The organism is Hymenobacter sp. BT559 (assembly GCF_017571525.1).
Classification (GTDB): Bacteria; Bacteroidota; Bacteroidia; order Cytophagales; family Hymenobacteraceae; genus Hymenobacter; species Hymenobacter ginsengisoli.
Map to the genome: position 1 here is coordinate 115344 of NZ_JAGETY010000003.1, position 113782 is coordinate 229125.

General features: G+C 62.4%; 102 protein-coding genes, 1 tRNA gene and 1 riboswitch (2 of these 104 only partly in view). Of the genes, 59 read left to right on the forward strand and 44 right to left on the reverse strand.

The features are described from left to right. The 17 genes from J4D99_RS05055 to hisIE all read left to right on the forward strand — a co-directional run. Positions 1-1111, forward strand: partial view of a S8 family serine peptidase gene (locus tag J4D99_RS05055; protein ID WP_208130627.1) — the 3' portion only. It extends 584 nt beyond the left edge of the window; the window shows 1111 of its 1695 coding nt (coding positions 585-1695); its start codon lies beyond the left edge, outside the window; it ends in the stop codon at positions 1109-1111. Positions 1112-1202: 91 nt separating this feature from the next. Beyond that, positions 1203-1526 carry a hypothetical protein gene (locus J4D99_RS05060; protein WP_208130628.1) on the forward strand — a complete coding sequence of 108 codons (324 nt, stop codon included), beginning with the start codon at positions 1203-1205 and terminating at the stop codon, positions 1524-1526. A gap of 120 nt (positions 1527-1646) precedes the next feature. Then, a complete protein-coding gene (gene rpe, locus J4D99_RS05065) occupies positions 1647-2357 on the forward strand; it encodes a ribulose-phosphate 3-epimerase (RefSeq protein WP_208130629.1) in 711 nt (236 codons plus the stop codon). 111 nt (positions 2358-2468) lie between these two features. Beyond that, positions 2469-4970 carry a TonB-dependent receptor gene (locus J4D99_RS05070; RefSeq protein WP_236018533.1) on the forward strand — a complete coding sequence of 834 codons (2502 nt, stop codon included), beginning with the start codon at positions 2469-2471 and terminating at the stop codon, positions 4968-4970. A gap of 624 nt (positions 4971-5594) precedes the next feature. Beyond that, on the forward strand, positions 5595-6275 hold the full coding sequence (locus J4D99_RS05075; RefSeq protein WP_208130630.1) for an alpha/beta fold hydrolase: 681 nt from the start codon (positions 5595-5597) through the stop codon (positions 6273-6275). A 77-nt stretch (positions 6276-6352) separates the two neighbouring features. Next, positions 6353-6484 carry a hypothetical protein gene (locus tag J4D99_RS21965; RefSeq protein ID WP_255554985.1) on the forward strand — a complete coding sequence of 44 codons (132 nt, stop codon included), beginning with the start codon at positions 6353-6355 and terminating at the stop codon, positions 6482-6484. Positions 6485-6690: 206 nt separating this feature from the next. Then, on the forward strand, positions 6691-7542 hold the full coding sequence (gene hisG, locus J4D99_RS05080) for an ATP phosphoribosyltransferase (protein ID WP_208130631.1): 852 nt from the start codon (positions 6691-6693) through the stop codon (positions 7540-7542). An 85-nt stretch (positions 7543-7627) separates the two neighbouring features. After that, positions 7628-8938, forward strand: coding sequence for a histidinol dehydrogenase (hisD, locus tag J4D99_RS05085; protein WP_208130632.1), 1311 nt, complete (start codon positions 7628-7630; stop codon positions 8936-8938). A gap of 65 nt (positions 8939-9003) precedes the next feature. Beyond that, positions 9004-10062, forward strand: coding sequence for a histidinol-phosphate transaminase (gene hisC / locus J4D99_RS05090; protein WP_208130633.1), 1059 nt, complete (start codon positions 9004-9006; stop codon positions 10060-10062). Positions 10063-10159: 97 nt separating this feature from the next. Then, positions 10160-11263 carry a bifunctional histidinol-phosphatase/imidazoleglycerol-phosphate dehydratase HisB gene (hisB, locus tag J4D99_RS05095; RefSeq protein ID WP_208130634.1) on the forward strand — a complete coding sequence of 368 codons (1104 nt, stop codon included), beginning with the start codon at positions 10160-10162 and terminating at the stop codon, positions 11261-11263. Positions 11264-11322: 59 nt separating this feature from the next. After that, positions 11323-12006, forward strand: a complete 684-nt coding sequence (hisH, locus tag J4D99_RS05100) for an imidazole glycerol phosphate synthase subunit HisH (protein WP_208130635.1) — start codon at positions 11323-11325, stop codon at positions 12004-12006. 55 nt (positions 12007-12061) lie between these two features. After that, a complete protein-coding gene (locus tag J4D99_RS05105; RefSeq protein ID WP_208130636.1) occupies positions 12062-12790 on the forward strand; it encodes a 1-(5-phosphoribosyl)-5-[(5-phosphoribosylamino)methylideneamino]imidazole-4-carboxamide isomerase in 729 nt (242 codons plus the stop codon). Positions 12791-12813: 23 nt separating this feature from the next. Then, positions 12814-13440, forward strand: coding sequence for a hypothetical protein (locus J4D99_RS05110; protein ID WP_208130637.1), 627 nt, complete (start codon positions 12814-12816; stop codon positions 13438-13440). 28 nt (positions 13441-13468) lie between these two features. Then, a complete protein-coding gene (locus tag J4D99_RS05115; protein WP_208130638.1) occupies positions 13469-14200 on the forward strand; it encodes an HAD family hydrolase in 732 nt (243 codons plus the stop codon). A gap of 77 nt (positions 14201-14277) precedes the next feature. After that, positions 14278-15063, forward strand: coding sequence for an imidazole glycerol phosphate synthase subunit HisF (gene hisF / locus J4D99_RS05120; RefSeq protein ID WP_208130639.1), 786 nt, complete (start codon positions 14278-14280; stop codon positions 15061-15063). Positions 15064-15121: 58 nt separating this feature from the next. Beyond that, positions 15122-15529, forward strand: coding sequence for a VOC family protein (locus tag J4D99_RS05125; RefSeq protein WP_208130640.1), 408 nt, complete (start codon positions 15122-15124; stop codon positions 15527-15529). A gap of 56 nt (positions 15530-15585) precedes the next feature. Then, positions 15586-16260 carry a bifunctional phosphoribosyl-AMP cyclohydrolase/phosphoribosyl-ATP diphosphatase HisIE gene (gene hisIE / locus J4D99_RS05130; protein WP_208130641.1) on the forward strand — a complete coding sequence of 225 codons (675 nt, stop codon included), beginning with the start codon at positions 15586-15588 and terminating at the stop codon, positions 16258-16260. A 142-nt stretch (positions 16261-16402) separates the two neighbouring features. On the opposite strand, the gene J4D99_RS05135 is transcribed toward hisIE, so the two are convergent. The 5 genes from J4D99_RS05135 to J4D99_RS05155 all read right to left on the reverse strand — a co-directional run bounded on the left by J4D99_RS05135 (position 16403) and on the right by J4D99_RS05155 (position 23644). Continuing rightward, complete coding sequence (locus J4D99_RS05135; RefSeq protein WP_208130642.1) at positions 16403-17422, reverse strand: hypothetical protein; 1020 nt, start codon at positions 17420-17422, stop codon at positions 16403-16405. A gap of 1018 nt (positions 17423-18440) precedes the next feature. Next, positions 18441-19643 (reverse strand): tetratricopeptide repeat protein, encoded by a 1203-nt coding sequence (locus J4D99_RS05140; protein WP_208130643.1) that lies wholly within the window; start codon positions 19641-19643, stop codon positions 18441-18443. Between the two features lie 192 nt (positions 19644-19835). Then, positions 19836-22439 (reverse strand): DNA gyrase subunit A, encoded by a 2604-nt coding sequence (gene gyrA / locus J4D99_RS05145; protein WP_208130644.1) that lies wholly within the window; start codon positions 22437-22439, stop codon positions 19836-19838. Positions 22440-22700: 261 nt separating this feature from the next. Then, positions 22701-22964 carry a hypothetical protein gene (locus tag J4D99_RS05150; RefSeq protein WP_208130645.1) on the reverse strand — a complete coding sequence of 88 codons (264 nt, stop codon included), beginning with the start codon at positions 22962-22964 and terminating at the stop codon, positions 22701-22703. Then, a complete protein-coding gene (locus J4D99_RS05155) occupies positions 22961-23644 on the reverse strand; it encodes an HD domain-containing protein (protein ID WP_208130646.1) in 684 nt (227 codons plus the stop codon). The genes J4D99_RS05150 and J4D99_RS05155 overlap by 4 nt, the downstream gene beginning before the upstream one ends. A 102-nt stretch (positions 23645-23746) precedes the next feature. Between J4D99_RS05155 and J4D99_RS05160 the strand changes: the two genes are divergently transcribed. From J4D99_RS05160 to J4D99_RS05175, 4 genes are all read left to right on the forward strand, one after another. Next, positions 23747-24742 carry an NAD(P)H-dependent glycerol-3-phosphate dehydrogenase gene (locus J4D99_RS05160; RefSeq protein WP_208130647.1) on the forward strand — a complete coding sequence of 332 codons (996 nt, stop codon included), beginning with the start codon at positions 23747-23749 and terminating at the stop codon, positions 24740-24742. Between the two features lie 41 nt (positions 24743-24783). Then, positions 24784-24984 (forward strand): DUF4259 domain-containing protein, encoded by a 201-nt coding sequence (locus J4D99_RS05165; protein ID WP_208130648.1) that lies wholly within the window; start codon positions 24784-24786, stop codon positions 24982-24984. 1185 nt (positions 24985-26169) lie between these two features. Continuing rightward, complete coding sequence (locus J4D99_RS05170) at positions 26170-26388, forward strand: hypothetical protein (protein ID WP_208130649.1); 219 nt, start codon at positions 26170-26172, stop codon at positions 26386-26388. A gap of 216 nt (positions 26389-26604) precedes the next feature. Further along, complete coding sequence (locus tag J4D99_RS05175) at positions 26605-27033, forward strand: EamA family transporter (RefSeq protein ID WP_208130650.1); 429 nt, start codon at positions 26605-26607, stop codon at positions 27031-27033. A gap of 3 nt (positions 27034-27036) precedes the next feature. On the opposite strand, the gene J4D99_RS05180 is transcribed toward J4D99_RS05175, so the two are convergent. The 6 genes from J4D99_RS05180 to pdxH form a co-directional block, all read right to left on the reverse strand. Then, a complete protein-coding gene (locus J4D99_RS05180; protein ID WP_208130651.1) occupies positions 27037-28854 on the reverse strand; it encodes a glycosyltransferase family protein in 1818 nt (605 codons plus the stop codon). A gap of 32 nt (positions 28855-28886) precedes the next feature. Then, on the reverse strand, positions 28887-30632 hold the full coding sequence (locus tag J4D99_RS05185; RefSeq protein ID WP_208130652.1) for a hypothetical protein: 1746 nt from the start codon (positions 30630-30632) through the stop codon (positions 28887-28889). A 55-nt stretch (positions 30633-30687) separates the two neighbouring features. Continuing rightward, positions 30688-31260 carry a Maf family nucleotide pyrophosphatase gene (locus J4D99_RS05190; protein WP_208130653.1) on the reverse strand — a complete coding sequence of 191 codons (573 nt, stop codon included), beginning with the start codon at positions 31258-31260 and terminating at the stop codon, positions 30688-30690. Positions 31261-31292: 32 nt separating this feature from the next. Continuing rightward, entirely contained in the window at positions 31293-33104 is a 1812-nt protein-coding gene (locus J4D99_RS05195; RefSeq protein WP_208130654.1) for a hypothetical protein, read from the reverse strand. 32 nt (positions 33105-33136) lie between these two features. Continuing rightward, positions 33137-34480 carry a DUF1015 domain-containing protein gene (locus tag J4D99_RS05200; protein WP_208130655.1) on the reverse strand — a complete coding sequence of 448 codons (1344 nt, stop codon included), beginning with the start codon at positions 34478-34480 and terminating at the stop codon, positions 33137-33139. Between the two features lie 99 nt (positions 34481-34579). After that, the gene (gene pdxH, locus J4D99_RS05205) at positions 34580-35233 is read right to left on the reverse strand and encodes a pyridoxamine 5'-phosphate oxidase (RefSeq protein WP_208130656.1); all 654 of its coding nucleotides are present in this window, start codon (positions 35231-35233) and stop codon (positions 34580-34582) included. A 140-nt stretch (positions 35234-35373) separates the two neighbouring features. Here pdxH and J4D99_RS05210 point away from each other — a divergent pair, with 140 nt between their 5' ends. The 4 genes from J4D99_RS05210 (at position 35374) to J4D99_RS05225 (ending at position 39163) form a co-directional block, all read left to right on the forward strand. Beyond that, a complete protein-coding gene (locus J4D99_RS05210) occupies positions 35374-35922 on the forward strand; it encodes a YqgE/AlgH family protein (RefSeq protein ID WP_208130657.1) in 549 nt (182 codons plus the stop codon). A gap of 83 nt (positions 35923-36005) precedes the next feature. Continuing rightward, on the forward strand, positions 36006-38375 hold the full coding sequence (locus J4D99_RS05215) for a DUF349 domain-containing protein (RefSeq protein ID WP_208130658.1): 2370 nt from the start codon (positions 36006-36008) through the stop codon (positions 38373-38375). A gap of 109 nt (positions 38376-38484) precedes the next feature. Continuing rightward, a tRNA-Thr gene (locus J4D99_RS05220) sits at positions 38485-38557 on the forward strand. 261 nt (positions 38558-38818) lie between these two features. Beyond that, positions 38819-39163, forward strand: coding sequence for a hypothetical protein (locus J4D99_RS05225; RefSeq protein ID WP_208130659.1), 345 nt, complete (start codon positions 38819-38821; stop codon positions 39161-39163). Between the two features lie 85 nt (positions 39164-39248). On the opposite strand, the gene J4D99_RS05230 is transcribed toward J4D99_RS05225, so the two are convergent. The 3 genes from J4D99_RS05230 to alaS form a co-directional block, all read right to left on the reverse strand. Beyond that, positions 39249-39458 (reverse strand): hypothetical protein, encoded by a 210-nt coding sequence (locus J4D99_RS05230; RefSeq protein WP_208130660.1) that lies wholly within the window; start codon positions 39456-39458, stop codon positions 39249-39251. Positions 39459-39717: 259 nt separating this feature from the next. After that, positions 39718-40806, reverse strand: a complete 1089-nt coding sequence (locus J4D99_RS05235) for a PAS domain-containing sensor histidine kinase (RefSeq protein ID WP_208130661.1) — start codon at positions 40804-40806, stop codon at positions 39718-39720. Between the two features lie 195 nt (positions 40807-41001). Next, positions 41002-43683: an alanine--tRNA ligase gene (alaS, locus tag J4D99_RS05240; RefSeq protein ID WP_208130662.1), complete on the reverse strand. Its 2682-nt coding sequence runs from the start codon at positions 43681-43683 to the stop codon at positions 41002-41004. A gap of 152 nt (positions 43684-43835) precedes the next feature. On the opposite strand from alaS, the gene J4D99_RS05245 reads away from it, so the two are divergent. The 3 genes from J4D99_RS05245 to J4D99_RS05255 are packed head-to-tail and all read left to right on the forward strand — an operon-like array spanning position 43836 to position 46187. Continuing rightward, entirely contained in the window at positions 43836-44192 is a 357-nt protein-coding gene (locus J4D99_RS05245) for a MerR family transcriptional regulator (protein WP_208130663.1), read from the forward strand. 9 nt (positions 44193-44201) lie between these two features. Continuing rightward, entirely contained in the window at positions 44202-45341 is a 1140-nt protein-coding gene (dprA, locus tag J4D99_RS05250; RefSeq protein WP_208130664.1) for a DNA-processing protein DprA, read from the forward strand. Positions 45342-45377: 36 nt separating this feature from the next. Then, on the forward strand, positions 45378-46187 hold the full coding sequence (locus J4D99_RS05255) for an aminotransferase class IV (protein ID WP_208130665.1): 810 nt from the start codon (positions 45378-45380) through the stop codon (positions 46185-46187). 22 nt (positions 46188-46209) lie between these two features. Here the strand turns inward: J4D99_RS05255 and J4D99_RS05260 are convergent, their stop codons facing one another. From J4D99_RS05260 to J4D99_RS05290, 7 genes are all read right to left on the reverse strand, one after another. Further along, on the reverse strand, positions 46210-47607 hold the full coding sequence (locus J4D99_RS05260) for an amidohydrolase family protein (protein WP_208130666.1): 1398 nt from the start codon (positions 47605-47607) through the stop codon (positions 46210-46212). Between the two features lie 66 nt (positions 47608-47673). Continuing rightward, a complete protein-coding gene (locus J4D99_RS05265) occupies positions 47674-48192 on the reverse strand; it encodes a hypothetical protein (RefSeq protein ID WP_208130667.1) in 519 nt (172 codons plus the stop codon). Positions 48193-48346: 154 nt separating this feature from the next. Further along, positions 48347-48574 (reverse strand): hypothetical protein, encoded by a 228-nt coding sequence (locus J4D99_RS05270; protein ID WP_208130668.1) that lies wholly within the window; start codon positions 48572-48574, stop codon positions 48347-48349. Positions 48575-48716: 142 nt separating this feature from the next. Beyond that, a complete protein-coding gene (locus J4D99_RS05275) occupies positions 48717-49511 on the reverse strand; it encodes a thymidylate synthase (protein WP_208130669.1) in 795 nt (264 codons plus the stop codon). A gap of 58 nt (positions 49512-49569) precedes the next feature. Then, the gene (locus J4D99_RS05280) at positions 49570-50022 is read right to left on the reverse strand and encodes an ankyrin repeat domain-containing protein (protein ID WP_208130670.1); all 453 of its coding nucleotides are present in this window, start codon (positions 50020-50022) and stop codon (positions 49570-49572) included. 332 nt (positions 50023-50354) lie between these two features. Continuing rightward, on the reverse strand, positions 50355-50606 hold the full coding sequence (locus J4D99_RS05285) for a hypothetical protein (protein ID WP_208130671.1): 252 nt from the start codon (positions 50604-50606) through the stop codon (positions 50355-50357). A 73-nt stretch (positions 50607-50679) separates the two neighbouring features. Then, positions 50680-51384: a carboxypeptidase-like regulatory domain-containing protein gene (locus J4D99_RS05290; RefSeq protein WP_208130672.1), complete on the reverse strand. Its 705-nt coding sequence runs from the start codon at positions 51382-51384 to the stop codon at positions 50680-50682. 88 nt (positions 51385-51472) lie between these two features. Here J4D99_RS05290 and J4D99_RS05295 point away from each other — a divergent pair, with 88 nt between their 5' ends. Continuing rightward, on the forward strand, positions 51473-53812 hold the full coding sequence (locus tag J4D99_RS05295; RefSeq protein ID WP_208130673.1) for an efflux RND transporter permease subunit: 2340 nt from the start codon (positions 51473-51475) through the stop codon (positions 53810-53812). 9 nt (positions 53813-53821) lie between these two features. Here the strand turns inward: J4D99_RS05295 and J4D99_RS05300 are convergent, their stop codons facing one another. Next, on the reverse strand, positions 53822-56341 hold the full coding sequence (locus J4D99_RS05300; RefSeq protein WP_208130674.1) for a TonB-dependent receptor domain-containing protein: 2520 nt from the start codon (positions 56339-56341) through the stop codon (positions 53822-53824). Between the two features lie 375 nt (positions 56342-56716). Between J4D99_RS05300 and J4D99_RS05305 the strand changes: the two genes are divergently transcribed. The 4 genes from J4D99_RS05305 to J4D99_RS05320 all read left to right on the forward strand — a co-directional run bounded on the left by J4D99_RS05305 (position 56717) and on the right by J4D99_RS05320 (position 60389). Beyond that, positions 56717-57556 carry an oxygenase MpaB family protein gene (locus J4D99_RS05305; protein WP_208130675.1) on the forward strand — a complete coding sequence of 280 codons (840 nt, stop codon included), beginning with the start codon at positions 56717-56719 and terminating at the stop codon, positions 57554-57556. A 3-nt stretch (positions 57557-57559) separates the two neighbouring features. Continuing rightward, entirely contained in the window at positions 57560-57934 is a 375-nt protein-coding gene (locus tag J4D99_RS05310) for a ribosomal maturation YjgA family protein (protein WP_208130676.1), read from the forward strand. A 188-nt stretch (positions 57935-58122) separates the two neighbouring features. Beyond that, positions 58123-59991 (forward strand): PAS domain-containing sensor histidine kinase, encoded by a 1869-nt coding sequence (locus J4D99_RS05315; protein ID WP_208130677.1) that lies wholly within the window; start codon positions 58123-58125, stop codon positions 59989-59991. Beyond that, positions 59988-60389, forward strand: coding sequence for a response regulator (locus J4D99_RS05320; protein ID WP_208130678.1), 402 nt, complete (start codon positions 59988-59990; stop codon positions 60387-60389). Before J4D99_RS05315 ends, J4D99_RS05320 begins: the two co-directional genes overlap by 4 nt. A 7-nt stretch (positions 60390-60396) precedes the next feature. On the opposite strand, the gene J4D99_RS05325 is transcribed toward J4D99_RS05320, so the two are convergent. Continuing rightward, entirely contained in the window at positions 60397-62940 is a 2544-nt protein-coding gene (locus tag J4D99_RS05325) for an excinuclease ABC subunit UvrA (RefSeq protein ID WP_208130679.1), read from the reverse strand. 299 nt (positions 62941-63239) lie between these two features. Here J4D99_RS05325 and J4D99_RS05330 point away from each other — a divergent pair, with 299 nt between their 5' ends. Then, positions 63240-64403: a serine hydrolase domain-containing protein gene (locus J4D99_RS05330; protein ID WP_208130680.1), complete on the forward strand. Its 1164-nt coding sequence runs from the start codon at positions 63240-63242 to the stop codon at positions 64401-64403. Positions 64404-64611: 208 nt separating this feature from the next. Next, the gene (locus tag J4D99_RS22155) at positions 64612-64887 is read left to right on the forward strand and encodes a DUF1294 domain-containing protein (protein WP_370551401.1); all 276 of its coding nucleotides are present in this window, start codon (positions 64612-64614) and stop codon (positions 64885-64887) included. Between the two features lie 27 nt (positions 64888-64914). On the opposite strand, the gene J4D99_RS05340 is transcribed toward J4D99_RS22155, so the two are convergent. From J4D99_RS05340 to J4D99_RS05375, 9 genes are all read right to left on the reverse strand, one after another. Continuing rightward, positions 64915-65328 carry a hypothetical protein gene (locus tag J4D99_RS05340; protein WP_208130682.1) on the reverse strand — a complete coding sequence of 138 codons (414 nt, stop codon included), beginning with the start codon at positions 65326-65328 and terminating at the stop codon, positions 64915-64917. Between the two features lie 122 nt (positions 65329-65450). Continuing rightward, positions 65451-69116 (reverse strand): AAA domain-containing protein, encoded by a 3666-nt coding sequence (locus J4D99_RS05345; protein WP_208130683.1) that lies wholly within the window; start codon positions 69114-69116, stop codon positions 65451-65453. A 51-nt stretch (positions 69117-69167) separates the two neighbouring features. After that, positions 69168-69896, reverse strand: coding sequence for a 2,3-diphosphoglycerate-dependent phosphoglycerate mutase (gene gpmA, locus J4D99_RS05350; protein WP_208130684.1), 729 nt, complete (start codon positions 69894-69896; stop codon positions 69168-69170). A 176-nt stretch (positions 69897-70072) separates the two neighbouring features. After that, positions 70073-70639: a DUF2911 domain-containing protein gene (locus tag J4D99_RS05355; RefSeq protein ID WP_236018534.1), complete on the reverse strand. Its 567-nt coding sequence runs from the start codon at positions 70637-70639 to the stop codon at positions 70073-70075. 147 nt (positions 70640-70786) lie between these two features. Beyond that, positions 70787-71269, reverse strand: coding sequence for a GNAT family N-acetyltransferase (locus J4D99_RS05360; protein ID WP_236018535.1), 483 nt, complete (start codon positions 71267-71269; stop codon positions 70787-70789). A gap of 31 nt (positions 71270-71300) precedes the next feature. After that, positions 71301-72587, reverse strand: a complete 1287-nt coding sequence (locus J4D99_RS05365) for an MFS transporter (protein WP_208130685.1) — start codon at positions 72585-72587, stop codon at positions 71301-71303. Between the two features lie 318 nt (positions 72588-72905). Next, positions 72906-73466: a DapH/DapD/GlmU-related protein gene (locus J4D99_RS05370; protein ID WP_208130686.1), complete on the reverse strand. Its 561-nt coding sequence runs from the start codon at positions 73464-73466 to the stop codon at positions 72906-72908. A 52-nt stretch (positions 73467-73518) separates the two neighbouring features. Continuing rightward, positions 73519-73650, reverse strand: coding sequence for a hypothetical protein (locus tag J4D99_RS21970; RefSeq protein WP_255554993.1), 132 nt, complete (start codon positions 73648-73650; stop codon positions 73519-73521). A gap of 16 nt (positions 73651-73666) precedes the next feature. Beyond that, positions 73667-74542, reverse strand: coding sequence for a hypothetical protein (locus tag J4D99_RS05375; RefSeq protein WP_208130687.1), 876 nt, complete (start codon positions 74540-74542; stop codon positions 73667-73669). Positions 74543-74677: 135 nt separating this feature from the next. Here J4D99_RS05375 and J4D99_RS05380 point away from each other — a divergent pair, with 135 nt between their 5' ends. Continuing rightward, positions 74678-76255 (forward strand): NAD(P)/FAD-dependent oxidoreductase, encoded by a 1578-nt coding sequence (locus tag J4D99_RS05380; protein WP_208130688.1) that lies wholly within the window; start codon positions 74678-74680, stop codon positions 76253-76255. Here the strand turns inward: J4D99_RS05380 and J4D99_RS05385 are convergent. Beyond that, positions 76252-76905 (reverse strand): sigma-70 family RNA polymerase sigma factor, encoded by a 654-nt coding sequence (locus J4D99_RS05385; protein ID WP_208130689.1) that lies wholly within the window; start codon positions 76903-76905, stop codon positions 76252-76254. The two genes, J4D99_RS05380 and J4D99_RS05385, sit on opposite strands and share 4 nt — an antisense overlap. Before the next feature lie 170 nt (positions 76906-77075). On the opposite strand from J4D99_RS05385, the gene J4D99_RS05390 reads away from it, so the two are divergent. Next, on the forward strand, positions 77076-77486 hold the full coding sequence (locus tag J4D99_RS05390) for a DoxX family protein (protein ID WP_213019506.1): 411 nt from the start codon (positions 77076-77078) through the stop codon (positions 77484-77486). Positions 77487-77568: 82 nt separating this feature from the next. Continuing rightward, positions 77569-77943, forward strand: a complete 375-nt coding sequence (locus tag J4D99_RS05395; RefSeq protein ID WP_208130690.1) for a CoA-binding protein — start codon at positions 77569-77571, stop codon at positions 77941-77943. 116 nt (positions 77944-78059) lie between these two features. Here J4D99_RS05395 and J4D99_RS05400 read toward each other — a convergent pair whose 3' ends face one another. Beyond that, entirely contained in the window at positions 78060-79565 is a 1506-nt protein-coding gene (locus J4D99_RS05400; protein ID WP_208130691.1) for a S8 family peptidase, read from the reverse strand. A 351-nt stretch (positions 79566-79916) separates the two neighbouring features. On the opposite strand from J4D99_RS05400, the gene J4D99_RS05405 reads away from it, so the two are divergent. The 6 genes from J4D99_RS05405 to J4D99_RS05430 all read left to right on the forward strand — a co-directional run bounded on the left by J4D99_RS05405 (position 79917) and on the right by J4D99_RS05430 (position 87106). Next, positions 79917-81359: an amidohydrolase gene (locus J4D99_RS05405; protein ID WP_208130692.1), complete on the forward strand. Its 1443-nt coding sequence runs from the start codon at positions 79917-79919 to the stop codon at positions 81357-81359. Between the two features lie 36 nt (positions 81360-81395). Continuing rightward, on the forward strand, positions 81396-83459 hold the full coding sequence (locus tag J4D99_RS05410; RefSeq protein ID WP_208130693.1) for a S9 family peptidase: 2064 nt from the start codon (positions 81396-81398) through the stop codon (positions 83457-83459). Between the two features lie 156 nt (positions 83460-83615). Further along, positions 83616-84104 carry a peptide deformylase gene (locus tag J4D99_RS05415; RefSeq protein ID WP_208130694.1) on the forward strand — a complete coding sequence of 163 codons (489 nt, stop codon included), beginning with the start codon at positions 83616-83618 and terminating at the stop codon, positions 84102-84104. 209 nt (positions 84105-84313) lie between these two features. Beyond that, positions 84314-84850 carry a sigma-70 family RNA polymerase sigma factor gene (locus J4D99_RS05420; protein ID WP_208130695.1) on the forward strand — a complete coding sequence of 179 codons (537 nt, stop codon included), beginning with the start codon at positions 84314-84316 and terminating at the stop codon, positions 84848-84850. Positions 84851-84860: 10 nt separating this feature from the next. After that, positions 84861-85877 carry a hypothetical protein gene (locus tag J4D99_RS05425; protein WP_208130696.1) on the forward strand — a complete coding sequence of 339 codons (1017 nt, stop codon included), beginning with the start codon at positions 84861-84863 and terminating at the stop codon, positions 85875-85877. A gap of 86 nt (positions 85878-85963) precedes the next feature. Continuing rightward, positions 85964-87106 carry a porin family protein gene (locus J4D99_RS05430; RefSeq protein WP_208130697.1) on the forward strand — a complete coding sequence of 381 codons (1143 nt, stop codon included), beginning with the start codon at positions 85964-85966 and terminating at the stop codon, positions 87104-87106. Between the two features lie 132 nt (positions 87107-87238). On the opposite strand, the gene J4D99_RS05435 is transcribed toward J4D99_RS05430, so the two are convergent. Continuing rightward, positions 87239-87994 carry a TrmH family RNA methyltransferase gene (locus J4D99_RS05435; RefSeq protein ID WP_208130698.1) on the reverse strand — a complete coding sequence of 252 codons (756 nt, stop codon included), beginning with the start codon at positions 87992-87994 and terminating at the stop codon, positions 87239-87241. Here J4D99_RS05435 and J4D99_RS05440 point away from each other — a divergent pair. Next, entirely contained in the window at positions 87985-90837 is a 2853-nt protein-coding gene (locus J4D99_RS05440; protein ID WP_208130699.1) for a BamA/TamA family outer membrane protein, read from the forward strand. The two genes, J4D99_RS05435 and J4D99_RS05440, sit on opposite strands and share 10 nt — an antisense overlap. A 165-nt stretch (positions 90838-91002) precedes the next feature. Here the strand turns inward: J4D99_RS05440 and J4D99_RS05445 are convergent, their stop codons facing one another. After that, positions 91003-93099, reverse strand: a complete 2097-nt coding sequence (locus tag J4D99_RS05445; RefSeq protein WP_208130700.1) for an alpha-ketoacid dehydrogenase subunit alpha/beta — start codon at positions 93097-93099, stop codon at positions 91003-91005. A 182-nt stretch (positions 93100-93281) separates the two neighbouring features. Between J4D99_RS05445 and hemF the strand changes: the two genes are divergently transcribed. Then, on the forward strand, positions 93282-94181 hold the full coding sequence (gene hemF, locus J4D99_RS05450) for an oxygen-dependent coproporphyrinogen oxidase (RefSeq protein ID WP_208130701.1): 900 nt from the start codon (positions 93282-93284) through the stop codon (positions 94179-94181). Between the two features lie 80 nt (positions 94182-94261). Then, positions 94262-94858, forward strand: a complete 597-nt coding sequence (locus J4D99_RS05455; protein WP_208130702.1) for a phosphatase PAP2 family protein — start codon at positions 94262-94264, stop codon at positions 94856-94858. Between the two features lie 30 nt (positions 94859-94888). Here J4D99_RS05455 and J4D99_RS05460 read toward each other — a convergent pair whose 3' ends face one another. The 3 genes from J4D99_RS05460 to J4D99_RS05470 all read right to left on the reverse strand — a co-directional run bounded on the left by J4D99_RS05460 (position 94889) and on the right by J4D99_RS05470 (position 97453). After that, positions 94889-95092 (reverse strand): hypothetical protein, encoded by a 204-nt coding sequence (locus tag J4D99_RS05460; RefSeq protein ID WP_208130703.1) that lies wholly within the window; start codon positions 95090-95092, stop codon positions 94889-94891. A 71-nt stretch (positions 95093-95163) separates the two neighbouring features. Continuing rightward, on the reverse strand, positions 95164-95781 hold the full coding sequence (locus J4D99_RS05465; protein ID WP_208130704.1) for a riboflavin synthase: 618 nt from the start codon (positions 95779-95781) through the stop codon (positions 95164-95166). A 253-nt stretch (positions 95782-96034) separates the two neighbouring features. After that, on the reverse strand, positions 96035-97453 hold the full coding sequence (locus tag J4D99_RS05470) for a sugar transferase (protein WP_213019507.1): 1419 nt from the start codon (positions 97451-97453) through the stop codon (positions 96035-96037). Between the two features lie 196 nt (positions 97454-97649). On the opposite strand from J4D99_RS05470, the gene J4D99_RS05475 reads away from it, so the two are divergent. The 3 genes from J4D99_RS05475 to J4D99_RS05485 all read left to right on the forward strand — a co-directional run bounded on the left by J4D99_RS05475 (position 97650) and on the right by J4D99_RS05485 (position 99751). Beyond that, positions 97650-98318, forward strand: a complete 669-nt coding sequence (locus tag J4D99_RS05475) for a protein-L-isoaspartate(D-aspartate) O-methyltransferase (protein ID WP_208130881.1) — start codon at positions 97650-97652, stop codon at positions 98316-98318. 192 nt (positions 98319-98510) lie between these two features. Then, entirely contained in the window at positions 98511-98990 is a 480-nt protein-coding gene (locus J4D99_RS05480) for an acyl-CoA thioesterase (RefSeq protein WP_208130882.1), read from the forward strand. Positions 98991-99004: 14 nt separating this feature from the next. Next, complete coding sequence (locus tag J4D99_RS05485) at positions 99005-99751, forward strand: hypothetical protein (protein WP_208130705.1); 747 nt, start codon at positions 99005-99007, stop codon at positions 99749-99751. A 71-nt stretch (positions 99752-99822) separates the two neighbouring features. Here the strand turns inward: J4D99_RS05485 and J4D99_RS05490 are convergent, their stop codons facing one another. From J4D99_RS05490 to J4D99_RS05510, 5 genes are all read right to left on the reverse strand, one after another. Next, entirely contained in the window at positions 99823-100947 is a 1125-nt protein-coding gene (locus tag J4D99_RS05490) for a TlpA disulfide reductase family protein (RefSeq protein WP_208130706.1), read from the reverse strand. 102 nt (positions 100948-101049) lie between these two features. Continuing rightward, entirely contained in the window at positions 101050-102513 is a 1464-nt protein-coding gene (gatB, locus tag J4D99_RS05495) for an Asp-tRNA(Asn)/Glu-tRNA(Gln) amidotransferase subunit GatB (RefSeq protein WP_208130707.1), read from the reverse strand. Positions 102514-102699: 186 nt separating this feature from the next. Continuing rightward, on the reverse strand, positions 102700-104334 hold the full coding sequence (locus J4D99_RS22080; RefSeq protein ID WP_220235654.1) for an OmpA family protein: 1635 nt from the start codon (positions 104332-104334) through the stop codon (positions 102700-102702). 151 nt (positions 104335-104485) lie between these two features. Further along, positions 104486-105301 carry an energy transducer TonB gene (locus J4D99_RS05505; RefSeq protein WP_208130708.1) on the reverse strand — a complete coding sequence of 272 codons (816 nt, stop codon included), beginning with the start codon at positions 105299-105301 and terminating at the stop codon, positions 104486-104488. 67 nt (positions 105302-105368) lie between these two features. Then, positions 105369-106298: an SPFH domain-containing protein gene (locus J4D99_RS05510; RefSeq protein ID WP_208130709.1), complete on the reverse strand. Its 930-nt coding sequence runs from the start codon at positions 106296-106298 to the stop codon at positions 105369-105371. A 202-nt stretch (positions 106299-106500) separates the two neighbouring features. After that, a riboswitch (Fluoride riboswitch) is annotated at positions 106501-106574 on the forward strand. 49 nt (positions 106575-106623) lie between these two features. Between J4D99_RS05510 and J4D99_RS05515 the strand changes: the two genes are divergently transcribed. The 9 genes from J4D99_RS05515 to J4D99_RS05555 all read left to right on the forward strand — a co-directional run. After that, a complete protein-coding gene (locus J4D99_RS05515) occupies positions 106624-107892 on the forward strand; it encodes a chloride channel protein (protein WP_208130710.1) in 1269 nt (422 codons plus the stop codon). A gap of 158 nt (positions 107893-108050) precedes the next feature. Further along, a complete protein-coding gene (locus J4D99_RS05520) occupies positions 108051-109280 on the forward strand; it encodes a BamA/TamA family outer membrane protein (RefSeq protein WP_208130711.1) in 1230 nt (409 codons plus the stop codon). A gap of 99 nt (positions 109281-109379) precedes the next feature. Next, on the forward strand, positions 109380-110282 hold the full coding sequence (locus J4D99_RS05525; protein WP_208130712.1) for a mycofactocin-coupled SDR family oxidoreductase: 903 nt from the start codon (positions 109380-109382) through the stop codon (positions 110280-110282). A gap of 131 nt (positions 110283-110413) precedes the next feature. Beyond that, complete coding sequence (locus J4D99_RS05530; RefSeq protein ID WP_208130713.1) at positions 110414-110866, forward strand: MarR family winged helix-turn-helix transcriptional regulator; 453 nt, start codon at positions 110414-110416, stop codon at positions 110864-110866. A gap of 67 nt (positions 110867-110933) precedes the next feature. Beyond that, positions 110934-111371, forward strand: a complete 438-nt coding sequence (locus tag J4D99_RS05535) for an organic hydroperoxide resistance protein (protein WP_208130714.1) — start codon at positions 110934-110936, stop codon at positions 111369-111371. Positions 111372-111460: 89 nt separating this feature from the next. Next, the gene (locus J4D99_RS05540; RefSeq protein ID WP_208130715.1) at positions 111461-112459 is read left to right on the forward strand and encodes an NADP-dependent oxidoreductase; all 999 of its coding nucleotides are present in this window, start codon (positions 111461-111463) and stop codon (positions 112457-112459) included. Between the two features lie 40 nt (positions 112460-112499). Continuing rightward, complete coding sequence (locus tag J4D99_RS05545; protein ID WP_208130716.1) at positions 112500-112811, forward strand: putative quinol monooxygenase; 312 nt, start codon at positions 112500-112502, stop codon at positions 112809-112811. A gap of 71 nt (positions 112812-112882) precedes the next feature. Further along, complete coding sequence (locus tag J4D99_RS05550; protein WP_208130717.1) at positions 112883-113563, forward strand: type 1 glutamine amidotransferase domain-containing protein; 681 nt, start codon at positions 112883-112885, stop codon at positions 113561-113563. A gap of 103 nt (positions 113564-113666) precedes the next feature. Then, a protein-coding gene (locus J4D99_RS05555) for a hypothetical protein (RefSeq protein WP_208130718.1) crosses the window boundary here: on the forward strand, positions 113667-113782 show its beginning. Its footprint extends 325 nt past the window's final position; only the first 116 of its 441 coding nucleotides appear in the window; it begins with the start codon at positions 113667-113669; the stop codon falls past the right edge of the window.

Sequence of the window (113782 nt, forward strand, 5' to 3'; positions counted from 1 at the left end):
TCGCATCACGGCCCTGCAAAACATGCAAACCCAGGGCCGCGTGGCCAGCACCCGCAACTTCGTGGATGGCGGCCGGCAGGTGTACCTGCGCAACGGCCACGGCACGGCCTGCCTCAGCCTGATTGGGGGCGAGCTGCCGGGCTACTTTGTGGGCACGGCCCCGCACGCCACCTTCCACCTCTGCATTACCGAAGACGTGGACAGCGAGTCGCCGATGGAAGAAGCCAACTGGCTGGCCGCCGCCGAATATGCCGACTCGGCCGGGGTCGATGTCATCAGCTCGTCGCTAGGCTACAATACGTTTGATGATGCCGACCTGTCGCACACCTACGCCCAGCTCAACGGCCGCACGGCCATTGCCAGCCTGGCCGCGCTCGGGGCGGCCCGCGCCGGCATGGTAGTGGTAAACTCGGCCGGCAACGATGGCAACAACTCGTGGCACTACATTGGCGTGCCGGCCGATGCCGACAGCATCATCACCGTGGGCGCCGTCGATTCTTTGCGCAATCACGCCGGCTTCAGCTCCTACGGCCCCACGGCCGATGGCCGCATCAAGCCCACGCTCTCGGCCATGGGTGTGGCCTCGGCCGTGCTAGCCCCCAATGGCACAGCCGTGCGCGGCAACGGTACGTCTTATGCCTGCCCCGAGCTGGCCGGCCTGGTAGCCGGCTTCTGGCAGGCCAACCCCACGCTCACGGCCCAGCAGGTGATTCAGGCCCTCGAAGCCGGCGCCTCGCAGGCCCAAAACCCCGACAACACGCTCGGCTACGGCATTGCCGATTTTGTGGCGGCCTACAACCGGCTGCACCCCGGGGCCCCGCTGGCGGCCAAAGCCGCGGCCGCTAGCGAGGGGCTAGCCATCTTCCCCAACCCCAGCCACCTTAGTGAGCTGATGCTGGCCCTGCCCGCCAGCCTGCGTGGCCAGGTGCTGCGCGTGCGGGTGCGTGACGTGAAGGGCGCGCTCATCGGCGAGCAGCTGCTGCCGGCCAGCCCGGCCGCCACGGCGGCGCTACGCCTGCCGGGCCGGGTGCTGGCGCCGGGCACCTACGTGTGCACGGTGCAGCCAGTGGCCGGCGGCGCGACGCAGTCGGTGCGCTTTGTGCGGCAATAGTTTGCTAATTTAATTGGTATTCTAGTCCAATAATATTGGTAATATTCTAAAAAAGCCGTATCTTTAAACCGTCAATCAGACACCCGTTTTTATGTTACAGTTAATGACGACCAAGCGCATCGGGCGCCGCCAGTTTCATTTCACCGTGCAAGGCGGCAACCTGCACGAAGCCGTGGCCGAATACGACCGCCTGAGCTTTCCCGATGTAGCTGCCTGCGGCCTCTGCGGCTCCGACAACCTCGATTTGACCTCGCGCGTGGCCCAGGGCAAGTTCAAGTACACTTCCGTAAAATGCCTCTCGTGCCGCGGCGACCTCACCTTCGGCAAAAACAAGGACGACGACCAGTCGTACTTCCTGCGCCGGAAGGAAAATGGCGACCTCGACTGGCGGGCGTTTGAGAAGAAGGCCGAGTAGCAAACCACAGCGCTAAACCACTTAATCAGTTGCGGCGAACGGGGCCGGCCCGTTTGCCCACCGGCGCCGCCGGGTAGGGGAGCACCGCTCCTGCTGCCCGGCGGCGTACTTTTGGGTTCTATGAGCGTTATTTCTTCCCGCCGTGAGCCGCTGCTAGCCCCGTCACTCTTAGCCAGCGACCTGGCCAATATTCAAGCCACTGCCGAGCTGCTAGCCACCGCCGAGGCCGACTGGCTGCACTTCGACGTGATGGACGGCCGCTTCGTGCCTAATATCTCGTTCGGTCTGCCCATTCTGGAAGCCCTGCGGCCCCACGCCAAGCAGCCCATCGACGTGCACCTGATGATAGAGCGGCCCCAGGATTACCTGGCCGCTTTCCGCGACGCGGGCGCCACCCATATGACGGTGCACTACGAGGCCTGCCCGCACCTGCACCGCGTGGTGGAACAGATTAAGAGCCTGGGCTGCACGGCCGGCGTGGCCCTTAACCCCGCCACCCCCGCTAGCCTGCTCTCGGATATTGCCGCCGACCTCGACCTGGTGCTGGTGATGTCGGTAAACCCCGGTTTTGGGGGCCAGACGTTCATTCCGCACACCTTGCAAAAGGTGGCCGAGGTGAAAGAGCTGCTGCTCGACGCCGGCTCCGCGGCGCTGATTGAAGTTGACGGCGGCGTGAGCCGGGACAATGCCGCCGCCCTGGTGCAGGCCGGGGCTGATGTGCTGGTGGCCGGCAGCTTCGTGTTTAAATCGGGTGGCGGGCCGGTGGCCACACTGGCCGGACTGCGCCAGCTGCTGCGCGAGGCTACCCAGGAGCAGGCCGCAAAAAACTAGGCTAGCCGCATACGGAAAGCTAAGCCGGAGAAGTTGAGAAAGCCTGCCGCGCGGCTGGGCCGGCCAGGCCCTGCGTAGCTTTACGGAACCGTTTTTTCTGCTGCCTCTGCGTTGAAGTCTTTACCTCTGTTCTTAGCCGTAAGTGTTCTGCCGGCGGCTGGCCCGGTGCTGGCCCAGCAGGCGCCCGCGCCGGCCGCCGCGGCCCAGGCCACTGTGCTCACCGGCACTGTGCGCGATGCCCAGGGCCAGCCCCTCGAGCTGGTAGTGGTGGGCCTCGAAGGCCAGCCCGGCGGCGCTACTACCGATGCGCAGGGCAATTTCACTTTGCGCCTGCTGCTGCCCGTGAGCGGCCCGGCCGTGCTGGTGGTGCGCCGGCTAGGGTACCAAACCCTGCGGCAGCCCCTGCGCCTGCCCGAGGGAGCCGGCCAGCCCCTGCGGCTAGCCCTCCAAGTCGATACTAAGGCTCTGGGCAGCGTGACGGTGCACGCCCGCGCCGCCGGTGCCGACCAGCGCGAGCAGGCCAGCCTGGTGCAGCTCGACCCGCAAACGGCTAAGGTGTTGCCCTCACCCTTCGGCGATTTCAACGCCATTCTCAAAACCCTGCCCGGCGTGGTGAGCAATAATGAGCTCACGAGCACCTACAACGTGCGCGGCGGCAGCTACGAAGAAAACCTGCTCTACGTCAACGGCTTTGAGGTGTACCGGCCGTTCCTGGTCACGCAGGCCCAGCAGGAGGGCCTCAGCTTTATCAACCCCGACCTGGTGCAGAAGGTTGATTTCAGTACCGGCGGCTGGCAGCCCAAGTACGGCGACAAGCTCTCGTCGGTGCTCGACGTGCAGTATAAGGAGCCCGAGAAGTTTGCGGCCTCGGCCACAGCCAGCCTCGTGGGTGGCGCCGTGCACACCGAGGCCCGCTCGGCCAATGGCCGGGTAAGCTACCTGGCCGGCGTGCGCTATAAAAATGCGCAGTACGTATTCAATGCCTTAAAGCAGAACCAGGGTCAGTACAACCCGACTTTCTACGATGGCCAGGCCTACGTGAATATCGGGCTGGGCAGCAAGGGCGGCGACCTGCAAAAAACCAGTCTGGGCATCTTGGGCGTGGTGGCGCACAACGACTACCGCTTCGTGCCGCAGACCGGGCAGGTGTCGAACTCGCTGCCGGGCGGGCAGGTGCTGCGCGTCAACATCTACTACGATGGGCGCGAGCGCATGCAGTACGATACCTACCAGACGGGCCTCGACCTGCGGCACAATTTTCACCCCGGCCTGCAACTTGACCTGCTGGCTTCGGCGCTGAGCACCCGCGAGTCGGAGTTCAGAGACGTGGAGGCGGCCTACACCTTTGCCGAAGTCAACCGCGACCCGAGCAGCCCCGATTTCAACCAGACGGTGCGCCAGCGCAACGTCGGGTCCTCGTTTAACCACGCCCGCAACGACCTCACGGCGCGCGTGTACACAGCCGAGCTGCGCGGGCGCTGGAACCCCGGCGGTGACCCGCTAGGTCCCCATACCGTGCGCTTTGGGGTGAAGACGGGCCGCGAAAGCATTCACGACCAGCTCGATGAGTACAGCTTTGCCGACTCGGCCGACTATGTGCCCGATGCCCGCCGCACCCGCCTCACCGCCGACCTCAACCTGCTGAGCACCCGCACCCAGGGCTACGTGCAGCACACCTGGCAACTCGACTCGCTCAAAACGCTGACCTACGGGGTGCGGGGGCACTACTGGACCGAAAACCAGCAGCTCGTTATCAGCCCGCGCCTGCAATTCTCCTCGCGCGACCGCCGCCACCCCGAGCGCAGCTGGAAGCTGGCGGCCGGTGTCTATGCCCAGCCGCCCTTTTACCGCGAGCTGCGCAACCTGCAGGGCCAGCTCAACCCCGAGTTGCGGGCCCAGAAGTCGCTGCACTTCGTGGTGGGCCGCCAGGTCGAGCTGCACCTTATGAATCGGCCCTTCCGCCTCAATACGGAGGCTTTTTACAAGTACCTCACCGACGTTATTCCCTACGAGGTCGATAACGTGCGCCTGCGCTACTATGCTACGAATCAGGCCACGGCCTACGCCGCCGGCTTCGAAACCCGCCTGAGCGGCGAGTTTGTGAAGGGTGTCGAATCGTGGCTGAGCCTGGGTTTGCTCTCCACGCAGGAAAAGGGCGATACCACCGCCACCTACAACGCGGCCGGTAAGCGCACCGGCTACCAGACGCTAGGGTACATCCGCCGGCCGCAGGACCAGCGTCTCACGGCCAGCATCTTCTTTCAGGACCATTTGCCCGATAACCCCTCGGTGCGCGGCTACCTGAACCTCGTCTTTGGTACCGGCCTGCCTTTCAGCGCGCCCGGCCACCTGCAGGAGCGCGAAACCAACAGCACCAGCGCCTACCAGCGCGTCGATGTCGGCTTCTCCAAAGTAGTGAGCCTGCGCGCCACGGCCAAGCCCCACCCATATTCGCTCGAAAGCCTGTGGCTGAGCCTGGAGATTCTCAACATCCTGGGGGCCAATAACGTGGCGGGCTATAGCTACCTGCAGGATGTAAACGGTCGCACCTATAGCATTCCCAGCTACCTCTCGCAGCGGGTGGTGAATCTGCGGGCCATTGCCCGGTTTTAAGAGGGGGCGGGGGCTAGCCGCTAGCCCCTCTTTCCCGGCACCTCGCGTTAGGTACGCTCTCCAGCCCAACGGCTACTCTGTTAAATACAGACGCCCTGCCTGCGTGAGCAGGTCAGGGCATTGAGAAGTGTGGGGGTAGTAGCGCTACCCGTTCAACTTCGGAACATACCCAACAGGACAGCGCGAAGGCGGAGGTCGAGCCAGGAATGCGCCGCGGCTACCACGGCCGGCGGGCTACCTTTGCGTCAAGCGCGTTGGGTTATGCCCCACGACCAAAACGGGTTTCCTAACAAGACGAAACCCCAGCTGCCTAGGAACAGCCGGGGTTTCAGAAGTGTGGGGTTATGGTACAACCTCTACTTCATCTTGGAAACATGGATAGGGAAAACGCGAACAAGCTACTGCAGAACTGGGGCAAACCGGTTTTGCTGGAAGTTTTGAAAGGTGCGGCGAAAGCTATCGGCTTTTACCTCATCGCTCATTTCCTCCGGTAGTTGGGGAGGGTGCTGGCCGGAAAGCTGGCACCCTCTTTTGCTGCCAGGCAAAGATAAGAACGTAAACGTGATTCTACTGCGAGGAGTTGCCGGACGAAGCTGCTGGCGGCCCGCGTAGTTTCCTTATTGCATGAACCGCCTGATTCTCCTCCACGGCTATACCGAAGACGCCACCATTTTCGACCCACTGCTGCCGCTGTTGCCAGCCTTCGGGCAGGTACTGGCCCTGGAGCTGGAAGCGGAGTTTGCCCACTGGCGGCCCGCTAGCCCCGTAAATGTGGTGAGTCTGGCCACTCACCTGGCCGCCCGCCACCGCATCGGGCCCACCGACGTGCTTCTCGGCCACTCAATGGGCGGCTGGATTGCGGCCCACCTCAAGCAGCAAACCGGGGCCACGGCCATCCTGCTCAGCTCGTTTACCGACCAGGCCAAGATTGTGTCGTCCATCCGCAGCCCGCGCCTGCTCGGGCTCTATGCCCATCTGGGGCTGGTGCAAAGCCGTTGGCTCAATCGATACTTTCTGCGCCGCTACCCGCACGACGAGTCGCGGGCGCTGCACGGGCAGCTGGTGGCGGGCATGGGGCGCTTCCGCCGCCGCTACGTGGCCCAGCAGCTAGGGGTGCTGTTTGCCCCGGTGCCGCCGCTTACCACCCAGCCCGAGCTGCGTTTGCATGCCTTGGCCGATACCGTGGTGCGCCCACCCGACGAGCCGTTCGTAGAATTGCCGGGCGACCACTTCGCGCATTATTTCTACCCCGAGTTGGCGGCCGAAGCTATCCACCAGGCCCTGAGAAAGACTGATTTTCAGTAGCTCCAATTTGGCCGCCACAGGGCATTTTGCGTAAGAGTGCTTTAAAATTCGGGCGGCCGGCCTACCTTTGCCCCACGATGACTTCCGTTTGCTGCTTTACGTCTGCCCTCAGCCCCGCGCTGCTTGCCCCCGTTTCGGGGCTGGCCGCTGCCTGGCGGGCTACGCAGCCGCTTGGTGCCGCGCCGCAGCAGCATCACCACCATCTGTAGGAGACCGGGCAACCGGGCTGGCCGCTACCCTGTAGCCTAGTAGTGCCAGCCGCTCGCGTCTCCACCACCGCCCCGCCCGTAGGCCGGGAAATAACTTTTACTTCGTTTGGGTATTTACCGAGGAGCTTTCGGTTAGCCAGGGGCTAGCCGGGCCTCGCTTTAGCTTCGCCGCGAGCCCGCTACCGGGCCGCGAGCCATTTTTTCTCATGCTGCGTTTAGCCATTCAAAAGTCCGGCCGCCTTTCGGAGGACTCCCTTCAGCTCATCCGCGAGTGCGGTATCAGCTTCGTTTCGTCGTCCTACAAGCTCAAGGTGGAGGCCAGCAACTTCCCGCTGGAAATCCTCTACCTGCGCGACGATGATATTCCCGGCTACGTGCAGGACGGGGTGGCCGACCTCGGCATTGTGGGCCAGAACGTGCTGGTTGAAGCCGGCGGTGCCGGGCTCGAAGTCGAAGCGCTGGGCTTCAGCAAGTGCCGCCTGAGCCTGGCCGTGCCGCGCGGGGCCGAGTACAACTCGGTGGCCGACTTAGAAGGTAAGAACATTGCCACCTCGTATCCCAAGTTGCTCGGCGACTACCTGGCTGGCCAGGGCGTGCGCGCCAACCTGCACACCATTTCGGGTTCGGTCGAAATCGCGCCCAGCATCGGGCTAGCCGAGGCTATCTGCGACATCGTGAGCAGCGGTTCAACCTTGCTTGGCAATGGTCTGCGCGAGGTCGAAACCATCTTCCGTTCGGAGGCCGTGCTCATCGCCGCCCCCAACCTGAGCCCCGAAAAGCAGGAGCTACTCGACCAGCTGCGCTTCCGCATGCAGGCCGTGCGCCGGGCCCAGCGCTCGAAGTACATCGTGCTCAACGCCCCGCTAGCCGCCCTCGACGCCGTGAAGGCGCTGCTGCCGGGCATCAAGTCGCCCACCGTAACGCCGCTCGCCGAAGAAGGCTGGGTGTCTGTGCAGTCGGTGGTAGAGGAGGACAAGTTCTGGCAGCTCGCCGGCGACTTGCAGGCCATCGGGGCCGAAGGTATCTTGGTGCTGCCCATCGAGAAGCGCATTTCTTAGGCTGTTAGCTTTTTTTCAATAGAAAGCCAATAGCTAATAGCTAGAAGCTAATCGCTAATAGTCAAAAGCTAACATCTAAAAAGCCATGCAGATTTTTCGCAATCCCGACCCTAGCCAGTGGCCCGCGCTGCAGCAGCGCCCGCTGGCCGACAGCAACGCCGCTATCCTGGCTCGCGCCGGTGAGATTTTCGACGACGTGGCTAGCCGGGGCGACGAGGCCCTGCGCCAATACGCCGCCCAGCTCGACGGTGCCCCCGACCTAGCTAGCCTGCGTGTGAGCGCCGAGGAGCTAGCCGCCGGCGCCGCCCAGGTGCCGGCCGAGTTGCAGGCCGCCATTCGCCAGGCCATCCAGAATATCACCACCTTTCACGCCGCCCAGCGCCCCGCCGCCGTGGAGGCCGAAGTGGAAACCATGCCCGGCGTGCGCTGCTGGCGCCGCAGCGTGGCCGTGCCCCGCGTGGGCCTCTACGTACCAGGCGGCTCGGCCCCGCTGTTTTCTACCTTATTAATGCTGGGCATTCCGGCCAAGCTGGCGGGCTGCCGCGAGATTGTGCTGTGCACGCCGCCCGGCCGGGGCACGGGGACCATTGCGCCGGCCATCCTCTTCGCCGCTCAGGAGCTGGGGCTGACGACCATTATCAAAGCCGGCGGGGCGCAGGCCGTGGCCGCCCTCACCGTGGGCACCGCCTCGGTGCCGGCCGTGGACAAGATTTTTGGCCCTGGCAACCGCTACGTGACCGCCGCCAAGCAGCTAGCCGCCCAGCGTGGGGTGGCTATCGACATGCCCGCTGGCCCGAGTGAAGTGCTGGTTATCGCCGATGCCAGCGCCAACCCGGCGTTCGTGGCGGCTGATTTGCTCTCGCAGGCCGAGCACGGCCCCGATTCGCAAGTAGTGTTGCTCACCGATTCGGAAGCCGTATTACAAGGAGTGGTCGCCGAGCTGGAGCGCCAGCTACCGCTGTTGCCACGCGCCGACATTGCCCGCCAGGCCCTGGCTGAAAGCCGCGCCATTTTGCTGACCGACGTCAAAACGATGCTAGCCTTCAGCAACCAGTACGCGCCCGAGCACCTCATCCTGGCAGTGGCCGCGCCCGAGGGGCTAGCCGCCGACATCTATAACGCGGGCTCGGTCTTCATGGGCCACCTCACGCCCGAAGCGGTGGGTGACTACGCCTCCGGCACCAACCACACGCTGCCCACCGGCGGCTACGCGCGAGCCTATAGCGGCGTATCGCTCGACTCGTTCTATAAAAAAATTACCTTTCAGCAGCTAGCCCCCAATGGCCTGCTGGCCCTGGCCCCGGTAGTAGAGCCCATGGCCGAGGCCGAGGGCCTGCGCGCCCACGCCCACGCCGTGGCCCTGCGCCGCGAGCACTTAATTGAAAGTAAATCCTGAACCAAAAGAACGTCATGCTGCACTGCGTGCAGCATGACGTTCTTTAATAGGAAAAGTAATAAGCAATGTCCTTCGATTTAGATTCTCTCATTCGTCCCAACGTGCGGGTGATGAAGCCGTACTCATCGGCCCGCGATGAGTTTCAGGGCGATGCCCGGGTAATGCTCGACGCCAACGAAAATAGCCTGGGCAGCGCTGGCCCCGCCGAGTTCAACCGCTACCCCGACCCGCACCAGCACGCCGTGAAGCAGGCCTTGGCCCCGCTCAAAGGTGTGAAGCCCGAGCAGGTATTTCTCAGCAACGGCTCGGATGAGGTGATTGACCTGTTGGTGCGCCTCGTAGCCCGTCCCGGCCAGGACAGCATCCTGAGCACGCCGCCCACCTTCGGTATGTACGAGGTGGCTGCCGCCCTCAACGATGTGGCCCTGGAGCGCGTGCCGCTCGATGCCGACTTCCAGCTCAGCGAGGCGGCCATCGCGCAGATTATCGCGTCGAAAGCCAAAATCGTGTTTCTATGCTCGCCCAACAACCCTACCGGCAACCTGCTGCGCCCGGCGGCCATCGAGCAGATTTTGCGCGGCTTCCCGGGCCTGGTGGTAGTAGATGAGGCCTACGCCGACTTTGCCGACCAGCCCAGCTGGATTACGCGCCTACCCGAGTTCGACAACCTGGTAGTGCTGCAAACATTTTCCAAGGCGTGGGGGCTAGCGGGTATCCGCCTGGGCATGGCCTTCGGCTCGCCCGAGGTGATGGCCTATCTCAACCGCATCAAAATGCCTTACAACGTATCGGAAAACACGCAGCGCCTGGCACTGGCCGCGCTCGCCGACACCGGCCGCTTCGAGGCCATGCGCCAAGACTTGCTGCAAGGCCGCGATACGCTGCGAGTTGCCTTGGCCGCGCTGCCTATCGTAGACCACATTTTCCCGTCCGACGCCAACTTCCTGCTCACGCGCTTCGTGCCCGACGCGGGCGCGGTGTACCAGCACCTGCTCAACCAGGGTATTGTAGTGCGCCGGCCCAGCCAGGCCGCCTGCGCCGGCACCCTGCGCCTGACCGTCGGCTCGGCCGCCGAGAACGACGCGCTGGTCGCCGCGTTGCGGGAATTTTCACCGGCAGGCTAGCTATTCCTATAAAAGCAGACACTCTTCCGCGCTTGCATAGCCAGCCCGCTGTAGGGGGGCGTATCCGTTAAAACTGTTAAATCCGTTTGAATCTGCGATGAAAAAGGTATTATTCATTGACCGCGACGGCACCATCCTCATCGAGCCGCCGACTGACTACCAGATTGATGCCTGGCATAAATTCGATTTCGTGCCCGGCGCCATCACGGCCCTGTCTCAGCTAGCCCGCGACGGCGAGTACGAACTCGTCATGGTCACCAACCAGGATGGCCTCGGCACCGACAGCTACCCCGAGGCTACCTTCTGGCCCTACCAGCAAAAAATGCTGGACATTCTGAAAGGGGAGGGGGTCGAGTTCAGCGAGATTCTCATCGACCGCAGCTTTGCCCACGACCCGGCCCCGACGCGCAAGCCCGGCACCGCCTTGCTCACGCGCTACCTCGACCCGGCTAGCGGCTACGACCTCAAGCACTCCTACGTGATTGGCGACCGCCTCACCGATGTGCAACTGGCCGAGAACCTGGGCTGCCAGGCCATCTTGCTGCACGCCGACGCCGACGAGCGCGCCGCCCTCAGCACCACCGACTGGGCCCGGGTGTACGAGCACCTGCGCCGCCCGCCGCGCAAAGCCCACGTGATGCGCAACACCAACGAGACGCGCATCGAGATTATCCTCAACCTCGACGGCACCGGCCACACCGATTGCCAGACCGGGCTAGGGTTCTTCGACCACATGCTCGACCAACTGGGTAAGCACAGTGGCTGCGACCTCTACGTGCGCACCCACGGCGACCTGCACATTGACGAGCACCACACGGTAGAAGATACGGCCATCGCCATCGGCGCCGCCTACAACGAAGCCCTTGGTGACAAGCGTGGCGTAAACCGCTACGGCTTCCTGCTGCCTATGGACGACGCGCTAGCCCAGGCGGCCATCGACTTCTCGGGCCGGCCCTGGCTGGTGTGGGCTGCTGACTTCAAGCGCGAGCGGGTAGGCGATGTGCCGACCGAGCTGTTTTACCATTTCTTCAAAAGCTTCTCCGACGCGGCTCGCTGCAACCTCAACATCAAATGCGAGGGCGACAACGAGCACCACAAAATCGAGGCGATATTCAAGGCCGTGGCCAAGTCCATCAAGATGGCATTGGTGCGAGACCCCGCCGGGCAGCACGTGATTCCCAGCACGAAAGGGATTCTGTAAATCGTATTTATCATTTGGGTAAACTTAGGTAAGTTTTTCATTTAACCAAATGTTTTAAGATGAATATCGCCGTTATTGACTACCAGGGCGGCAACGTGCAGTCGGTGCTTTTTGCCTTGGAGCGGCTGGGCATGAATGCCACGCTCACCTCGGACCCCGACGTAATTCGCGGGGCCGACCGGGTACTGTTTCCGGGCGAGGGTGAGGCGAGCTCGGCTATGCGGGCGCTGCGCGCCGCCGGCCTCGATAAGGTGCTGCCCACGCTCACGCAGCCCTTCCTGGGGATTTGCCTGGGTATGCAGTTGCTGGGCCGCCACAGCCAGGAGGGCCCGGCCGGCGGTACCGAACTGCTCGGGATGCTGCCCTTCGACGTAGTTCGGTTCACCCCGCCCGACGCTGCCCACAAGGTGCCCCACATGGGCTGGAATAATCTCCACGACTTGCAAACGCCGCTTTTCGCGGGGCTAGGGTCTGCGGGCGAGTTGAACCCCCAGTCGGACTCGAATCAAGCCCCGGTAGCTCCGTCGCTGCTGCCTACGGCGGCTGACTACGTGTACTTCGTGCACAGCTACTACGCGCCGGTGGGCGACTACACCATTGCCCAAGCCAGCTACCCGGCCGAGGTGCCATTCAGCGCCGGCGTGCGCTACCGTAATTTCTACGGCGTGCAGTTTCACGTGGAGAAGAGTGGCCCCGTAGGCGAGCAAATTCTGAAGAATTTCCTGACCGCCGACCTTGCCTAGTATTTAACAAATGTTTTAAGTATGTCGGATTCGTCGACGTACTTGTATTGCTCAAATGGATATAATACCCGCTATTGACCTTATCAACGGTTCGTGCGTGCGCCTGACTGGCGGCGACTTCGCCCGTCAAACTACCTACGGTGCCGACCCGCTGGCGCAAGCCCAGTACTTCGAGCAACTCGGGTCTACCCGCCTGCACCTGGTTGACCTCGACGGCGCCCGGGCCCGCGAGCCGCGCCAGCTGCCGGTGCTCGAACGCATTGCGCGGCATACCCAGCTGCACATCGACTTTGGGGGCGGTATCCAGACCACGGCTTCCGCCGAGGCAGCCTTTGCGGCCGGGGCGGCACAGCTCACGGCCGGCAGCATCGCGGCCCGCGAGCCGGCGTTGGTGGGGGAGTGGCTAGCCCGGTTTGGGGCCGAGCGCATCATCATTGGGGCCGACTTTAAGGGGGAGTACATTGCTGTGAGCGCCTGGACTGAGCAGTCGGACAAGACTCTGACGGGCTTTATTGGCACCTACTTGGCGGCCGGGGCCACCACCTTTATCTGCACCGACGTGAGTCGCGACGGCCAGCTCCAGGGCCCCGCCACCGATACCTACACCGCGCTGCGGCAGCAGTTCCCGGCGGCGCGCTTCGTGGCCAGCGGTGGGGTGACAACGGTAGCCGACGTAGCCGCCATGCGCGAGCTAGGGATGAGTGGGGCCATCATTGGTAAGGCCATCTACGAGGGCACCATTACGGAAGCGGAGCTGCGCGCCGAACTACGACAAGTATCCTAACAATGCCCTGGACCTGAAACGCTATGCTGGATAAGCTGCAGCCCGGCCGGGCGCTACGGATGCTCGCCGCCCTATTTCCGCCCGTTGCGGAAAGTGACTTCCAAGCGGTGTTGGCTATCCTGCCCGTGGATATGGCGGAGCAATTGTCGGTTAAGGGACAAAATGTCCGCTTGATTACCATTGCCTGGCGGGGTAGTTCGTTAGTATTGCCTTACCGGGTATACTTACCTGAGCCGGCCACCGAACAAGTATCGGGCCTGACCAGTGGGCAGCGGCAGGTGTTACATTGTCTCTATTTACGGCACCACAACGGGTATGTGCGGCAACGCCACCTAGAGGCGTTGTTTGCACTCGGGGCTGGTGAGCCGGCTGATTTTACGACTCCCTTCACCTTTAGTCTGCTAGGGGAGTACGTGCAGGAAATTCTGGAGGTGTTGACGCAACACTTAACGCCCGCCCTGGAAGCCAGCTACGTGCAGTTGATTCGTGAAAACCCTTTATACTGGCAGCAAACCCAGGGGCGGGTGGCCAGTTATTGGGATTGCTACTATCGAATTCGTAAGCGCGGCGCGCCACGTTTCCGGCACTACGTAGGGGCTCGCCTGCTGGCCCGACTGCAACAAGCCTGCCGACTGGCCGCCGAAAAGTAACGCGGAGCCTTGTTTTTATTCCTTATCGATGCCCTCTGCCCCGACTATTACCACCATCCTCTTCGACCTGGACGACACCTTGTTCGACCACGCGGGTACGGCCCGGGCTGCACTAGCCGCTACGGCGGCTCGCCGGCCTACGCTGCAGGGGGTGCCGGTCGAGACCCTCTACCAGCACTACAGCGAGCTGCTCGAAGAGGTGCACCCGCTAGTAATGACGGGCCGTATCTCGTACCTGGAGGCCCGCCAGCAGCGGTTTGCGCGCCTGCTGGCGCCCTACGAGCCCACGCCCACTGCGGCCGAAGTAGCCCAGCTGGCCGAGCAGCACTACGGACACTATCAACAGTTGCGGCGGCCGGTGCCCGGCGCGCTAGCCCTGCTCCAGGCCCTGAAGCCCGCGTATAAGATTGGCATTATCACCAACAACCGCACGGCCGAGCAGCAGGAAAAGCTACGGCACCTGGGCATGAGCCACCTGGTGGATGCCCTCATTACCTCCGAAGACGTGGGCGTGCTCAAGCCCGACCCCGCCATTTATGTGCAAGCGTTGCAGCGGCTAGGGGCCACGCCCGCCGAAACGGTGATGGTGGGCGATAACTGGCAGGCTGACGTAGTAGGGGCCCTGGCCGCGGGTATCCGCCCGGTGTGGCTGAACCGCCTGGGGGTGGCCCGGCCGCAGCCTCAGGTAGCCGAGCTGGTTTCCCTAGAGCCGCTAGGGTCCGTTTATCAAGTAATTACGGAGGCCGGTTATCCCCAGTAGTGGAAGTCTATGCCCCCCTGGGTGCCCCGACCAGTAGTATTGCCGGTACCTTCGAAGAAGTTTAACACTAGAAAACTATGCTCACCAAACGCCTCATTGCCTGCCTCGACGTGCAGAACGGCCGCACCGTGAAAGGTACCAACTTCGTGAATCTGCGCGACGCCGGCGACCCCGTGGCGCTGGCCGCGCGCTACGCCCTGGAGGGCATCGACGAGCTGGTACTGCTCGACATCACGGCCACCGTCGAAAAGCGCCGCACCCTCATTGAGCTGGTGCGCAACGTGGCCCGCGAAGTCAACATCCCCTTCACCGTGGGCGGCGGCATCGGGGCCGTGGCCGATGTGGAGGCCTTGCTGCTAAGCGGCGCCGACAAGGTCAGCCTCAACTCCTCGGTCCTGCGTGAGCCCGGTCTTATCGACGAGCTGGCCCAGCGCTTCGGCTCGCAGGCCATTGTGGTGGCCGTCGATGCCCGCCAAACCAACGAAGCCGCCGCTAGCCCTGCCGATGAAGCCTGGGAAGTCTTTACCCACGGCGGCCGCCGCCCGGCGGGCCGCGAGGCCATTGCCTGGTGCCGCGAGGCCGCCGAGCGCGGCGCGGGCGAAATACTCCTCACCAGCATGAGCCACGACGGTACCCGCGACGGCTATGCCCTGGGCCTGACCAGTGCCGTGTCGGCGGCCGTGGGGGTGCCTGTCATTGCCTCGGGTGGGGCCGGAGCGGCGCCGCACTTCCGCGATGTCCTGCAACCTGGCGTAGCTGATGCGGCGCTCGCGGCCAGCGTCTTTCACTTTGGCGACTTGTCGGTGGCGGGCCTCAAAAACTACCTATTAGCCGAAGGCGTGACCATGCGTCCGGTAGGGTAGGGTGCTCGTTTTTTCAACCCGAAAGGGGGCTAGGCCTATTTTTATCTACTAAGTAGCTATGCAACAACAGCTAGCCCATGTCGCCCTGGTGGTGCGCGACTACGACGAGGCCCTGGCCTTTTATACCCGGCAGCTTGGCTTCGAAGTGGTGGCCGATACGCCCCTGGGCGGCGGCAAGCGCTGGGTGCTGGTAGCCCCGCCCGGGGGGCAAGGGGGGAGTGCCCTGCTGCTGGCGCAGGCCGATGGTCCCGAGCAGCTAAGCCGCGTGGGCAATCAGACCGGAGGCCGGGTATTCCTGTTTCTGACCACCGACGATTTCTGGCGCGATTATCACGCCATGCAGGCCCGGGGTGTCCACTTTCACGAAACACCCCGGGAGGAAGCTTACGCCACGGTGGCTGTGTTTGAGGACCTCTACGGCAACCTCTGGGATTTGCTGCAACCTAAACCCGCCGTAGCCGCTTAGGCGGTTATACCTTTTACAATGCCTTTACGCGGGGCTAGCCCGCCGTTTTCCCTTTTATGCAGATGGAGTTAGATTTTAATAAAATGCCCGACCGGCTTATCCCCGCCGTGGTGCAGGATGCTGCTACCGGACAGGTGCTTATGCTAGGCTACTTCAATGCCGAGGCCTGGCAGCGCACCCAGGCCGAGGGCCGCGTCACGTTCTTCTCGCGCTCCAAGCAACGCCTCTGGACCAAGGGCGAAACCAGCGGTAACTTCCTGCAGGTAGTGAGCCTGCACGTAGACTGCGACCAGGACACGGTACTGGTGCTGGCCCGCCCCGATGGCCCCACCTGCCACCGGGGCACCACCAGCTGCTTCGAGGACGAAGCCCTACCATCCTCGGCACCAGGCGCGTTGCCGGCCCCGGCCATTGGTTTTCTGGCCGAGCTTGAGCGCCTTATTGAGCGGCGCCACCAGCATCCGGCTGAGGAGCCGGGCTCCTATACGGTGCGGCTCTTTGAAAAAGGTCTGTCCCGGATTGCCCAAAAAGTAGGGGAGGAGGCCATCGAGACAGTTATCGATGCCATGGCGGGTAATAAAGAGGGGCTAGCCGGCGAGGCGGCCGACCTGCTCTACCATCTGCTGGTGCTCTTGCGCGTCAGCGGCTCTTCGCTGGATGAGGTGTTGGCAGTGCTGCGGCAGCGGCATCAGGTCATTGGCAGTGGGCAGCGCCGGCCCTTGCCCGACTAAGCTTAAGTGCAGTTGACTGCTTAATTAAAACTGCCCCAGCCACTAGTAAAGGGCCGATTTTAATTAAGCAGTCAACTTAACATAATAATTATATGAATTGGTTTTTTGCTGATAACAAGTACTTTAGGTTTTCGCCTTAAAACTACTGGCTAAGGCGGCGTTCGATTTTGCTGAGTAAGGCCCGCACTACAGCCAAGTCCTCCACATCAACAACCTCCAGCGAAGTATTAAGCCCTGGGCCCGCAACTTGAATGCGAAAGACGAGTGCGTTAGGCTCGTTTTCGCTCGGTGCTGGCAGACTGGGCGCTGGTGCCGGCTGTGTTACTGGAGCAGCAGAGGCGGCATTAGGCGAAGAGTTGCGCAGGGCACCACTGTTGCTTGGAGTTGGTGGTTGTGCTGGTACTGTCCCGGCAAGGCCGAATAAGCTGGCAATGGCGTCGCTAGTGGCCTGTGGAGCCATTCGCGCCGGAGGAAGCAAGCTTGGCCTAGCCGGTGCGCTCGACGTTGATGCAGGTGGCGCGGTAGTAACTGCTGTATCAGATGGTGTAGCTACCTCGTCAGTACCCTCGTCATCTGCCTCGTCAAAGGGGGGCTCGCTAGGAACTAGCGGGAGTGGAGATTGTCGAAAGACGTTGGCAGAGGGAGCGGGGCTGGCTAATTCTCGCCGCGCCGGCTGTTGAGCGGCTAGTTGGTCAATGTCAGCCATGATGTTGTGCTCGTCAAGTAAGCCAACCATCCGAGCGCCATCTACAAAAGCCTTGGCGACGCCCTGGGCATTGATTTCTTCGACGTCAAATTCGCGGATTAGTAGGACGTCAAGCATGGCCACAGGTAGTTCGCGAGAACGGAATTTGCGGCACAGCTGCGTAAATAAGGGCGGATTCAGAAAGGCTTCCCGGTGAAAGACCAGTTCTTCCTGCTTGTCGTAGGCATGCTTGATGCGACGAAACAGGGTGGTTGTGGTAAGCATCTCGCGCTTACTGGTCAGTAACCCGAACTTGACCGCTGAGCCAATAATCGCTTTGAAAGAGCCACTTACTTTCCGGTTGAGTTTCCGGGCACAGGTCTCTAAGGCACATTTTCCCCCAGTGTCATCTACTACCTCGGCAACTTCCCAGGCTCCGGTATAGCTTGTGCGTGGGTAATCAATCAGTTTAGGCATAAAACGTTACAAGAACAAGACAGGGTTTATACGGGAGTAAATAAAAGAAAGGTTAGGTGATTGAGTACTATAAAGTACAAAAAAGTATAAAAATTAATTATCATTTTATGCTTTTTTGTACTTTATAGTACTAGTTTATTCTTCTTGACTTTGTGCTAATGCTAGTCATACCATTTATACTTTCAGGCATAACTGATAGGGGAGGAATTACCCCATTATCAACAAGACTATTATAATGACCGACGGCCAGCTAACAACTCATCGAGTACCTCAGCAAAGCCCCAGTTGCCTCAGAAATCACAATAGCTGAAGAGTACCGAAAAATATCAGGGCTTTGCGCGCTCGTGCTCGTCAACAAAAGACAACCTAGAATTAGACGCGTCAAGAGCATCCAAGCTCAACACGCGGTTGTGGTGTAGGAATATAAGGCAGTCAGCAGTTTCTGATTGTTGCAGCAAGCATCAACCAGGGCGGCAAAGAAGATGGTTCTTACCCAAACTATTTGACCACTATGGGTAGCCTTATATTTCTACTTAGTACATATCAATTGGCAAGCGACAACGGCTACGGCACGCAAACCAGACATCTCATTCGGAAAACCGGCTTCTAGCTTAGAATGCTAGTGATAATCGCCAAGCTTTACGCCAGTGCCGAGGTGGAGGCCATGGTGCCATGAAAAGACACACCAGACACACTGAACTACGATTCTACTGTAGCGACACTAGTTTCACAGCAACTACAACTTTTATCTGAGGATCCTAGCAGTGTTCAAATTAACTCAGTTCTAATTATGCGCTAGCTTTATGACTCAACAATGGCTACCTGAAACCGCCCAGCGAGCCCCATTCGTTTGTCTTATAATTTATATTATGTTAAATTGAATCTGCGAAAAGCCCGACATCGTTTGTCACCCTTTCTATTCACCCTCCCCTTCGCGCCTACACATTCTAAAAAAGCCCGACCAGACTGGTCGGGCTTTTTTTTACAAAACAGCAGCGAATACTGACAACAGACTGAATTACTTCTTGAGTGCCTGGAGACGAGCAGCCATTTTCTCCGAATCGGCATTGCGGCCCAACCGGAAATAAACCTTCTGCAAGGCACTGATAGTGCTCGGGTCATTGGGCTGAATCTCGAGCGCCTTTTCAAAATACGGCACCGAGGCCTCGAAGTATTTTTTACCTTGTGCCTCCAGGGGCTTGCCTTTGAGCTGATACGTTTTCAAGTCCATTTTGCTAGCCTTGGTATACAGCGTAGCAGCCTGGTTGAAATTGTAGATACCCATGTTGAACTGCGAATCGAAATTATTGGGGTCGAGTTCAATGGCTTTCTTGTAATCAGCCTGCGCCAGGTCAGTTTTGCCCTGTTTGTCATAAACCCCGGCTCGCACAGCGTACAGGTTGGAGTTGTTGGGGTCAGCCGCGATTGCCTTGCTGATTTTATCCAGGGCCCCGGCGCCGTTGCCGCCGCTCATGGCCACGTTCAGGTCTTCAATAAGGAAGGTCTTATTGTTGGGGTATGCCGCTAGGGCCTGCTGCAGCACCTTCTGCGCCTCAGCATCGTTCTTCTCCTGCCGGGCTATTTGCAACAATTGTGTATAAACCCCTACCGGCGCGGGCTTGGTTTTGTAGGCGTCCATCGCCAGCAACTGGTTATAGGCCGACTTGGCTCCGGCAAAATCCTGCTTAGCGGAGTAGGCATATGCCCCGTAAAGCACGGCAGATGTATCCTGCGGATTCATCTGCGAGGCGAGCTTGTAGCTGGCAATGGCCTTATCGTAGTCTTTGTCGTTGTAGCTCTTCACGCCCGCGTTGAAGGCTAGCCCATAGAGATTCTGCAGCCGGCCTGCCACCTGCTTGCCATATTCGCCGGTGGGCCCATCAAGCGCCAGCGCTTTCTGATACGACTCGGCCGCTTTCTGCAGCGGCTCGCCGGGCTGCATGTCTTTGGTGTATTTGCCAAATAGCGCCTGGGTGCTGGGGTCTACCAGCTGGTAATAGATTTCGCCACGCGTAAACCACGCTTTGGCTTTATCCTTTTCTTTGGTTTTATCGCTGGCAACGGCTTGGTTGATGCTTTCCAGCGCCTTATCCAGCTGGCCAGCTTTCTGGCTCAGGATGGCGTTGGTAATCGCCGAACTTTGCGCCAGAGCCGGCGTGGCCAGGCCTACGGTGCCCATTAGGACGGCCGTGGCGGCTAGCGTCAGAAGGTTTTTTTTCATTGGGAGGGGAAAGAAAAATGGTTGAGATGACAAAACTACACCCGCCCGGCAAACGGGATGCCAGCCGGGGTCTACGCTAGCCCCAACCAGGCGGTTTACTACAAAAGCCGGTTAAAGTCCTACGCGACCGGCCCGGCAATAGAAAAGGGCGACCCACCTGGGGGCCGCCCCGCTCCTATTTCTAGCCGAGCCCTACTCCTGCTCGTCGGCCTCGGCGTCTTCCTCGTCGGCGGCCAGGTCTGTGTCGTCGGCTACGTCGAGGTCGTCATCGGCAAGCGATGCCCCGGCGCCTGGTACTAACGCAGCGCCCCCCAGGGCTTCGGCCACCAGCGGCTCCAGCTCTTCGACCTCGGCGGCCGCTACTTTGGCTACCGATGAGATTTCGTCATTGGCCGCCACCTTAAACAGACGCACGCCCTGCGTAGCCCGGCCAATGGTGCGCAATTCACTCATGCTCAGCCGAATGGTGAGGCCCGAACGGTTGATTATCATCAAATCGTCGGCATCAGTCACGGCCTGGATGCTCACCAGCTTACCGGTTTTCTCAGTTATCTGCATGGCTTTCACACCCTTGCCGCCGCGGTTGGTGATGCGGTATTCTTCCAGCGCCGAACGCTTGCCGTAGCCATTGTCGCTCACCACGAGCAGCTCCTGGCTGGCATCGGCGATGCACACCATGCCCACTACTTTGTCGTCGGCATCTTCTTCGCTGAGCGAGATGCCACGCACCCCGGCGGCGGTGCGGCCCATCTGGCGCACTTTCTCTTCGGGGAAGCGCACGGCCCGGCCCGAGCGGGAAGCCAGAATAACCTGCGAATTGCCGGCCAGCAGCTGCACGTCGAGCAGCCGGTCGCCTTCGTTGATGGTGATGGCATTGATGCCGGCCGCCCGCGGACGCGAGTACGCTTCGAGCGGGGTCTTCTTCACCGTGCCCTGCTCGGTGCAGAACATGAGGAAGGTATTTTCCAAGTAGTCGGGCGAGCGCAGGTTGCGCACGTTGAGCACCGAGCGCACGGCGTCTTCCTTGGGCTTGTCGATGAGGTTTTGCAGCGGCGTGCCCTTGCTGGTCTTGGCGGTTTCGGGCACTTCGTAGGCCCGCAGCCAGAACATGCGGCCCTGCTCGGTGAAGATGAGCAGGTACTCGTGGGTGGTGGCCACAAACAGGTGCTCCGTGAAGTCGTCCTGCTTGGAGCCGGCGCCACGGGCACCTACCCCACCCCGCCCCTGCGTGCGGTACTCGTCGAGGCTGGTACGCTTGATGTAGCCTTCGCGGCTGATGGTAATGACCATCGCCTCGTCGGCAATCATGTCTTCCATCGAGAAGTCGCCGCCGGCGTGGTTGATGCTCGTGCGACGGGCATCACCGTAGCGGTCGCGCATCTCCAGCAGCTCACTCTTAATGAGGGCGCGCTGCTCGGCTTCTGAAGCCAGAATGGTATTCAGGCGGTCGATAAGGCGCATCAGGTCCTCATATTCGGCTACGAGCTTGTCGCGCTCCAAACCGGTGAGGCGCTGCAGGCGCATGTCCAGAATGGCGCGGGCCTGCACTTCGCTCAGGGCAAAGCGCTCGATGAGGCCTAGCCGGGCCACCTCGGGGTCGCGCGACTCGCGGATGAGCTTAATTACCTCGTCCAGGTGGTCGAGGGCGATGAGCAAGCCTTCCAGGATGTGGGCCCGCTTCTGGGCCTCGGCCAGCTCGAAGCGCGTGCGGCGCACGATTACTTCTTCGCGGTGCTCGACGAAGTACTTGATGAGGTCACGCAGGCCCAGCGTCATCGGGCGGCCCTTCACCAGGGCCACGTTGTTGACGCCAAACGACGACTGCAGCTGGGTGTACTTGAACAAGTTATTCAGAACCACCGTGTTCAGGGCGTCGCGCTTGAGCTCATACACGATGCGCATGCCGTCGCGGTCGCTTTCGTCGCGCAGGGCGGCAATGCCCTCAATCTTCTTGTCGTTGATGAGCGCGGCCGTTTTCTCAATCATCGAGGCCTTGTTCACCTGATAGGGAATCTCGGTCACGATAATCTGCTCCTTGCCGCTGGGCAGGGTTTCGAAGTGGTGCTTGGCCCGCATCACGATGCGGCCCCGGCCGGTTTCGAAGGCCTGCTTCACGCCCTCGTAGCCGTAGATAATGCCGCCCGTGGGGAAGTCGGGCGCCGTGATGTGCTCCATAAGCTCGGTCACGGTGATGTCCTCGTTGTCGAGGTACGCCACGATGCCGTTCACTACTTCAGTCAGGTTATGCGGGGCCATGTTGGTGGCCATGCCCACGGCAATGCCGCTGGTGCCGTTCACGAGCAGGTTCGGGAACTTGGCGGGCAGCACGCTGGGCTCTTCGAGCGAGTCGTCGAAGTTGGGCTGAAAGTCAACTGTATCCTTGTCGAGGTCCCCTAGCAGCTCATCCGACAAGCGCTTGAGGCGGGCCTCGGTGTAGCGCATGGCGGCCGGCGAGTCGCCGTCAATCGAGCCAAAGTTACCCTGGCCATCTACCAGCGGGTAGCGCAGGCTCCAGTCCTGAGCCATACGCACCATGGTGTCATACACCGAGCTGTCGCCGTGCGGGTGGTACTTACCCAGCACCTCGCCCACGATACGGGCCGACTTCTTGTGGCTTTTGGTGTACGACACCCCTAGCTCGCTCATGCCGTAGAGCACGCGCCGGTGCACCGGCTTGAGGCCGTCGCGCACGTCGGGCAGCGCCCGCGAGATGATAACCGACATCGAGTAGTCGATGTAGGCTCCGCGCATCTCGTCTTCGATGTTTATCGAAATGATTTTTTCGCCTTCGGCCATTCTGTTTGTGGCTGTTAGCTGACCGCGGCTGGCGGTCGGCTGTTGTTCAAGAAAAAGCGGCGGCCCGCCTACGCGTCCGGTTAGGAACACGCCCGGCAATACGCCTGCTTATATGCGTGCGCAATTTACGCCAAAAAAGCCACTTTTCCTAGCTTCTGCGCCACTTTGTGCAGCCGCTCGTCTACCCCCCGACAACTACCGCCGAGGCCACGCTAGCCCCCTCAAAAAGCTAAATCACCTAAAAAGGCCCTAGCGCCCAGTTTACTTCAGCGACTTGCTGTGGTCGCTCTTCTTGCGCTTGTTGTCGCCGTCGTGCTGGTTCTTATACCGCTCGCCGATGGCGGGGTACTGCATTTTCCAGATGGGCCGGGCGCGATACTTTACGCCGTTGTGGTAATGCGCTTTGCGGGCGTGGCAGGCATCGATGGGACACGTGCGGCAGCTGGCGAGCCCCAGTCCGGCCAGCAGCGTCAGCAAGAGGTAAAACCGGCTCCGGCCAGCAGGTAGTAGCGTGTCCTTCATCATGCGGTAAAGGTAGCGCCCGGTAGCTGGGCCGCATCTTCACTAGCCCACTCACGCAGAAACTGGGCCACAAACTGCTCCATGAAGCGGTGGCGCTCCTCGGCCAGCCGGCGAGCGGCGGGCGTGGTGAGGCGGTCCTTAAGATGCAGCAGCTTCTCGTAGAAGTGGTTAAGGGTGGGCGCGGTACTTTGCTTATACTGCTCAAAATCGGCGTGCGACACGGGCGGCGTGGCCGGGTCGTGCATCGGGCGGCCCTTGTGGCCCCCGTAGGCAAAGGCTCGGCCTATGCCAATAGCGCCTATGGCATCGAGGCGGTCGGCATCCTGCACCACGGCGGCTTCGGGGCTGCTGACGGGCGTTTCGACCCCTAGCCCTTTAAAGCTCACTTCGCGAATAACCTGCTCGACGCGGGCAATGGTAGCCTCGGGCACGTGCTGGCTGGCCAGCCAGGCGCGGGCGGCGCGGGGGCCGGCCTCGTAGTCGCCGCCGTGGAACTTCCAGTCGGCAATGTCATGCAGCAACGCCGCCAGCTCAGCTACTTCGAGGTCGGTGCCGGGCGTTTGGGCGGCCAGCGCCCGCGCCACCTGCCACACCCGCCGGATGTGCGGCCAGTCATGACCCGAGCCCTCAGCTTGAAATTTTTCTTCGATAAAAGCGGCCGTAGCGGCAATAACTGCAGACATAAGAAAACAAGAATTCCCACAAATATGCAGCTGCCGGCTCTAGCTTGCGGGCTGAATTCCCTCCCGACTTCCCCACGGGCCGGCTCGCCCCGCCCCTGCTCTATGGAAAAAATTGCCATGATTGGCGGCGGCTCCTGGGCCACCGCGCTAACTAAAATCCTCTCCGAAAACGGCGCCCGCGTCGATTGGTGGCTGCGCTCGAAAGACGACGTGCAGCACCTGATGCGCACCGGCCACAACCCGCGCTACCTCTCCTCGGTGCTCTTCGACCGCAACCTGGTCTACCCCACCACCGACCTTAGCGATGCCGTGCTGGAAGCCGATTGGCTGGTGTTGGCCGTGCCGGCGGCCTTCGTGCAGCCCGTGCTCGACAAGCTGGGCCGCGACGCCCTGCGCCACAAAAGCGGTGTGGTGTCGGCCATTAAAGGCATGATTCCGGGCAAGAACGTGCTGGTGACGGACTACGTGCAGGAGCGCTTCCGGCTGCCCGCCGCCCAGCTAGGGGTCATTGCCGGGCCCTGCCACGCCGAAGAGGTAGCCCTCGAAAAACAGAGCTACCTCACCATCGGCTCGCCCGACGTGAGCGGGCTAGGCCTCGCTTTCTGCCAGCTGCTGCGCAACCGCTACGTGAGCGCCCACCCGGCGGCCGACCTCGACGGCATCGAGTACTGCGCCGTAATGAAAAACATCATCGCCCTCACCGGCGGCATTGCCCACGGCCTGGGTTACGGCGATAACTTCCTGGCCGTGCTGGTGAGCAACGCGGTGCAGGAAATCCGGCGCTTCTTGCAGGCCATCTCGCCCCAGCCGCGCGACCTCTCCGCCTCGGCCTACCTCGGCGACTTGCTCGTGACGGCCTATTCGCAGTTTTCGCGCAACCGCACCTTTGGCAGCATGGTGGGCCGCGGCTACTCCGTGAAGTCGGCCCAGCTGGAGATGAATATGATTGCCGAGGGATATTATGCCGTGAAAAGCATTCACGAGCTCAACCGCCAGCTTAAGGTGAATATGCCCATCACCACAGCAGCATATAATATTATCTATGAGCGTATTGCCCCAGCTGTGGAGCTGGAAATACTAAAGGAGAAGCTGCGGTAGCATACGTTCGCCTGTCATCACTTACTTCAATTGAGCACTATATGGGCGCTTGGGAAAACCGAAACTTTGAAAATGACCACGCCATGGATTTTGTCGGTGACTTTACCGATAACCCATCGTTAGCCATGATAGAAGGCGCCTTATCCACCGTGGTGGAGTTGGGTGCAGAAGAAGAGTATATTGAAGCCGATGAGGCTAGTGTAGCCTTAGCAGCCACTACTAACTCCTATTCATGCTACTGATACCCTTCAAAAGCTAGCACGGAAGGCTGTAAGGTATATTAATGAAAGAATCAGAACTGCAAGAGCTATGGGCTGAAGCTAACGATGCTACCGAATGGCAGGCTATTCAAACCCGCTTGCAGTAGTAGTAACCAACCACAGACCCAACCCGTTATATTTTTATCAGTTACCAAGAAAATAAGGGGCCGGGCACTCAGCTCCTTGCCAACTATCTGAGTAAACATTTGATAACTAGCGTATCTATAACTTTAGCTACCCCACCTGCAATCGAAGGTCAGTGCAGCTACATCCCAACCATGCCGCCGTTCTGATTGCATTAGTTGCAAAACCCCGCCTCATAAACCCCGACTGTTATCGCAGCCGGGTTTCTCTTTTTTAAGGGGTACCGAGCCAAGAGGCTTACCAACGAACGCGCCAACGGCAGAGCAAACCCAGCCGTTGGCGCGGCCCGCTGTGGTTGCACTTACCTAAAAGAGCCGTGGTGTTTCAATTAAAAATATATATTACATATATTATTTTTATCAGCAGTTTCGAATCAAATTTCATTTATCTCTACCTCTTTCGTGACGCCAGCAGCTTAAGCTGGTGGTTTTTTATGAGAACGAGGTACTCTCAGTGGGCTGATATGCAACGATACTTTACCCACACTAAATTTTTCAGATACGCAAACAAGCCACTCACATAGTATGAGCAAACAATGAAAACATTATATAATTCGAATAATTTAATTTGTATAATACATAAATTATCATTTACAATTATTGATTATCAAACCTTTAGTTAAAAAAATCTTATTTATGGAACAAAAAAGCAGATTCGAAAACATAAACCATCCAATAATTACTTTGACTTAGATTATACACAACTACCAATTATTCCTCTACCTTTGGTCCATCATTCACCCTTTTCTCTTTCTTTATGAAGACAATTGCCACCCTCCGCGTCCATGCAGTCGCTGCTTTGGCGCTCGCCACCCTCAGCCTCTCGAGCTGCCAGCGCTCGAACGACCCTACGCCTAGTCTCAGCCAGGCAGTATCAAACAATGCTGGCGTAGTTTCTCCGGTACCTTGCCAGTCCTTCAACTACAATGCGGATGCTAATGGTACTGTCGGGGCGTATATTCAGGATGGTACCCGCACCGTACCTATTTCGGGAGACTTGACGGGTGTTGGGCGCGATCTAATCATGACCCAGACTAAATACATGATAACTCCTTCGGGCAAAGAGCAATCGGTATGGGAAGGTATAGACACCGATACTCCACCCGCCCAGAAATCGGTAGTGGAAGGCACGGCCTACTCCGAATGCGGCAAGGGGTATGCGACCAAGGGCGTGCGCTGGCCTGATGGCCGGGTGACGCTGTCACTTACTACTGATGTGAGCGTACTCCCGCACTCTATTTAAGCATGTTACATTGACGAATTGCTTAGTGTAAATCGTGGTCCGTTGCCTTATAGGCAGCTGACTAAATCGTAGATAGAGCCCAGTAGTTGGATTAGTAGCTCCTAAATGGTGCTACAATCCGACTACTGGGCTCTATCTCATTATAAATGCCGAGGGCGCGATTGATTGACCTGCAAAGCCAACCGTATATTGTGGCGCTTGCCCTATCGCTCCAATATGTTATCCTGGCTTCCACTAGCCCTGCTCACGGCCCTGTGTCTGGCCGGCTACAACTTTTTTATCAAGCTGGCCGCCGCACACCTGCCGCCGGCCGTGGGTGCGGTGGTGCTGCAAGTGGTAGCGGCCGGACTGGGTGCGGCGTGGCTGGTGCGCCTCAAGCTGCTGGGGCAGCCGCTGGCCGTGAGTGGCCGTGGGCTGGGGCTGGCGGCCCTGGCCGGGCTGAGTGTGGGGCTGGCCGAGATTCTGACGTTTGTGGTATTTAAGCGCGGGGTACCGGCCTCCACGGGCACCCCGGTTATTGTGGGCGGCTCGGTGCTGCTGGCAGCGGTGCTGGGGCTGGTGGTGCTGCGCGAAGGCCTCACACTGGCCCAAGCCAGCGGGCTGGGGCTGATTGTGGCGGGCATCGTACTGCTAGCCCGGGGCTAGGTGTCAATCCTTAATTACATGTTCTGTAGGCGACACGGGTACCACAAGAACGCCCGCGCTGCGGTAGCGGGCAGGTCGCCGAGCGGCTGCCTCATATTGACCAGGCTTCAATACTTCTACTTCACCGGCTGCGCCGGGGCTCGCGGTCAGTGCATCATACGGCACTACTAACGGCAGCGGGCGCTGGCCCGCGCTCAGCGCGTAATGGTGCCAGCACAACGCGTAGGCGCGCGGCTCGACCCAGATGCGGCGCAGCGGCTGGCTCCGCAACCAAGCGTAGACTTGACGCAACTCCTGCTGCTGCCGGGTCAGTTGCTGGATAATGGTCTGCTCGCGATGCAGCCGGTAGCCACCATAGGCTCCCAGCACCACCAGCAGGACCAGCAGCCGTAGCTTGTATATCAGTGCACCGACGCTTTTCACTACGCCTGGCCCACTAGTCCAAGCGGCCTGCCCTAGTATGGCGACAAGCAGAAAAAACGCCAGCAGCACCAGCAGCAGCGTGCGGGCCGGCGGGTACACGCGCTGCCCAAGCACCACTGGTAGCCACAGCCCCACTTGCAGCCACAGCACCCAGCCCAGTCGGCGCGTGGGCTGGGGCACGCGGCCCCAGCACAACGCCACCGGGGCTAGCCACAGCACCAAGCAGTAAACGGCGGCGCTCAGCCCACGCTGGCCCAGTAACTCGGTGGCGGTGCCAACCAGCCAAGGCCCAATGCCAAACTGGAACTCCGGCCATTCGTGGCGCGCCACGTACGGGTTGGCCAGCAGCGCCGCCCACCCCGACACCGCTTCCACCGGCGCGTAAAGCACGGTGCTTACCAAGGCCACGCCCAACGTGGCCAGTGCTAGCTGCCTCAGCTTGATGCACCGCACCCGAGCCGGGGCCCGGGCAGCCTGCAGCAGCAAAGCGACTCCTAGCCCCAATAGGGCATACAGATGCGTAGGCACAGCATACAGCCCCAGCACCCCGCTCAGGCCAAACACCGCCCAGGCCAGCTGCCGGGTGGTCCGCCGCGTGCCCGGCCGCAGCAATTCGGCCGTGGCAAAGAGGCCGCCTAGCGCTGCCACCATCGCCCAGGCATAGCCGCGCCCGGCCACGGCGTAGTACACGCCCAGCGGCGAAAGCCAATACAGCCCCAGCCCGAGCGTGGCCACCCCAAAGCGCAGGTAGCGCAGCATCAGCGCATACACTATCGGCAGTGTGAGCACCCCTGATAGGGTGGGCAGCAGCCGCAGGGCCAACGTCGGCGAGGCGCCGGGCAGCAGCCCGTGCACCAGGCCCACGAGCAGGTTGGCCAGGATATGGTTGTTGGGAAAGGAATAATAGCTGGCCGTGACCGCCGCGCCCGGCAGCACGAAGTAGTCATACGAAGCTATTTCGTCGAGGCTCAAGGGGTAATAGCCCGCGTAGTAGAACCGGGCCAGCACCACCACCGCCAGCAGCGTGGCCGCCAGTGCCCGCTCGGCCGGGTCCAGCTGCCACACCGGCCGCCACAGCGCCTCCCACCAGTGGCGGACCCGCTTGCCCAACTGCAAGGCCACGGCTACCGCCAAGGACTGCCGCCCCCTTCCAGACCACCACAACCCGGCCAGCGCCAACAGCAGCGCGATAGACAGGGCTAGGCGCAGCTGTTGGTAGCGCCCGGGCGTGAGGGCGGCGGGCACTACGTCGCGGTGCAGGCCGAAGAATATTCCTCCTAAGCGGGGGTGCCTTACCTGCTGGGCCAAGCTGGCATAGCCACGTAGCCCCACCAGCAGGGTCAGCCCGCCCGCCGCCCCGAGCAGCAGGAAGCAGTGAAATCGAAGTAGAAAGCGCATGGAGGTTGGGGGCGGCTAAGCTGGCCATTAATTTACTGCACCACGAAAATATCGGCAGCTCCGTGGAAAGCCGGCACCCCGCGCACGGGTGGGCCACCGGGTACCTGCCGGACACCAGGCGGACTTACTACGTAGCGGTAGCGCACCCCGGGCCGGGGGCGGCTGTCGATAACCCATGGCTGGCTCCGAAACTCGGTGTGCGCAAAAAAACACAGGATAAATTGTGGCAGGGGCTCGGGCGCCAGCACGGGCCCCACGGGCTGCGTAGCCAGCCAGGCCATGGGCTGGCGCAGCATCTGCCAAAACTGCTTCTGTTCCGCATTGTGACGCTCCACCAGGTAAAGCTGGCTGGCCGTAAAAACCAGCCCGCCCCCTACCAGCAGTGCGCGTAGCGCACGGGCTCTACCACGCGACTGCGCCACCCGCAGCACCCAATCGGCCAGCAAGGCCACGAGCACGCACGCCGGCAAGGCCTTGTAAAAGAGCGTCCGCTCGGGGGCCGCCACCCGCTGCACCAGCAGCAGCACATAGGGGGTGGTGATAAACCAAACGCTGAGAGGCACCAACAGCTGCCCCAGCTGGGCTTGGTCACGCGGCAGCAACCCTGCTTGTGCCCGCCGCCACCAGGCGCCCGTGCCGAGCAACACGGCCAGCAGGGGCAGCACCCCTAGCCAACGGTGCCCGCTGAGCCAACCCTCATTCAGCCACAGGTACACCGGCAACTGCCGCCAAAAGGCCCCGGTGGCCAGCGGCAGTACATAGTTATTATGAAATAGCAGCCCGGGGCCCGACACCAGCAGCAGCGGCGCGTAGAGAAGCCCCGCGCCCAGCAGTGTCAGCCCGCCCAGGGCCACGGCCGCAACCAACAGCGGCCACGCCCGCCGCCGCAGGGCCACCAACCCCAGCCAGCCGTAGGCCGAAAACAGAAAATATCCGTGGGTGGGCACCGTGTATAAGCCCAACACCCCGCTCAGCCCCAGCCCCAGCCAGGCGGCGCGCACCCGCGGGGCTCGCCCGGCAGCCTGCGCCGTGAGCTCCAGCACCGCAAAGAAACCTACGGCCCCCAACCCGAGCAGCAACCAGTAGCCCCGGCCCGAAGCGGCATGAAAAAGACTCAGCTGCAGCACGCTGAATAAGCTCACGGCCAGCACAGCTACCCGAAAGCTGCTGCGCCGCAGCAGCGTCAGAAACCATAGTACCGTGGCGGCCGTGCTGGTAAGCATCACGGGCAGACGCATGCTCCACCAAAAACCGGGGTGAAGCTGATAAAACAACCAGTTGAGTGTATTGCTGCCGATGTGGTTATTGGGCATGGGATAGGCCGCGCTCACCACCAGCAGGCGCGCCCGTACAAACACCTCGTAGGAAACCCCATCGTCGGCCGGGATGATGACCGTACTATAATAGAGCCGCAGGGCCGTGAGAGCTAGCAGCAACCCGCCTGCCCAGCACCGCTGCCGGCGCGCCAACCCGCGCCAGCCGGCCGCCAGCCCCCGGGCGCTACTGGCTATTTCTTGGCCTAGCCGGCGCAACTGCTCCCGGCCTGCCAGCGCCAAGCCCAGGCCAGTGGCTAGGCCAAGCGCCGCCAGCGCCAGCCCAGCCAGCGCCCCCCGCAGCGCCGCAAACTCGGCGGCGGTATACGCACGGGGCTCCCAGGCATAAAACGTGCGCAAGGCCGCCGCCTCGGGCCAGCTGGCCGAGTAAAGTACCAGCGCCGCATAGGCCGCACAGCTCCCCACAATTCCTACCCCGCACACAGCATAGAAGATGACCGGCAAACTTGCTGTCCCATCCCGGCGGGGCGGGCTTTCCCACAGTTGCTTCATCACCGCGCTATAGTTGCCTCAGGGCCCGCAGCGCCGCCCATACGCGGTGGGTGGGTAGCCCCATTACATTGAAATACGACCCCTCGAGCCGCTCAATAGCCACCAGCCCCAGCCAGTCTTGGGCACCGTAGGCACCGGCCTTGTCCAGGGGCTGGTACCGCTCCACATAAAAGGCAATCTCCTCGGTGCTTAGCGGGCCGAAGTGCACGGTCGTTTCGTCAGCAAACACCATCGGTGGGCGGCCGTCGCCGGACAGCAGGCATACGCCCGTGTACACCTGGTGCGCGCGGCCCTGCAAGCGCCCGAGCATAGCGCGGGCCTCCTCGGCATCGGCAGGTTTGTTGAGCACCTCATCGCCCAGGCAGACAATGGTATCGGCCGTGAGAAGCAGCTCGTCGGGGGCCAGGTCGGCGCGGTAGGCCTCGGCCTTATGGCGAGCCAGATACTCGGCCACCGCGGCGCGGCGCAGCGTAGGCGGAAAGCTTTCGTCGACCTCACGTAGCCGGATTTCGTAGGCCAGCCCCAAGTCGGTGAGCAACTGGCGACGCCGGGGCGAGCCGGAGGCAAGAAGGAGTTTCATGCGGTAAGTAAGCTAAAAGAACGAGTAGTGCGCTAGCGGGTAAAAATTGAATCGGCCGCCCCAACTGCCGCACTGGGCCGGGCCGCACCAAGCCCGCGGTAGCGGAAAATGCGGACCTGGCCGAGCCGGTGCACCAGCCTGCCCGCCCCGGCGGGGGCCAGACTATCTCCTCGCGCTAGGATATAGGCATATGCTACGCCGGGCCGCGGGTAGCGGTCGGCCAGCCACTGCTGGGCGGGGGCCTGGGTATGGGCTTCAAAGCGCAGCCAAAACCACAGAAAGCGGTTGGCAATCAGGATGGGCTGGTGGGGAGCCTGCCGGACCAGCCACTGATACGTTGCCTCATAGTCGGCATTGGCCCGGTGCAGCCGCCGGCCCCCAAGCACCTGGCTAGCCACCTGGTAGGCGCCATACGGCACCAACGCCAGCCCTAATAGCCAGCGCCACTGCGCCCGCCGCACGGGCCACACCGCCAAGGCCAGCGCCACTAGCACAAAGAAAAACCATGCCTTATAAAACAGCGTTCGCTCGGGGGGAAGTACGCGCTGCACCACCATGGGCACATAGGGCCACAGCATAAACCAGAGCGCCGGCCACCCTACCTCGCGCACCAGCCGAGCCTGGGTTGGTGCCAGCCTCCCCCGCCAGCTCGCCAGCACCAGCATGCCAAACAGGCCCAGCCCCAGCCCCACGAGTAGGCCGCCCAGCTGGCGCTGCCCCGCCAGCCACCCCTCCACAAACCACGCGTGGGCCGGCAGCTGCGCCCAAAAGCTGGCGCCAGGTAGCGCCCGCACGTAGGGGTTAGCCAGCAGGGCCGCCCTGCCCGATACCAGCAGCAGGGGGCTGTATAAAGCTATCGTTGCCAGCCCGGCTACCGCCCCCATTGTAGCTAGCCGCGCCAGCTGCCGCCAGTGATGCCGCTGCAAAGCCTGGCCCACCAACCACATAAACGCCGCGGTCACTACATAGGCAAAGGTCGGCACGGCGTAGCACCCTAGTATACTGGCGCCGACCAGGCCCGCCCAGGCCAAGCGCCTGCCCGGCTCAAGCGACTCCTCCAGCAGGGCCAGCAAGGCTAGAAATACCATGGCCGCCAGCAGGGCCCCCAGCCAGTAGCCACGCCCGACCGCCGCGTGGTATAGGCTCAACTGCGTCCAGCCCATGGCGCCTGCTGCCAGCTGGGCAGGCCAGTAGCCCAGGCGGCGCAGTAGCCCCCAAAACATGAGCACAGTGCCTAGGGTGCTGGCCAGTAACACCGGTAGACGCATGGCCCACCAAAAACCCGGATGCACCTGGTAGAATGCCCAGGCAATGGCATTGGACAGTACGTGGTTGTTAGGCACCGGGTAGTAGGCGCTCACAGCCAGCAGCCCGTGCCGCACAAAATACTCAAACGAACCGCCATCATCTGCCCAGGGCAGCGTCAGGCTTAGGTACACCCGGACGGCCGTGAGAACCACTAAGTGCACCAGCAGCAGCCACCGCTGGCGGCGCGAGAGCCCGCGCCAGCGGTGGGCCACCCCAGCCCTCAGGCGCCACCCCTCCGCCAGGGTAGCCTCCAGTTCGGCCCGGCCGGCCAGGGTAGCGGGCCCCAGCCCCACCCAAGCCAATGTCAGCAGCGCAGCCAAGACGGCTAGCCCCCCCCCCGTATACTGCCAGGCCGCAAGCCCTAAAGCTGGCAGATGCCAGCCTTCGTAGGGGTAAATTGCCTCCAGCGCCTGGGCCTCGGCCCAGCTGGACGTGCCCAGCACCAGGGCGGCGTAGCCGGCCGCCAGCGCCAGGCTGCCTAGGGCCAGCAGCAACAAAAAGCGGCGGGGCACCTCCCCGCCGACTACGGCATCCATCTTTAACACAAGAACCTAAGTATTTTTATATTTTAGGGTAGTAGCTCCGTGAAATAGCCGTTAAACAACGCATTGGCGTCATCTTCTTTCAGGCTCGAAAACAGTAGGCCGGCGAGGGTCTTGGGGTAAAAAAACGTGGACTTGGCCGGCATCACGGCGCCCGAGTGGCACACGGCCTCTACCTGGGCCATGGTTACCTCGTTGGTGAGCAGCGCGGCGCGGGCCTCGCCGCGGTCTACGCGCTGCAGGCATTCGGCCAGGCCCCGCACGTAGGCCACACCGGGCCAGTTGCGCTGCGCCTCGGGGCCCACGATACCGAGTACCTTTTCGAGCACGAAGAAGTGCAGCACCGTCAGGTCCAGGTCTTTCACCTCGGGCGTGGTATCCCAGTCGAGCTGGGCGTGTACCTCGGGGCGCAGACGCAGCTTGTAGGCGCCACCGGGCAAATACAGCCCAAAGGCCCAGCGCTTACCAGCCATGAGCTCGGGCAGGTCCTGGGCCTCGGCTTGGGGCAGCACCGTGAAATACGGGGCTAGCCGGGCCAGAAACTCGGCCTCGGTGAGGCCGCCGGGCAGCTCCAGCAGCAGGCGGTGGGTGGGCAAAATGCGCACATCATCACTGGCCGCGTTGGTGAGGTACATGAGGTGGTAATTCCAGGGCTCGCGGCCGGTGCTGCCACCCGGCCCGGCGGCCAGCTCGCGGGCCTGGCGGTAGGCCAGCGAGCCTTCGTAGCGGTGATGCCCGTCGGCCAGTATCACTTGCCGGCCCGCCAGCACTTGCTGAAAGCGCCGGATAAGCTGCGCGTCCTGAATCACGGCCAGCACATCGCGGGCGCCCTGGTAATCTTCCTCGGTCTGGCACAATGGGTCTTCGATGGCCGCATCCATGAGGGCTTCCAGCTCAAAATCCTCGTCGCGGTACAGCCCGTGGGTGGCGCTGGTTTGAAACTGCAATTCGGCCAGCAGCTCGGCGCGGTCATTGACGGCGGCGGGCAGCGTGTTTTCGTGGCGGAGCACCACCTGCTCGGCCCAGTCGTAGGCCCGGATGTGGCACATAAAGCCCTTGCGGCAGCGCTCGCGCCCCGGCTCGCCGGGCACCCGGAAGTACTGATAATAGACGTAGATGCCCGGCAGGCCGTCTTCGCGCAGCACGCCCTCGGCCTGCCACTGCGCCAGGCGGCGGGCGGCGGCCGCAGCCGGGGCTAGCCCCTCTTCAGGGCGCGGCACCGAGAGGTGAATGGAATTGAGCGGATTCTGGTACAGCGCCTCGCGCTGGCGCGGGCTCACCACGTCGAACAGCGGCGACACCACGGCGTCGATATCGGTGCTCAGGGCCGGATTGTAGCGCCAGCCGCGCACGGGTTGAATTTCAGCCAAAACAAATAAGAGAGAACAGTGAATAGTGAGCAGTGAGCAGTTATCGGGAGCCACCAAACAAACCTGTTCACTGCTCACTATTCACTGCTCACTACTTCCTCACGGGGCTAGCCGGCTGATTTTCCAGCCCTGGCCCTCGCGCTCGTACACCAGGCGGTCGTGCAGGCGGCTGGGGCGGCCCTGCCAGAACTCTACGCGCTGCGGGCGCAGCACATAGCCGCCCCAGTGCGGCGGCCGGGGCAAAGGGTTCTGGCCCTCGAAGCGAGCTTCAATATCGTGCTCGCGGCCTTCCAGCTCCTCGCGGCTGCCTATCACCGCGCTCTGGGGCGAAGCCCAGGCACCCACCTGCGAGCCGCGCGGCCGGCTCTGAAAATACTCAGTCGAAACGCCTTCCGGGGCTTTTTCCACTAGCCCCTCTACCCGCACCTGGCGCTCGAGGCCCGGCCAGAAGAAGTTGAGCGCGGCGCGCGGCTGACTGGCCAGCTCGTGGCCCTTGCGCGAGTCGTAGTTGGTGAAAAACAGAAAGCCCGCGTCGTCGGGAAGGCCCTTGAGCAGCACCACGCGCTGGCTGGGCTGCCCGGTGGCCGCGTCGACAGTGGCTAGGGTAAGGGCAGCGGGCTCGGGCAGCTGGGCCGCCACGGCCTCGTCGAGCCACTGCCGAAACTGGGCTACGGCATCGGGCCGCACGTCGGTTTCGAGCAGGGTGCGCTGGGCGTAGGTCTGGCGCAGGTCGGCGAGTTCGGCGTCGGTCATGCTGAAAGGGTAAATTTTTAAGGTTGAATGTTGACTTACTGGCAACCTGCTTGCTGCGCGGCTCGGTTGGGCAAAGGTAAGGGCCACAACCGGGGCTAGCCGGGCACTATCTAACCCAGGCGTGCGTACATTAGGTACTTATGAAGCCCGGTACCTTTCTTATCTCGCAGCCCTTTCTGGGCGACCCTAATTTCGAGCGCAGCGTCGTACTGCTGTGCCGCCACCGCCCCGAGGAGGGCGCCTTTGGCCTGGTGCTGACCAGGCGCACGGAAACTTTGCTCGGCGACGTGCTTGAGCTGCCGCCTGGCCCCGCCACTGAGCTGCCCCTCTACGAAGGCGGCCCGGTGCAGCTCGATACGCTTCATTTTGTGCACCGCTACGCCTCGCTGCCCGGCGCTACCGCACTGGGCGAAGATGCGTATTGGGGCGGCGACTTCGACTTACTTATCACCCTCATAAACAGCGGTATTATCCTACCCGATGATGTACGTTGCTTTGTAGGCTATTCGGGCTGGTCGGCGGGGCAGCTTGAGGCCGAAATTGAGCGCGGCTCCTGGATTCGGCAGCCCGCTAGTGCCGGGAAAGTATTTACTTTGAAGTCTGATGCGTTCTGGCAAGGCATTTTGCGCGAAAAAGGCGGCCGCTTCCGCGCCCTGTCCAACTACCCGCTCGACCCGCGCCTAAATTAATTTTTCTTACTGCCCTCCGTTCCGGCGTTCCACAGCCCCCGTTTTTCCGGCCCCGGCCGGCCGCCGGCTTTTCGTTTTGCTTTATGCTGCCCGAAGAAAACCCCACCCCTGACCAACATACGTCCGCCGCTGGTGCGCCTGACCCCGCCGACCGGATGAGCGTGCTCGAAGCCCGCCTGGCCGAAATCCGCGCCAAGCAAGGCGCCTCCGATGCTGCCGCGCCTACCACGCCCAGCCCCGAGGCTAGCCCGGCCCTGCCCACCGAAAGCGAAACCCCGGCCGAAGCGGCCGTGCCCCCGGGCGGCGGCGAAACCCAGGTCGAGCCCGACCCGCTGCGCTCGGAGCCCGGCCTGGCTGAGGAGCTGGGCACTGCGCCGGCCGCTGGCTCACCCGAAGCCGCCGCGGCGGCTGAGTCGGCTCAGCACGTGCCGGCCGAGGTAGCCAGCGAGCACCTCTCGGCTCCGCAGGCCCGCGCCGTGGCCCACTACGGCGAGGCCATGGCCCCCGAAGCCGAAACGCCGGCTAACCCCGCCGCAGCGCCCGAAGAAGCTGCCCCCGTGCAGCCGCTGGCCCAGGCGCAGGATATCGAGAATGCACCCGAAGGCGTGGCTACGCTGCCCACTTCGGCCACCGATAGCGCGGCCGAGGCCCACCAGGCCGAGCTCGAGCATCAGCACGAAGCCGCCGGCGATGCCAGCCACGACGAGTCCGACGACTACGTGCCCGAAACACCGGCCCCCGACTTTGCTGAGCTTGACCTCGAAAGCCAGGCTAGCCACCTCATCGGGCTGCTGCGCCGCCCCGATGCCCGCCGCAACCGCCAGCAGATTTTCGAGCTCAACCGCCAGTACGAAGCCAACGTGGCCGCCGCCCGCGCTGCCTCGCGCCAGAAGCTGGCCGAAGACGCCAACGCGCCCCAGGAGTTTAGCTTCCAGCCCCCGGCCAGCCAGGCCGAGCTCAACAAAGCCCTCCAGGAATTCCGCGAAGGCCGCGCCCGCGACGCCAAAGCCGAGGACCAGAGCCGCGCCCAGAACCTGACCCGCAAGCAGGAGTTGCTGGCGCAGCTGCGCCAGCTCGTGGAAAGCGCCGAAACCAAAGACAGCTCGCAGAAGCTCAAGCAGCTGCAGGCCGATTGGAAGGCTACCGGCCCCGTGCCCCAGACCGACAGCCAGGAAACCTGGAACACCTACCACGGCCTGCTCGACCGCTACTACGCCAACCAGGGCCGCTTCTACGAGCTGAAGGAGCTTGACCGCCGCCGCAACCAAGAGGCTAAAGAGGCCCTAGTGGCCCGCGCCGAAGCCCTGAAAGATGCCCCCGGCATCAACAAGGCCCTCGACGAGCTCAAGAAGCTGCACGACGACTGGAAGCACATTGGCCCGGTGCCCGGCGAGCAGCGCGAGCCCCTGTGGCAGCGCTTCCTGGCCGCCTCAGAGGCCGTGCACCTGCGCCGCAAGGAGTTTGTGGATGTGCGCACGGCGCAGGAAAAGGAAAACCTGACCGCAAAGCAGGCCCTACTGGCCCGTGTGCTGCCCTTCGCCGACTTCGCCACCGAGCGCGTCAACGAGTGGCGCTCGCGCACCGACGAGCTCCAGGAAATCAAGAAGGAGTGGGAAGCGACCGGCCCGGTGCCCCGCGCCCAGGCCGACCAGCTCAACAAGCAGTACTGGAACGCCTACAAAGCCTTCTTTAACCACAAAAACGAGTTTTTCAAGAGCCTCGACTCAGAGAAAAACACCAACCTGCAAGCCAAGTACGCCCTCATCGAGCAAGCCGAAGCGGCCCAGCAAAACCCTGACTTCGAAGAGGCCCGCGCCGTTATCATTCGGGTGCAGAAGGAGTGGAAGGACATCGGCCGCGTGCCCGAGAAGCAGGCTGATAAAATCTGGAAGCGCTTCCGCGCCGCCTGCGACGGCGTGTTTGACCGCCCCAAGCAGGAAACCCGCCAGCGCGAGGAGCGCCAGTCGGCAGCCAGCGCCGAGCAGGTTGCCCGTTTGGATAAACTGGCCCAACAAGTGGCCAGCCTCACGCCTGCCGAGCCTGGCACGCTGGAAGGTTTCCGGGCCCTAGCCACTGATTGGCAAGAGCTTGACGCTGCAGGCGCAGGCACTTCTGACCGTGTAGAGGAGCAGTTTCTTACTCTTATGGGTAAATACCTGGACCAAGTGGGTGGTATCACGCCGACTGACCGCGAGGATTTGCTTTTCCAATTGGAGATAGCTCGCCTTAAGGCTCGCCCGCAGGCGCAGCAGGCTTTCACGCGCAAGGAGAACGGCCTGCGCCGCGAAATTCAAGAGCTCGAAAACGACGTGGCCACGCTGCAAACCAACCTCGACTTCTTCGCCCGCTCGAAAAACGCCGACCAGCTGCGCCAGGAGTATCAGGGCCGCATGGCCGAAGCGCGCCAGCGCATCGAAAAACTCAAGAAACAGCTAAAGCAGCTGCGCAGCTAATCGCTTGAGTACCTTTGCTAAAACGGCCGCGCTCGTCCGCGCGGCCGTTTTTTATTGCCCGCTGGCTTGACCGCTAGCCCATTGTGTCTTACTTTTGCCCCACGATTAAGCCTCCATAGCTCAGTTGGTAGAGCTTCTGACTTGTAATCAGAGGGTCGTTGGTTCGAGTCCGACTGGGGGCTCTTTTTCGAAAAACGCCGTTGTAACTCAAGTAGTTGCACCGGCGTTTTTGTTGGTGTATAGGGCAAGTCAGAAAATAGAGGCCCGAACCGCTGAAACGGCCGGGCTTTTAGCATGCGGGCTTCTGGTGTACCCTGCTACTTGGCCCGATAGCTTGAACGAGGAGCGCTGAGAAATTACCAGGCCTTAAGTTTTCCCCCCTGCTTCACCATTTTACCGTACAAGCAGGCGACCAAGCCCTCTTTTAGGGCCGGCTTTCCCCCATGCGCATTATACTGCTTTTTGCTTCCTTGCTTACCCTAGCCGCCGGTACGGCCGTGTCTCAGGTGCGCCGCCCGACAACATCGCCCACGGTGCCGCAGTCGGGCAGCCTCTCCGATACGGGCCAGCCCGGCACTACCCTGCCGGCACCCTCGGTACCTGCTTACCCCCGGGGCTACACCGACAAGCACCTGGGCGGTACTACCACAGGCACTTTTCCAAATGGAGTACCCGTGCGCAACCTCGACAATGGCACGGGGCGCAACGACCAGCCCCGCGCCAACCAGGCCCAACCCGGCGCGCAGCCTACGCGCAGCATTTTTCGTGGCCGCCAGCGGCGCAGTTAAAGGAGTCAACGCTTGTGAAAACGCACATGCCAGGTGGGCCCTCGTGCTAGCCAGCTTTTGCTAATAAGCGGCCTGTACCTTCGCTTTACAACTGCCCGCAACTGACAATGCCGCTGAGCCACGCTGCTATATTGTTGCCGACCGCCGTCACGGGCACTCCCCAGTCACTTAACAGCCGCGCCAAGCTCAGGCCAAACAGCCAGTCGAGCCCCTGCCAGCGCCCAAACAGCCCCCGCCAGCCGTGGTAATGCCCATGGCCACGCCCGGCGCGGCCGCGGCCAACGCCTGCAGGCAACGCTCAGTAGTTGTCGCCTCCTTGCGGGCCGCCACTAGAATGCTCACCCACGGGGAATGCGTGAAGCGTTGGCGCGGCAGGGCCACAGCAGACCCAGCAGCATAAGGCCATACAGCCCGAAAAAATTACCAGCTTACGCGGAGGCGTTCGTCCATTGTTTTAGCCGATGCCTACGTGTATTTACACGCCCAGCGGGCGCCTGCTCTGTACTTACCGCAGGGCGCACGGTCTGGCTAGCTACCACCCAGGCCGAGCCGCCTTAGGCCGGCAGGGCCGGCAGCGCAATGGTAAAGGTGGTACCCTCTCCCTCTACACTTTTAAAGGTAATCTGGCCCTGGTGCAGCTCCACAATGGTGCGAATAATCGACATGCCCAAGCCATTGGTTTTTTCGCCGCGCAGGCCCGGGCGCCGGGCCTTGGTAAACCGCTCGAACAGCTCGGCCTGCAACTTCGCCGGAATGCCTATCCCCGTGTCGGCTATCGTAATGAGGGCTAGCGAGCCCTGCCGGACCACGCCCACGCTGATGCGCCCACCATCGGGCGTAAACTTGATAGCGTTGGAAATTAGGTTATTGACAACCTGCTGAAACTTATTGCTATCATAGCTTACGTAAATTGGCTGCTCGGCCGCCTTGTAGTCAAACTGCAAGCGGGTGCGCCAATCGGAGCGCTGATATTCTTCGAGCAGCGTGCCGAGCCAGGCCACCAGGTCGCTCCGCTCCCGCTTAAGCTCCACGTTGGCCGACTCCATAAATTCGTTGTCGACAAAATCACGAATCAGGTTTACGCTGTCCAGGCACGTGCGCTCCATCAGGCGCAGCAGGTGCAGCGCCGATTCGCTGGCCATCGGCGACTCCGCGCGCAAGTGCTCGGTGAGCTGTTGTAGTAATGCCAGCGGCCCGGCCAAATCGTGCGACAGGATTTCCAGCGTCGCGTTTTTCTTGGTGTTAAACTTCTCGGCGTTGATGCTTACTACCTTATCACGCGTAATATCCTTGACCGTACCACTGAGGTAAAGCTCGCCTTCGGCCAGGTATTCGGGGCAGGCCGCCAGGCAAAGCCACTGCGTGCCGCCGTCGGCCTGGTTTATGCGTATTTCCAGCTGCTCCACCGCCTTGCCATCCAGCACCTGCGTCATTTGCTCGCGCAGCAGCACCAGGTCGTCGGGATACACCCGTGCGAGCCAGAGCGGCAAGTCTTCGTTGATGTGCGCCGCCGGGTCGCCAAAGACCTGCTCATACGCCGGGCTCACGTATACCACCTGGCCATCGGCTACCCGGTACGAAAAGTATACCGTTGAGCTACGTTCGAGGAAAGAGCGAAATAAGGCGGGATAGTCGACGGACATGGTAACTGCAATTGCTACGCAAATTACGAGCTACTAGCCGCTTCCGGGTGCTGCTGCCAGCTTAACCAAATCAAAAACTGCCTGCCTCTTGCTGGCCAGGCCATTGGCTACCCCTAGCCGCGGCCGCAGTGTCCACAAAAAAAGCCTCCTGGCGCGAAACCAGGAGACTTTTAAATCCTATTTGGCCAAGGCTAGCTAGGCGCTGGCGGCCACTATGGCCTCGGCCCGGCCGATGGCGGCGCTGAGGCCGGCTACATTTTTACCGCCGGCCGTGGCGAAGAACGGCTGCCCGCCGCCGCCGCCCTGAATGTCCTTGGCCAGCTCGCGCACCAGGGTGCTGGCGTTGAGCTTGCCGGCCTTGGCAAGGTCGTCATCGAGCATCACAGCTAGCTGCGGCTTCCCGTCGAGGTCGGCCCCTAGCACCAGCACGAGGTTGGGCACGGTCTGGCGCAGGTCGTAGGCCAGCTTTTTAAGGTCGTCGGCGCTGGTGGCCTGCACCTGGGCTGCCAGGAAGTTGAGGCCGTTGAGGTCTTTTACCTGGCTAGCCAGCTGCGCTTTTTGCTGATTGATAGCCTGTTGGGCAAACGACTCAATTTGCTTGCGCAGGGCCGCGATTTCGTCGGTTTGCTTTTCCAGCGAGGGCAGCAGGTGCTGCGGGTTACCCAGCGCCTCGCGCACTTGGGCTAGCAGGTCGAGCTGCTGGTCTACGAAGGCTTCGGCCACGCCGGCCGTCACGGCCTCGATGCGGCGCACCCCGGCGCCCACGGCGCTTTCGGCCGTGATTTTGAAGTAGCCGATGCTGCCGGTGTTGGCCACGTGCAGGCCGCCGCAAAGCTCCACCGAGTAGTCTTTGTCGAAGGTGATGACACGCACAAACTCGCCGTATTTCTCGCCAAACAAGGCCATGGCACCCAGGCTCTTGGCCTCGGCAATGGGCACGTTGCGGCGCTCGTCGAGCGGAATCTGCTGGCGGATGCGCTCGTTTACGATTTGCTCGATTTCGCGCAGCTGCGCATCGGTCACCTTCGTAAAGTGCGAAAAGTCGAAGCGCAGCAGCTTCTCATTCACCAACGAGCCCTTTTGCTGCACGTGCTCGCCAAGCACGCGGCGCAGCGCGGCTTGCAGCAAGTGCGTGGCGGTGTGGTTGTTGCGAATGAGCGCCCGGCGGGCACCATCGGGCCGCAGCACAAATTCCTCGGTCAGCTCCTGCGGCAGCTCCAGGGTGGTGTGAATGAGCAGGTCGTTTTCCTTGCGCGTGTCAATCACGCGCACCTTGCTCAGCGGCGATTCGAGGTAGCCCGTGTCGCCAATCTGGCCGCCGCTCTCGGCGTAGAAAGGCGTCTGGTCGAACACCAGCTGGTATTCGGTTTTGCCTTTCTTGTCGATTTTGCGGTAGCGCAGCAGGTGGGCGGTGGCCTCGTCCTGGTCGTAGCCCACAAACACGTTCGGCGCGTCGTGCTCAGTCACCGTCACCCAGTCGCTCTGCTCAGTTTCCTGGGCATTGCGGCTGCGGTTTTTCTGCTCGGCTAGGGCCTGCTGGAAGCCTTTTTCGTCAACAGACAGGCCTTTCTCGCGGGCGATAAGCGCCGTGAGGTCGAGCGGAAAACCGAAGGTGTCGCTCAATTCAAACGCTGTACGGCCGTCAATCACGCCGCCGTTCTGGCGGGCGCTTTCTTCGAGGGCGTCGAGACGGCGCAGGCCGGTTTCGAGCGTTTTAAGGAAGGCTATTTCCTCTTCTTCAATCACGCGCATCACAAAGGCCTGCTGGGCCTTTAGCTCGGGGAAGATGCTGGCCATCTGGTCGGCCAGCGTGGGCACGAGCTTATAGAGGAAGGGCTGCTTCTGGTTGAGGCTGGAGAAGGCGTAGCGCACGGCCCGGCGCAGGATGCGGCGGATGACGTAGCCCGCCTTCACGTTGGAGGGCAGCTGGCCGTCGGCAATGGTGAAGGCGATGGCCCGGATGTGGTCGGCCAGCACCCGGATGGCGATGTCGGTTTTCTCCTCCTCGGTAGCGGGCAGGTCGGTTACCGTAGCCGGCGAGGTACCGTGGTAGGGCACCCCGGCTTCCTTAGCGATAAACTGGATAAGCGGCTGAAAAACATCAGTATCGTAGTTCGACTTCACGCCCGACACGGCCATCATCAGGCGCTCAAAGCCCATGCCCGTATCTACGCTCTGGGCGGGCAGCTTGATGAGCGACTTGTCGGCTAGCCGCTGGAATTCCATGAACACGTTGTTCCAGACCTCCACCACCTGCGGGTGGTCGGCGTTCACGAGCTCGCGGCCCGATTTAGCGGCGCGCTCCTCGTCGGAGCGCAGGTCGATGTGGATTTCGGTGCACGGGCCGCAGGGGCCCGTATCGCCCATTTCCCAGAAATTGTCCTTCTTATTGCCGGGCAGGATGCGGTCGTCGCTGGTGTACTGGCGCCACAGGGCCTGCGTTTCGGTATCGGGGCCGGTACCGTCGGTGGCATCGCCTTCAAAATACGTCACGTAGAGACGGTCCTTGTCGAGCTTATACACCTCCGTGAGCAGCTCCCAGGCCCAGTTAATGGCGTCCTTCTTGAAATAGTCGCCAAAGCTCCAGTTGCCCAGCATCTCGAACATGGTGTGGTGGTAGGTGTCGTAGCCTACCTCCTCCAGGTCGTTGTGCTTGCCGCTCACGCGCAGGCACTTCTGGGTGTCGGCGATGCGCTTGTAGGGCGCGGGCTTATTTCCCAGAAAGTAGTCTTTGAACGGCGCCATGCCGCTGTTGATAAATAGCAGCGTGGGGTCGTCCTTGACCACGAGCGGGGCCGAGGGCACAATGTGGTGGCCTTTGCTGGCAAAAAAGTCGAGAAACTGCTGGCGAACGTGCGCGGCGGTAGGAAGAGACATGGAACTAGGGGCAAATACCGGTATTTTTGGCGTTGCTTTGCGCGGGCAAAGGTAGTTTGCGGCGCGAAGCTTTCTCGCTAGCCCCGCAGCTAAGGCCTTTCTCACGTTAACACTGCCCGCCGCGCCCGCATTCCCGCCGTTTCTCCCCTGCCATGCCTTATAAAGAGCGCGATATTACCAAGCAGTATTTCACCATCGGCGAGGTGGCCGAGCAATTTGGCGTGGCCACTTCGCTCATCCGCTTCTGGGAAACGGAGTTTGACGAGCTAGCCCCGCGCAAGAGCAAAAAGGGCAACCGCCTCTTTACGCAGGCCGACGTAGATACCTTCCGCACTATCTATCACCTGGTTAAGGAACGCGGTTACACTATTGCCGGCGCCCGCGAAATGCTGAAGCAGAAGGGCGGCCAGCTTAAGGAAAAGATTGACGTAATTCAATCGCTGGAAAAAGTGCGCGGCTTTTTGGTGAGCCTTAAGAAGGAAATCGACGCGGCGCAGAAGGCCGAGTAAGCGCGCCAAATGTCCACTTCACCGGCTACCGACGACCTCTACCACGAGCTGGCCCTCACGCTGCTACCCGGTATCGGCCCGCAGCTCACGCGGCAGCTGATGAGCTACGGCTCGTCGGCCAAAAACGTGTTTTTGCTGCCGCCCGGCAAGCTGCGGCGCATTCCGGGCGTGGGCGAGGCCACGATTAAAATCCTGACCGGGCCCGAGCGCGGCAAGGCGCTGGCCCACGCCGAGACCAGCCTACGCAAGGCCGAAAAGGACGGCGTGCAGATTCTGTTTTATACCAGCAAGCAGTTTCCCAGCCGCCTCAAGCTCATCCCGGACGCGCCGGTGCTGCTCTACTACCAGGGCCCGGCCGACCTGAACGCGCCCAAGACCCTGGCGCTTGTGGGCACCCGCCAGGCCACAGAGTATGGCCGCGAGCAAACCGAGCGACTGCTCAAGGGTGTGCTGCCGCACCAGCCGCTCATTATCAGCGGGCTAGCCTACGGTATCGACATCATGGCGCACCGCGCGGCCTTGCAGGAGGGCCTAGCCACGGTGGGCGTGATGGCGACCGGCCTCGACATTATTTATCCCGCTGCGCACCGCAAAACGGCTGAGAAAATGCGCGAAACCGGCGGCCTGCTCACTGAGTTTCCGTTTGGTACCCAGCCCGACCGCTACAACTTTCCGCAGCGCAACCGCATCATTGCCGGCCTGGCCGATGGCACAGTGGTAATCGAAGCAGCGGCCAAGGGCGGCGCGCTCATCACCGCCGAGCTGGCCCTGAGCTACGACCGCGACGTGCTGGCCGTGCCAGGCCCGCTGGGGGCACCTTCTTCCGAAGGCTGCAATGCGCTTATTAAAGCCAATAAAGCCGCGCTCTACCAGGAGCCTCAGGACCTGGAGCAACTGCTGAACTGGGATGCTGCGCTGCACTTGCCGGGTAAGTTTCAGCCGGCTCCCTCCTACTCAGCCGATGATTTTACGAGCGAAGAATTTGCCCTGGTGAGCGTGCTAGCCACCGCACCCAGCCGCGAGCTGCACATGGATGAGCTGGCCTGGAAAGCGCAGCAGCCCATTCACGCGGTGGCCTCGCTGCTGTTGGGGCTGGAGTTTCGGGGCGTGGTACGGGCGCTGCCGGGCAAGAAGTTTGGGTTATTATAAAAGACAAACCTAGTAGCCCGTCGCTAACCCCCCTCCATGCTGCTTTTCAACGGAGACTTGCTTGACTCAACGGCGTTTCGCCTGCCCCTGCCCAACCGGGGACTGGCTTTCGGCGACGGCTTTTTTGAAACCTTGATTTACCTGGATGGCCGCCTGCGCTACGCTGCCGGCCACCTGGCCCGCATGCAGCAAGCTGCGGCGGCGCTATACCTCAGCTTGCCCCCGGCCCTTGCTTCTACCGAGGCGCTCGAAACCACCCTAGCCCGGCTTGCTGCCACCAACAACCTGCCCGCTGCCCGCCTGCGCCTGCAGCTGTGGCGCGCCGGGGGCGGCCGCTACACCCCGCCCACCGATGCGGCCGCGTGGCTAGCCACCGCCGAACCCTTCACGCCCGAGGAGTGGCCGCTGCAACTGGTTGATTTTGGTCAGGCTACGCACGCGCAGCTTTCACCGCTCAGCTTTTGCAAGGGGCCGCAGGCGTGGCTATACGTGCGGGCCGCCCACGAGCGCCAGCAGCGCGGGCTCGATGAGATTATTCTCTGCGACGCGGCCGGGCACGTGGCGGAAGCCGGCGCGGCGGCCATTTTCTGGGTGAAAGACGAGGTGCTGTTCACCCCGGCGCTGGCCAGCGGCTGCGTGGCGGGCGTGCGCCGCGCGGCAGTGCTAGGCGCCGCTAAGGCCGCGGGACTACCCTGCCGGGAAGGGTTATTTTCACAGGCCGAGCTGCTGGCGGCCGATGCCGTGTTTACGGCCAACGTGGCAGCCGTGCGGGCAGTGCGGCAGGTGGGTACGCAAGAATTTAACGGCTTGCCCGCGTCGTGGCTAGCCCTGCTCAACACCTTGTAAAACGGAGAAGCAAGTGCTTGCCCTATTGACTAGCCGCCACCTGCCGCAGGCTGGCCCGCAGGCTGTCGAGGGCCGGGCGGGAGAAATAGCGGCCATCGGCCACCACGCCCGTGATGCGGCGGGTGTTGGCAATGTTAGTCAATGGGTTAGCCTGCAGCAGAAGCAGGTCGGCTAGCCGGCCGGGCTGCACGGTGCCCAGGTCCTGGGTGCGCTTGTAAAACTTGGCCGGGTTGAGAGTGGCCGTTTGCAGAGCTTGCAGGGGCGTAAAGCCCGCCTCGACGAAGCGCTGTAGCTCTTGGTGCAGGCTCAGGCCCGGAATCAGGTCGACGCCAGCCGGCGCATCGGTACCAGCCAGAAAAGGCACGCCGGCCGCGTGCAGGCGGCGCACAATGGCCAGCTCGTGGGCCACAAACTTTTCGCGCTCGGCCAGCGGCTCGTAGTCCATCGTTTTGGCAATGCCGAGCTGCGCCTTTGGCCAGCGCTGCGCCACCCAGCTGCGGCCAGCGTAGGCCAGCCCGGCCGAGTCGGCGCGCCAGTCAATGGCATCGACCAGCCATTGGCCGCGCTCCCAAAACAAGGTGGGGCACTGCCACACGTGGGCAGCCGCTAGTTGCTTGACAATCCGGGCCTCCCGGGCGGGCTCGTAAGTAGCCAGAAACCGGCCCGGCGACTTGATACTGCCGCTCACGTACTTATCCTCATCGGGCGAGCTCGCCTCGAAAATGCCAATCAGGTGCTCGAAGGTGCGCTGGCCCGCCGCCACGGCCTCGGTAGCGCGCACGGCGTCAGGCACGTGGCCTTCCAGCGACAGGCCTAGCCGCTTGGCCTCGGCGGCAATGGCGAAGTAGGCCGCGCGTGGCACATACGATTGCACTTTGATAAAATCGACGCCCCGCGCCTTGAGCATATCCACCGCCCGGCGGCCGTCGTCGGGGGTGGCAATGGCGATGGCAGCCTTGTAGGGCGATTTAGCACCGTCGAGCATCGGCCCCGATACCACCAGCCGGGGGCCTAGCCAGCGATGCGCCGCCACCGCCGCCCGGGCCGCCAAAATGGAATCGAGCTGGCTGCCCATGTCGCGGATGCCGGTGATGCCATTGGCCAGCAGCAGCGGCAAAATCAGCCGCGTGCCGGCATTGGCCGTGCCGTCGAAATACACGTGGGTGTGCATGTCCCAGAGGCCTGGCAGCAGGTACTGGCCGGTGGCATCGACCACCCGGCCCGCGGGCGGCGACTGGCCGGCTGAGGGCCCCACCCGCACAATGCGGGCGCCCTGCACCACCACCGTCTGGTCGGGCCGGATGGTGCCGGTCGCCACGTCTACCACGTTAGCGTGCACAAAGCTCAGCTGCTGCGCCCGGGCCGGGGCAACCCCGCCAAGCAGGCCTACAAGCAGGCATTTAATGTGGTGTAGTTTCATACCTGGCTGCTAGGGGGCGCTGTAGGGGCCGCCCCGCACGAAGGTAGCAGCTTACCGGCTAGCCCCCTACTCGGTGATAAAGCGCATGGGCACCAACAGCGAGTCTTGTAGGGCCTGGGAACGCACAAAGCGCAGGGCGCCGAGCACGCGCAGGGCTTCGGCATCGAGGGCGCGCAGGGCCGCGGGCGGGTAGTCGGCCTCGGGGCGGGCTAGCTCGCGCCGCACCACGCGCGGCGGCTGGCGCACCGAGCCATTGGCCCGCACCAGCACACTCACCAGAATGCGGCCGGTGGGCATCAGGTCGCGGGGGCGGTCGGAGGCTGGGCGCGCGGCGGGCGGGTAGTGCGCCTGTTCCGACACAAACTTGAAAAACTGGTCGCGCCCCGCCGCCTGGCGGATAGGGTCGGTTTCGTGCCAGAAGCGCGCCAGCACGGGCGAGGCGAGCGGGCCCCGCACTACCTCGGGCGGCAACGGGCGGTGCACCGGCAGCATCGGGAAGCCCGGCGCCGAGTAGCCCTCCTGGGCGTGGGCCACCCCGGCAGCCAGCAGCAACGAGCCCAGCAGCGTCCACGTTTTGGTTTTCATGCGGCACTTCTCATGCCGGCAAGGTACGTCGCAACAAGCGCTTGGTCCGCCCAGCCAGCGCCTACCGGCACCCAGGTAAAAAGCTCAGACTTAGCAGAATTGCTTGACCGTCTACAGACGAGCAGTCAAATTAATTATTACTAAAGTACCAGTTTCAAAAATTCTCTTCCACCTTAACTCGCGGAAGAGGCCGGTTGCGGTCGGCATGGTTGGCTTGTAGCTCTTCCCAGGCGCCACGGTACACTTGTAGGTCAGCGTCGCTGACTTCGTAAGTCTCCATAATGGCCTGGCGGGACAAATTTCCTAGTTGCAGGGCATAGAGCGCCACATAGGCTCGATGTTCCACCGAGAGGTGCTTGCTGATTGAGGTAGGCGAAGGCATAAGATAAAAGCAGAAGCAAGGAGTAGCAGCGCAGAATAACAGCCGCAAAGCTCATCCTTTTACCTCAACCATTTTCCTTCGTTTCGTCCAATTGTAGCTCACACGCTCCCAATGGTGCATCGTGCTTACCGAACGAACAGCCTTATACAGCCACTGGCGCCTTAATGGCAGGCCAAGGGTCGTAATTCTCCAGCTGAAAGTCCTCGTAGCGGAAGCCAAAAATGTCCGTCACAGCCGGGTTGAGGCGCATAGTGGGCAGCGGGCGCGGCGCCCGCTCCAGCTGCTGGCGAGCCTGCTCTAAGTGGTTGCTGTAGAGGTGCGTATCGCCGCCAGTCCAAATAAACTCGCCGGGCTGCAGGCCCGTCACCTGGGCCACCATGAGCGTGAGCAAGGCGTAGGAGGCAATATTGAAAGGCACGCCCAGAAACACGTCGGCCGAGCGTTGGTAGAGCTGGCAGCTCAGGCGCCCATCGGCTACGTAAAACTGGAACAGCGCGTGGCAGGCCGGCAGCTTCATCTGGGGCAGGTCGGCCACGTTCCAGGCGCTCACTACCATGCGGCGCGAGTCGGGCTGGGTTTTCAGCTGTTGAATAAGCTGCGTAATCTGGTCGATATGGCCGCCGTGGCCGTCGGGCCAGCTGCGCCACTGGTAGCCGTATACCGGGCCGAGGTTGCCGTTCTCGTCGGCCCACTCGTCCCAGATACTCACCCCGTTGGCCTTCAGGTAGGCAATATTGGTATCGCCCTGCAAAAACCACAGCAGCTCGTGGATAATGCTGCGCAGGTGCACCTTCTTGGTCGTGACCAGCGGAAAGCCCTCGGCCAGGTTGAACCGCATCTGCGGCCCGAAGATGGACAGCGTGCCGGTGCCGGTGCGGTCGGTTTTGAGGGTGCCGTGGTCGAGAATCTCTTGCAGAAGGGCGTGGTACTGGCGCATAACGAAAGCTGGGGCTAGCCGCAAAAGTAGTGGCCGGCACCGGCCTAGCGGGCGGCGGCTACTTCAGCTTTTGCTGCAGCAGCGCTACTACGTCCTGGTTGCCACTCTCTTTGGCCAGGGCCAGCGCGTCTTTGCCGTCGTCATCTTTGGCGCGGGCATCGGCACCGCTGGCCAGCAGCAGCTCCACAATGGCTTTGTTCCCCTTGCCGGCGGCCGCCATCAGGGCCGTGCCCTTAAAGCCATCGGCCTGGTTGACCTGCGCTTTGTGCTTGAGCAGCAGCTTCACCAGGTCGAGGCTGCCGTTGCCGGCGGCGGTTACCAGGTAGGTAGTCGGGAAGCCGGGTACCACTTCAATCACCGCGTTAGGATTGGCCCCACCCGTGAGTAGCGTTTCGACAGCGGCGGCGTTGTTTTTCAGCACGGCCGTGGCGAGCTCCTTGCTCGGCGCTTGGGCGTAGGTAGTAAACGAAAAGCAGAAAAAGGCAGCAATGAAGAGTATAGGTCTTGTCATTTTATAAGTATAAGTCAATTCGGAGGCTAAGTTAACTTAAAGCTTCCTTACTTGACTTTAAATCTTATTAACAGGCTTTTCCGGCATGCCTTGGCACTTCCTTCCGTAATAAATTTTATAAACGTCGTGCAAATTTCACAACCACCATAGCTGATTTAAATCCAGTAATTACTTTGCACATTATCAGCAGATTACTGGCTAACAACAGTCGTATACTTCGCACTTAAAAAGAAAATGGCTTTGCTTTTCGAGTCTGAATAAAAATGCGGCCGGGCCAAGTATAAAAAAAGCGGCCTGACCCGGCCGCTTTTTTTATACTTGAACGGATATGTTTACAGTGACTTCACGGCCGCCGGTTTCACCTCGGCCGTGGCGGGCGTGCTAGCCTTGGCAGCGGCCATTTTGGCGCGGCAGCAGGCGGGCATACCGGCCATGCTGGTGCCGGCCATGCCTTTCTCGCACTTGGCGGCGGCAGCGGCAGTGCAGTGGTCGGCTTTTTTGCCTTTGGCAGGCTTGTCGCCGTCGTGGGCGAAAGCTGTGGCGGCCGAAGCCAGCAGCGCGAGGGCGAGCAGAGACTTTTTCATAGAAGGCAATAAGGGAAGGGATTGAAGGAGGAAATTGCTGAGCCTAAGGTACGAAGAAAGAAAAATAAGGAGGCTAATCGGTCGGAACGTACACCTCGTCTTGCCGATTCGGATTGGCAGCGTCGTGGATAATCAGGCGATTAGCAGTTAGCTCTACTACCGTCAGCGCTTCGTCACTGCCTTTGGAGCCTACCACGTGCAGCGTGCGCTGCACCTCATCAAGCTGCCACTTCCCTTTACTGCCAAATACCAGCGCTTTTACTTTAAAAGTGCCATCATCTAAAAATTGCAGACGGGCCAGCTTCAGAGCAGAGCGGAGTCCAAAGGGGGTTTGCAGTAGTTTCTTCGCTCTGACCGAGTCAGTTTTTTGCAAATCAGCAATAAGATTATCGGCTACGGCAACAATTGAGCTTTCCTCAATCTTCCACTTTTTTAGCAGCAGCTTGCGGATACTACTGTAGCTAACGAGCACTTCACCAATCTGATACGAAAGCTCCTCTAGCCTTACTTCGGGGCCCAGCAGCTGCACCGGCAGGGTTTGCGACTGGTAACCCAAGTGGGAGAAGATAAACTGGGCCCCGGCTGGGGCAGCGGGCAAGTGGAAGCGGCCCGCTTCGTCGGTGCTGGTGCCAGTGGGCTGGCCATCGAGGCGAACGGTAACCTGGGCCAGGGGCTGGCCAGTGCTTCGGGCCACAACGCGGCCCGTCAGGGCTTGGGCGGGCGTGGCTAAGGGCAGCCCGAGCGTCAGCAACAGGATTACTAAAAGCCGAGTGAACATAAAACTGGTGCCCAGGCTTTAGTGGAGCAGGCGGACAAACCGTGCTAAAAGTAGCGCCTGGCCGCATTTCTGCCGCGCTTTCTATCCCATGTCGCTTCGCCGAACTGCCTACCTCACGCTACTGGGGCTAGCCCTGCTCACGGGGCTGGCCGGCTACTTTGCCGCTCAGCTACGCTTCAACTACAATTTCAACGACTTTTACCCCGCCGGCGACCCCGACCTGGACTACTACCAGGGCTATACTCAGCGCTTCGGCAACGACAACGACTACCTGCTGCTGGCCCTGGAAGCCGGGCCGGGCCAAACGGCGTTTTCGCCGGCCTTTCTAACCCAGGTCGACAGCGTGACGGCGGTGGCCCGCCGCCAGCGCCACGTGGTGCACGTCACCTCCCCCACCACGCTCAGCCAGACCGTGGTGGAGGGGCTAGGGGCTTATACCCTGCCCTACCTGCACCCTAGCGAGTACCGCGCCGACCCTAGCCGCCGCGCCGCCGACTCGACGCTGGTTTTCAAGACGCCGGGCCTGGTCGGCAACGTCGTTAGTCCCGATGCCCGGGCCGTGGCGCTGGTTATCCAAACTACCCCCGACCTCAAGAAGCCGCCCGGCGACTCGCTGCTGACCGAGCTGCGCGCCGGCCTGGCCCGGGCCGGGCTGCCCGAGGCACGGGCGCACTTCGCGGGCCGGGCGGTGGCCCAGTCGGTTTTTGTGGATAGGCTAAAATGGGAGATGGTGATATTCATGTCGCTGTCTTTCCTGTTGGTAATGGGGCTGTTGTGGGCCACGTTTCGTACCTGGTGGGGCGTGGTGCTGCCGTTAGTGGTGGTGCTAGGGGCAATCGTGTGGGGCCTGGGCGTGATGGGCGCCTGCGGCATCAGCATCGACCTGATGACGGCCCTACTGCCGCTCATGCTCTTTGTAGTGGGCATGTCCGATACCATCCACATTATCAGCCGCTACGTGAGCGAGCTGGGCTACGGTGCGGGCAAGAAGCACGCCTTGCGCACCACCATTAAGGAGTCGGGCTTCGGCTCAGGGCTGTCGGCGCTCACTACGAGCATCGGCTTTTTCACCCTGATGACCAGCACCATCCGGCCCATTCACAACTTTGGGCTGTTTACGGGTATTGCCGTTATCCTGGCTTTCATCTTGAGCTTCACGCTGCTGCCGGCCATGCTGGTGCTGCTCAATAAGCCCGCGCTGCGCCAGCCGCGCCAGCACGGCCACGACTGGGATGGCGTACTCGGCCGCCTGTTTGCGGGCGTGCTGCGCCGGCGGCGGCTCATTTTTGTGCTCAGCGGGCTCATTTTGGCGGCCAGCATCGGGCTAGCCACGCGGGTGCGTATCAACTCGTCGCTGCTCGATGACTTGTCGAAAAACGACCCGGTGCGCAAGGATTTCGCGTTTTTCAACGACCACTTTGCCGGCGTACGGCCCTTCGAGCTGGAGCTGAAGCCTGCCGGCGGGCGCACCGTGTACGACCCCGCCGTGCTGGCTCAAACCGAGAAAGTGGAGCGCTACCTGGCCACCACCTACGGCCTCAAGTTTTCGGCCTCGCCGGCCACGCTGGTGCGCACCGTGCACCAGGCGCTGCACGGCGGCGGGCTGGCCGAGTACCGCCTGCCCGCCGACTCGGCCGGGCTAGCCCAGCTTCGCGGGCCGCTGCGGCAGTTCCGGAAGCGGCCCGAGTTTCGGGCCCTGGTGCTGCCCGATGGCTCGGCCGGCCGCCTCACCGGCCGTATGGTCGATGTGGGCAGCATCCGGGCCGATGCGCTCAACGGCGCGCTGCGACACTTTTTGCGCACCAGCATTGACACCACGGTGCTGCGCACCCGCCTCACCGGCTCGTCCAACCTCATCGACAAAAACAACGAAAACCTGACCCTGAATATGATACAGGGCATGGCCATCGACGTGGCAATGGTTACCATTATCGTGCTGCTGCTCTTCAAATCGGTGCGCATGACCATCGTGGTACTCATCCCCAACCTCTTGCCTATCCTGGTAGTAGCGGGCGTAATGGGCCTAGCGGGCGTCAATATGAAGGTGAGCACCAGCATCATCTTCACCATCGCCTTCGGCATTGCGGTGGATGACACGATACACTTTATCAGCAAGTTGCGCCTCACCATGAGCCACGAGCCTGACCTGTTCAAGGCGGTGCGCCGCACCTATCTGCTGGCCGGGCAGGCGGTTATCGTGACCTCACTCATCCTGGTGGGCGGCTTCGGCACGCTGCTGTTCTCGTCGTTTGATGGCACGTTTTACGTGGGCCTGCTCATCGGGCTCACGCTGCTCTTCGGCGTGGTGGCCGAGCTTACGCTGCTGCCGCTGCTGATACTAGGCATCTACGGGCGCAAGCGCCACTTTGCCGGCAGTAGCGCAGACCTTCAGTCCGCCAGTCAGGAGCCGAAAATACTGGCAGACTAAAAGTCCGCGCTACTTAATCGGCTGGGCGGCTGGCGCAGGGCTAGCCGGGGCTGGGCGCGTGGCGGCGGGCGCACCGCCGCTGCCCTGGCTGCCCCCGCCGTTTTCGTCGGTTTTGAGGTCGTCGTTTTTCACGTTTTTGTGCGGGCGGGGCTCGGCCGTGAGCTGGCCGATGCGGTAGCTGAAATACACCTTGAAGCTGGTGAGGTGCTGCACGGTGGTGCTTTGCTGGCTCAGCAGGGGGCTAGCGATGTCGCTGCGCACGGCGTTGGTGGGCGAAAAGAAGTTTTCGGCCCCCAGGCCCAGGCTGCCTTTCTTGCCGGCCACGTCGTGCTTCAGGCTCATGCTGTACACGGCAAAGCTGCTCTGGCTGCCTTGCAGCTGCACCTGCTGCCCCCGGTAGAAGCTGAACAGCTGCACGTTCCAGCCCCGCGGCAGGGCGTAGCTGCCGTAGAGGCGGCCGCCCAGCACCCAACCGGCGCCCCGGGCAGCATAGAGCGGGTCGGCCACGTTATTTTGCAGCACCGCGTAGTAGGCATCGAGGCCGCCGCTGAGGCTGAGCTTGGCACCCACGTCGAGGCTAAAGAAGGCGCTGCCGCCATAGGCATTTTCCTGGCCAATGTTCAGGTAATCAATGCGCACCGCGCCGGGGTAGTACGCATCGCGCAGCGGCGTGCACACGCTCTGGATGGAGCCGGTGGTGTTGCGGGCAAAAACCGAGAAGTTGAGGTTGGCCTGGCCTAGCAGCGTGCCGTAGCCCAGCTCGTAGTTGTTGGTGTATTCGGGGCGCAGGCCGGGGTTGCCCTGGGTTTGAATCAAGGGGTTGGCGGCTTGCAGGTTGGGGTTGAGAAACTGGATGGACGGGCGCTGAATGCGGCGGTTGTAAGCCAGCTTCAGCACATTGCCATTGCCGAGCTTGCGCAGCACGTTCAGGCTGGGCACCAGCACGCCGTAGTTGGGCAGGTCGCCCACCGGGCCGGTACCAAAATCGGCGGCCAGGGCCGTGTACTCGTAGCGCACGCCCGGCTTCAGGGTGAAGCCCTTGGGCAGGCCTAGCGTGTAGGCGGCGTAGCCGGCGGCCACCTGCTGCCGGTAGGTGAAGGAGTTATCGGCCTGCGCGCTGGCCAGCTGCCCGTAGTAGTGGTAGTCGCTGCCGACGCGGCGCTGAATATCCTTCACCCCCATTTCCAGCAGCTGGCTCGGGCCAAAGGGCGTCTGGTAGTCGAGCTGGGCGGTTATTTCCTGGTTGGCGCTGGAGTTGTCGTTGCCCGACCGGCCTAGCTGGCCGGCTTCGGTGGCCGCATAGGTGTCATTCGTAAAGGCATAGGTGCGGTTATTGCGGCTGAAGAGGGCAAGCGCGCTCAGCTCGCGCTGGGGCACGTCGTAGGTATGCGTGTAGGCCAGGCTGGCATCAATGGTACCCGACTCATCAGTGATTTGCACGTTGCGCACCGAGCTGGTGGTGCGGGCGAGGGCCGGCTGGGTAGTAGCAGTAGCTAGCCCATCCTGGTAGGTGGTGGCGTTGCGAGTGCCGTAGGTGAGCGAGGCGGCCAGCGAATTACGCTTGTCCAGGTCCCAGTCCCAGCCCAGGGTATAGCGGCCAAACAGCTGGTTTTGGCGGGTGTCGGCGGCCTGGGTGGTGCGGGTTTGCGCGCCGGTGGCGGGGTCAGTCGTCAGCTGCTCGTTGGTGAAGCTGCCCGGCGTGTTGTAGCCCGCCCGGCCAAAGCCGCCCAGCGCAAAGCCCATCGAGCCGGTGCGGTAGCCGCCGTTCAGGTTGAGGGTGCCCGAGCGGGTACCGCCGCTGCCATCGAGGGCTAGCTGGCCGCCGCGCAGCGTGTTGGTTTTGGTCACAATGTTGAGGAGGCCGCTCGTGCCTTCGGCGTCGTACTTGGCCGAGGGCGAGGTAATTACTTCTACCCTAGCAATCTGGTCGGCTGGCAGCTGGCGCAGGCCGTCGGCCACGCTACCCGCCATAATGGTCGAGGGCTTGCCATTGATGAGCACCTTGATGTTCTGGTTGCCGCGCAGGCTCACGTTGCCGTCGAGGTCCACACTCAGCAGTGGCACCCGCCGCAGCACGTCGGTCGCGTCGCCGCCTTTGGTGGTCTGGTCGTTTTCAGCATGATACACCGTGCGGTCCACCTTTTCCTCAATCAGGGGCCGGCGGGCCGTCACTACTACCTCGCCAAGCTGCTGGGTTGTGGCCGTGAGCGCCAGCGGCCCTAGCGCCACGTCGCCCCCACCAGCCGGCACCACTACGCCGGGCCGGGCCAGGTCCTGGAAGCCCAGCAAGCTCACCCGCACCGTGTAGGTGCCCGGCGCCAGGCCCGGAAGCACAAACCGGCCATCGGCCCCGCATACGGCCCCGCTCACAGGCGCGTCGGCAGCGCCCAGCACCGCCACCGACGCGTAGCCGAGGGGCTGGCCCGTGGCGGCATTGGTGACCGTGCCCGTAAGTCGGCCCATGCGGTGCGTTAGGGGGCTAGCGGCTGGGGCTGGCGCCGCCTGGCCTTGGGCATCTAAGCTGGCCATCAGCCAGAATAAAGCCGCTACTAGAACAGCACGTAGCTTTTTAACCGACATATAAATTCTGATAAGTCAGCTAAAGGCGCCGGGAATAGCAGAAAGGTTGTTCAGCAAAAACTCATTTATGTGAATCAGCTATCCTCAACTGCTTTATTACCCCTAGCGGCCGCCGGGGCATTGCCCAGCCTGCTAGCCCCTACACCACGCCCATCCAGCTCAACCGTTGGCTGCAAGCCTCCCGCACTTTCTGCCAAGCAATCAGCTGAAATAAGTAAAATCCACTCTGCGTAGTTAACTTTGTATTTCAAAGCATAATCAATCACAAAGCATATTCCCGTCGATGCGGGCACCTAGCCCAGCTGGTTCCTGTTTATTCAGCTTATGGAAACGTTCGTGGCCCAAAGCTCCATCGTGCGCCGCATCTGGGGCACTTCCGATACGGTGCTGTTCATCTTTGCCGGGGCGGCGGCCGAGTTTGCCCTCAACAAGGCCGTGGACTGGCTTTACTTCACCGGGCGGCTGCCGGCCGACCCGCTGGGCCGCCTGTTTTCAACCGTTGACTACGCCCGGCGCATCGTGTTTGCCGACCGTGCGGGGGCCGAAAAGGCCATTGACACCATCGCCGCCATTCACGGCGCGGTGGAGGCCAGCCGGGGCCAGCGCATCCCCGACTGGGCCTACCGCGACGTGCTGTATCTGCTCATTGCGTATTCCATCCGGGCGTTTGAGCTGCTGGAGCGGCCCCTTACCCTAGCCGAGTGCGAGGAGATAACCGACGTGTTTTGCCGGGTAGGCCGGCGCATGGGCATCCCGGAATTGCCGGCTTCCTACGCTGCCTGGCAGGCCGACCGCGCCCGGCACCTGGCCCACGACCTAATGCTAAGCGCTTGCTCGACTGACTTATATAAGCAGTACCTCAAGCACCTGGGTGGCCCGCGCTATGCGCTGCTGCGCGGCGTACAGGGCGTGGTGTGCCCGCCCACCGTGCGCCGCCAGCTGGGGCTGGGCAGCGGCGCGTGGCTGCGGCCGGCGCTGAGCTTTTACCGCGCCACCAAGGGGCTAGCCCTGAGCCAGTGGCTGAAAAATGCCCTGCTGCCCGCCGAATACGCGGCGCGCATTCGGGCGCTCGATGAGGTGCCCGCCGCTAGGCCCGAGGCGCCGGGGCTACCGGTGCCAGCCGGCTGCCCCTACACGCGGTTTCGGGCCGCTTTCCAACGCTAGGCGATGGGCCATGCTAAGTGGGCCTATGGCGGGCTTGCCGCTGGCCTGCTCGGGCTGGAAGGGCTGATTGCCCGCTTCGCCCACGACCACTTCATTCGGCCCTACGCGGGCGATTTTTTGATTACCATTTTTCTCTACTGCCTGGGCCGCGCCCTTACACGATGGCCCGCCGGGCGCGTGCTAGTTGGGGCCTTGCTTTTGTCCTACCTGGTCGAGCTCACGCAGTATGCGCACCTGTTGGCGGCGCTGGGCTGGCAGCACGTGCGGGTGGCGCGCCTGGTGCTGGGCAGCGCGTTTTCGTGGGCCGATATGCTGGCCTACACGCTGGGGGCGCTGCTGGTGCTAGCCACCGGGCCCCGGCGCAGCGTCCAATTCTGATTCAAGGGCACTTCTGGGCGCCGGTGCCCCTGCCAGTGCGGGTGGCCAGCTAGCTGTTGCCGGCAGAAAATGGAATAATAGGAGAACCAGTAGTACCTTGCGAAGACAACAGACTTGTATATAGCCACTAAGCAGCGTCTTGCGCAGCGCTTGGGGAGGGCCTTCTTCTTCATTCAGCCATCTCGGCCATGCCAACTCGGGACCAGCCGGCCGCTCAGGCGCTATTTGAGCACAGCGCGGAAGCAGCCTTCGTGCTCAACCCGCTAGGGGTTTACCAGCAAGTTACGGCCCGCTTTGCGCAGCTGCTGGGGCAGCCGGCGGCGCAGCTGGTGGGCTCCAGCTTCGTGGCTAGCCTCGACCCCGCGCAGGCCCGGCTGCACCAGCACCAGCTGGCCCGGGCGGCAGCAGGCGCGGTGGTGCGCTACCAGGCCCCGGTGTGGGGGCCGGCGGGGCCAGTCGAGGTGGAGTTTCAGCTGCTGCCGCCGCTGGCGCCCGGCAGCGCGTGCTATGGCCTGGCCCACCCCCTGGCCGAGCGCCTGCACCTGAGCACCACCCTGCTGGAGCGCGAGCGCCAGCTGAGCGTGGTGTTTGACAACCTGGCCGACGTGACGTTTGTGCTGGCGGTGGAGCCCGACGGCCGCTTTCGGTTTGTGTTCGTCAACGAGGCGTTTTACCGCACCACGGGGCTGCTCGTCAGCCACGTAACGGGGCGCTACGCGGAGGAAATTATTCCGGAGCCCGCGCTGAGCCTGGTGCTGGGCCACTACCGGCAGGCCGTGGCCAGCGGCCAGCGGGTGATGTGGCAGGAAACGTCGGTGTACCCCAATGGCCAGGTCACGGGCGAAGTATCCATTACGCCGGTGCACAACGAGCTGGGCGAGTGCTTTCAGCTGGTGGGCGTGGTGCACGACCTGACCAAGGAGAAACAGGTGGAAGAAGCCCTGCGCCGCAGCAACGAGCGGTTTCGCTACGCCCTCAAGGCCACGAGCGACGCCATCTACGACTGGAACGTGGCCGACGATACCTTGTACTGGGGCGAGGGCTGGGCCGAGCGCTTTGGCTACGAACTAACGCCGCAGCCCGCCCCGCTGGGCCAGTGGGCCGCCGCTGTGCACCCCGACGACCAGGCCCGCGTGGTGGAGGGCCGGCGGCAGGCCATCACCGCCGACGCGCCCCTGTGGGAAGCCGAGTACCGCTTGCGCCGGGCCGATGGCGCGTGGGCCAGCGTGCTCGACCGGGGCTACCTGCTGCGCACGGCCGAGGGACGGGCGGTGCGTATGCTAGGGGCTATTCAGGACGTGACGGAGCGCGAGCGGGCGGCCGCCCAGCAGCGCCTGCTCACGCAGCGCCTGAGCCGCCAAAACGCCGACTTGCAGCAATTTGGCTACATCGTGTCGCACAACCTGCGCTCGCCGCTGGCCAATGCGCTCGGCTACGCCGACCTGCTGCCCAGCCTGCCGGCGGGCACCCCAGTTTTTGCCGAAGCCCTGCAACACCTGGCCGCTACCCTGCGGCAATTTGACCAGGTGGTGACCGACGTGAACGGCATTCTGGCCCTGCGCGACGAGCAAGCCGGCTACCACCCCGAGCTGGTAGACGTGGCCGCCGTGTGCCAGCTAGCCCTGCTCGACCTGCAAGAGCCCCTACGCGCCTGCGGGGGCGAGTTCGAGAGCCACCTCCCGGCTACCCTGCGCCTGCCGGGCAGCCGGGCCTACTTCCACAGCATCTTCCACAACCTGTTTTCCAACGCCATCAAGTACCGCTCGGAGGCGCGGGCACTGCGCCTACAGGTGGCTAGCCACACCAGCCCGACGGGCGAGGTAACCCTGACCGTGCGCGACAACGGCCGCGGGTTTGACCAACAGCGGGTGGGTACGGATATGTTTCAGCTATACCGCCGCTTTCACCACGGCCCGGCGGGCCGGGGCATCGGCTTATTTCTAGTAAAAACCCACGTCGAAGCCATGGGCGGCCGCATTAGCGTGCGCAGCGAGGTAGAGGTGGGCACCGAGTTTACGTTATCCTTTCCGATGAATTATGATGCCGATGCACTATGAAAACGTACTTGATTGACGACGACCACCTGGCCATTTTTCTGGCCAGGCACTTATTGCAGTCCGAAGGTTTTTCGAACACTATCTGCGCGTTTCAGTCGGCCGAAGAAGCCCTGGCCGAGCTGCTGACGCACGAGCGCGAGGGCCTGCCGCGGGTCATTTTTCTCGACCTGAACATGCCCGTGATGAACGGCTGGCAGTTTTTGGAGGCCCTGACGCCCCACGCCGACGAGCTGCGCGGGCACTGCCACATCTACATTCTCACCTCGTCGCTAGCCCTCGCCGACCTCGAAAAGTCGAAGCACTACCAGCTCGTGGATGGCCTCATTCACAAGCCCCTCGACCGAAGCGAGCTGCGGGCCATCCGGGCCCGGCTGGAGCCGGGGGCCGGGGCCAGCTGAGGCTGGGCTAGCCCCCGGCCAGGAAGCGGGCCAGGTAAGGCGCGGTGCGGCTGGTTTTCGACTGCGCCACCTTGGCCGGCGGGCCGGTGGCTACGATGCGGCCGCCCTCCTCGCCCGCGCCGGGGCCCACGTCGATAACCCAGTCGGCGCCGGCCACCACGCGCATGTCGTGCTCCACTACCAGCACCGAGTGGCCGGCCTCGACGAGGCCGTTGAGCTGGGTGAGCAGGCGCTCAACATCGGCCGGGTGCAGGCCGGTGGTGGGCTCGTCGAGCACGTAGAGGGTGTGGGCGCGGGCCTGGCGCTGCAGCTCGGTGGCCAGCTTGATGCGCTGGGCCTCGCCGCCGCTCAGCTCGGTGGCCGACTGGCCCAGGCGCAGGTAGCCCAGCCCCACTTCGCGCAGCACCGTGAGGGCGCGGCGCACGCTAGGGTCTTCGGCGAAGAACGTCCAGGCCTCGTCCACGGTCAGGCCGAGCACGTCGGCGATGGTTTTATCTTGATACTTGATTTCGAGGGTTTTGGCATTGTAGCGGGCGCCGTGGCAGGTAGGGCACGGCGAGTACACGCTGGGCAAAAACAGCAGCTCGACCATCACGAAGCCCTCGCCTTGGCAGGTTTCGCAGCGGCCCTTGGCCACGTTAAAGGAGAAGCGGCCGGCGTCGTAGCGGCGCTTGCGGGCCTCGGGCGTGGCGGCAAAGAGCTTGCGCACGTGGTCAAACAGGCCCGTGTACGTGGCCATATTGGAGCGCGGCGTGCGGCCAATGGGCTGCTGATCGACGCGCACCAGGCGCCTGACCACGTCGAGCCCGGCCGTGATTTTGCCTTGCACGGCGGGGCCTTCGTCGGCCAGCTCCAGGTTTTCTTCGGCGCCTTCGCTAGCCCCCTCTTCTTCCGTTTTTTGGCCCAATGCCTCGCTCACCAGTTCTACCAATACCTGGCTGACGAGCGTCGATTTGCCTGAGCCCGACACGCCCGTAACGGCCGTGAACACCCCTAGCGGAAACTCGGCAGCGAGGCCGCGCAGGTTGTGGCGGGTGGCGCCGGCCAGCCGCAGCCAGCCCACGGGCGCGCGCTCGGGGCGGGCGGCCAGGCCGGTGTGGCCGAATAAAAACTGGCGGGTCTGCGACGTTTCTACCTCGGCTAGCCCGGCGGGCGGGCCGCTGTAGAGCACCTGCCCGCCCTGCTCGCCGGCGGCGGGGCCCACATCGACGAGCCAGTCGGCGCAGCGCACCACGTCGAGGTTGTGCTCGACTACGAAGAGCGAGTTGCCGGCTTTTTTGAGCGTATCGAGCGCCCGCAGCAGGGCCTGCGTGTCGGAGGGGTGCAGCCCGGCCGAGGGCTCATCGAGCACGTACACTACCCCAAACAGGTTGGAATACAGCTGAGTAGCCAGGCGCAGGCGCTGTAGCTCGCCGGGCGAGAGCGTTGGCGTGCTGCGCTCCAGGGCCAGGTAGCCCAGGCCCAGGTCGAGGAGCACCGCCAGACGGGCTACCAAATCCTGGGTGATGCGGCGCGTCACTTCGGCCTGCTCGGGGTGGGCCTTGTGGTGCCGCTGGGCGGTGGCCCGGCCCTCGGCGAAGGGCCGCAGCCGGCTAGCCACCTGCTGCAAGGGTAGCCGGGCCATGTCGGCAATGTCGAGGCCGGCGAAGGTGACGCTCAGTGACTCGGGGCGCAGGCGCTTGCCGTGGCAGAGCGGGCACTCCTGGCTGAGCATGTACTGCAAGGCCCGCTTTTTCATGAGCGCGCTCTGGGTGTTGGCGAAGGTGTGCAGCACGTGCCGCCGGGCGCTGGAAAACGTACCCATATAGTTTGGCGGCTCCTTGCGCTTGAGGGCGCGCTGGGTTTCCTGGGGCGAGTAGCCGGGGTACACCGGCACCACCGGCTGCTCGTCGGTGAACAGAATCCAGTCGCGCTCTTTTTGGGGCAAGTCGCGCCAGGGGCGGTCCACATCATAGCCCAGGGTTACCAGAATATCGCGCTGATTTTGGCCGCCCCAGGCCTGGGGCCAGGCCGCAATGGCCCGCTCGCGGATGGTGAGCGAGGGGTCGGGCACCATCGAGTCTTCGGTCACCTCATATACGCGGCCCAGGCCGTGGCAGCGCGGGCAGGCTCCCTCGGGCGTGTTGGCCGAAAAGCCTTCGGCGTAGATAATACTCTGGCCGCTAGGGTAGTCGCCGGCCCGCGAGTACAGCATGCGCAGCAGGTTGGAGAGCGTCGTGACCGAGCCCACCGACGAGCGCGTGGTGGGCGCACCACGCTGCTGCTGCAGGGCCACCGCCGGCGGCAGCCCGTCGATGCTATCGACTTCGGGCACCGATAGCTGGTGAAACAGCCGCCTGGCGTAGGGCGATACTGACTCGAGGTAGCGGCGCTGGGCCTCGGCGTAGAGCGTGCCGAAGGCCAGGCTCGACTTGCCCGAGCCCGACACGCCGGTAAAGACCACCAGGGCATCACGCGGAATGTCGACGTCGACGTTTTTAAGATTGTGCTCACGGGCGCCGCGCACCCGCACCAGGCCCGCGCCGGGCGCGGTAGAAACAGAAAAAGCCATAACTCAAAAAGCGCGGCCAGGCGCCGCTAGCCCGGTCATACGCAAATTGGCGGGCTAGCGGCGCCCGGCGGGCTAGCCCCTGCCTACTTCACACAAGGCTTTGCTCTTGGAGGCCGCCCGGCGCAAGGGCGGGCGCGCGCCTAAAGAAGTAGCAGAAGTGAGTCACCTCAGTAAAGCCCACAGACTTACTTTTATCGGCCGCTGAATCAGCCACTCCCCTAGCCAGCTTTTGCAAGAGATGGCCGCGGCAGGCAGCGCTCCGGCGCCGGCGCCGCTTACCTTTTAATTACCTGCCTGTTATGCGCTCACCTTCGCTCCTACTGGCCCTGCTGCCGCTCCTGGCGGCGTGTAGCCGGCCCACGGCCCGCACTCCCAGCCTTGTGGCTACTGATACTTATTTTCCGGCGCCCGGCGCGGGCTGGCAGCACCAAGCGCCCGCCGCTGAGGGCCTGGACCCCGCCAAGCTAGCCGAGGCTGTGGCGTTCGCCCAAACTCAGGAAACGACCCAGATGACGCCAAACTTCTCCACCCAGGAGGGGATTTTTGGCAAGCTGCTCGGCCCCATGCCCACCAGCCGCGCCGCTACCAACGGCCTCGTGCTGCGCCACGGCTACCTCGTGGCTGAGTGGGGCGATACCGAGCGCCCCGACCCTACCTACAGCGTGGCTAAAAGCTACCTCTCAACCATCCTGGGCATTACCATCGACCGCGGTCTTATCAAGGACATTCACGAGCCAGTGGCGAATTACATCCACGACGGGGGCTACAACTCGGAGCATAACAAGCTAATTACCTGGGAACACCACGCGCGCCAAACCAGCGAGTGGGAAGGCGAGCTGTGGGGCAAAAACGCCGACTTCGTGGGGCGCGAAGCCTTCGGCAAGGGCGAGCGCAAGCCACGCGCCCTGCAAGCGCCCGGCACCTACTTCGAGTACAACGACGTGCGTATCAATCGGCTAGCCCTCTCACTGCTGCGCGTGTGGCAGCGCCCCCTGTCCGACGTACTCAAAACGGAAGTGATGCAGCCTATCGGCGCGTCCAGCACCTGGCAGTGGGTGCCCTACCCCAACGCCGTGGCCCAAATCAATGGCAAGCCCATGCCCTCGGTAAGCGGCGGCACACGCTGGGGGGGCGGCCTGCGCATCAGCGCCCGCGACGAGGCGAGGCTCGGCTACCTCATGCTGCGGCGCGGCCGCTGGGGCCGGCGCCAGGTGGTGTCGGAAAGCTGGGTGCAGCAGGCTACCACGCGCGGCCCCGTCGGCCCCGACTACGGCTACCTCTGGTGGCTCAATACCGAGCAAAAAGCCTGGCCCGACGCGCCTGCTAACAGCTATGCCGCCCTCGGCGCCGGCCAGAATACCATCTGGGTTGACCCCACCCATGACATCGTCATCGTGTGGCGCTGGCACAACGGCAACCCCAATGAGCTGATAAAACGCGTGCTGGCTGCGGTGAAGGAGTGATTGTTTTTAGGCAGTAATTCCTAGCAACACTTAGAAAATGTTTGGATTTTGCTAAAAACGCCTCTGGAACGTCATGCAGACCGCTGGGAAGCATCTAGCTCGCGACGTTGGATTCGTACCCCTAGCAGCGCGAGCGAGATGCTTCGACAAGCTCAGCATGACGTGCTTTTAGAATTTTTAGAACACATTTCTTTTTTTCTTTACAAGCGTGATTTTACTAAGCTTGCTTTTTTTCAATGCGCTGTGCTTTCTCCTATTCTTCCTGGATAAGCAAAAAGCTCAGCGAGGCCAACGGCGCATTTCCGAAAAAACGCTGCACCTGGCTACCCTAGCGGGGGCGGCACCGGGCGCGTGGGCGGCTATTTTTCTGCTGCATCACAAAAACCGAAAAGCGGCTTTTTGGAGCGTTACCCTACTACTCACGCTGCTACAGGGTGTGGCTTTGTATTTTTTTATATCGCCGCAGTTTCGGGCCCCGGGCTAGTTGGCTACTGGCACGAGTTACGTTGTGTTAAACTCGCGCTAGTGAGCGGGTGTTTGTCGTAAAGAACACCCATAAGGCAAGAAAAAGGAATAGTATTCCTTCAACAACAAGCGTTGGGACTAACCCAACCAAATGATAAGGTTTTTGTAGATAATAGATAAACCAGTCCAACGCTCTGGAATGATAAAATCCGCTTCGACTAATTAAAATTGCTACTACAACTACACCAACAGGCAGCCAGTAACCCACCCTTGTACATCGAGCGATTATCGCAGATACTATCCACCCCACAAGATTTCCGGTTAGCCAAGCATAGCTATTACGCATATATAATTCAGAAACCCTTTCGCCTAGCCCTTGCCCAGGCTGCAATGGCATATGCTTTACTACGTCATTGCCGTATTTTTCATACGCATTGATAACATCAACATCGTGAAGCAAAAAAAGCCTTTTGGCTGCTAGTACTAATAGTACTGTAGCAAGAGAATGGGCAGCCCAGAGTAAGAGTTTTTTTCAACAGCTGCATTTATCATGGTAACTAATTATAATCTGTTAAACTACAGCTAGCATTCCACCCAGCCGCCACCATCCCGCACCCTAGCCAATAGGGCCGCATGGTGCGGGGCGCGCTGCAACACCTGCTCATTGCCCAGCAGCACTAGCTGCTGGCGCGCCCGCGTCACGGCCACGTTGAGCTTGCGGTCGACCTGGCCGGTTTCGTCGGGCGACACCATGAGCTCCAGCTGGTGCTCGTGGTGGCAGCAGAAGCTCACGACAATGACCTCGCGCTGCGAGCCCTGGTAGCGCTCCACGGTATCGACGCTGACCTGGGCTAGCGCGGGCAAGTCGTGCTCCTGGGCTAGCTGGGCCAGCCGCGCGCGGATGCGGGCCGCCTGGTTGCGGTAGCTGGCGATGATGCCCAACGTGGCGTCAGGGTCGAAGGCCGGGCCGTAGCCCTGCACCACGGCCAGGGCGGCACGGGCGGCCAGCTCGGCCTCATGGCTCGACTCCTTTTGTGAAAGGTCGTCGGGCTGGCGGCGGGTGGGCACAAACACCAGGCGCTGGCGGCGCAGGGCCTCGCCAAAGGCATCGGCGGGGCTAGCCGCGGGCCAGGCGCTGGGGTTGAGGCTGGCGTGCTGCCAGGGCGCGGGGCTGCGCAGTTGCCCGCCGTAGAAGTCGTCGTTGACGAGCACGGCCAAGTCGGCGTGGGCGCGGTACTGGTTGGCTAGGGTACCGTGGGCGTAGGGCCACTGCGCCTCGGCACGCCGGAAAAGGCGCTCGAAATATGAGTTGCGCAGGTTGGTGAGGCCCAGCTGCTCCCGCAGCAAATCGGCCACGGCGGGGGCCACGGCGCTGGTTTCAGCCTCTTGCGTCACTACGGCCGGCAGCTGGCGGTGGTCGCCGATGAGGATGAATTTCTTAGCCTTGGCCAGCAGCGCCAGCATGGGGCCTTCGAGCACCTGGCTGGCCTCGTCTACCACGGCCACGTCGAACTGCTTGAGCTGAAACAGCTCGGGCCGGCCCAGCAGGCTGCTGATAGTGCCCACGTAGAGCGGCGTGCTGGTGAGGCGCGCCCGCACCATCTGGCGGGTGGGCAGGTCGCGAATCATATTGTCGAGCAAGTACGGCCGGTAGGCCGGCGAGGTACCCAGCCGCGAGCCGATGCGAATAAACGGCAGCCCGGCATCCATCAACTGCTCGCAGATTTCGTCCACGGCGCGGTTGGTGTAGGCGGCCAGCAGCGTGCTTTTATCGTCGTTCACGAGGCGGATGGCCAGCTCGCGCAGCACCGAGCGGGTTTTACCGGTGCCCGGCGGGCCGCAGAGTACAAACCAATCGGGCGCGGCCAGGGCTCGGGCCACTACCTCGGGTGCGGCGGTGGCAGGCTGGGCCGTGGCAGCATCCCAACCCTGCGGCGGGCGCGGCGCGGTGCGGGCCAGCAGCTGGCGGCGGCGCCCGGCGGGCAAGCTCAGGAAAGCCGTAAGGCCCGCCCACTCGCGCCGGAAGGTGTCGTAGGTATCGGGCTCCAGGGCCCAGTGCGAGTGGCCGTGCAGGTAGCGCGGGGCCATGCGGCGGTTGCGCACGGCCAGCACCACGCGGCCATCAGCGCCGAGGTCTTCGGCTAGGGTCACTTTTACCACCTGTGCATCGAGAGCGCTGAGGGTCTTGGTATTGCTAGCTATGGAGTCGCCAGCATTTCCCGCGTTTGCACTTTCAGACACTCCCGCTAGCCCCTGCGCATCGACTATAGCACGGCGGCGCGGGTAGAGAATGAGTGTGTCGCCGGCCCGGAAGTTGACTTCACGGCCACCTGCGGGGCGCTGAAAAATGAGGTGAGGGCCGAGGCCATCGCGGGCATCGTCGGGCGCGTTGCTGTGGTCTTCGATAAGCTCCAGCTCGTCGAGCAGGCTGAAATTCTGGTGCTTGCGGGCCTGGGGTAAGAGCCAGAGGCCGGCCTGGCCACCGGCGTCGCCGGGGCGGCCTTCGTCGCCAAGCAGGGCTAGCCGCATTTCACGGGCCGCGAAGCGGGTTAATTCGAGGCAGTAGGCGCGCTCGGTGCGGTCGGCGGCGGCCCAGACGTTCGCGGTTTTTTCGGCCTTTTCGCGGTTGAAGGGTGGGATGGCGGCCAGGTTGGGGCGCAGCACGGGGGCTAGCAGGGCGGCCGTTTGGCCGGGGCCGGTGGCGCGGGCTAGTTGTAGCTCCAGGCCCACGAGCTGGTTGCGGGCGGCCAGCAGCTGGTCCACGAGGGCCAGGTTTTGGAGCACCGGGCGCACGGCGGGCTGGTCCTCAGCCGCATTAGAATACAAAATGCTGGTGCGGCCCCGGCCGGCGGTTTCGCCATCGGCTCCGAATACTGATTCTAATAGCAGACGATAGAGCTGGGCCTGGGCGGCGTGGTTGGTCCAGGGCTCGGCCACGGGCACTTTCACCGAGCTTTTGAGCTCCACGAGGTCGTAGCCGGTGGGGCTTTCGTGCAGCAGGTCGAGGCGGCCTTGCAGGCCGTAGGTAGCCGAGAGAAAAGTGGGTTCGAGAAAGCAATCGGCTAGCCGCAGGGGCTGCTGCTGGTAGCCGCTGCGCGAGCTGGTCGCGAAGCCCTGCTGGCGCGCCTGCCGCAGGGTGCGGTGGTGGCGGCGCAGGTCGTTCAGCAGCTCGGGCACGCCAGTGCGCGTCTGAAACTCGGGCAACGTGCTCAAGGTGAGCGGCTCGGCGCGAAAGAGCTTTTTAGTAAGAAAATGCTCGAGGTCGAAGTCGGGCTGGTTGCTGGTTGTTGCTTGTTGGTTGTTGGCTTCCTGGGTGGCGCTGGCTAGCTCGCTGCTAACCCGAAAGCCCTTGTGCGCGGCCCACTCGTGGCTCGCCGGCAGCCGGCCACCTGCTGCCGGGCTACTGTCCACTTGGCTAGCCGCGTGGCTCACTTCCTCATCGAGCAGGCGGTTAACGAGGTTCCCCACCACGAGCGAGCGCGAGGCTTCATCGGGCAAAAAATACTTGAGCAGCGCCAGCTCGGCATTGGTGCCATCGCGCTGGGCGCACTCGGCCAGGGTCGTAACGCTGATGAGGTAATCGGGCTCCAGCACCACGCGGCGCGGGCGCACACGGCCATCGGGCAGCAGCACGGGGCCGATGAGGTTGAGCGCCGGGTGCAGCGCAGCGGCGGGCAGCAGCAGGCTTTCGTAGGCGGGCGGCAGCTCCAACTGAAATGGGCCGGCCGGGCGGCCATCGGCGGGCACGCTCATTTCTACGGTGATGACGCCGCTGGGCAAGTCGGCGTGCACCACTTGCACCCGCCACACGGCGCGTGGGTCGGAGCTACTTTCGGGGCTAGCCACAGCGGGCAGCGCGGGCGTGGCGGCCGGCAGGTGAGCCTGGATTTCGGTGGGCACGGGCGGACGCGGGCCGGTGTAAGGCTCGCCCGTGAGGGCCCCCAGCAGCTCAGCCACAGCCATGAAGCCGGTGGCTACCTCGGCGGGGGTGCCAGGGTAGCTTTCGTGCAGCACGAGGTTGGCGGCCACGCGCAGGTCTTGCAGGCGGGCGCGCAGGCTGGGGTCCAGCTCCAGGGCGTAGCAGGCCCCGCCTATTGCCTGAAACAGGTTGCCGAACGGTGCTTTACGGCGCTTGTAGTCGGCCCGCAGCAGGCTTTCGAGCAGCTTGCGCAGGCGCGGCAGCTGGTCGGCGGGCGCGGCCGTGGGGTCGGCCAGGGTGGCGAGGCGGGCGTGGGGCGAGTCGGACAAAACGGCTAGGCGTAGGCTAAACTTAAAGGTAAGGCCAAGCCACACAACTAGCTATTTTGCCGCAGGGCTTGCGGCGGGCGCGGGGCCGTCCTCCTGCAAGTAGTAGTGCCGGATGCGGTTGAAATCCTCATCCAGCTCGTACACCAGCGGCACACCGGTGGGGATATCGAGGCTGGTCACTTCTTCATCGCTCAGGTGGTCGATGTACTGCACCAGGGCGCGCAGGCTGTTGCCGTGGGCGGCGATAATCACCTTCTGGTTGCGGCGCAGGGCGGCCATTATCTTCTCGGCCCAGAAGGGCATGACGCGGGCCAGCGTCTCGCTCAGGTTCTCGGTCAGCGGCAATTCGCGCGCGGTGAGGTGGGCGTAGCGCAGGTCGTGGCCGGGCCAGCGCGGGTCATCTTTGGTAATGGCCGGCGGGTGCGCGTGGGGCGAGCGCCGCCACTCCTGCACCTGCGCAGCGCCGTACCGGGCGGCGGTTTCGGCCTTGTTGAGGCCTTGCAGCGCACCGTAGAACCGCTCATTCAGCCGCCACGACTTCTGCACCGGAATCCAGAGCTGGTTCATGTTTTCGAGGGCGATGTCGAGCGTTTTGATGGCTCGCTTCAGCACCGACGTATAGCCGATATCGAAGGTGTAGCCGTGCTGCTGGAGTAGCTGGCCAGCACGGGCCGCCTGCTGCTTGCCCAGGTCCGAGAGGTCCACGTCGGTCCAGCCCGTAAAGCGATTTTCCTGGTTCCAGACGCTTTCGCCGTGGCGTAGGAGCACGAGTTTTTCCATAAGATGGAGGTTCTTTTATGAAGCAGAACGGCTTTTAAACAAAACAGACCGTCATGCGGAGCTTGCCGCAGCATCTTGCCCGAATCGTTAGGAAGGTGACCCTAGCGGCGCGGGAGAGCTGCTGCGGCAAGCTCCGCATGACGGTCTATGAAACTGGTGAAGCTGGACGAAAAAGGCTATTTCACCATAAAGGCGACTTCCGTCTTACCCCACATCAGGGCCACTTTGCCCGACTTATCGGCCGTGATGGTGAACTGCTCTACGGGGCTAGCCAGGGTCGTGGGCTTCACTTTCACGCGCAGCACGTCGTCGGCCGCTTTGTAGTCGTAGGCGCCCCACTGCTTGGCCGTTTTGTTGAAGATGATGGTCCACTCGGTGGCGCCGGGGATGGTGAACAGGCCGTAGGTGCCGGCGGCCAGTGCCTGGCCGTTGATTTTCACCGGCTTGCTCACCGTGAAGGTGGTGGCTTCGTTGGCACCGGTGCGCCATACTTCGCCCACGGGGGCTAGCGGCGATTTCTCGCCGAAGGCGGCGCGGCCCTTCAGCGAGGGCTTGCTATAGTCGATGGTGACCTCGGTGCCGTGCACGTCAGCTTTCGCTACGGCCGGCGGGCTCGGGCGCTTCGACTTGTCTTCGGGCATCTTGGTTTGGGTGGTCGCGGGCGTGGTGGCCTGGGCGTGGGCCGCGGTGGCACCGGCGAGCAGCGCGGCGCCGGCTAGGGCCGCGAGGGGAAAAAAGCGCATGGCTAGGGTGAAAAAAGGGTAGGTGAAATTGGTTGGAGCGATAAGTGCGAAGCCCGGTAATAAGTTTAACTAGCCACCTGGCACTGCACACTATTAAGTAGCCACTAAGTAGCCACGGCTGATTGATAAATTAATTTTCGCTAATCGCTAGTTCAATTTGTAGATAAACTCCGCTATTTCTGCTTGCCGGGCATTAGCGAAGCCGTAGTCAGTACCGATTTTTACAAAGCCACCCTTTTCCAGTACTCGCTGCGACCCTAGATTATCAAAGGCAACGCGGCCAATAATTGGTCTGGCTGCTTCTATAAGCAGAAATTTTTTTAGGGCCGCGGCGGCCACTCCTCGGCCCCAGAAGTGTCGGTCTATCCAGTAGGTGATTTCAGCTTTTTCCTCCACCTCAAATTTTGCAATGCTCCCCACGATGAGTTCATCAACCAGGATGGTTTGCATGTTGATGGCCGGGTCGCGTAGAAATCGGGTAAATTTTTCGACGTAAGCGTCCCGAGTCGCTTGGTCTTGTGGGGTGAATGCAGCCAGGTAGTTGGCTTCTGCATCAAGTTGAAACCGGAAGAAAAAATCCAGGTCGGGCTTTTCCGTTGGCCTAAGCTTTACTTGATTGATTAGCATCATATTGCGCAAGAATTAGCACCTAGTGCTCCTACTACATGTGCCCCCTGGCGCGGGTTTCGCCCATGCGCCAATACACGAGCAGCGAAATGAACGCGCAACCTGTCACATACCAATAGAAGTATTCGGCCACGCCCTGGTCTTTGGCCAGCAGCGCCAGGTACTCGGCCGTGCCGCCAAATAGGGCCGCCGTGAGCGCAAACGGCAGCCCCACCCCCAGCGCCCTAATGTGGGTTGGAAACAGCTCGGCCTTCACAATGGCCGAGATGCTGGTGTAGCCGCTCACCACAAAGAGCGCCGCAATAAGCAGCCCGAAGGCGCCCCACGCGCTAGTAGTGTGGGCCAGTGTGCGCAGCAGCGGCACCGTGCCCAGCGTGGCCCCGATGCCAAAAAACAGTAGCACCGGCCGCCGCCCCACCACGTCGGAAATGGCCCCTAGCAGCGGCTGAAACAGCAGCGCCACGGCCATCGCCCCAAACGAGATAAGGGTGGCCTGCTCCTTGGTGAAGCCGCTGGTGTTCACCAAAAACTTCTGGGCGTAGGTGGTGAAGGTGTAAAACGCCAGCGTGCCGCCCAGCGTGAGGCCCACCACGGTGAGCGTTTCGCGCGGGTAGGCCCGTAGCTGCTGCACAGCCGAGAGCCGGGCCGGCCGTTCGCTAGCCCCCTTAGCGGCTTTTTCCTGCTCAAAGGCGGCCGTTTCGCTCATGTGCGAGCGCAGGTACAGCGCCCCGATGGCCGCGCCGGCCCCAATCACAAACGGAATACGCCAGCCCCAGGCCGTCATTTCGGCGGGTGTAATAAACTGCTGCAACGTGAGTTGCACAATCAGCGCCAGCAGCTGCCCACCCATGAGCGTGAGGTACTGAAAGCTCGACCAGAAGCCCCGGTGGCGCTCGCCGGCCATCTCGCTGAGGTAGGTGGCCGAGGTGCCGTACTCGCCGCCCACGCTAATGCCTTGCAGCAGCCGGGCCAGCAGCAGCAGCGCGGGTGCCCCCAGCCCAATAGTGGCGTAGCCCGGCGCGCAGGCAATGAGCAGCGAGCCGCCCGCCATCAGTTGCACGCTCAGCAGCAGCGCCGCCCGCCGCCCATGCTTGTCGGCATAATTACCCAGAAACCCCGCCCCTAGCGGCCGCATCAAAAAGCCTACCGCGAAGATGGCCGCCGTATTCAGCAGCTGCGCCGTGGGGCTGGCCTTCGGAAAAAAGACGGGCGCGAAGTAGAGCGCAAACGCCGAGTAAGCGTACCAGTCGTACCACTCGACAAGGTTGCCGATGGAGCCGGAGACAATGGAGCGAAAGGGTGAGGCGGAATTAGCAGACATGCGCCAAAAGTAGCCCAGCACTGGCGCGAGTTTAGCGCAGCGTAACGCGTGACCAGCTTTGATGTGGAGGTTGTAGCCCCACTGCCGCGCCAGCAGCACTTAACAGAGGGAGGATAAAGCAACATTAGCAGCCGTTGCTTGCCAGATTGTGGCAGCTGAGGTTCAACCTCGTCTTCTTCGTTGTCACGAGTTATGCTGCGCTAAACTCGCGCCAGTGAAGGAGCTTGCCTACACCCGTCGTTGCACATCGCACGCCGGCCTCGTTCAACGCCGGGCGGGGGCTAGCCCCGCCCCTAGCTTATCTGTACATAGACCGCACTATGCTGCTTCAATGGTTTTCAGTACCCTAGCCGGAATGCCGCCCACGATAGTATTGGCCACCACGTCTTTGTGCACCACGGCGCCCGCCGCCACAATGGCGTTTTCGCCCACCGTGACGCCAGGCAGAATGGTAGCCGCTGCCCCTAACCAGGCGTTGCGCTTTATCAGCACCGGGCTCAGCAGCAGTTGCTGGCGCTGCGCGGGGTCGGTGGGGTGGTTTTCGGTGATGATGTTCACCTTGGGGCCAATCTGCACGTCGTCCTCAATCGTGATGCCGCCCAGGTCCAGCAGCGTGCAGGCGTGGTTGATGAAGACGTTTCGGCCAATCGTGATGTGCCGGCCGAAGTTCGTGTAAAACGGCACGAACACGGTCGTGCTGGCGGCTAGCTCGCGGCCTATCAACTCGCCCAGCAGCTGCCGAATCTGGTCGGTGCTCGTGGCGGCATTCAGCGCCGGCGACAGGCGCAACGCCCGGTTGATACCCTCCCACATGGCAGCAATTTCCGGGTCGTCCTTCCGAATCAGCCCGCCGGCTAGCATTCTCGCAAAAATATCCATCTGGTTTTCTTTGGTAAACTGGTAGGGCTTTGGCGCACTTGCTCTCGGCTGGCTACTGAATCGGCGGACCGGCCCCGGCCGCTAGCTCGCCGCCCGCCAGCAACCCCAGGCTGCCCGTAGCGGCTAGGGCCGCTGGGTGGCGGAGGGAGCGGAGAAGGCGGGCGCGTGGCGGGGAGGTGGGCATGGTAGCAGACAGCATGTTATTCCTCCCTACTATCAATCACTTCAAATTTATTATCCTCTAGCATTTGTTTGAACTCAGCTCTCGTCAAACTATCGGCAAGCCTGTAATGAAAGTGATGATAACCAAATTCTAGGTTGTAAAAATCTTTCGTTTGCTCGTAACCCAAGTTAATTATATTTTCCACAAAATCCTTAAATACCTCTTCGTCCTGAGTCTGCAATTGTATCTTTTTATGGTCATCAAGGGTTAATTTAGTTTGGCCCTTCAGAGCATAAACAACAATGGATAAGTACCCGTTTTCGACAGTATTTTTCTTTTGACTGCTTAAAAAAGCAATAATCGCACTCTTATTATTGAAATGCCTCGCCATCCAAAGTTCCGTTAACTCATTTTCCCAAAAATCTTTAACATATATACAGAACCCATCAACTTCTGGCAAAAATTCGATAGCATTGATTAAGACAGAAAACAGATTTTTCTTTTCAACAACTAACTCAAATTCAAAAACCCCGTTTTCATCTGCGTTGTAAGCAACAAATTTTTCCTTAATTAAATCGTAGTCATACTCGCCTTCAAAAACGCTTTTGACTATTCCAATCGGCGGGATAAAACTTTTATCAGGGTCGCTAAGTGAGAAGCTAAACATGGTTGGCCGCATGTAAACAGCGTCAGCTATTTCAACTAACTCTTCATTATCATCAATTTCCTCGAAATTACTAAGCAATGATGCTTCTGTCAGATTATGATTCGTAAAGCCGTATTCCAGTGAAGCTTTTATTGCTTTATCTAAGGCATCACCTAAATGACTACCGTAAGCATAAAAATTTCCAAAAACGCCAGTATCAGCGTCTTGTTCACCGTCAATCATTAAATACCAAAGCTTATCTTCCATCTTTTTCTATCATGAATTTCTCAATCTGCATTATAGCATCTATTCCGACTGGCTAGCCACAAGTATACGCCACCCATCCCGCCCCCCATCGTAAATTTGCGCTTGCTTAACGGCTAACTCCCGTTCGCCTGCTTTATGAAACAAGAACTAGACCTGGCCCTCGCCCCCGAGGTAGCCTACGACGAGCTGGCCCGCTACGAGGCCATTCTGGCCGCCGCCGGCCTGCGCCCCGGCGAAGCCGATTTTGTGCACATCCGCAAGCGCTCGCTCGATGCGCGGGGCCGCCGGCCGCTGGTGCGCCTGAAGGTGGACATCTACGACCGGGCTAGCCCCGCTCCTGCCCGCGACCTGCTGGGGCCGTGGTTTGAGTACCCCGATGTGCGTCAGGCGCGACGCCGGGTCATTATTGTAGGGGCCGGGCCGGCGGGTCTGTTCGCAGCGCTGCGCTGCATCGAGCTGGGCATCAAACCTATCGTGCTGGAGCGCGGCAAGGACGTGCGCACCCGCCGCCGCGACCTGGCTGCTCTTAATAAGGAGCACCTTGTGAACCCCGACTCAAACTACTGCTTTGGCGAGGGCGGCGCGGGCACCTACTCCGATGGCAAGCTCTACACCCGCGCCACCAAGCGCGGCGACGTGGGCCGCATCCTGCGCCGGCTGGTGCAGCACGGCGCCACCCCCGATATCCTAGTCGATGCTCACCCCCACATCGGCACCAACAAGCTACCCGCCGTAGTGCAGAGCCTGCGCGACGCCGTGCTCGAAGCCGGCGGTGAGGTACGGTTTGAAACGCGGGTTGAGGATTTAATCCTGGAAAGCCACCACCTGCGTGGCGTAGTCACGCACACCGGTGAGGCCATCGAGGCCGAGGCTACGGTACTAGCCACCGGCCACTCGGCCCGCGACATCTACGAGCTGCTGCACCGGCGCGGGGTGCTTATCGAGGCCAAGCCCTTCGCGCTAGGGGTTCGCGTGGAGCACCCGCAAGCACTTATCGACGCGGCCCAGTATGGGCGGCCCGAGCGCGGCCTGCTGCCGGCGGCCAGCTACGCGCTGGTCGAGCAAACCAAGGTGCGCGATGCCCAGCGCGGCGTGTTCTCGTTTTGCATGTGCCCGGGCGGGTTCATTGTGCCGGCGGCCACCGCGCCCGGTGAGGTAGTGGTAAACGGCATGAGCCCCAGCCGCCGCGACTCGCGCTTTGCCAACTCGGGCATCGTGGCCGCCGTGGAGCTGGCCGATATGGACGTGGCCCGGCACGGCGTGCTGGCCGGCCTGCGCTTGCAGCAGGAAATAGAGCAGCGTGCGTGCCAACTGGCGGGTGGCACCCAGCTAGCCCCCGCCCAGCGCCTCGGCGACTTCCTGCAGAAGAAGCTCTCCCCCAGCCTCCTCGAAACCAGCTACCAGCCCGGCCTCATGAGCGTGGAGATGGACGCCGTGCTCGGCCCCACGCTCAGCGAGCGGCTGCGCCAAGGCTTCCGCGCTTTCGGCCGCAAGATTCCCGATTTCGCCACCAACGCGGCCCAGATTGTGGGCGTCGAGAGCCGCACCTCGTCGCCCGTCCGCATCCCGCGCGATAATCATACCCTGGCTCACCCCATCGTGACGGGCCTTTACCCCTGCGGCGAGGGGGCGGGCTACGCGGGCGGCATCGTGAGCGCCGCCATGGATGGCGAGCGCGTGGCCGAGGCCCTAGCGGCAACCATAGGGCGCTAGGCCGCTTGCCTACGCGGCAGGTCGGCCAGATGCGCCAGCACCTGGCGCACCATGCGCGTGCAGCGCGCGCCCAGATACGTGAAAGTATGCTGGGGCGCAAAGCCGACGAGGTAGGCACGCAGGCGTTCGCGGGCGCGTAGCAGGCGCACTTTCACGTTGGGCTCGCTCAGCTGCAGGTAGGCGGCGGTGCCGGCCACGCTCAGGCCCTCTACTTCGCGAAGCACAAACACACTGCGGTACTTGGCGGGCAGGGCTTGCATGGCGGCCTCCAGGGCCTCGCGTAGCTCTTCATTTAGAACGGTTTGCAGAGGGGTAGGGCCGGTGGCGCGCGGCTCAGCTTCTTCGGCGGCAGGGGCATTCAGGTCGGTGAGGCGCTGCTGGCGGCGCCGGTCCAGCAAGCACTCATTGAGCATGATGCGCGTCAGCCAGGTAGCAAAGCTCGCGCGTCCCTCAAAGGTCGCGAGCTGTAGGTAGGCCTTGACCCAGGCGCTTTGCATGGCTTCTTCTACGGCGGTGGGCTCACCGAGCACGGCCACGCCTGCGCGGTACAGGCGCTGGTTGTAGCGGCGCATGAGTAGCTCAAAGAGCTGCTTCTCGCCAGCGAGCACCCGGCTGATGACTTCAGAATCGGAAAGGGGGGCGTAGGGCATGGGTACCAGCTGGGGTAGCATTGGGAAAGCGTGGGGGTGATGCGGCACGGCCGTGGTTGATTGGATGCGCTAGCCCACGCGTTGGTTACAAAAAAATACATCTTAATTTCTGTAACCCCGGGGCTGGGTAGCACATCCAATGGCAACAATCCCTTTCACCCCTTTCAGCCATGTTACCCTCCCCCAATCTTCCTTACGCCGCTACGGCCGACCACGCCGCTAGCCCCACCCACACCGTAGTGCGGGTGCTCACCCTTACGTATGGCCTGGTGCCTATTGTGGCCGGCCTCGACAAATTCACCAACTTGCTGACCAACTGGGAAGCCTACCTCGCGCCCAATCAGGTACGGCTGCTGCCGGTAGCGGCCCCTGCGTTTATGCACCTGGTCGGCATCATCGAAGTAGTGGCTGGTATTTTGGTGCTGCTGCGCCCGCGCATTGGGGCATGGGTGGTCATGGGCTGGCTGATTGCCATCGCTTTGACCCTGGTGTCGGGGGGCCATTACTTCGACGTGGCCGTGCGCGACTTGGTTATGGCTATCGGGGCCTGGTCGTTGGCTTACCTGTGCCAGCGCTCCTAGCGCCGGCTGAACCCAACACCCCACTGCATAGTTGTTGCGTACTACAGGGCCAAGATAAGCTAGCTTGTACCCTGCACTACCTATGGATTCCAGCAAAAAAACCTTGGTTCTCGGCGCTACCGACAACCCCGACCGCTACGCCTACCGGGCGGTGCATCAACTCAAACGCCACGGCCACGAAGTAGTGCCGGTGGGCATTCGCAAAGGCCAGGTAGCAGGCCTCGATATTCATACCGACCGCCCACAGGAAACTGATATCGACACCGTGACGCTCTACGTAGGCCCGCAAAACCAGCCCGGCTGGTACGACTATATCCTGAGTCTTAAGCCCCGGCGCATCATCTTTAACCCCGGCACCGAAAACCCTGAGCTTGAGCAAAAGGCCCAGGCCCAAGGCATTATGACCGAAGAAGCCTGCACGCTGGTTATGCTGAGCGTGGGGCAGTACGATAAATAGGCGGGCTACAGCCTGGCTTAGCGATGGGTAGGTCCCCTCTAAACAAACGAGCCCGGACAGGGAAGCGGTAGTAGTACCGCCTCACCGTCCGGGCTCTTTTTTGCCTAAGGCTAGCCCTAGTTGGGCTGCGCTACGGCGCGGTAGGCGTTTACGCGGCCATAGCCGTAGTAGGGGTCACGGCCGGGCTTGCCCAAGTCGTCGGCCGAGGCACGCAGGGCGGCTTCTACCCTGGCCGGGTCCATGTTGCCGCCGTTTTTGCCGATGATGAGGGCGGCTACACCGGTGGCGTGCGGGGTGGCCATGCTGGTGCCGGCAGCCCAGGTATAGTAAGCACGCGGCACGCCATTAACTTTCAACACGCGACCCGTACTCAGCACCATATCCAGGGCCCACACGTACTGGCGCACGCCGCGGAAGATGACTATCTCATTGCCGGGATACGCAAAATCGCCACCGGGCGCGGCAAACGTGACGGCCGGCGTGCCGTAGTTAGAATACGAGGCAAAGCGGTCCAGATTGGCGGTGAGGGGGGCTAGCGCCCAGCCAATGGGGGCCGTGGCCGAGATGGAGATAACACCCGTGGCATCGGCCGGAATGTTGACCAGCGACTTATCCTGGTTGCCGTTATTGGCATCGTTGCCAGCCGCGGCAATCAGGGTTACCCCATTTTTAGTAGCGTAGCTCGTGGCTTTGCTCAGGGCCACCAGCAATTCCTGAATGGCCTTAGTGTCATTCACCACATTGCCCGCGTCGTCGATATACTTATCGTGGTGCGGAATGGCGGCGCCCAGGCTCATATTAATCACGTCGGCGTGCTGCTGCGTGGCGTACACAATGCCCTGAATCAGCCAGGAGAACGAGCCCGAGCCGGCGTCGCCCAATACTTTCACCAGCAAGAGCTTAGCCTGAGGCGCAATACCGATAACGCCGATATTGTTATCGACAGCAGCAATGGTGCCGGCCGTGTGCGTGCCATGGCTGAACGCTAAGGAGCCGCCGGCAAACTGTGCTGATTCGCCAGGCACAAACGACATGCTGCCCAAGATGTTAGGTTTTAAGTCCGGGTGGTTTAGCTCAAAGCCGCCATCGAGGTCGGCCACGAGTACTCCCTGGCCCTGGTTACCCGTATTCCAGGCCTCGGGGGCTTGTATGGCGGTAGCGCCCCACTGCAGCGGAAATAGCGGATTGCTGTCGCCGGTGCTCGACGGGTTCACATTGTCGGAGGCCTGCTCGGCCACGCGACTCTGCTGGGGCTCAAAGCCCTGATAAGTGAAGTCGTGCACTACCGACCGCACGCCTGAGATTTTAGCGGCTTTCGTTGCAAAATCAGGGTCATCTGACGTTGCAATGGCCAGGCCAACCTCTTGCAAGTGGCTCGTTACTTTGCCATTAGCCGCTGTCGTTAGGGCTTCAATATTGCCCGGCAGCTGGTCGCCGGAGGCAATAATAATGTATTGCTTGGCCCGCAGCACAAAGCCAGCCGAAGCCTGGGCATCTTGCTGGGTAGTGCTGGCATTGAGGCTAGCCGTGGGGGTTGGCGTTTCTTTGGTGCAGCTGAAGGTACCGAGCAGGCCCAGGCCTAGCAGCGGGAGAAACGAACGCGCGGAAAAATGTTGGGTCATGTGGGTGGGAAAAAGGAGTTAATTGATTACTACAGCTACTTTTACTGCTCACAGCTGTGCGTCAAATGTATAGAATTAATTCTTACTTCATCTCGGTAACTTCATAATATTTCACAAATTTTTTCTACCAGGTTTCTATCTATGCCAGGTTCAGCAAAGCATTATTTTGCCGCTGAAATTTCCCTTATTGCATATACCACTTACAATAAGCTTGGCGAGCCGCTTTACTGCGGAGCTTGCTCTTTTCCGCAAATCGCCCGCTAGCCTACCCTAACGATGCTGGTTACTTGTCTTTCGCTTAGTTTACGGGCCCCTTCATCGCCACTTACTCAGTCTTCTACCTTACTACCCATGACGAAATCTTACTTACTCGGGCTGCTGAGTGCCGGGCTGCTGGCCTTTCGGCCCGCCTTGCCGGGCCCGCCGGCCGAGCCGCTCAAAGCGGAGGCTAGCCAGGACCTGCAGGCCCACTATGCCGACTACCGCCAGCTGGCCCAGCGCATCTGGGGCTTTGCAGAGGTGGGCTACAAAGAAACCCAGAGCTCGGCGCTGCTGCAGAAAACGCTGCGCGACAATGGCTTTGCGGTGCAGGCGGGCGTTGCGGGCATCCCCACGGCGTTTGTGGCTACCTATGGCAGCGGCCAGCCAGTGATTGGCGTGCTGGCCGAGTATGATGCGCTGCCAGGGCTAGCCCAGCAGGCGGTGGCCACCAAGACGCCCATTGCCGGCCAGGGCGCCGGCCACGGCTGCGGCCACAACCTGTTTGGCACGGCGAGCGTGGCAACGGGCCTCGAAATCAAGAAGCTACTGAAAGAAGGCAAGCTGCACGGCACCATTAAAGTATTTGGCTGCCCGGCCGAGGAAGGCGGCAGCGGCAAGGTATACCTGGTGCGCGAAGGCCTTTTCAAAGGCGTGGATGCCGTGCTGCACTGGCACCCCAGCAGCGAAAACGCCACGATGGTGGGCAAGTACATTGCCAATAGCTCGGCCAAGTTTCGGTTTCACGGCGTGGCTGCGCACGCCGCTGCGGCCCCCGAGCGCGGCCGCAGCGCCCTCGACGGCGTGGAGGCCATGGACAACATGGTGAACATGATGCGCGAGCACGTGCCCCAGGAAACGCGCATTCACTATGTTATCACCAATGGCGGCAAGGCCCCCAACGTAGTGCCTGACTTTGCCGAGGTCTATTACTACGTACGCCACCCCAACCGGGCCGACGTGCAGGCCGTGTTTGAGCGCGTGGTGAAGGCCGCCGAGGGCGCCGCGCTGGGCACTGGCACGACGATGGACTATGAAATAGTAGGCGGCACCCACGACCTGCTCATCAATGAAACGCTGGCCCATGCCCTGCAAGCCAACCTGGAGCAGGTGGGCGGCGTGACCTACACTGCCCCGGAAGCGGCCTTCGGCCAGCAGATTCAGCAGTCGCTGGGTGTGCCCGCGCCGCCGGTGGCCCAGGCCGCGCAGGTAGAGCCCTACCGGGCCCGCGACCTGGGCGGCAGCAGCGACGTGGGCGACGTGAGCTACGTGGTGCCCACCGTGGGCCTCACGGCCGCCACCTGGATACCCGGCACCCCTGCCCACAGCTGGCAGGCCGTGGCGTGCAGCGGCCTCGAAGTAGGTAGCAAAGGCATGATGGTAGCCGCCAAAACCATGACCCTCACCGCCATCGACCTCTTCACTAGCCCCGAGCTGGTGGCCAAAGCCAAAGAAGAGCTCAAGCAGAAGGTGGGCAGCTACGTGTACAAACCCCTGCTCGGCGACCGCAAGCCGGCTCTGAATTACCGCGACTAGCGCGCGGCTTTTTTCCACCTTTTTCCCGTTGCACCCATGAAAAAACGATACTCCTGGCGGGTAGCTGCGCTGTGGCTAGCCCTGCTGCCGCTCGGCCTGCGCGCCCAGCAGCACGTCTTTGAGCTGGCCGACCTGGCTAAGCTGACCGGTCTTTCGGACCCGCAGTTTTCGCCCGATGGCAAACGCATTGCTGTGGTGACCTCAACGCCCGACTACGCCGAGGACCGCTACCTGACGGGCGTGGTGCTGGTGGCCGTGCCCACCGGCGAGCAGCGCGTGCTGGCTGCCAACAAGAATGGCCTGACCCAGCCCCGGTGGTCGCCCAGCGGCCAGGAGCTGGCCTACCTGGCCAAAACGGGCACCGGCAAGGACGCTGCGCTCCAGTTGTTTGTGCAGCCGCTGGCGGGCGGCGAGCCGCGCCAGCTCACGCACACCAAAAAGGCCATTCAGCACTACGCCTGGCGGCCCGATGGCAGCGCGCTGGCCTTCGTAACGGCCGACGAGCCCACCAACGCGGCCGGGCCGGTTGACAAAGGCTACGATGCGTTTGAGGTCGGCAACAACGACTTGTTTCTGAGCGCGGCGCCCACGGGCTCGCACATCTGGCTACTGCCGGCCGTCGGCGGTGAGCCCCGGCGCCTGACTTCGGGCGCGTGGAGCCTACCCGTGACCATTCCGCCGGGGGCGCCAGCATCGCCGCTTTCGTGGAGCCCCGATGGCAAGTCGCTGGCCTTCGTGCAGGTGCCCACGCCGCACTCGGGCAACGGCAACCAGCGCACGATTCAGATACTCGACGTGTCCACGGGCGCGGTGCACCCGCTCACGACGCGCAAGATGCACGAGGGCTACCCCTCGTTTTCGCCCGATGGCACGCAGATTTCCTATTGGTATCCGCGCCAGGGCAATACCATGAACATCAACGAAATATGGGTGTCGCCAGTGGCGGGCGGCGAGGGCCGGAACCTGACGCCAGCGCTGGACCGCGACGTGTTTCGTACCATCTGGATGCCCGATGGTAAATCGTTGCTGCTAGGGGGGCTCGACGGCAACCGCACCTCACTGTGGGTACAGCCGCTGAAGGGCGGCGCGGCCCGCAAGCTCAACCTGGGCTCGGTAAGCCCCAACTGGTCGTTTTGGGTGGATGTGGCCGTGAGCCACACGGGTGGTATTGCCTTCATTGGCACCGACCCCGCACACCCGGCCGAGCTGTACTACCTGCCTTCTACCACGGCCAAGCCTAAGCAGCTCACCGATTTCAACCGCGCCGTGAAGGACTTGCAACTCGGCAAGGCGCAAACCCTGACCTGGCAATCGGACGGCGTGACCAACGACGGCGAGCTGACTTACCCAGCCAACTACGTGGCGGGCAAGACCTACCCCCTGGTGCTCGTCATTCACGGCGGCCCCACGGCTGCTTCCACGGCCACGTTTTCGGCGCAGGCGCAGCTGTTTGCGGGCCGGGGCTACTTCGTTTTCGAGCCCAACTACCGGGGCAGCGACAACCTGGGCAACGCCTACAAGGCCGCCATTTTTAAGGATGCGGGCGCCGGCCCTGGCCGCGACGTGATGGCCGGGCTGGCCCAGCTCAAGCGCAGCGGCATGGTGGACACGACCCGCATTGGCGTAAGTGGCTGGTCGTATGGTGGCTACATGACCGTATGGCTGCTCGGCCACTATCCTGCTACCTGGAAAGCTGCCGTGGCCGGCGCGGCCGTCACCGACTGGCTCGACCAGTATAATCTGGGCGACTCGAACGTGCAGCGCGCGGCCGCCATCGGCGAGTCGCCTTGGCTGAGCGAGGCCAATGCCCTGAACTACCGCGAGCAGTCGCCCATCACCCTGGCCGGCCGCATTCGCACGCCCACCCTTATTCTGGCCAATACGGCCGACCCGCGGGTGCCCATCACGCAATCGTACAAGCTGTTTCACGCCCTGAAGGATAACGGCGTCACCACTAAGTTTATCGCCTGGCCGGTGGCCGCCCACAATGCCAGCGACCCCGTGCGCCAACGCGAGCGCAACCGCTTCTGGCTTGACTGGATGGATACGTATTTGCAGCCCAGTGGCCATGCCGAGGCTCCGCGCCCCGGCTCTAATTAGCGGCTGTCAGAAAATTTACTTTTGTCATGCTGAGCCCGGCGAAGCACCTCGCTCGAATCGTATAGGCTGGTACCCTAGCGGTGAGAGTCAATGGCTTCGCCGGGCTCAGTATGACGTTCAAACCCATTTTAGCTTGAATCCCGCTCCTCACTTGCCATGAAAACCCTGGCCGACCTGCTCCTGCTCGGCGACCCACGCCTCTACGAGGTGTGCGCGCCCGTTACTGAGGCCGACCTGCCACTGGTGGCCGGCTGGGTGGCCGATTTGCACAACGTGATGCAGGAAGTGCGCGCCAAGTACCACTTTGGGCGCGGCATCGCGGCCCCGCAGCTCGGCATCATGAAACGGCTGGTGTACCTGCACCTCGATGGCCGGCCCCACGTGCTGCTCAACCCCAAGCTGGGCGAGCTGAGTGCAGCCACCTTTGACATGTGGGACGACTGCATGTGCTTCCCCAACCTACTGGTGCGCGTGCGCCGCCACGAGGCCCTGACCGTTACCTACCGCGACACGCAGTGGCAGCCCCAAAGCTGGCCGGTGCGGGGTGCCCTGGCCGAGCTCTTGCAGCACGAGTGCGACCACCTCGACGGCATACTCTGCACCATGCGGGCCATTGATGGCCAGTCGTTTCGGTGGCGGGCCTAGCGTGGCTAGGCCTGATGCCGCCCAACCGCAGCGGTACCCGCGAAGCCAGGCTGTGCGTGGCGCTGTAGCCAGCCGCACCTGCCTAAAAGCCCTGCCCGTTGGGCAGGGCTTTTTTGTGTATTTTTTGCCGCGCCAAGCAACCGCTAGCCTTAGCCCCGCATCTGACGCTCCAAATCCCGCTAGCCTTTGCCCTACTACTACCCTGCCCCGTGACCGAGCCCGACCTTATTGCCGCCTGCCTGCGGGGCGAGCCCCGCGCTCAGCGCCAGCTCTACAACCAGTTTGCGGGGCTGATGCTGACGGTGTGCCGCCGCTACCTCAAGCGGCCGGAAGATGCCGAGGAGGCGCTGCTGCTGGGCTTTGCCAAGGTGTTTCAGGCGCTGCCCACGTTTCGGCAGGAGGGCTCATTTGAGGGCTGGATTCGGCGCATCATGGTCAACCAGGCCCTGATGGAGCTGCGCCGCCGCGAGCCGCTGCACCTCTCCTTTGAGGACTTTGCCCAGCCCGAAAACCTGGCCGCCACCCCCGCCACTGCCGACACCCAGCTGCAGGCCGACGAGCTGCTAGCCCTGCTGCAAGCCCTGCCCCCCGGCTACCGCGCTGTGTTCAACCTCTATGCGCTGGAAGGCTACTCGCACCCCGAAATAGCCGAGGCACTGGGCATCTCGGAGGGCACCAGCAAGTCGCAGCTCAGCAAGGCGCGGGCCATGTTGCAGCGCCGTCTGCAGGCAGTTACGAGTATTTAATTGATGTGCTATGTCAGCCGATACCGATAACCTAGACGACCTTTTTCGCCAGCAGCTGGGCCAGCACGCCACGCCGCCGAGCGCCGACCTAGCGCGCCGCCTGGCCGAGCTGGCCGAGGCCGAGCGCCTCGACGCCCGCTTCCGCACGGGGCTGGGAAGCCACGCTTCCCAGCCCCGCCGCGAGGTATGGGAGCGCCTCGAAGACGAGCACCTGCGCCCGCAGCCGCAGCGCCGGCGGCGCGTAGTGGCCTGGTGGCAGCTGTCGGCCGCGGCCATGCTGCTGCTCACGCTACTGGCCGGGGGCTTGTGGCGAGGCGGGTATTGGCAGCCGCAAGGGGGGCTAGCCAGCCAGCCGGCCACCACGGCGGCGCCCAGCGCGGGTAGCAGCCCGGCCGCGGCTGGTACCGATGCAGCTCGCTCGCCCCAATCGGCTAGCCCTCATGCAGCGCAAAAATCTACTGAACAGGCTCTTGCGCAGACAACTGACTTAGTAGCCGAGAAAAACCAGAAAAATTTTACCACCCAGGCAACGGCGCCGGTCGCTTCCTCATCTAGCCCCTCGATAGCCGCCACTGCCCGGCCACGCCGCCCCGCCACGGCACTCCGGACAGTTGGCAGCTTTCAGAAAAAGCCCCGGCCGCTGGACGCGGCGGCCGACGCGCTGGCCAGCACCGAGCGGCGGCCCGGCCCGGCTAGCCAGTCCGTGGCTCCTTCGCTCCCGGAGCCGGCCGACAGCCAGCACCCGCCGGTAGTAGCCATGACCTCGGCCCCGGAAATAATCGAGGTTGAGGTGCGGCGCGGCACCGAGCCCAGCCGCCCGGCCCTGGTGCCGGTAGTCACGGTGGCTTCGACCGTGGCTAGCCCCGCCCGCCGGCCCCGGCTGCGGCTAGGGGGGCTGCTGCGCCAGGCCGGCCACCTGGTGCACGGCGAGCCCGTGAGCCTGGCCGAGGCCACCGAACTCACCGAAACCGTGACGGTGCAGGCCCGCCTGGGCGGCCGCACGCTCAGCAAAACCATCCAGCTGTAATCCCCTCCTAGTCAGTTGTTTTCGCTTTTCTGCCCTTCCCGGGGCGGCCTTTCCTTTCACAGTCTTTTCTCAACGCCCTATCACGCATGAAACCGGTTCTTTTTTCTGCCTCCCTGGCCGCGCTGGTGGCCGCCGCTTCGCTCACCGCCCAGGCCGGCACCCTGCCGCCCGCGCCCAGCGATACCATTGTGGTGCGCCTGCCCAACAAGGCCGTGATGACCCTGGTGGTGCACGATGCCCAGCAGCTGCGCCAGCTGCCCCAGTATCACCTCGACTCGCTGGTGGCGCGGCTGGGCGGCTACATCCGGCGCGCCGATGCGGCCACCAAAGTAGCCGATACTGAACGCCTGACGACCGTTTTTCACCCCAACGAGGACAAGCCGGGCCAGGACCTGCCTGAGGAAATCCGCATTACCACCCGCAAGCATACAGACCGCGCCTACGGCCCTAGCAATAAGGTAGAAGTGCTACTGGAAAAGAAGTTTGGCTTGGTCATCAACACCGACCGCGGCACCAACGACCAGCCCCGCGCCGCCAGCCGCCCCGACCGCCAGGCCTACCGCGACTCGATGCGCCAGGCGCGCTGGGACCGGAAGTCTTCTTCCACTGACGTCGTATTTGACCTAGGACTTAACGCGCTCGTCAACAACCACATCGACCGCACGACACCGGTCGGCCAAACGCCCAGCCAGCCGCTCACCCTGCGCACCGGCGGCTCGCGCTACGTCAACATCGGCCTCAATTTCAAGCAGCGGCTGGGTGGGCACCGCAGCCCGCTCTACCTCTTGGCGGGCCCCGAGTTTGCCTTTAATAATTACATGCTGGAGGGCAACAACAAATGGGTGAACCAGAACGGCCTAACCAGCGTGGTACTCGAAACTAACGGCCGGCAATATCAGAAAACCAAGCTGGCAACCTCAACGCTCACCGTGCCGCTCATGCTGCAGATTAATACGCACGGCCACAGCCACTTTCGTATCGGGGCGGGTGGCTTTGTGGGCTACCGCCTGGCTAGCTGGACCAAGCTCAAGTACTTTGAGGAAAACACGACTTACAAAGACAAGGACTACGGCTCGTACAACCTCAACGACTGGCAATATGGCCTGCAAGGCGTGCTGGGCTTCGGCTCACTGACCTTTTTTGCCAAGTACAATTTGAACCCGCTTTTCCGCGACGGCCAGGGCTTGCAGGCCCAGACGCTGAGCTTCGGCCTGCGCCTGCTGCAATAGCTAGCTAAGCAGCCAGTAGCGCGACGTTTCACTTCGGACCTAGAGGTAGCGAGCATCTGGCGCTAGGGTCGTCCGGCCCCGCCTACTCGCTACCGCTTGCGCGCGAAGCGGAAGCTGCGCGCTACTGGTTACTTAACTGTTGCGAAAAAAATTATCCAGCAGAATGGCTGCCGACACGGCGACGTTAAGGCTTTCGGCGCGGCCGCCGGGGCCGTGCGGGATGTGCAGGCGCCGCGTGAGGCGAGCCGCCACGTCGGGGCTGAGGCCGTGGCTTTCGCTGCCCATCACCAGCACGCCGGCCGGCTGCAAATGCAGCTTGTGCACATTATCACCTTCTAAATCAGCCCCATACACTCCTATGCCTGCAGGCAAACTTGAAAGCCAGGCGGCCAGGTCAACATCGGCCCACACGGGCACCCGGCCGAAGGCGCCCATGCTGGCGGCCACGGCCTTGGGGTTGTAGGGGTCGGCGCAATTTTCAGACAACACGACGCCGGGCAGGCCGTACCAGTCGGCCAGGCGCCAGAGCGTGCCGAGGTTGCCGGGGTCGGCCACGTTGTCGAGGGCTAGCACGAGGCGGCCAGCGGGCAGCGTGGGCAACAGCGGCACTTCGGGCGGGCGGCGCACTACGGCCAGCGCGGCGGCGTTGGTTTGGAGCGTGCCGAGCTGGGTGAGCTCGTCTTCGGTGGCGAGCTGCACGGGCGGGTGGCGGGGGCTAGCCAGCTGCGGGGCGAAGGCTGGCGTAGCGAGCAAGTGCTCGACTTCGAGGCCCGAGCCAAGCAGTTCTAGCACGCTTTTGGCACCTTCGACCAGGAAGGCGGCGTGGCGTTGCCGATATTTGCGCTGGTGCAGCGACCGGATGTATTTAGCGAGGGCTTTTGAAACCATTACAGAAACAAAGTAACGACCGGCCGCGCTTCGGCCCCCGCGCGGCGGCTGCCGGGCTGCTGCTGGGCCTAGCGGTGCTGCTGGTGGCCGTGGGCTGCTCGCCGCTGCGGCTGCTGCAGCCCAAGCAGCGCCTGCTCACCAAAGTGGTGGTAGAAAGTGAGGGCCTGACTACGGCCCAGCAGGAGCGCCTGCTAACGCTGGTGCAGCAAAAGCCCAACCGGACCATTCCCATCCCCAAGCTGGCGGTGTATCAGCTTGGGCACTCGTTTTACGACTCGACCCGCATCGAGCGCAGAATCAAGGCTATTAAGCAGAAATATGCCGACCGCCTGGCGGCGGCCCAGGGCGACTCGGCGCGCAGCGGCAAGCTGCTGGCCCGCCGCGACCGCCGCCTGGCCCGCAAGCGCACGGCCCTCGAAAAGGGTAACGCGATTATGCGCCTGGGCGAGCCCCCGGTTATCTACGACTACACCCTGAGCCAGCGCACCGTAGAGCAGCTCACCACGTACCTGCGCTCGCAGGGCTATTTCCGGGCCACGGCCACGTTTACCGACTCGGCCCGCTCAAAGCCCACCATCATCTCGCGCACGCTGCGGGGGCTAGGGCTGCGCAAGCCGCTGCCCTACGCTCCCCTGCGCGACTCGATGGGCGGGCGCCTGCACCGGCTCGTAACGGTGACTTACCAGGTGCGTGAAGGCCAGGAATTTACCCTGAGCCAGCTCACGCGCAGCATCCCCGACACAGGCGTGGCGCGCGTGGTGAGCGGGGCGCAGGGCGCCACGCTGCTGCATGTGGGCGAGGCCTACAACGAAGACCTCATCGGCCAGGAGCGCCAGCGCCTCGAAACGCTGCTCAAGAATGCGGGCTACTACGACTTCCGGGCCCAGTACATTACGCTGGAAGCCGATACCAGCTTCGAAAAAAACCAGGTGCGGCTGCGCCTGCTCATTGCCAGCCCGCCCGGTGGGCACCGCGCCTACCGCCTGCGCCGCGTCACGGTGCTCACCGATGTAACCCAGGCCCGCGCCCTGCGCCTGGCCTCGGGCGATACCGCGCAGCGGGCCAGCCGCCGGGCGCAGCGGCTGGCCGCGGCCGACTCTACCAGCCTTACGGGCCGGGCGCCGGGCTCGGGGCGCATCTCAACGGCCAACATGCCGGCCGGCGTAACGCCCGCGGCCGTGTCCGACTCCCTGAGCGCGCGGCGGCTGCGGCGGGCGGGCCGCCAGGCCATTCCGCGCGATACGGTGCGGGTCGACTCCGTGCTTTTTTCGAGCCGTGGCCCGCTCACCATTAACCCCGGCGTGCTGGCCAGGCAGGTAGATGTGCGGCCGGGCCAGCTCTACAGCCAGCTGCGCACCCAGCGCACCCAGCGCCAGCTGTCCAGCCTCGATATGTTCCGGTTTAATACCGTGGGCTACCGCAAGGTGGCCGATAACGCGGCCGATGCATTGCCCACCGATAGCAGCCAGGCGCTGCTGCCGGGCGCAGCTAGCCCCCGGCGCAGCATCCGCTACCTCGATGCCGTCGTTACAACTTCGCCCAGCCCGCGCTTTTCCGAAACCACCGAATTTGGGGGTACCTACGTGGCAGGGCTAGCGGGGCCCTTCGGCAACCTGCGCCTGAAGTGGCGCAACCCCTTTGGCGGGGCCGAGGTACTGGAGCTGAGCGGCCGCGCGGGCCTGGAAGGCCAATTGACCCAGCTCGGCGACAGCGGCAACACCAGCGCCGCTACCTACACCGTGCAGTACGGAGCCACGGCCGCCCTCATCGTGCCGCAGTTTCTGACGCCGTTTCACCTCGGCAATTTCTTGCGCAACGACCAGCCCCGCACCCGGCTAGCCCTCTCCACCACTTACACATCGAGCAACTACTACACCCGCAGCAACACCGAGTTCACCTTCGATTACCTCTGGCAAACCTCGGCCTATCAGCAGTATATCTTCACGCCCATTGACCTGGGCCTGGTGCGCACCCGCAACATCAGCAACTTTTACCAGCGGCGCCTGCTCGACTTGCGCCGCAACCAGGGCAGCCCCCTCTACCGCTCGTTTCAGCCTATCTACGAGCCGAGCTTCAGCTTTACGTCGCTCTACAATTCCAACGACCTCAACCAGACGCGCAACGCCCATTTCTTACGCATTTTTGCTGAGCTAGGTGGCCTCACGCGGGGCATCTACCGCAACGAAAAGTGGTTTGAAGACACCGGCCTTTCGGTTTATAACTTCGCCAAGCTCACCGTCGACTACCGCCGCTACTACAAGCTTTCGCCCCTCACCTACCTGGCCTGGCGCCTCAACGGCGGGGTGGCGCACGCGCTTACCGAAAGCGTCGACCCTAGCCCGCTGCCCGGCCAGTCGGCGCAGCTGCGCTACATTCTCCCCTACGATAAGTACCTGTTTGCGGGCGGCTCAAACAGCGTGCGCGCCTGGAGCCCGCGCCGCCTGGGCACCGGCTCCTACGCCACGCGCCTGCCCAACGGCAACCGCGACTACTACACCGAGCAGCCCGGCGAGGTGCTGCTGGAAGGCTCATTGGAATACCGCTTCCCGGTGTACTCGTTTATCAAAGGCGCGCTGTTTACTGATTTTGGCAACGTGTGGGCCCTGCAAAACGATGCCAGCCGGCCGGGGGCCGACTTCCGGCTCAACAGCTTCTATAAGCAGTTTGCCGTGGGCTCGGGCTTTGGCATTCGCATGGACTTTACCTTCCTCATCCTGCGCTTCGACATCGCCACCAAGGTGTATGACCCCACCGAAACGGCCGCGCCCTGGCGCCTGCAAAATGCCCTGCACCACGTCGAAAACCAGACGGTGGTGAACGTAGGGCTAGGGTATCCGTTCTAGCGCGCGGCCTGGGGCTTCTTGGCAACAAGCAAGCCAACGTGCAGCTTCCGAACAAACCCATGCAAGCTTAAAAATTTGGATAGCAGCACCGGCCCCAAACGGCAAGCGGCCCAGTGCTACCCCTAGCACTGGGCCGCCAAAGAATGCCAGGCGCCACTAGTTGCGCTAATATCCGAGCAGCTCGCCCAGCGCCGCGGCCACCTTAGCGGCGCTCGGCAGCATCTGCTTTTCGAGCTCCACGTTGAGGGGGATGGCGGGCAGGTTGGCCGCGCCCAGCGTGAACACCGGCGCATCGAGCTGGCGGAAGCAGTGCCGCTGAATGCGGCCGGCCAGGCTCTCGGCAAAGGAATTGAGCAGCGGTTCCTCGGTAAGCACGAGGGCCTTGCCGTGGCGGCGCACGGCGGCCTGCACGGCCTCCCAGTCGAGGGGATTGAGGGTGCGCAGGTCGAGCACTTCCACGCGGCCGGGGTAGTCGCGGCTGGCAGCTTTGGCCCAGTGCACGCCCATGCCGTAGGTGATGACCACGCAGGTATCGCCGGCGGCCAGCTTGTCGGCGTCGGCCGCCTGGGCCACGGCGGCCACCCCTAGCGGAATGACGTAGCCCGCGGCCGGCTCGGTGGTTTTGGCATCTTCCGTACCAGGCACTTTGCTCCAATATAAGCCTTTGTGCTCAAGCATAATGACCGGATTGGAGTCAAGAAACGCTGCACGCAGCAAGCCTTTCATATCGGCCGCGTTGCTAGGGTATACCACCTTGATGCCGCGGATGGTAAGCAAGGTGCTCTCGACCGAGCCCGAGTGGTAGGGGCCGCCCCCACCATAGGCCCCCACCGGCACCCGAATGAGCGCCGGCACCGGAAACTTGCCCATGCTCAGGTAGCAGCTTTTGCTGAGTTCCTCCACCAGCTGGTTGAGCGCCGGCCAGATGTAGTCGGCAAACTGAATCTCGACAATGGGCCGGGCACCTACGGCTGCCATGCCGGCCGTGCTGCCCACAATATAGGCCTCCTGGATGGGCGTGTTGAACACGCGCTTGTCGCCGTATTTCTTGGCTAGCAGCGCGGCTTCGCGAAACACGCCCCCTAGCTCGCCGCCCACGTCCTGGCCATAAAACAGCGCCTCCGGAAACTCGCGCAAGATATCGTCCACGGCGTGCAGGGCGGCGTCCACCATCAGCACTTTATCGGCGCCGGCGGGGGCGCGCTCGCCGGCCTCGGCCAGCACGGCGGGCGGGGCAAACTCGTGGTCGGCGAAGGTGGCGGGGTCGGGGTCGGGCGCGGCCAGGGCCTCGGCCCAGTCGGCCAGCACGGTGGCGCGGGCCTGGGCGGCCAGGGCCGCCAGCTCGTCTTCGCTAGCCCCGGCGTGCAGCAGGCGGCGGTGCAGACGCGGCAGCGGGTCTTGCTGCTGGTGCTCGGTGAGGTCATCGCCACGGTACCACTCGCGGCGCACGCCGCTGGTGTGGTGGCCTAGCAGCGGGCATTTGGCGTGCACCAGGGCCGGGCCGCGCCGCTGGCGCACGTGGTCAAAGGCTTCGCTCAGGCCGTTATACGAAGAAACCACATCGGCCCCATCGACCCGCACGCGGTGCAAGCCCGGAAAGCCGGCAGCAAACTCGTAGGCATCCATGGCGCGCATCTCGCGGCCGGTGGCCGAGATGCCCCAGTCATTGTCCTGCACCAGGTACACAATGGGCAGGCGGTGCAGAATGGCCATTTGCAGCGCCTCGCTCACCTCGCCCTCGGTCATGGCCCCGTCGCCGATAGAGCATAGCACCAGCGGCTGGCTGGTCTTATCGGCCAGCTCCTGGCTTTCTAAGTAGCTGATAGCCTGCGCCATACCCGTGGCCGGAATAGCCTGCATACCCGTAGCCGAGCTTTGGTGCGGAATAACCGGCACGCCCGCCCGGCGCAGGCTGGGGTGGCTATAGTAGGTGCGCCCCCCGCTGAAGGGGTCATCTTTTTTAGCTAAAAGCTGGAGCATCAGCTCATACGGCCGCAAACCCAGGCCTAGCAGCAGGGCATCGTCGCGGTAATACGGGGCGGCGTAGTCGGCGCCGGTGAGCAAAAAGGCGGCGGCCAGCTGCACGGCCTCGTGGCCGCGGGCGGTGGCGTGCACGTAGCGAGCGGCCACGGTTTTCTGGGCTTCGTAAAGGGCGGCCATCTCGGCGGCGGTGTGCATCAGCAGGTAAGCGCGGCGCAGCAGGTCGATTTCGGGCACGGCCGGGGTGGCTGCGGCGGGCGCGGCTAGGGCATCAAATAGCATACAGGGGTAGGGAGAGCCAGTGGGAATGGTAAAATTACGCCCCGGCCCGACCTTTGCGGTTAGTTGATAGAGCGCAGGGAGTAGGGAACAGTGCGCAATGACTATTGCTTACTACCGCTTGGTAAGACCTTTTTTGCCCCTGCGCTCTATTCACTGCTCTCCATTCACTACTCACTGTCAATATGTCCCGCACCGATATCGCCGCCTGGCTCCAGGATTTTCAAACCCGCCTCTGCGCTAGCCTCGAAGCTGCCGACGGCGGCGCGGCCCGCTTTGGGCAAGACGACTGGCAGCGGCCCGGCGGCGGCGGAGGCCACTCGCGGGTGCTCGAAGGCGGCGCCATCCTGGAAAAAGGTGGCGTGGGCTTTTCGGCCGTGGAGGGCGAGATGAGCGCGGCCGCCGCCCGCCAGCTGCACCTACCCGACCCGCATTTTTTTGCGACCGGCGTGAGCGTAGTGCTGCATCCGCGCTCACCCCGCGTGCCCATCATCCATATGAACGTGCGCTATTTCGAGGCCGGCAACGGTGAGGCATGGTTTGGGGGCGGCATCGACCTGACGCCCATCTACGTGGACGAAGCCCAGGCCCGGCGCTTTCACCAGCACCTCAGGGCTGCTTGCGATAAGCACAACCCCGCCTATTACCCGCACTTTCACCAGTGGGCCGACGACTATTTCTACCTGCCGCATCGCCACGAGACGCGCGGCGTGGGCGGCATTTTCTTCGACCGCCTCACCGTGGGCCAGGATGGGTCAGTCGAAGAGTTGTTTGCCTTTGTGCAAGACGTGGCCGAAACCTTCGCGCCGGCCTACACCGAAATCATGCGCGAAAACCACGCGCTAGCGTTCGGCCCTCGTGAGGAAGCCTGGCAAACCCTGCGCCGCAACCGCTACGCCGAGTTCAACCTGGCCTTCGACCGCGGCACCCGCTTTGGCCTCGAAACCGGCGGCCGCACCGAAAGCATCCTCATGAGCCTGCCGCCCCGCTGCGGCTGGAGCTACAACCCCGCCCCGCCCGAAGAAGGCTCGCCCGAGGCTATTACGCTAGGCTGGCTCCGCAAAGGTGTTGAGTGGGTGCACTAAGAATTGGGAAAGAATAGTTTTTAAGAAAGAACATTAACAGGAATTGGTCGCCACCAACGTACTACTTCTAAATTCCCCAATTGCAGCTTCTACCCTTCCTCAAAGAGGCCGACCATCGGCTACTGCTAGCCCTCAACGGCGCCCACACGCCCTGGCTCGACCGGGTGATGACCCTGGCCTCGGACCGCTATGTGTGGATACCATTCTATGCAGTTTTAATAATCTGGCTGCTATACCATTATCAGCACCGGGCTAAAGCAGTGCTGCCGCTGCTTATCGCGGCGGTGGCCCTAGCCGACAGCATCACGAGCAAGCTTTTTAAGCCCTTGGTAGGCCGGCCCCGGCCCTGCCACGCGCCCGACCTGGCGCCGCTCCTGCACCTGCCCGATGGCTGCGGCGGGCAGTTTGGCTTCATGTCGTCGCACGCCGCCAACTCGGTGGCAATGGCCGTTTTTCTACTGCTCGCGCTGCCGGCGGGCCGCTTTCGGGGGCTCAAAATCTGGGTATTCTGCTGGGCCGCGCTGCTCTCCTACAGCCGCGTGTACCTGGCCGCCCACTACCCCAGCGACGTGGTGAGCGGCTGGCTGGTGGGCATGCTGCTAGGCTGGCTAGCCGCCTGGATTTTTGCCAAGGTTGACCCGTACTGGTGGCCGCCGGCCGCAGCGACTACCCGCTAAAAAAGGCCCGCTGCAAGCAGCGGGCCTTTTTTACTTGGCGGGTTTGCGGCTGCCGGTGTGGCCGTCGCCGTGGTCACCCTGGCCGGGCGGGCTAGTCTTTTTGGAGTTGTGCTTATCGTCTTGCGAGAGCGAGCGGTTCAGGTCTACTTCCGACTCAAATTGCCCGTCTTTGCCGCGGCGCACGTAGCGCTTATCGCCGGGGTTGGGCTCGATTAGTTCGCGTTTGCTGGACATATGAACTGGGGCAGCCGGGACATGACGGGCCGCGCCCTCCTTCTTACGCACAAGCAGCCAATGGGTTAGGCCTATGCCTCGGCGCTGGCGATGAGGCCCTGGCTAGCCAGCAGCTTTGCCACGTATTTGCCCACAATGTCAAACTCCAGGTTCACGCGCTCGCCGGCTTGCAACTGGTGAAAGCCCGTGTGCTCGTAGGTATACGGAATAATGGCCACCGAAAACTCGTCGGGTGTGCTATTAAAACAGGTCAGGCTCACGCCATTAACGGTGATGGAACCCTTCTCTACGGTGAGCCGCTGCGGGCCGGCCGCGTGCCGGAAGCGAAACAGCCAGGAGCCATTCTGGTCTTCCACGCGAAGGCATTCGGCGGTGGCATCGACGTGGCCCTGCACTATGTGACCATCGAAGCGCCCGCCGGCGGCCAGGCAGCGCTCCAGATTAAGATGGCGGCCGGGCTGCCACTGGCCCAGATTGGTTTTTTTCAGCGTCTCATCAATGGCCGTAACTACGTGCGTGCCAGCGGCCACGTCTACGGCCACCACCGTGAGGCACACGCCGTCGTGGGCCACGCTCTGGTCAATTTTCAGCTCGCTGGCAAACGGCGACTGAATGGTAAAATGGCGGTTGGTGCCTTCGCTGGCCACGGTTACCACCGTGCCAACGGCCTCAATTATTCCTGTAAACATGACCGTAGATTCAAACGGATTAAACGGATTTCGCAGATACGCCCGCCTGCGGCGGGCTAGCCAGCCGGCTGCTTGACTAGTTGTTGTGTGAAACCAACCAGTAGCGCGGGCCTAAAGTTAGCCTTCGACGGCTGCGCTAGGCATTGGCAAAATGAGCGGCTAAGAACGACAAAACAGCCCGCCCGGCTCCACTAGTCAGGCTGCGTTAGCAGGCGTATCTGCGAAATCCGTTTAATCTGTTTAAATCCGCGGGCTATTTGCCCCGGCCTTCCAGAATGATTTTCAAGGTGTAGAGTATCACCCGAAAGTCCATCGCCAGGCTCATGTTTTCGATGTAGAGGATGTCGAATTTCAGACGCTCAACCATCTGGGTCACCGTTTCGGCGTAGCCATACTTCACCTGCCCTAGCGAGGTGAGGCCGGGCCGCACGCGGTGCAGGTGGCGGTAATGCGGCGCGATTTTCACAATCTGGTCAATAAAAAACTGGCGCTCGGGGCGGGGGCCCACCAGGCTCATATCGCCCTTAATCACATTCCAGAACTGCGGAAACTCGTCGAGCCGCACCTTGCGCATAAACCGGCCCCAGGGCGTAACGCGCGGGTCATGGTCGGAGCTCAGGGCCGGGCCCATCTTCTCGGCATCGACGTACATCGAGCGAAACTTGATGATGTCGAACGGCACGCCATTCTTGCCAATGCGCTGCTGACGGTAGAAAATGGGCCCCGGCGACGACGAGCGCACCATCAGGGCCGTGAAGGCGTACACCGGCCAGGCCACCAGCAAAAACACGGCTGCCGCCGCTACATCAAAAATTCGCTTGAGCCCCCGCTGCCATACGGGCAGCAAGTCCTGCTTGATTTCGATAAGCGGCGTACCAAAAATATGGTTCACCTTCACCGACCCCAGCAGCATCTGGTAGAGGTCGGGCAATACACTGATGCGCACTACCGAATCTTCCAGTAAAGTAAGTATTTCCTGAATGCGGCGGTGCTCACTCGGCTCGATGGCAATGATAACCTGCTCAATACCAAGGTCGGGCAGCAGGCTCGGCAGCTGCTGATACGAGCCTACCGCCGGCAGCACCCTAGCCAGCTCGGCATCGATGGCCTCGCCCACGGGGGCGAAGCCTACCAGCCGTAGCCCCAGGTGCCAGCTGGTGCGCTGCAAATCTCGGTAAGTATTAAGGGCCAATTGGTTAGACCCCACCAATAGCGTCGGGAAGGATATAATACCCCGCCGCACCAGGCGCTGCACGCTGCTCACGGCCCAGATGCGCAGCACCGCCGTGCCTCCGAAGTGCAACAGGTAATAGGCCGTAAAGGTCTTATAATAAGCTCGATAATTGCTTACTCCTTGGTCATCGAGCAGCAAGACGAAGAAAATCACGACCGTTCCCAGCAACGACACCCTGGCCAGACCAATGAGCTCGCTGAGGCGCGACTTGCGGAAGATGTCGCGGTATTCACCCATCAGGGCATAGAGGGTGGTCCAGAATAAGGCCACCAGCACCGCCGCGCCCGCTAAATAAAACAGGTCTTTTTGGGTGAAATGGTAAGTAAGGCTCTCCTTCAGCAAGTACTTGCGCAGCAGAAAGAAGCTTGCCCAGGCTAGCAGCGCCGCTATAAAATCGGCCGCCACAAGCTTGAGGTACTGGATTCGGCGGAGTGACAAGGGGAGCGCGGTAACGTGTAATTTTGCAAGGAAACACCGCAAAAATAGGGGTATTGCCAACTTTAACCACTGCCACGGCGCGGCGCTGCCGCCCGCTAGCCCCCTTAATCGACGGTTTTGATACCCTAACCGCCCTACTGCCCCTGTCGGCAAATACGGGCGGCTTGTTTACCACACTTTCATTCTGCCGCACCTTATTCAACCTCTAGCCGACTCGTACCGCCACCGGGGCCAGCGCCGGGCTCTCGTCAATCTGCTGCGCGAGCGGCGCGGCATTCGCGACGAGCGGGTGCTGGCGGCCGTAGGCGCCGTGCCACGCCACCTGTTTTTTGAGCCGGCCTTCGAAGCCCACGCCTACCAGGACAAGGCCTTTCCCATTGGCGAGGGCCAAACTATTTCGCAGCCCAGCATGGTGGCCCTGCAAACCGAGCTGCTGGGCGTGCACCCCGGCCACCGGGTGCTCGAAATCGGCACCGGCTCGGGCTACCAATTTGCCGTGCTTTGCCAGCTCACAGATGCGGTGCAAAGCATTGAGTTTAATGCCGTGCTGTTTGAGCGGGGCCGGCAGCGGCTGGCGGCGCTGGGCCTGCCCACAGCCGGCCTGCACCTGGGCGATGGCTCGCTGGGCCTGCCTGCGCTAGCCCCCTTCGATGGCATCCTGGTCACGGCCGGGGCGCCGGCCCTGCCGCCGGCCCTGCTGCGCCAGCTGCGCATTGGGGGGCGCCTGGTGGTGCCGGTGGGCGCCGCCGACCCTGGCCAGCAGCAGCTACTGCGCATTACCCGGGAGGGCCCCGAAAGCTTTGTGCGCGAAGAGATTGGCGACTGCCGCTTTGTGCCGCTGCGCGGGGCCGCCGGCTGGCAATAAGCCCGGGGTTTGAAGACCAGGACCAGGGCCGGGCGGGCACTTCGTTTTCTTCCCCTGTGCTAGCAAGCGGCCCCCTTACCTTTGTTGACCAAGCTGAACCACCATTTCCCACCCCCACTCCCCATCAAAAACTCAACTTTTAATACCTCCAAAGTGCGCAAGCAACGCCCCGTTTCCGACTCGTTTGTCACCATGACCGAGCTGGTGCTGCCCAACGATACCAACACGCTCACCAACCTGATGGGCGGCCGCATGATGCACCTCATGGACATTGCCGCCGCCATCGCCGCCCAAAAGCACTCCAACCGCATTGTGGTCACGGCTTCGGTCGATAACGTGTCGTTTCGCGACCCCATCCGGCTGGGCAATGTGGTAACGCTACAGGCCCAGGTGACGCGCGCCTTCGCCTCCAGCATGGAGGTGCACATCGACGTGTGGGCCGAGGACATTCCGAGCGGCACCAAGATGAAAACCAACGAGGCCTTCTTCACTTTCGTGGCCGTCGACCAGTCGGGTCGGCCCATCGACGTGCCCGAAGCGGTGCCCGAAACACCCGAGGAAATCGCGCTGTATGAGGGCGCCTTGCGCCGCCGCCAGCTGCGCCTCGTGCTGGCTGGCCGCATGAAGCCCAGCGATGCTGCCGAGCTGAAAGCACTGTTTGAGCTAGCCTAATATTTCCGGCTTATATGACTGAGGACGAGCAAAGCGGCACCCTGGCCTTCCTGCAAAACTTTTATACCGGCGTTACGCTCTACATGCCCCGCGAGGCCGAGGAGCCGGCCGCGGCAGCCGCTAGCCCTACCCCCGTGGCGCAGCCACTGCGGGCGCCGGCACCGGCGGCTCCGGCGCCCGCAGTGGCCTCGCCGGTAATGCCCACGCCCGCCCCCATCGGCAAGCTACCCTCGCTCGCAGCCGTGCCGCCGAGTGCTCCGCTGAGCCCGCCGCAACCAGTCGCAGCAGCTGCGCCGGTGCCCGCCCCTGTCCCTACCAATCCAGCAGCCCCGGCCGCCGCGCCACCGGTAGCGCCCTACCTGCTCACCACCTTCAGCACGCTGGGCGATAACCCGCAGGGCGTAGTAGTTCTGGTGCGCCTGCCACCCGAGCAGTTCAAGAAACTACCGCGCAACGTCTTTCTCAATAAGCTGCTGCAAGCCATTAAGCTGGTGATGGCCGACGTGGTGCTCGTGAACGTGGAAGGCCCTTACCCGGTAGCCTTGCAAAATCTGCGCAAGGAGATTGCCGCCACGCACATCCTGGCCTTCGGCAAAAACCTGCTCGACGTGGCCGTGCGCACCACCCAGATTTACGAGCCGGTGCAGTTTCCGGCTGTCGGCCTTGCCTACCTGTCCGGCGCCGAAGTCGAGATGATAGAATACGATGTGAGCCTTAAAAAACGCCTCTGGGGTGGCTTGCAGCGGATGTTTTTGAATTAAAAGCTAGCCAGGAATAGAAAAGGCCGATTCGCTGCCGCGAGCCGGCCTTTTCTTTTCCTGGCTAGCTTTTTCTACTTCAGCACCTCGGCCAGCTTGGCTTCCAGGGCCGGGCCACGCAGGTTTTTGCCGATGATTTTACCGCTAGGGTCGAGTAGGAAAGAGGCCGGAATGGCTTGCACGCCGTAAGCGGCAGCCGCGGCGTTGTTCCATTTTTTGAGGTCCGACACGTGGTTGGGCCAGGCGAGGCCGTCGGCCGCGATGGCCTGGGTCCAGCGGGCCTTATCATCATCGAGCGACACACTGTAGACCGTGAAGCCCTGGCCCTTGTCCTTGAATTGGTTGTAGGCTTTCACCACATTCGGGTTTTCCTGGCGGCAGGGGCCGCACCAGCTTGCCCAGAAATCGACCAGCACGTAGTGGCCCCGCAGGCTCTTGAGTGAAACCGGCTTGCCATCGGGGCTAGCCAGGTTGATGTCGGGCGCTACGGCACCGATGGCCGTGGCGCGCAGCGGCTCCAGGCGCTCGGTCAGGGCCTGGGTGAAGGGCGAGGCCGGCTGGGCCTTGCGCTGAATACCAGCAATGGAATCGGCAAATGCAAAGTCCTCGTCGGGATTTACAAAGCTGAGCGTGGCAAAGCCCGCCGCAACCGACGAGGCATTGTGCCGAATCACGGCCTTGGCCCGGTTGGCCGTATTACGGGCCAGCACGTTGTACTGCGCCTCGATTACCGGCAGCGAGTCGGTACGCCCGGCCTGGCCGGCGGCGTTGTAGCGCTGGCCCAGGCGCTGCATCTGGCCACGGCTGGCATTGAGGGTACGCGTAAGCTGCTGAATGACTTCCGAGTCCTTCGAGCCCTTTACGGCGTAGCTGGCAGGCAGGCTTTTGGCATCGCCCGAAAGCGTGAGGCGCGTTTTATTGTCGAGCACGAGCAGCACCTGGTTGGGCTCGTCGAGCTTGAGCTGGTACACGGCGGCCGTGGCGGGCAGGGTGCCCTTAAATACAAATTTGCCCTGCGCGTCGGTCTTGGCCGTGCCACGCTCCACAAACTGGCTGCTGGTCAACTCTGATAGGTGCAGCGTGGTGCCGGCGGCCACGTTGCGCAGCTGGCCCGTTATTTCGTAGCCCTCGGCGGCGCTGGCATTCTGGCAGGCATTGGTGAGGCCGAGCAGGGCTACGGCAACAAGAGCAGGTTTCATATAGGAAATCATGTACAAAAAAGTAAGCACTGCCGGCCGTAGCCTCGCTGCGGCACAAAGCTAAAAAATGGCCAACTGGTTCCGCAGTAGCCTTTTTGAGGCCTAGCCGTCGAGGCCCTGGCGCAGGAGCTGGTTGGCGAGCTTGGGGTCGGCCTTGCCGCCCGTCAGCTTCATGAGCTCGCCCATAAACATGCCGGTGAGCGATTTTTTGCCGGCGCGGTACTCGGCTACCTTGGCCGGGTTGGCGGCCAGCACTTGCTGCACCAGCGCTTCGAGCTCGCCGGCGTCGGCCTTGGTAAGCAGGCCTAGCTGCTCGGCGGCACCGGTAGCGTTGGCCTGTGGATGCTCAAGCAGGTACGGAAACAACTGCTTGCTGGCCACCGAGTAGTTGAGCTTGCCGGCCTCAATGAGCTCGATGATGCCGGCTAGCTGGCCGGGGTCGAGCGGAAAATCGTTGATTTCGAGGGCACGCTCGTTGAGGTACGACTTCACCGGGCCCATCACCCAGTTGGCCGCCGCCTTGGCACTGCTAGGGGGCAGCAGGTTAGCCAGGTCGTCGAAATACTGGGCTACTTCCTTCTGGTCGATGAGCACCGAGGCGTCGTAGTCGCTCAGGCCCAGCTCGCCGGTAAAGCGGGCGTAGAGCTGCTGTGGCAGGGCGGGCAGCTCGGCCTGCACACGGTGCAGCCAGGCATCATCCACGATGAGCGGCGGCAGGTCGGGCTCGGGGAAATAGCGGTAGTCGTTCAGCGTTTCCTTCGAGCGCTGGCCGCTGGTAGTGCCGCTGGCCGCGTCGAAACCACGCGTTTCGGAATCTACCTCGCTGCCGTTTTCCAGAATTTCAATCTGCCGCTTCACCTCGTACTCAATGGCCCGCTGCACGTTGCGGAAGGAGTTCATGTTCTTGACCTCCACCTTGGTGCCGTACTGGCTAGCCCCCTTTTTCATCACGCTCACGTTGGCATCGCAGCGCAGTGAGCCTTCCTCCATGTTGCCGTCGCAGATATCCAAGTACTGCACCAGCTTCTTGATTTCGGCCAGGTAGGCGTAGGCTTCTTCCTCGGTGCGAATGTCGGGCTCGCTCACAATCTCGATGAGCGGCACGCCGGCGCGGTTCAAGTCCACGAGGGTTTCGGTTTCGCCGGCCAGGTGCATGCTCTTGCCCGCGTCTTCTTCCATGTGAATGCGCGTGATGCCGATGCGGCGCGTGCTGCCATCGGCCAGGCGGATATCAACGTGGCCGCCCGTGCAAATCGGGGTCTTATCCTGGGTAATCTGGTAGCCCTTGGGCAGGTCAGGGTAAAAGTAGTTTTTACGTGCAAAGAGGTTTTCGCGCGTTATCTGGCAATTGGTAGCCAGGCCCATTTTAATAGCAAAATCTACCGCCGTGCGGTTTACGCGGGGAAGCGTGCCAGGGTGGCCTAGCGTGATTACCGAGAGGTTGGTATTGGGCAGCGAGCCGTATTCATTTTCATCGGAAGAATACATTTTGCTGTGCGTGAGCAGCTGCGCGTGTACTTCAAGCCCGATTACGGGCTGGTAGCTGGCAAGAAGAGCGTCGTCCATAAGTGCAGGTGTAGAGGGCGCGGCAGCCTGCGCCGCAACCGGGCCGCAAGTTAAAGCCGATTCGGTGCGCCAGGGTTTTCCTGGCCCGGTGGGGCTAGCCCCACTCCTACCTCTAGGCCATAAAAAAACAGCCCGCTCAAACATGAGCGGGCTGTTTCCTAACGTACCCCGAGGGGTTGGGGGCGCTTACTTGCGCTTAGCGGGGGCCTTGCGGCTGTGGCGCGCGCCAGTGCCGGTGGTCTTTTTGCCGGGCAGCTTCTTGCCCTCGGCCTTCAGCTCCGAGATGCTCGGGGCGGGGCCGTACTTGGCTTCGGCGGCGTTGGTTTCGCCCGTCAGGTAGGGGTCGAAGTCCACTCGGCGGTTCAGGGCCTGACCAGCAGCCGTTTTGTTGTCGGCAATAGGCTTGGTTTCGCCGTAGCCACGGGCCTCGATGCGCTCGGCCGGGATGCCTTTGCTGAGCATGTACTTGCGGGCGGCAGCGGCGCGCTCGTAGCTCAGGCGCAGGTTGTAGTTGTCGTCGCCTTTGCTGTCGGTGTGGCCGGCAATGCTAAGCGAGTAGTCCGGGTAGTCGTTCATAATCTGCACCATCTGCTCGAGTTTGGGGTACGAGCTGGCTTTCAGCGTGGCTTTGTTGAAGTCGAAGTTGATGTACTTCGTAGCCTCATTAAGGATTTTACGCTTCTCGGCCGGAATCTCGGGGCAGCCTTTGTTGGAGGCCGGGCCGGCGCGGTCGGGGCAGCGGTCCTGGTAGTCGGGCACGCCGTCGCCATCGCGGTCGAGCGGGCAGCCGTTGGCATCCACTTTCACGCCGTTGGGCGTGCCGGGGCACTTGTCGAGGTAATCCGGAACACCGTCACCATCAGCATCGAGCGGGCAACCGCTAGCGTCCACTTTTACGCCGGCCGGGGTGTTGGGGCACTTGTCATCGGCATCGGCCACGCCGTCGCCATCCGCGTCGGGGCAGCCTTGCAGGGCGGCCAGGCCCTTCACGTCGGGGCACTTGTCCTGGTAGTCGGCTACGCCATCGCCGTCGGTGTCAAGCGGGCAGCCATTAGCATCCACTTTCACGCCGGTGGGCGTGTCGGGGCACTTGTCCTTGCGGTCGGGCACGCCGTCGCCGTCCGTGTCCTTGGCTTTGCCGAGGTTAGCCGTGATACCGGCCGAGAACTGCATGTAGCGGTCGTACTTATCCCAGAAATTATCGTTATCGGGGTTGCCGCCTACGCCATCGAGGCGGTAGTCATCGCGGTCGAGGTAGTGCTGGCCAGCCTGCACAAACAGCCCAAAGCCCGGCGTGATGCGGAAATCCAGACCTAGCGCGGCCTGGCCATCAAACGAGCCGAAGCTGGTGTGGCTGGCTACTGTCGGGGCCGCGTTGGTATAACGGTCCGAGTACACAATGGCTAGCCCCGGCTGCAACAAGATGTAGGGGTCAATCGCCGAATTGGGCAGCAGCTTAAATTTAAAGCCCAGGCCCAGGGTCGTCATGTTGGCCCGAAAGCGGTTGGCGGTGGCGTTGTTGCCCGGCGTGGTAGGCGAGGTGAACGTGCCCTCCTCGCTCGGGTAGCGCAGCACGCCCTGGTTGGCCGACAGGTTGATGTCGAGACCTTTGGTCACGTAGCGGCTGATGGTGAGGCCACCGCCGTAGGGCTGGTTGCGCAGGTCCCAGAAGTTGCTACCCAGGTCGCCCCGATACTGGAGTGCCGATACGTAGCCACTTATGCCCCATTTACGGTCGGCGTTTTGGGCCTGGCTGCGTGGCGCAGCGGCCAGCAAGGCAACCCCGCTCAATAGCGCGGTTTTGAATAGGGGGTGTTTCATTAAAGAAAGAGTAGGGTGAAAAAATTATGGACTGCCTGCACCGGGTAAAACCCAGCGCAAACGGCCACAAAGCTAGACAACCCCGTTACGACTACTGTCGCGTATTGGTTTTTGTCACCCACTGGCAGTTTTTTTCCCCTGCTGGCAGCAGCTACCGCTGCGTGTGTCCAACCGGGGTTGGCCTCACTAAACTGATGGGCAGATAGTAGTTGCTCGGCACAAGTTGTCCGTCGCGCCGAGCGGGACTAAAGCGCCGTGAAAGCTTAGCAATAGCCGCCAACACAGCCTTGTCAAAAATGGCTGGCAAAGAAGAGCGCACCACCCGTGCTGTCTGTATGCTACCGTCTTCCGCTATATACAAGAGCACATCTACTAGTCGCGGCCCAAAGAAGACACTCGGCGTCACCTCCGAAATCTGCTGTGGCAGACGGAGGGCTTTGGTAATCTCTTTTCCCAATTGCGCCATCCCTCCCGGATACAAGGGCAACTGCTCATAAGGGAAATACGCCACCGGCCGGCCTTCAGGGTCAAAACACGTCCCAATCTGCTCATTACCAGCCACAAAATCAGTTTGCCGCTTTAGCGCACCCGTTTCATAATAGACGCTGAGCGCACCAGTGCGCTGGCCTTGCATAAAGAGTTGGCGCGACTGTAGCTGGCCATTGTCGAACCAGGTAGTGACTAGGCCGTGACGGCTGGCGGTAGCCCAATCGCTGTAAGGCGCATATTCCTTAAGGTGGCCCGATGGATAGAACACACGTTGCAGGCTATTGGCATTATCCAATATCAACACCTCGGTGCAAGTACCCGCCGAGTCGGTCTGGGAGTAGACACGCCGGGTATCTGCTGCCTCGTACCAAACCGAATCGGCCGCAGTGGATGCTGGCCCCACGGCCACTTCCTGGGCCTGTGCCGGGCGGGCTAGCCAGCCGCTAAGCCCGCAAACGACAACGGAGAGATAACGCATAGCACACAGTTTAAAAGCAACTGAACTTACTACTTAGCCTAGAGGTAGCCAGACGTGCGGCGGGGGCCTAGCGCCCGGCGGCGGGCCGGTCGAGGTGCTGCAGCGCCGTCATATTGCGCAGGCTTTTTTCCAGGCCTTCGTTTGAGCCGTCGAGGAAGATAACGTTGCCTTTGCCCTGCTCGGCAAAGTGCTTGATAGCCTCTGTCCACATCGAAAAATATACGAGCGAGGGGTCTAAGTTGTTGTCAGCCAGCTCTTGCACGGCGTGGGCCATGCCTTTGGTTACTTCTTCGCGGAAGAGCGCCACGCCCTGGCCGCGCAGCTGAGCGGCAATCTTTTCGGCTTCGGCCGAGATTTTAATGGCATTGCCTTCAGCCTCGGCCGATTTGGTTTTGGTGATGAGCAGGGCCTGACCCTCGTTTTCAGCGGCGGCCTTAAGGTTGTTGCTAGCCACTACTTTAGCCATCGAGCGCATGATTTCTTCATCAAAAGCAATGTCGTTTAGCTGCAAGTCGATGAGGTGATAGCCCCAGCTTTCGAGGGTTTCGTCGAGCTGGTCTTTCACGTGCAGCACTATCTCGCCGCGCAGGCTCAGCACCGCAGCCTGGCGCTGGGTAGCCACAAAGGCCCGGATGCTGCCCTCCACGGTGCGGATAAGCGCCTGCATGAGACTGCGCTCATCCACGAACTTAAACGCCACGTTCTTAATGGTCTCGTCGGCCTGATTCAGCACCGAGTACACGAGCATGGCCTTAAAATTGACGTTGGCCTGGTCGATGGTAATGGCCTGAAACTCTAGCTCCAGTGAGCGGTTCTGGATGGAGATGCGCTTGTAAACGTTTTCGATAAAGGGGATTTTGAAGTTCAGGCCCGGCATCATTACCCGGCGGTACTTTCCAAAAACAGTGACTACCGCCACCGTACCCTGCGGCACGATAACGTAGCTCATAAAGAGCGTGAGCAGCACAAGGCCGAGAAGAACCAGCGAAAAGCTCATGGCAGGCAAGCGCGGGGCGCCGAAAAAAGGTGGGTAAGAAAGAGGTCGAACGAGCGGCAAGGTAAGCGCTTGGTCAACTGTTCGGAAAGGTATATCGCACTTCTTACTCAAGCATTACATACTTTACTGGACATGCCTTCTAGCTGGCCACTACCGGCCAGCTGCCACCAAGGTATTTTTAGTTACCGCCGCTACCTTTGCCCCATTCCTTGGTGATGGATTTCCACCACGAACCGCCGACGCCCCTGGCGCCGCGCTGATGATTCCTACGCTACCGGCCGGCCACCAGGACTGCGCTGGCTGAATCGTCTTATTACTTCGCATCGTGGCTCCTTCATCCTTTCTCACTGCCCGCCTGCGGGCTTTTCTTCCGACGGTTGCTTTCACCCTGCGCTGGTTGCTGCTGGCCGGGCTGGTGGGCGCGCTGGCCGGCACGGCCTCAGCCGGCTTTCTCATTAGTCTGGAATGGGTGACGGCCTGGCGCACGACGCACCCCTGGGCGCTGGCACTGCTGCCGCTTGGCGGCCTGCTGGTGGGGCTGGCCTATCACTACTTCGGCAACCGTGTGGTGAAGGGCAACAACCTCATCCTCGACGAGATACACCGCCCTAGCGATACTATTCCGCTGCGGCTGGTGCCGTTGGTGCTGGGCGGCACGCTGCTCACGCACCTGCTAGGGGGCTCGGCGGGCCGCGAGGGCACGGCTGTGCAAATGGGTGGCGCGCTGGCTGACCAGCTGGCACGCTGGCTGCCGCGCCGCGAGCGCCGGCTGCTGCTCATTGCGGGCATGAGTGCGGGCTTTGCCTCGGTGTTTGGGACGCCGCTGGCAGGGGCAGTGTTTGGGCTGGAAGTGTATTTGCTGGGTGCGGTGCGCTACGAGGCCATTCTGCCGAGCTTTCTGGCCGCCGTGCTGGCCGATGCCGTGACGCGTGCCTGGGGCGTAGGGCACACCCACTACCCCACCCTGGCGGCGCTGCCGCTCACGGCCGCCGGGCTGGGTGCGGCGGTGCTGGCGGGCGGGCTGTTTGGGCTGGCGGCGCGCGGCTTTGCTGCGCTCACGCACGCTATCAGCAAGCTATTCAGCCGCCTAGCCTATCCACCGCTGCGGCCGGTGGTGGGCGGCGCGCTGGTGGCCGGCGCCATGTGGGCGGTGGGCACCATGCGCTACGCCGGGCTAGGGGTACCCGTGATTGTGGAAGCGTTTCAACACCAGCTGGGGGCGCAGGATTTTGCCCTCAAGCTGCTGCTCACGGCCCTCACGCTAGGGGCTGGTTTTAAGGGCGGCGAGGTGACGCCGTTGTTTTTTATTGGGGCGGCCCTGGGCTCGGCCCTGGCCGGGGTGCTGCCGCTGCCGGTGGCCCTGCTGGCGGGCATGGGCTTCGTGGGCGTGTTTGCGGGCGCGGCCAACACGCCGCTGGCGTGCCTGCTGATGGGGCTCGAATTATTTGGCGTGCAAGCTGGCGTGTACCTGGCGCTGGCCTGCGTGGTGGCCTACTTGTTTTCGGGCCACACGGGCATCTACGGCTCGCAGGTGGTGGGGCAGGCCAAGCACCCGCTGTTTGGGCGGCTGGCAGGGCGGCGGCTGGGGCGCTAGGCCCCCGGCCGGCAAGCGTGCCGCCGGCAGGTGACTTCCTCCAAATAATGAGCACGAAGCGGCCATTATAAGCCCTTGTTGGTCAGCATCGTGTTTGATGGATTAAAAATATCAAATCATTAGCTGCGTCTGCTGGTTTGAAGGCGGATTAAGAACTGATGATTGCTGCACGACTACGCTTGCTGGCACTGCTGGCACTGACTACGCTCACCGCCCAGGCCCAGGCCCCCGCCCCGGCTAGCCCCGACTCGCTGCCCCACCCGACCCAGGACCTCGGCGACCTGGTGCGCCATGTGCTGCCCCATCGGCGCGCGCACGCGGCCGCCCGCGACTCGGCCCGCGCGGCGCGGCCGCCCAAGATGCACTCGCTGGTGGTACTGCCCGCCGTGGCCTACACCCTGGAGGCCCGGCTGCTGGCTACCCTCACGGCGAGCTATACCTTTCAGCGGCCTGGGGCCAACCTCTCGGCGCTCTCTACTACCCTTACTTACACCCAGAACCAGCAGATTATTCTGGCTCTGAACGGGCCACTGTGGACGAGCCACAACCACAGCCTATGGCTGGCCGACTACCGCCTGCTGCACTACCCGCAGCAGACCTACGGCCTGGGCAGCAATGCCAGCATCTACGATGCTATCGGCATGGATTATAACCTCTTACGGGTGCACCAGAGCTATTACCACCGCATTGGGCCCAAGGGGAATCTCTACGTAGGGGGAGGCTATTTTCTGGATACGCGCTGGAACATTGAGAGTGTGAACGGCGAAGGCCGGCAGCTGTACGTCATTTCGGGCTACCGGCCGGGCGTGGCGGGGCGCTCCACGTCGTCGGGCCTGGTGCTGTCGGTGCTGCGCGATACCCGCGATAACCAGCTGCGCCCGGCGGCTGGCGAAAGCTACCTGTTTCTGGCACTGCGGGCGAATATGCAGGCCCTGGGCTCGGACGCCGACTACCGCTTCGTGCAGTTCGATACCCGACGCTATTTTCCGGCCGGCCCGCACGGCAATGTGCTGGCATTCTGGCTCTACGGCGATTTTGCACTGGGCCAGGCCGCGCCCTACCTCGACCTGCCCGCCACCGGCTGGGATACTTACAGCGTGACCGGCCGGGGCTACATCCAGGGCCGCTTTCGGGGCACCAGCCTCGTGTATGGCGAAGCCGAGTACCGCTTCAACCTCACCCGCTCGCGGGTGCTGGGCGGTGTGGTATTCGCCAACGGCCAGTCGGCCCGCAACCCGGACACCGGCTACGGCCGGCTCGCCCCGGCCGGCGGCGCGGGCATTCGGCTGTGTCTGAGCAAGAAATCGAGCTCTTATCTGGCCGTTGACTATGCCTTCGGTATTCAGGGCTCGCAGGGCGTGTTCTTTAATCTGGGCGACGTGTTTTAGGGGGCTACCTGCCGGGGTTGCACGGGCCTGCTTACCTGGCCCTTCTTTAACCCTGGCGCCCCCAGGCCGTAATTCCGGAGGTATTTGCCAACCTCCTTTATGGAACCGACCTCCCCTAGCCCGCACACCGCGCCCCACGTTTCCGCTCCCGGCCGGCTGGCCGGCAAAAAAGCCGTCGTGACCGGCGCGGCCCGCGGCATTGGCCGGGCCATTGCCGTCGCATTTGCCCGCGAGGGCGCCGATGTGCTGGGCATTGATATTGCCGGGCCGGCCAGTGCCAGGACGCAATATCCGGCCGCTAGCCCCGGCGACCTCGACGAAACGGCCCGACTGGTGCGCGCACTGGGCCGGCAGTTTGTGGCCGTAACGGCCGATATCCGTAGCCTGGCCGCAATGCGCGAAGCCGCCGCGCAGGCCACCAGGGAGCTAGGTCAGGTTGATATTCTGGTGGCCAACGCGGGTATTCAGGTGTTTGCGCCGCTGCTGGAAATGGACGACGCGCACTGGCACGACGTTATTGACACCAACCTGACGGGCACCGCCAATACCGTGCGGGCCTTTGCGCCGCTCATGGCAGCCCGCAAGCGGGGGCGAATCATTATCACGGCCTCGGGGCAGGGCAAAAAGGGCTTCCGGCACGGCAGCAGCTACGCGGCCTCGAAGTGGGGCCTCATTGGCTTTATGAAATCGGCAGCGCTGGACCTGGGCGAGCACAATATCACGGTAAACGCGCTGGTGCCGGGCCTCATCGATACACCCATGACGCACAACGAAACCCGCTGGACAGAGGCCGTGAAGGACTACGTGAAAAACCCGCCCACGCCGGTGACCGAGCAGCTGGCAGCCCAGGTACGCGCCGAGCACACGCCGCTGCAGCTGCCCTGGCTGCAGCCCGAAGACATGGCCCCGATGGTCGTGTTTCTGGCTTCCGACGAGGCTAGCCGCATCAGTGGCGCCACCTTCGACGTGGACGGCGGCGACAGCGCGCAGTTTACGGCGTAGGCTCAAGGCCTGTTTTTTAGGATAATTTCTTTTTAGCTGTGGCCTGTTTTGCGTAAGCAGAGAGATTATTAAAAATAAATTGTGCACAATTAAACATTACGCAACCCAAGGCCGTTTACAACCCGAACGCCATGCTAACCACCCCGACCCCTACCGACCCAAACGACTTGCTGAAGCTGGAAAACCAGCTGTGCTTCCCGTTCTATGCCGTGTCGCGGCAGCTCACCAAGACGTATCAGCCGCATTTGCAGGCGCTGGGCCTCACCTACCCGCAGTACCTCGTCTTTCTGCTGCTATGGGAGCACGAGCAGCTAACGGTGAAGGAGCTGGGCGAGCGACTGCTGCTCGACTCGGGCACGCTCACGCCGCTGCTCAAGCGCATGGAGCAAAAGCAGTGGCTGAGCCGCCGCCGCGACCCGCGCGACGAGCGCTCAGTCGTTATCGGCCTGCTCCCGGCGGGGCGGGCGCTGCAAGCGCAGGCCCGCGACATTCCGGCCCAGATGCTGGCTAGGGTGGGCCTCACGCTGGACGAGCTAACGACCCTGCGCACCCAGCTTACCCATATTATCAAGCAGCTTACTTAGTGGCAGCGCTGCCCCGCGCTTTCTCTGGCTTTTCTCCCTTTTTCCTGTTTACTTTTTTCAACACCCCATGAAACTCACCAATAAGGTATTCACCGCGCAGGCTAAGGCCATTGGCGGCCGCGACGGCCACGTTACGTCCGCCAACCACGTACTCGACCTCACCCTGAGCACGCCCAAGGAGATGGGCGGCCCCGGCAAAGCCGGCGCTACCAACCCCGAGCAGCTGTTTGCCGCCGGCTACGCCGCCTGCTTTGAGGGCGCGCTGGGCGTGGCCGCCCGCCAGGCCAAGGTGAAGCTGGAGAACGTGTCGATTGAAGCCTTCATCGGCTTCGGCCAGGCGGAGGATGGTGGCTACGGCATCTCGGCCGACCTGCACTTGAACCTGCCCGGCTTCGAGCAAAAGCAGGCCGAAGCGCTGGTGGAAGCTGCCCACGGCATCTGCCCCTACTCGCGCGCTACCAAAGGCAACATCGAGGTAACCCTCACCACCACGACCAACGCCTAACCCGGCTCGCCCAAACGCTCAGGCCCCGCCTGAGCGTTTTTCTTTTCACCGCTTCTGGCCCGCCCCGAAGCGCTTTTTCCTGATTGCGCATGAAGACGAACACCATTTTGCTGGCTAGCCGGCCGCAGGGCCTGCCCACGGCGGCCCAGTTTCAGTTCGAAACCCGCGAGCTGCCCGAGCCCACGGCGGGACAGGTACTCCTCAAAACCCTGTACGTATCGGTCGACCCCTATATGCGCGGCCGCATGAGCGCCGCCAAGTCGTACGTGGCCCCGTTTGAGGTGGGCCAGCCGATGGCGGGCGGCGTGGTGGCCGAAGTGGTGACTAGCCATGCCGACGCGCTGCCGGTGGGCAGCATGGTGGTTGGCAACCTGCCCTGGCAGGAGTACAGCGTGGCCGATGCCAAGGCCCTGAACCGCGTGCCCGCCGACAAGGCACCCGCCAGCTACTTCCTGGGATTGCTCGGCATGCCGGGGCTCACGGCCTACTTTGGGTTGCTCGACATTTGCCAGCCCAAGGCCGGCGAAACGGTGGTGGTATCGGGCGCGGCCGGCGCGGTGGGCCTCCTCGTGGGCCAGCTAGCCAAAATAAAAGGCTGCCGCGTAGTCGGCACGGCGGGCTCCGATGAGAAGGTGGCGCACCTTAAGGCGCTGGGCTTTGATGAAGCCATCAACTACAAAACCACGCCCGACATTGCCCAGGCGCTGGCCGCTGCCGCGCCGGGCGGCGTAGACTGCTACTTCGACAACGTGGGCGGCGCCATCACCGATGCCGTGTACGACTTGCTCAATAAGCACGCACGCATCGCGCTCTGCGGCCAAATTTCGACCTACAACGCCACCGAGGCCCCGGTGGGCCCGCGCCCCGAGGGCAAGCTGCTCAAAACCAGCACCAAGCTGCAAGGGTTCATCGTGAGCGACTACGCTAGCCGCTGGCCCGAGGGTGTGCAGCAGCTCACGCAGTGGTACGCCGAGGGCAAGCTCAAGGGCGAGGAAACCATCACCGAGGGCTTCGACCAGATTCCGGCGGCCTTCTTGGGCTTGTTTAAAGGCGAAAACACGGGCAAAGCCGTGGTGAAAGTGGCCTAGCCAGCGGCTCCTACCCTAACCCACTTCTATTCTATTTAGTATGGATTCTAGCACCTCCAATAGTATCGCGGTGGCTGCTGAGTGGCGCGTGCAGCCCGGCCAGGAAGAAACCGTGCGCCGGCTCATGCTGGCGGCGGCCGCGGCTGTGCGTGAGCACGAGCCCGGCAACCTGCTCTACGTGGCCCACCAGGACCCGGCCGACCCCACGCACTTCCTTTTCTACGAGCAGTACGCCGACCAGCAGGCCCTGGAGGCGCACCGCGACTCGGCGCACTACCAAACCCTTGTGGTGCAGCAGATTGTACCCTTGCTCGTCGAGCGCACCGTTACGTTTTATAAGCTACTGGGCTAGGCTAGCCAGCCCAGCTTTTTCCCGGACCCGCATTCGCGCGTCTTTTTTACCTGACTTTTTTTGACCAGCGTATGAAAATCGCCATGATTCTGACCTCGCACGACGAGCTCGGCAACACCGGCCACAAAACCGGCTTTTGGCTGGAAGAATTTGCCGCCCCCTACTACGTATTCAAGGATGCCGGCGTAGAGCTGACGCTCGCCTCGCCCAAGGGTGGCCAGCCGCCCCTCGACCCCAAAAGCGACGAGCCCGGCGCCCAGACCGATGCCACCAAGCGCTTCAAGCAGGACCCCGCCGCCCAGCAGGCCCTGGCCAGCACCGTGCCGCTCGACACCATCAAGGCCGCCGATTTTGATGCTATCTTCTACCCCGGTGGCCACGGCCCGCTCTGGGACCTAGCCGAGGATAAGCACTCCATCGCCCTCATCGAGCAGGCCTACGCCGCCGGCAAGCCGGTAGCCGTGGTGTGCCATGCCCCCGGCGTGCTCCGCCATGTGAAGGCCGCCAGCGGCGAGCCCCTGGTGAAAGGCAAGCCCGTGACGGGCTTCACCAACACCGAGGAAGAAGCCGTGCAGCTGACCAAAATAGTGCCCTTTCTAGTAGAGGACATGCTGAAGGAAAACGGCGGCACCTACTCGAAAGGCGCCGACTGGCAGCCCTACGTAGTTACGGCCGGCCACCTCATCACGGGCCAGAATCCCGCTTCGTCGGAGCCCGCCGCCGAGGAGCTGCTCAAGCAGCTGGGCAAGTAAAGTAGACCTAGCCGATAACACAAAGCTGCCGCGGCAGCCCTGGCCAGGGCTGCCGCGGCAGCTTTGTGTTATCGGCTAGGTTCCTCAGCTCGTACATTGCCTCATGCCTTATTCCATCAAAGATTTACGTCAGCTCAGCTTGCATGATTCCTCCCTGGAAGCAGCTACGCGGCGCGGCACAAGCCTGGAACTGGTTTTTGACTGGGCTAAGCTTACCCA

Bases quoted from the DNA above. Each gene is read 5' to 3' on its own strand.
- J4D99_RS05060 (WP_208130628.1), top strand. From the start codon at position 1,203: ATGTTACAGTTAATGACGACCAAGCGCATCGGGCGCCGCCAGTTTCAT.
- rpe (WP_208130629.1), top strand. From the start codon at position 1,647: ATGAGCGTTATTTCTTCCCGCCGTGAGCCGCTGCTAGCCCCGTCACTC.
- J4D99_RS05075 (WP_208130630.1), top strand. From the start codon at position 5,595: ATGAACCGCCTGATTCTCCTCCACGGCTATACCGAAGACGCCACCATT.
- J4D99_RS21965 (WP_255554985.1), top strand. From the start codon at position 6,353: ATGACTTCCGTTTGCTGCTTTACGTCTGCCCTCAGCCCCGCGCTGCTT.
- hisG (WP_208130631.1), top strand. From the start codon at position 6,691: ATGCTGCGTTTAGCCATTCAAAAGTCCGGCCGCCTTTCGGAGGACTCC.
- hisD (WP_208130632.1), top strand. From the start codon at position 7,628: ATGCAGATTTTTCGCAATCCCGACCCTAGCCAGTGGCCCGCGCTGCAG.
- hisC (WP_208130633.1), top strand. From the start codon at position 9,004: ATGTCCTTCGATTTAGATTCTCTCATTCGTCCCAACGTGCGGGTGATG.
- hisB (WP_208130634.1), top strand. From the start codon at position 10,160: ATGAAAAAGGTATTATTCATTGACCGCGACGGCACCATCCTCATCGAG.
- hisH (WP_208130635.1), top strand. From the start codon at position 11,323: ATGAATATCGCCGTTATTGACTACCAGGGCGGCAACGTGCAGTCGGTG.
- J4D99_RS05105 (WP_208130636.1), top strand. From the start codon at position 12,062: ATGGATATAATACCCGCTATTGACCTTATCAACGGTTCGTGCGTGCGC.
- J4D99_RS05110 (WP_208130637.1), top strand. From the start codon at position 12,814: ATGCTGGATAAGCTGCAGCCCGGCCGGGCGCTACGGATGCTCGCCGCC.
- J4D99_RS05115 (WP_208130638.1), top strand. From the start codon at position 13,469: ATGCCCTCTGCCCCGACTATTACCACCATCCTCTTCGACCTGGACGAC.
- hisF (WP_208130639.1), top strand. From the start codon at position 14,278: ATGCTCACCAAACGCCTCATTGCCTGCCTCGACGTGCAGAACGGCCGC.
- J4D99_RS05125 (WP_208130640.1), top strand. From the start codon at position 15,122: ATGCAACAACAGCTAGCCCATGTCGCCCTGGTGGTGCGCGACTACGAC.
- hisIE (WP_208130641.1), top strand. From the start codon at position 15,586: ATGCAGATGGAGTTAGATTTTAATAAAATGCCCGACCGGCTTATCCCC.
- J4D99_RS05135 (WP_208130642.1), bottom strand. From the start codon at position 17,422: ATGCCTAAACTGATTGATTACCCACGCACAAGCTATACCGGAGCCTGG.
- J4D99_RS05140 (WP_208130643.1), bottom strand. From the start codon at position 19,643: ATGAAAAAAAACCTTCTGACGCTAGCCGCCACGGCCGTCCTAATGGGC.
- gyrA (WP_208130644.1), bottom strand. From the start codon at position 22,439: ATGGCCGAAGGCGAAAAAATCATTTCGATAAACATCGAAGACGAGATG.
- J4D99_RS05150 (WP_208130645.1), bottom strand. From the start codon at position 22,964: ATGATGAAGGACACGCTACTACCTGCTGGCCGGAGCCGGTTTTACCTC.
- J4D99_RS05155 (WP_208130646.1), bottom strand. From the start codon at position 23,644: ATGTCTGCAGTTATTGCCGCTACGGCCGCTTTTATCGAAGAAAAATTT.
- J4D99_RS05160 (WP_208130647.1), top strand. From the start codon at position 23,747: ATGGAAAAAATTGCCATGATTGGCGGCGGCTCCTGGGCCACCGCGCTA.
- J4D99_RS05165 (WP_208130648.1), top strand. From the start codon at position 24,784: ATGGGCGCTTGGGAAAACCGAAACTTTGAAAATGACCACGCCATGGAT.
- J4D99_RS05170 (WP_208130649.1), top strand. From the start codon at position 26,170: ATGACCCAGACTAAATACATGATAACTCCTTCGGGCAAAGAGCAATCG.
- J4D99_RS05175 (WP_208130650.1), top strand. From the start codon at position 26,605: ATGTTATCCTGGCTTCCACTAGCCCTGCTCACGGCCCTGTGTCTGGCC.
- J4D99_RS05180 (WP_208130651.1), bottom strand. From the start codon at position 28,854: ATGCGCTTTCTACTTCGATTTCACTGCTTCCTGCTGCTCGGGGCGGCG.
- J4D99_RS05190 (WP_208130653.1), bottom strand. From the start codon at position 31,260: ATGAAACTCCTTCTTGCCTCCGGCTCGCCCCGGCGTCGCCAGTTGCTC.
- J4D99_RS05195 (WP_208130654.1), bottom strand. From the start codon at position 33,104: ATGGATGCCGTAGTCGGCGGGGAGGTGCCCCGCCGCTTTTTGTTGCTG.
- pdxH (WP_208130656.1), bottom strand. From the start codon at position 35,233: ATGACCGACGCCGAACTCGCCGACCTGCGCCAGACCTACGCCCAGCGC.
- J4D99_RS05210 (WP_208130657.1), top strand. From the start codon at position 35,374: ATGAAGCCCGGTACCTTTCTTATCTCGCAGCCCTTTCTGGGCGACCCT.
- J4D99_RS05215 (WP_208130658.1), top strand. From the start codon at position 36,006: ATGCTGCCCGAAGAAAACCCCACCCCTGACCAACATACGTCCGCCGCT.
- J4D99_RS05225 (WP_208130659.1), top strand. From the start codon at position 38,819: ATGCGCATTATACTGCTTTTTGCTTCCTTGCTTACCCTAGCCGCCGGT.
- J4D99_RS05235 (WP_208130661.1), bottom strand. From the start codon at position 40,806: ATGTCCGTCGACTATCCCGCCTTATTTCGCTCTTTCCTCGAACGTAGC.
- alaS (WP_208130662.1), bottom strand. From the start codon at position 43,683: ATGTCTCTTCCTACCGCCGCGCACGTTCGCCAGCAGTTTCTCGACTTT.
- J4D99_RS05245 (WP_208130663.1), top strand. From the start codon at position 43,836: ATGCCTTATAAAGAGCGCGATATTACCAAGCAGTATTTCACCATCGGC.
- dprA (WP_208130664.1), top strand. From the start codon at position 44,202: ATGTCCACTTCACCGGCTACCGACGACCTCTACCACGAGCTGGCCCTC.
- J4D99_RS05255 (WP_208130665.1), top strand. From the start codon at position 45,378: ATGCTGCTTTTCAACGGAGACTTGCTTGACTCAACGGCGTTTCGCCTG.
- J4D99_RS05260 (WP_208130666.1), bottom strand. From the start codon at position 47,607: ATGAAACTACACCACATTAAATGCCTGCTTGTAGGCCTGCTTGGCGGG.
- J4D99_RS05265 (WP_208130667.1), bottom strand. From the start codon at position 48,192: ATGAAAACCAAAACGTGGACGCTGCTGGGCTCGTTGCTGCTGGCTGCC.
- J4D99_RS05270 (WP_208130668.1), bottom strand. From the start codon at position 48,574: ATGCCTTCGCCTACCTCAATCAGCAAGCACCTCTCGGTGGAACATCGA.
- J4D99_RS05275 (WP_208130669.1), bottom strand. From the start codon at position 49,511: ATGCGCCAGTACCACGCCCTTCTGCAAGAGATTCTCGACCACGGCACC.
- J4D99_RS05280 (WP_208130670.1), bottom strand. From the start codon at position 50,022: ATGACAAGACCTATACTCTTCATTGCTGCCTTTTTCTGCTTTTCGTTT.
- J4D99_RS05285 (WP_208130671.1), bottom strand. From the start codon at position 50,606: ATGAAAAAGTCTCTGCTCGCCCTCGCGCTGCTGGCTTCGGCCGCCACA.
- J4D99_RS05290 (WP_208130672.1), bottom strand. From the start codon at position 51,384: ATGTTCACTCGGCTTTTAGTAATCCTGTTGCTGACGCTCGGGCTGCCC.
- J4D99_RS05295 (WP_208130673.1), top strand. From the start codon at position 51,473: ATGTCGCTTCGCCGAACTGCCTACCTCACGCTACTGGGGCTAGCCCTG.
- J4D99_RS05300 (WP_208130674.1), bottom strand. From the start codon at position 56,341: ATGGCCAGCTTAGATGCCCAAGGCCAGGCGGCGCCAGCCCCAGCCGCT.
- J4D99_RS05305 (WP_208130675.1), top strand. From the start codon at position 56,717: ATGGAAACGTTCGTGGCCCAAAGCTCCATCGTGCGCCGCATCTGGGGC.
- J4D99_RS05310 (WP_208130676.1), top strand. From the start codon at position 57,560: ATGGGCCATGCTAAGTGGGCCTATGGCGGGCTTGCCGCTGGCCTGCTC.
- J4D99_RS05315 (WP_208130677.1), top strand. From the start codon at position 58,123: ATGCCAACTCGGGACCAGCCGGCCGCTCAGGCGCTATTTGAGCACAGC.
- J4D99_RS05320 (WP_208130678.1), top strand. From the start codon at position 59,988: ATGAAAACGTACTTGATTGACGACGACCACCTGGCCATTTTTCTGGCC.
- J4D99_RS05325 (WP_208130679.1), bottom strand. From the start codon at position 62,940: ATGGCTTTTTCTGTTTCTACCGCGCCCGGCGCGGGCCTGGTGCGGGTG.
- J4D99_RS05330 (WP_208130680.1), top strand. From the start codon at position 63,240: ATGCGCTCACCTTCGCTCCTACTGGCCCTGCTGCCGCTCCTGGCGGCG.
- gpmA (WP_208130684.1), bottom strand. From the start codon at position 69,896: ATGGAAAAACTCGTGCTCCTACGCCACGGCGAAAGCGTCTGGAACCAG.
- J4D99_RS05355 (WP_236018534.1), bottom strand. From the start codon at position 70,639: ATGCGCTTTTTTCCCCTCGCGGCCCTAGCCGGCGCCGCGCTGCTCGCC.
- J4D99_RS05360 (WP_236018535.1), bottom strand. From the start codon at position 71,269: ATGATGCTAATCAATCAAGTAAAGCTTAGGCCAACGGAAAAGCCCGAC.
- J4D99_RS05365 (WP_208130685.1), bottom strand. From the start codon at position 72,587: ATGTCTGCTAATTCCGCCTCACCCTTTCGCTCCATTGTCTCCGGCTCC.
- J4D99_RS05370 (WP_208130686.1), bottom strand. From the start codon at position 73,466: ATGGATATTTTTGCGAGAATGCTAGCCGGCGGGCTGATTCGGAAGGAC.
- J4D99_RS21970 (WP_255554993.1), bottom strand. From the start codon at position 73,650: ATGCCCACCTCCCCGCCACGCGCCCGCCTTCTCCGCTCCCTCCGCCAC.
- J4D99_RS05375 (WP_208130687.1), bottom strand. From the start codon at position 74,542: ATGGAAGATAAGCTTTGGTATTTAATGATTGACGGTGAACAAGACGCT.
- J4D99_RS05380 (WP_208130688.1), top strand. From the start codon at position 74,678: ATGAAACAAGAACTAGACCTGGCCCTCGCCCCCGAGGTAGCCTACGAC.
- J4D99_RS05385 (WP_208130689.1), bottom strand. From the start codon at position 76,905: ATGCCCTACGCCCCCCTTTCCGATTCTGAAGTCATCAGCCGGGTGCTC.
- J4D99_RS05390 (WP_213019506.1), top strand. From the start codon at position 77,076: ATGTTACCCTCCCCCAATCTTCCTTACGCCGCTACGGCCGACCACGCC.
- J4D99_RS05395 (WP_208130690.1), top strand. From the start codon at position 77,569: ATGGATTCCAGCAAAAAAACCTTGGTTCTCGGCGCTACCGACAACCCC.
- J4D99_RS05400 (WP_208130691.1), bottom strand. From the start codon at position 79,565: ATGACCCAACATTTTTCCGCGCGTTCGTTTCTCCCGCTGCTAGGCCTG.
- J4D99_RS05405 (WP_208130692.1), top strand. From the start codon at position 79,917: ATGACGAAATCTTACTTACTCGGGCTGCTGAGTGCCGGGCTGCTGGCC.
- J4D99_RS05410 (WP_208130693.1), top strand. From the start codon at position 81,396: ATGAAAAAACGATACTCCTGGCGGGTAGCTGCGCTGTGGCTAGCCCTG.
- J4D99_RS05415 (WP_208130694.1), top strand. From the start codon at position 83,616: ATGAAAACCCTGGCCGACCTGCTCCTGCTCGGCGACCCACGCCTCTAC.
- J4D99_RS05425 (WP_208130696.1), top strand. From the start codon at position 84,861: ATGTCAGCCGATACCGATAACCTAGACGACCTTTTTCGCCAGCAGCTG.
- J4D99_RS05430 (WP_208130697.1), top strand. From the start codon at position 85,964: ATGAAACCGGTTCTTTTTTCTGCCTCCCTGGCCGCGCTGGTGGCCGCC.
- J4D99_RS05435 (WP_208130698.1), bottom strand. From the start codon at position 87,994: ATGGTTTCAAAAGCCCTCGCTAAATACATCCGGTCGCTGCACCAGCGC.
- J4D99_RS05445 (WP_208130700.1), bottom strand. From the start codon at position 93,099: ATGCTATTTGATGCCCTAGCCGCGCCCGCCGCAGCCACCCCGGCCGTG.
- hemF (WP_208130701.1), top strand. From the start codon at position 93,282: ATGTCCCGCACCGATATCGCCGCCTGGCTCCAGGATTTTCAAACCCGC.
- J4D99_RS05460 (WP_208130703.1), bottom strand. From the start codon at position 95,092: ATGTCCAGCAAACGCGAACTAATCGAGCCCAACCCCGGCGATAAGCGC.
- J4D99_RS05465 (WP_208130704.1), bottom strand. From the start codon at position 95,781: ATGTTTACAGGAATAATTGAGGCCGTTGGCACGGTGGTAACCGTGGCC.
- J4D99_RS05480 (WP_208130882.1), top strand. From the start codon at position 98,511: ATGACCGAGCTGGTGCTGCCCAACGATACCAACACGCTCACCAACCTG.
- J4D99_RS05485 (WP_208130705.1), top strand. From the start codon at position 99,005: ATGACTGAGGACGAGCAAAGCGGCACCCTGGCCTTCCTGCAAAACTTT.
- J4D99_RS05490 (WP_208130706.1), bottom strand. From the start codon at position 100,947: ATGAAACCTGCTCTTGTTGCCGTAGCCCTGCTCGGCCTCACCAATGCC.
- gatB (WP_208130707.1), bottom strand. From the start codon at position 102,513: ATGGACGACGCTCTTCTTGCCAGCTACCAGCCCGTAATCGGGCTTGAA.
- J4D99_RS22080 (WP_220235654.1), bottom strand. From the start codon at position 104,334: ATGAAACACCCCCTATTCAAAACCGCGCTATTGAGCGGGGTTGCCTTG.
- J4D99_RS05505 (WP_208130708.1), bottom strand. From the start codon at position 105,301: ATGCGTTATCTCTCCGTTGTCGTTTGCGGGCTTAGCGGCTGGCTAGCC.
- J4D99_RS05510 (WP_208130709.1), bottom strand. From the start codon at position 106,298: ATGAGCTTTTCGCTGGTTCTTCTCGGCCTTGTGCTGCTCACGCTCTTT.
- J4D99_RS05520 (WP_208130711.1), top strand. From the start codon at position 108,051: ATGATTGCTGCACGACTACGCTTGCTGGCACTGCTGGCACTGACTACG.
- J4D99_RS05525 (WP_208130712.1), top strand. From the start codon at position 109,380: ATGGAACCGACCTCCCCTAGCCCGCACACCGCGCCCCACGTTTCCGCT.
- J4D99_RS05530 (WP_208130713.1), top strand. From the start codon at position 110,414: ATGCTAACCACCCCGACCCCTACCGACCCAAACGACTTGCTGAAGCTG.
- J4D99_RS05535 (WP_208130714.1), top strand. From the start codon at position 110,934: ATGAAACTCACCAATAAGGTATTCACCGCGCAGGCTAAGGCCATTGGC.
- J4D99_RS05540 (WP_208130715.1), top strand. From the start codon at position 111,461: ATGAAGACGAACACCATTTTGCTGGCTAGCCGGCCGCAGGGCCTGCCC.
- J4D99_RS05545 (WP_208130716.1), top strand. From the start codon at position 112,500: ATGGATTCTAGCACCTCCAATAGTATCGCGGTGGCTGCTGAGTGGCGC.
- J4D99_RS05550 (WP_208130717.1), top strand. From the start codon at position 112,883: ATGAAAATCGCCATGATTCTGACCTCGCACGACGAGCTCGGCAACACC.